Origin of the sequence: Winogradskyella pacifica, assembly GCF_003386275.1 — a bacterium.
Taxonomy (GTDB): Bacteria; Bacteroidota; Bacteroidia; order Flavobacteriales; family Flavobacteriaceae; genus Winogradskyella; species Winogradskyella pacifica.
Genome location: NZ_QREI01000011.1, coordinates 27,200 through 138,514, shown reverse-complemented (window position 1 = coordinate 138,514; position 111,315 = coordinate 27,200). Strand labels below are relative to the sequence as shown.

Here is a 111,315-nt window from a genome sequence, read left to right as displayed (position 1 = left end):
TCATACAATTCGTAAAATAGATAATTCAGGAATAATTACAACTATTGCAGGAACTGGAGTTGCAGGTTATTCTGGTGATGGTGGATTAGCTACTTCTGCACAATTAAATGGATCATTTGGACTTACTTTTGATATTAGTGGCAATTTATTAATTGCTGACCGTCACAATAATGTTATTAGACAAATTGATAACTCTGGAATAATTACAACTATTGCAGGAACTGGAGTTGCAGGTTATTCTGGTGATGGTGGATTAGCTACTTCTGCACAATTAAATGATATAAGAGCAGTTGCTTTCAATTCTCTTGGCGAAATGTATATAACTGATGGTGCTAACCACGTAATTAGAAAAATAGATAATTCTGGATTTATAAGTACAGTTTATGGTAATAATACGCAAGGTTACTCAGGTGATGGAGGGTTGGCTACTTCTGCTCAATTAAATTATCCAAGAGATTTAATATTTGATAACAATGACAATCTTTATTTTTCTTCAGCTTCGAACCATACAATTCGTAAAATAGATAATTCAGGAATAATTACAACTATTGCAGGAACTGGAGTTGCAGGTTATTCTGGTGATGGTGGATTAGCTACTTCTGCACAATTAAATAGTCCTTATGGCATAACATTTGACACAGATGGAAACTTATTAATTTCTGATAGGATGAATAATATTATTAGGCAATTAAACAATGTTATATTGTCAACTAACGATTTTTTTACAGACAAAGGATCAGTAATTATATATCCTAATCCTTCAAATGATTTTATTCAATTATCAGGCTTGTCTAAAAAGGAAAAGTATAAAATCTATAACATATTAGGTTCTGAAATAGCGTCTGGAAGTATTTCTAATAAAGACAGAGTTAATGTTAAAAACTTTACCAATGGACTTTACTTATTAAAATTTGATAACGGAAATACGATTAAATTTATAAAAGAATAAAAAATAACGTTTGCTAACAAAGTACTGTGGTAAAAAACAAGTGAAAACTTATTAATTTATTGCTAAAGTACTTCTGTAATTATTATCATAGGTTAGACCAGATTTTGCGATAGCAAAAGCCTGTTTTAAAAGCTTATTACAAACCGCTATTAAGGCTAATTTTTTGCTCTTTCCTTTGGCGACCAATCGCTCATAAATTGCTTTGCAAGCATGGTTATATTTACAAGCATTAAAACTGCACATAAATAATAAATTACGAAGCTTTTGATTCCCTATTTTGCTAATCCTACTTCGTCCATTTACACTGCTACCGCTCTTTCTAACTACAGGAGTCAAGCCGGCATAACTACAGAGTTCACTACCACTTGTAAAGCGCTCAAATCCATAGGTAAGAACCACTAACATCAATGCTGTGTTGTTTCCATTGGGTGCCGAAGAAGACGCCTTTACGAAACAATGGAAAAAGAGAACGTAATCGATTTTAGCTTGTATATTTCCACACCACCATTACACAACAAATAATGGCTAAAATTATTAATAATACAATAATATGGTTAGCATAATTTTTAGGCTCGTTCTCTTTTAAAGGTTTGTTTTATTTGGCTACTTCAAGGTTCCATTTTAGTTGAATATTTTTATTCACTTTAATTTTATTAAAAATCGCCTTTCTGTGAGCGGCACCAACGAGAAATACAGCAGTTTCAAATTCATTATTTTTAACATACGAGTTAATGTTTTCTAGCATTTCATTTTCTCTATTGTCAATCACACTCAGCCAATTTTTGTACACGTTTGTATATTCCAAATTTTCTAATTGAGAAATAACATTTTTTTCTCTTTCAGACATTTCATCAAATACTTGAATGCTTTCGTCACTATTTAAATATTCAAAGCCAAACAAATGCGTATTTTCATTGTTTTTTTTCAATGCATTTGAGAATTTTTCATCTTGATTTATTATACCAAACAATTCTTCAACTTGTTTTCTGAAAATTGAACTCGGTGCAGGAAAACTGTCTATTGCTACAAAAGAAAACGAATGATATTTAGATAGTTTTTCAATTGCATTAAACTCAAGGGAAGAGTGAATTAATCCTTTTTTAAAGTCTTCAAATAATTGCTTAGAAGTTTCACAAAATACAACATCAGGTTTAATCTTATTGAGTATTTCAAACAATCGTTCAGAAGTGCAATTGCCTTTCTCTCTATGGACAGTAGATACAAGATAAATATTGATATTCAATTTGTAAGATTAGTATTTATAAAGTCAGCATTACGGTAAATTGTATGAGTAGTGGCAGATTGCGTGGCACTTTCTTGTCAAATAGCTACGCAGTTTGAGCGGGCTACTTGCCTTGATATTTAGTGCTTTGCCTGCCATTACTTATACAAAATGTTAGCGGTTCGTGCTTTCTATATTTTCCTTCATTACTTTTATTAATGCATCTCTTTTATCTTCAATAAATCGACTAATCAATATGCTATTAGATTCAAAATCGGAAAAGCTTTTAAGCATTTCTTTATTATTCATTTCTTTTCCTTTAAATGCATAAGTCAATAAATATAAACGTGTCAGAAGTAAATTAAAAGTCGTAATCTGCTGTGTTTGTGATTCAGTCCAAATAGAGACGATATACTGTAAATCATTGAAGCAATTATTCATATTGTCAATAATATCAGAGTCGTCAAACTTTTCATAAAAATATTCCACGATAAAATCGCAATAATCAGTAAGTAATAAATCATCTTGATATTCATCGGAATTACTTATTTTATTATAAAATGTCTCCCATTTATTATGCACTTGTTCAAGCATTTCCAAGTATCTATCTTCAGTAGCCGATTTTTTAAAATTATCTTTGAAAATATTTTTGGCTTCATGATAGAATGTATGTTTACTTATCTCAAAACAATCACTTATAATATCCTCCTGTAATTTGTTTGAATTTAAAGCTAAAGTTTCTGCAAGTGCATTATTAAAAATTTTGCTTTTTGGAAAATACAAAACAGATTGCTTAAAAAAACTAGTATCAGATACTAGTTTTAAAAGGCAGTTTTTTACTAATCGAACATTTTGATTATTTAAATTCTCCTCTAATTCATGCCTTGTTGTTTGACGAATTAATTCAAAATTAAACCATTTATTCGTTAATGATTTTTCTTCTGAAATCGCAAAAAGTTGTTCTCTTGTAAAACTTTGCAAACAGAATATAAAGCTCTGAGGACTAGAGAGATTTTTAAGTGCTTTTATAAATAGCCCAAAGTTTAGTATGTATAAAGCTTTGACGATATGCTCTAATAGAAAATTAAAATGAAAACCCTTCCCTCCTCTTTCAATGGCTTCAATTAGGCTATATGTATTTTTTATGTTATTGTTTTTAATCCCTTCTTCATATTCTTTCAGCATTTCTTTTTCATGATATGGTACTCCTGATTGTGCTTTTATATCAAAAGAAATTTTATTTAACAATTCAATGATTTTTTCTGCAATCCCCTTTGTATCATTACTTGAATAATCATTGTGTTGTAAAAAGTATTTTATATTTGCCAACAAATAGCAGTTTATGTTTAAAAACAAAATAAGAGACTTTAAATCAACACCTTCTATACTCTTTACAAAATAGAGGTTTGCAGTTTGTACTATCGTTGAAAGTTCTGTAATCTCACCATTATCTGAAATAATCGCATTGTTTTTTGCCTTTGAAACAATCTTCCTAATTTCATTGTCTGTTTTAATCAGTTTATTGTTACTCTCAATATTCAAAAGAGACTCTATTTTCTCTGTTTCAAGAGATTCTAAATTTTCACGAAGAGAAGAGTGAATCTCTGTCGAACCTAGTTGTTCAATGGCTTTTATTACTACTATTTCGGATTTTTCCATACTAAGCAATCTGAATTATTTAAGTTGTCCCAAAGTTCATTGAAAGCATCAACAACAGGTTGAGGATGGGAAACCTCTTGTAAAATATGATGACTTTTTCCGTAAGAATTAATAGATGTTCCTAATGAATAGACTTTAGACCTTTTTAGTTCATTGCTTGGAAAAATTAAAAATCTATCATGGAATGACCATCCAAAATTTCCATGTTGTATCCTAAACTCAATGTTCAAGTGATAATTGTTGTTTATAGGATTTTCAAATTCGCCCTTATAGTTTTCTATTATGTCTGATGCTGTTTTTCCTTTTAGGTCATAAACACTTTTTACCGTATCAGTAATAGAACCAATAGCCTTTAAAGGAACTCCTCCATCTGCTGAAAAATATAAAGTATTAAAAATATCATTCGGACTTAGAAATGGGTCCCAAATAAACGCACCGTTTTTCCCATGTTGTTTAATTAATAATCTTAAATCCTCAACTGTTCCTTTTTTTGATGAGTTATATTGTTTAAAAGCAAGATTTTTTTCTAATTGTTTTTTTTCAGCATCGTACAAATTATTGCTAATAAAATCAGTATAGCTATGCTTTGCTTTTTTATTTCGAGGTCCTTCATTACTTGATACTTGAACTTGAACCATTTTTCCATCTAGTTCAAACAATCGTGGTTCTGGACTTACAATTCCCATATTAAAAGAGAAATTACGAATAAAACTACCTGAAAATGTAGAAAGAATTAGACTCGGTTCTTTTCTCCAAATTTTTATATGATTAATCTGGTCAAGATTTCCAATGTTAACTGATTGTGTTGAACTTTTATTATAATCTTCAATGGTGCTTCCCATGTAATTCTTATCAAATGTTGATTCAACTTGAAGCAAACATTCGGGTATAGATTTTAATTTCTTATGCCATGAAAAGTCTATGATTACGCCATCCCAAGTCTTTAATGCTCTTGCGTCTGAATGTAAAATTGTAATTGGAAATTGAAATATAAAATTGCCAATTCTATCTCTTACCACAGATAAATCAATTGGAACTATATTCTTTATTTTATCACTTATAACATTGAGTTTCGACAGATTTTCAATATTTAAGAGGTCGTCAAAATTTGATTTATCCTCGTCAAAAAATTCAAGAATATATGAACCAGTATAGTTGTTTTTTAAAACCTTATTTATTCTATTTCCATCAATAGAAGGTATGTATTGTTTTGATAAACCATTGAGTTTGGGGAAATTTGAAATACTTTTCCCTTCGTAAAGCCACTTACCTTTCGATTTTAAAATATTGTAGTTTTGTTCAGCTTCAGTCAATGACAGCCAATATCTCTGAATCCCGATATTATATTCTTTATTAACAGAAATAGGCTTGCAAAGAAACTGTTGTTTTCTACCGACGAATGGTTTTTCTTCGAATACGGAAATCGTATAAAAATTGAAAGTTGTCTTATCCTTCTTCCTTATTAAAAACAGCTCTGTAATTTCACAGCTCTGGTAAAATCCTACATTTCCATTTTTTGTTAAGGTTTTAAAATCCATAATTTTAATACAATTTGATATACTTGGCAGATGGTTTTTCTTGCATGACCGCTAACGTTTATGTATAAGAATAGTTGCGGGTTTGTATGCTAGGGTTTTCCGAAGGAAAATCAGACGTTACAAACACGCAACGACCTTTGTTTAAGCACTAAATCGCAATTATTTTTATACGGTGTTACCCAACGTATTTATTTCCAAATTATTTCTTTTTTAATTATTCCATAGAGGTTTGTCACAAAGAAAAATAACAAACCAAAATTTATTCCGATAAGAAGATTTGATAATGATTTTTTTAACTCAAGATCTTGAATCATAAAATATGTAAAAAAAGGAAATAGTACTCCAAAAACTAAACTTGAAATAAGAATTACAAAAATAATTAGATTTATTCCAGAAAGTCCTTTTCTTAAATCAAGCAAGAGTTGATATAGTTCTTTAAAATAATGTTCGTTCATATCATCACATATTTCGCTCATTAATTTGTTGTCAAGTTCATAGTCTGCATATTTTGGATTGATTCTAATACAAGCATCCAAAATGTATTTTTGCGATTTCTTACTTAATCTGCCGTAATGTATGAATTGATAGTCTTTTTGAAACGCATATCCTAGTCTACTTGCGTAGTCAACTTCAACCCATTTTTGTACATGTTCAAAGTTATATCTGCCTTTTACTTGATAATCTTTATATAGTTCGTCTCCAGGTCTTATATTGTCACTTTTTCTATCATAAACAAGACTAATCATTCCTAAATACAAACCTGTTTGGCTTTCTTTATATCTTTCATCTTTCTGTAATTTTTCAATTGCTTCTTTTTCTTCAGGTTGATAATCACTTATTGATAACATTTTTAAATCGTAATAATCTATACGTTTGTAAGCTTTTTGACCTAAAAGACTTTTAGTAGCATTATCATCTTCCCAAACTCCGTAAAAATCAGTTAGTTTTTTTAAAATTCTTCTAAATTCAGTTATTTTTTGAGAGAAAACTATTGCTTCTTCGTGTGTTTCTTTATTGATAGTTAAAATCCAAGAAATTCGATTGAAAAAATATGTTACGAGAATTGCAGAAAAAAGTCCATTAATTGTTAAAATCAGTTCAAGACTATTTTTAGTAAATTCTGGTTCAGATGATCTATTGTTTAAAGTAACAAACAATAAAATAGTGAGTTGAATTGAAATAATTCCCAATAAAATCATAGTCCAATTCCAGCTTTCTAGCTCGTAAATTGTTCGGTAGTAAAGGTTGGTTATTTTATTTATCAATGTTTGTTATATATGTTGGGTAACAATTGAATACAAACAATTATTCATATCCAATCTATAACGCCAACCACAAATCTAACACAATTTTATAATAATCAGACTAGTACAAAAAAAATAAAACAGCTATTATAAACACTTCAAATTAGTAATAACATTTTTTTTCTTTAACTTTAACTATGGCAAAATCAAAACTCCCTAGATGGATTAGAATCCTTCAGTATTATCTAAATTGCTTGTGGTACTATGTTTTGTTTCCATTAGGCGCTAAAGAAGACGACTTTACCAAACAATGGAAAAAGAGAAATTAAGTCTTCTTAACTTATACGATAACGAATCCTCAAATTAAGACGTTATAATTGATATCATTAATACTATAATTAAATAGTATTTTAACAATCAGAAAATAATTCACTATCAAAAAAATCTTTTAATGATATATTAATCATTTTACAGAATCGCTTTATAGTATGTATGGAAATACCTCTGCTATCTTTAGTGTTTTCCCAACGGCTAATTATTTGTCTATCCACAAAATGAGCTTCAGCAAATTTAGATTGACTTTTATTCACGTTCAATCTTAATTCTTTCACTCTTAATGCTACTCTTTTATTAAATTCTATATCTTCTGACTTCAATTTGGACATACTGCAATTTTGACATTTAATTAATAAATGTTGTAATCCATTTGGATGACAAAAAATAAATTTGTTATATTTGTAATCAATTACATAAATTTGCGATTCTTCGTATTTAAAAATATTTGAAGCCATCGCTTTGAGTCTCTCAATAGAAAACTGGTAATTTTTGCAGATGAGATGATAAGTAGATAGGCTCACGTCCCGGGCGTGAGCTCTCTTATCTCTGCACGGTATACCAGTACCTCTATTGGATAAGTTGAGTTCCACGCCCTATTTTTTCTGCATAGTTTGAAAATTAATAAAACGCATGGTACTCTACATTAAAAGGAAATTTTAAAAATTTCCTTTAAATACCAATGCATTATGTCTGAAGGCCAAGTACACCCCAAAAATTTGGACGGGTTGAAGTCACTTTTTGAGACCCTCTACCCTTCGTTGTGCTTATTTGCCAACAACTATCTTAATGATATGGATACGTCTAAGGATGTTGTACAAGAGGTATTTATTAAGATATGGGAACGAGACACCCCATATCCAAATTTTTATGCGATAAAATCCTTATTGTATACATCCGTTAAAAACCGTTGTTTAGACTATCTGAAAAGTAAATATCACAGGAGTATGGTTCAATCTCCAGATATTGACTTTGACCATATGGTAAGCGATACGTTTTTTTATACCCAATTAATACTTACAGATACCTATGCCCAGCTAGAGACTGCCATAAAGCAACTCCCCAATAAAAGTGAAGCCGTTATTAGGTTAACGCTAAATGCCTATACTAATAAAGAAATCGCTGAAGAACTCTCTATAAGCAAAAACACCGTTAAATCTCAAAAGCGTATTGCCTATAAGAAACTAAGGCATGCTCTTGGCAGCCTCCTAAATATTTTTTAATTCTTTTTACACCCTCTTTTTAACTTTTGTCGTTTTGGTGTTATAACCCAAGGTTTATAATGACAATTTTTAGAGACATATTTAAACTCAGCAAGAAGCTATCTAAAGCTTTGCTTGAAAATAAAGGCTTACAAGATTTGGAAACGTCTGATTTGTTTTTAGATGATGCCAAGACGCATATTAAACAACATCTATCTAACGAAGCCATTAAAGAAAATTTAGAACTACTTAACCAAATTGATAAGGAGGCTGATTGGAAAAATGTAGCGGAGGGTATCTCTGGTTATGGTAAAGTAAAACCTAAAAAGCATTTTTCTATTTCTTCTTTTTACAAAATAGCCGCTGCTATTCTGATATTTATTTCTATTGGTTATCTGATAATTAACAATAGCATCGAAAATGAGGATTTAGATACCTCAACTACCGAAATTTTAGCAGGAACGGATAAAGCCATTTTAACGCTAGATGATGGTAGCGCTATAGTTCTTGATGAGAAAAAACAATATAAAAATGCTATGGTTAAAAGTGACGGCGAGCGCTTAACGTATACCAAAGCCAATACCTCGTCTAAACGCGCTTTTAATTATCTCACAGTTCCTAGAGGAGGGCAGTATCAAATTGCATTATCTGATGGCACTTTAGTGTGGTTAAATGCAGACAGCAAACTAAAGTACCCTGTAAATTTTGTTGAAGGAGAGCCTCGCATTGTTGAGTTAGTCTATGGCGAGGCTTACTTTGAAGTATCGCCTAGTGCCGAGCATCAGGGTAATCATTTTAAAGTGCTAACCAAACAACAAGAGGTGGACGTTCTTGGTACAATATTTAATATAAAGGCCTACAATGATGAGCCCTATATGTATACCACGTTGGTTGAGGGCCGCATAACTATTCGTATAGATGACACCTTAGAGCAATTAATCCCCACAGAGCAAACTCAGGTAGAACTGAGAACAAACCAGTTGACTAAGTCTATAGTGCATGTGGATTATGATGTGGCTTGGGTTAAGGGCTACTTTAATTTTAAAGATACTTCTTTAATAGATATTATGCGCGTTCTATCGCGATGGTATGATGTTACCATCATCTTTGAAACACAAGCTTTAGAACATGTAAAATTCAGTGGCCTACTCCATAAGCAACAGAATATTGAAGATATTTTAAACGGAATTAAAAACACAAAATTTATAAATGCCTATGACCTAAAAAACAAGACGATTACAATTAAATAAGAAAAGGGAATAAAGCTACTACCTGGACAGTAACGCGCTAAATCCCCTTTATACACTAACCGGTTTTAAACCAATTAACGCACAAATTTATGCAAATTAAATTTACAAGCCTGCATTTCTTTCGATGGAAAGGCATGTCGATGTTCATCATGAAAATTTTTTTACTCCTATTCTGCACTACTGCTTTTAGTCTTGCACCAAGCGCTACTTTTTCGCAAAACGAGAAAGTGACCATCGCCTCTGATAAGACTATGACTATTTATGAGGTGTTGGAACTAATAGGAAAACAAACAGAGTGTACCTTTATTTATCAGTCTGATATATTTAAAGATGTACCAGATATTTCTCTAACGAAGGGTGTGATTAAGGTTAAGGCATTATTACAGCAATATCTTCCAGAATCGGATTACACTATTACAACGACTAACGACACTTATATTACCATTAGTAAAAAGGTCTTAAAACCAACAAAACAGCGTCAAATTGAAGTTAAAGGTCAAATTACAGACACCGAAGGACTTCCTATTTCTGGGGCGTTTATATCTATAAAAGGAAGTCATAAAGGCACTACGTCGTTAATTGATGGCACCTATAGTATAAATGCTAGCGCTGATGATATTCTTGTCTTTTCGTATTTAGGTTTTTTAAGTCAGACTATTCCTGTTGATGGGCAACAAGAGATTAATGTGCAGTTGCAAGACGATGTTACCGCGTTTGATGCTGTGATACTAAATGCGGGGTATTACTCTGTAAAAGAAAGCGAAAGCACCGGTAGCATAGTAAAAGTAACCCAAAAGGATATAGAACAACAACCGATTTCTAACCCATTGGCTGCGCTGCAGGGAAGAGTTTCTGGAGTAGAAATTGTGCAAACCTCTGGCGTGGCCGGTGCTGGGTTTGATATAAAAATTAGAGGGCAGAATAGTATACGTTCTACTGGAAACCAACCGCTATACGTTATTGATGGCGTGCCTTACTCATCGTCAAGTCTGGGGGAGCAACAAGCCTCTATAATCATTCCAGGAACTGGTATAAGTCCATTAAACAACATCAATCCTACAGATATTGAAAGTATTGAAATACTTAAAGATGCAGATGCCACGGCTATTTATGGCTCTCGTGGTGCGAATGGTGTTGTTTTAATAACCACCAAGAAAGGTAAATATGGTGCTACCAAAGTACAGCTTAATATATCGTCTGGTTTGGGCGTTGTATCTAACACCCTTGATTTACTTAATACCTCCGAATATTTAACGATGCGAAGGGAAGCCTTTGCAAATGATGGTATTGACCCTATCCCCTTTTACGCCTATGATGTTAATGGAGTTTGGGACCAAAATAGGGAAACCGATTGGCAGAAAGCGTTATTTGGAAAAGCTAGCTATCTTACCAATTTTCAAGGATCTATATCTGGTGGTAATGAGCAAACTCAATTTTTATTGAGTGGTAATGTACACGAGCAGACTAGCACATTTCCTGGTGATTATAAAAATGATAAAATCTCTGCTTTAGCCAATGTAAAACACCATACTAAAAACAATAAGTTATCGCTTCAACTCTCCTCAAATTACACTAGCAATCTTAATAACTTGCCAAGCGATCCTTCCTTAATTTTTACAGCACTTAGTTTAGCACCCAATGCTCCTAATCTGTATACCGAAGATGGGGCTCTTAATTGGGAAAACTCTACATGGATAAATCCGCTCAGTGGTTTAGAAAGCAATTACAACTCACAAACCTCTACGCTTATTACTAATGCCACCATTAGCTATAAGCTATTGGAAACGTTAAATATAAACACCAATTTAGGTTTTACAGAAGATCATCTTAGAGAACTCAATACTGTACCCTCTACCATCTATGACCCTGCTTATGGGTTAGGTGCTGAATCTTCGTATGCTATTCATAATGTTGCGCAAAGAACCTCTTGGATTGTAGAACCTCAGCTTAATTGGAGTCACACTTTAAAAGATACAAAAATTGAATCCCTTGCAGGATTCACTTTTCAAGAGCAAAACGATAATCGTTTATCTCACTTAGCATTTGGATTTTCAAATAATAACTTTATTGAAAATATCTCAGCAGCTTCGGAGCAATATACGCTCGCCGATATACAAACAACCTATCGCTATCAGGCGATTTTTGGGCGCATTAACCTTAACCATTATGACAAGTATTTTCTCAATTTTACAGGCCGACGGGATGGCTCTAGCCGCTTTGGCCCTCACAAACGATTTGCCAATTTTGGCGCTATAGGTGCGGCTTGGATTTTTTCGAATGAACACTTTTTAGAGGATTTAGATTTTTTAAGTTTTGGTAAACTAAGAGCAAGCTATGGTACATCTGGCAATGATCAAATTGGAGATTACCAATATCTAGATACCTATTCGTTTGGCAGCGGACACTATCAAAACACTATTGGTTTAATGCCTTCTCGACTTTTTAATCCTGATTTCAGCTGGGAAGCAAACACTAAATTTGAAGTTGCCTTAGAATTAGGGGTACTGCAAGATCGTCTTTTTATCAGTGGTAATTATTACCGCAATCGTTCATCTAATCAGTTAGTAGGTCTTCCTCTCCCAGCAACTACGGGCTTCCCATCTATAAATGCGAATCTAAATGCCACAGTAGAAAATTCGGGTTGGGAGTTTTTAATAAATACTATAAATATTCATACCGATACTTTTAAATGGTCAACCTCTTTTAACCTTACAGTCCCAAAGAATCGATTAATAGCATTCCCTAACCTAGAAGGCTCTACCTATGCCAATCAATTGGTTATAGGTGAGCCTTTAAATATTATAAAAGCGTATCAATTAAACGGAGTTAATTCGGAAACGGGCTTGTATGAATTTGAAGATTTTAACGGAGATGGTATAATATCCGCTCAAGAAGATAAGCAACTCATTAAAGATCTTAGCCCTCAATTTTATGGTGGTTTTAGTAATAATCTAACCTATGGAAAATTTAACTTGGATATTTTATTTCAATTTACAAAACAACTAGGACGTAATTATTGGTCTACAGGTGGTGCTATTGTTGGTGCCATGGCTAACCAACCAAAAGAAGTATTAGACCGTTGGCAACATGTAGGCGATGAAAGCTCTGTTCAACGTTTTACTACTGGGTTAGATCCTGAAGGCATAGAAGCATCTCACAATTTTACTGAAAGTGATGGAGCTATTTCGGATGCCTCCTATCTCAGATTAAAAACGCTTTCATTATCCTATACCCTATCTCAAAACGAAAAAAACGGTATTGGATGTGAGTTATTTTTAAGGGCCCAGAACCTATGGACACTCACCAATTATATAGGCCTAGACCCTGAAACCACATACAGTGCCACCTTACCACCATTGCGATTTATAACCTTAGGAACACGTTTAACTTTTTAAACCCATAGTATGAAACCAATAGAAAATTTAAATCATATCTTCAACACCCTTTTATGGGGTACGTTTATATTTCTGACACTTCTACACACCTCTTGTGAGGATTTTACAGAAATTGATTCCCCCAATAATCAATTAATCGGCATACAAGTATTTGAAGATGCTTCTACCGTTGATGCGGCATTTGCACATATTTATAGTCAGTTAAGAGATGTTGCCTTTACTAGTGGGAATACCTCAGGACTCTCATATTTGATGGGGCATTTTACGGATGAACTCACTTTATATAGTAACAGTCAACCCGATGTGCAAAATTATTCAAATAACACTTTAATTTCTTCAGATGGCAAAGCAAACACCTTATGGAGTTCTGGCTATAACCTTATTTACGCTTCCAATCGGATTTTAGAAGGAGTTACTCATTCTAGCGCTTTATCGCAAGCCGATAAGGACCGCTTTTTAGGAGAAGCTTATTTTGTTAGAGCATTTATTCATTTTAATTTAATGAATCTATTTGGAGCGATACCTTATATTACTTCTACAGATTATCAAATCAATAAAAACGTCTCTAGGCTTGATACCGAAGTTATATACCAAAGCCTCATTGCAGATCTTCAACTTGCAAAAACGTTGTTGCCCGAAACGGATACTAGTTATAATAAGTTACGTCCCAATTTTTGGGTAGCCGCTGCACTTTTGGCTAAAGTATATCTTTATCATGAAGATTGGCAATTAGCGCATACCGAAGCTACAGACGTTATTTCTAATGGAGGTTATGTGCTATCGACTGATTTATCGCAAGTATTCCTAAAAACCAGTACAGCAACCTTATGGCAATTGGGTGAGGGTACCGCAGGAACTAATACTTTGGATGCCTTCACTTTTATTTTTGCTAGTGGCCCACCTCCCAACTCGGCTTTGTCTAGTTATTTGATTGCTGATTTTGAGGATGGAGATAGTCGTTTTACAAATTGGACAGGTGTCATCTCAGAAGAGGAAAACACTTGGTATTACCCCTATAAATATAAGTTAAATTCACCAACAGGAAACACCGAAGAATGTACCATTTTATTCCGACTTGCAGAACTTTATTTGATTGCTGCAGAAGCGTATGCCCATGATGAAAATATTTCAGAAGCTTTAAATTACCTAAACCCCATTAGAACTAGAGCCCTTTTAGACCCTATTACAACAAGTGATCTGGACGTGCTTTTAAATGCTATTTACCAAGAACGTAGGATAGAACTTTTTACAGAACAAGGTCATCGTTTTTTTGATTTAAAACGAACTGGACGAACTTTTACAGAATTAGCGCCAATAAAACCCCATTGGGAACCTTCGGATACTCTTTTACCGATACCAGAATCAGAATTGCTCCTCAACACTAATTTAAACCCTCAGAATGACGGCTATTAACATACCATAAAAATGATTAAATATATTAGACATATTACAACCCCTACAAAATTCAAATATAAACTTTTGTTTAGTTTGATTATTGTGTTAGTCGCCTGTCCCTTATGGGGGCAGGTTACCAACCCCCTTAAAGCTCATATAGAAGGAGATAGGCTCTTCATTGAACTAAACATTGCGTTACTCAATAAACCTTTACTTTTTGTAAAACATGGTATTGGGCATCATCAGGTTGTCTGGTCTAAACAAAACGATTTTATTGCACTTACTCTACCCCAAATTAAGTCCTCATCAGGTGTTATCATCCCTGTTGATAATAATTACCGGATTAAATCCATTATAATTGAACGATTCCCCATTGTAAAACATAAAAGTTCAGATCATTCCTTTTATTTCGATGCAACCGATTTATTGATACAAGACGCTATTAAATGGAATTTGAAAGCTCCAGAAACTGTTCTTGAAAATCAATCTTATATTAAAGGAGTTGCTTATCTAGCAAACGAAACCATCATTAAAACGAAGAGCACCATTCTATCTAATGGCAATAAACGCACATTAGATGTAGACTTTAGTTTCTTTATTCTGCCTGATCCGATGAAGGCAAGATTATTTGACCACAGGATGGGGTTTTACAGTGAAGATAATTATAGTGAAATCAATGCTTTTCCTAGAACCAAAAAAGCTAGTATTACAAGATGGCGGATGGAAAAAAAGCATAAAAACAAAAAGATAAGTGAACCTATTAACCCCATTGTGTTCTACTTTGATCCTGCAACGCCCGATAAATGGAAACCCTATATAAAGGCAGGAGTAATGGAATGGCTGCCTGTCTTTGAAGCTGCTGGATTTAAAAATGCCATCGACGTGAGGGATGTTCCTAATAGTAAAGAAAAATGGTCAAACTATAGTGTTAACCACTCTATGATACGTTGGTTAAATTATGAAGGAGTTCGGGGTAGCGAGGGTAAGTCAGGCTCTAGCGTTAGTAAGATTATTGATTTTCGTTCAGGAGAAATTTTAAAGTCAGATATTCTGTTAGCGAGCTCTTATCAGAGCTTGTCTGATGACTATTTTGTTCGGTGTGCTCCTTTGGATAAGCGTGCACAACAATATCCCTTATCAGATGAACTAATAGGGGAATTGATACAGTTTGTGACGGCTCACGAAGCCGGTCACGCCTTCGGTCTTAGAGATGCCCATTATGGAGAATATGCTTATCCATTTGAAAAGATGCGTGATAAAAAATGGTTAAAACAAATGGGGCATACCCCTAGTGTTATGACCTATGCTCGACATAATTATATCGTTCAACCCGAAGACGGTATCTCCCCCTCAGTACTCATACAAAAGGTAGGGCCTGCCGATACTCATCAAATTAAATGGGGATATCAAATTTTCTCTGATTCCACCGATTCCAACAACGATTTAAATTATCTCGAAAAAATTATTCGGCAGCAAGATTCTATTGCATGGTACAGGTACAATATCGAATACGAGGACATAATAGGTCCAGGAAGTACAAATGAAGTGGTGGATAACAATAACCCGGTTAAAAGTACGGAACTGGGATTAAAAAATATGAAACGGGTTTTGGAGCTTTTACCAAGGGTAAATAAAAATCAAAAAGATAATGCTCTATTGGAAAGACTCTATGATAAAACACTCTATTTATGGTATCAGGAGATGACTCACGTCATGTCACTTATTGGAGGCTATACCATTCACTACAAAGCTGGCCATCAACCTGGTGATGTATATACACCTATTCCTATTCTGTCCCAGGAAGAAGCAATGGAATTCTTATTATTGAATGCCTTCGAGGTTCCAGATTGGTTATACAACCCTTCTTTTCTATCTAGAATACGGTACTCGGCCAAATCTGATAAACTTATTGAGTATCAGTTAAAACTAATATCCGAACTAACAACACCCCAAAGGACGAAGCGACTTGAACGAACGGATGTTTTAATGGGATTTGAAGGCATAATTAAAAAGTTATTTTCAAAATTAAGACTAGGATTGTTTTACGAACTAAATCACGACAAGGTACAAATTGATAGACGTAAACAGGAATTACAAAGAGCCTATATTGGTCGTTTAGGTGAGGCCATTATACAGCATAGGGTATATACTAATGTTGGATTTGGTACAAATGAGTTTTTATATAGTAACTATATAAAAACTATTTTTATGTCCGAATTATTGTCCTTGGAAAAACAAATTAGGTACAGATTTAAAGCCACCGAGGACGAAAACACTATAAACCATTTAAAGTTATGTTTGATTCAAATAAAGAAGTACACATAAAATTTTAATTACGAAAAAGAAAGGAGCTTATAAAGCTCCTTTCTTCATTCTAAAATAAACTTAAGAAAACTTTCTTTATCAAAGATTTCTTTTCAAAGGTAACGGACAAGAAGTTCCTGTTAACCGTTTAGCAATAACCCCTGGCGAATAAAAACAAGTCTGCTCTCCATCTATACTACAATTAGGTACTGACACCTGATGACAAGGGTTAGTAGCAGATTGATAAATATACCCTTGCATAGAGGCATTACTATCTATCTGTACATTATCCACAGTAGTAAAAGCACTTGCGGTTATGGCAAAAACAACGGCCAAAACCGGAACTAAAATTTTAACTTTTAATGATTTCATGATTATAAAATTTAATTAATATTTTGATCTACTCTATTTTACAGGTTTTCGATCTCCCCCCTGCTACCGGCCAATAGTATTATTTAGACTGCATATTTTCTGTTTGAGGATAGTTCCGAACCAAATCTTTATTAAAAAAATGCTCTCTAAGCCCATAAACTGATAACTTGTTATCAATTAAGGCCACCAAACTATTATTATATATCCCAAACTCTTTAGCACTCTCTTTACCTATATTGTATATATAAAAACTAAATTCATAAGTCTCCCTATCCCAATTGTATACATCTACAATCAAAGCTTCTTTTAATACGTCCTTACTTTCATATTTTCCAAGCCTATTTGAATTTATAAATAGAAAATCATCGTAAACAGTTACCATATTGTTGACTATCAATGGTGGAGCGCTCATTTTAGAAGCACCATTATTATCTGTTTTTGAGATTCTAATTTGAGCTTTTTTCACGGTATCAATAGTCCTCGATCTTTTTAATAGATTTAGGTTTGAATCCATAATCATAAACTCATTACGATAAAAGTAAACGTATCCAAGAGTCTTATAATCTGGAGAAATAGTCATTAGGCCATCTACATCAAAGGTTCCGTCAATTTGTTTTTCAAGTATATCAGAACTCAAAAGAACTTCGAAATCTTCTTTAATATTCTTTTCAATTAACCCGAGCGTAATCATTTGCGTTTTGCTACTTATTGTACTCATAAATACTCTATTAGTATCAATAGGAATTGATTGATCAAAATATGCTTTATCTTTCATCCATAGACTAGCTTTCCAATCTCCTATTTTCCCTCTAAATATATAAGGCACACTTCCATCCATCATAAAAAAATATGGTGGATACATTTTCACCTTTATGGACCGAAATGGTAAGTCCACTCGGTCTAGTTTAATTTTGATACTACTGGTATCTTTAGTCTTAAGATTTACTTGTAAAAGATGTAGAGGAGCTGTCTTATTTCCTAAGTATAAATTTCCAGTGTCAAAACCTGCTATATAATAAGAATTGTATTTAATTGCTATATCGTACATCTTATAGATCGGTTGATGAGGGTATCTTCTTATAAATGCATTATTTCGATGTACTTCATGTTCAGATATCATGAACAAGATCACCACAAAAGCACTGCTCAAAATTCCAAGAATTATTAGTTTGACAAGTCTTCTATTCATAACGTCGTATGTTTTAAGCACTCTTGTTTAGCTGAAAACAGCACCCCAATGACAGCAAAAGCCACAAAAGCTAGATTAAATATCATATGTTCTGTCCAGGTTAACTCTTCTAAAACTCCACCACACGAACAAGGAATAAAATCACTAAAATTCAGAATGAGATATATGTATGTTGTAAACATTATCATAAGCACATAGCTAGCATAAAATGCTAATACCAGTAGTCTCGGCACAAAAAATAAAATGGCTATTATATATTCTAATAAAGGAATCCCCCAAGCAACCCAATCTGCATATGCTGTAATAATTGGTGATTGCCCCAATTGTATTCTAAACTCTTCAAAATCAAGAAACTTACTATTAGCGGCGTACACAAACAATACAATAAATAAAGTACTAGTAGCTTTTATTATAAATTCGTATAGTGTTTTAGAGCTAATCATATCATTTAATTTGATATGCCAAAGTTCTACAGAAAATTTTATTCCTTAAGTTTAATCTCTTGTCTATTAAGGATTAAACAACCCAAAACCTATTATCTATCCTTTTCCGTTGAAATACTATTTTTGCGAAGTGCACTGGGTGTATAACCATATCGTGTTTTGAATGACCTAGAAAAGTGAGGCATACTTTTGAAACCTACCCTATAGGCAATTGATTTAAGCGACACATCACTATATTGTATCATCATTTGAGCTTTTCTCAACCGTTCTTGCATTAAAAACCGATGCACTGTGGTGCCGTATAATTCTTTAAAACCGTACTTTAATTTAAACTCATTAGTTCCTATTTGTAAGGCAAAATCTCTTAAAGACGGCAGCTCAGTATCTAAATTATTGATAATTATATCATGTCCTTCTCTTATTTTACGAATATCTTCGAAGCTTAATCTAAGTTTTGGTTTGGACGTTTTACTTTTGTCGTTGTCGCTAGACTTACTGTCTTTAATAACTCGCTCTTTTAAACTTGCGTCTAATTGCTTTTGAAAACTAGAACGATGAACAACCGATATCAGCGTTTTACTATATTTAGTATTGGGTTCTTGAAAGGTTGTGATATACACATTTTTAGGAATGAGTAGATTTCCTTTGGATTTAAATTTTAAGGACATAGTGGTATCAAAAAATGCTTTCTTTTTAATTTGTTTCCATGTCTTTTTCCATTTCTGAATAGAAGATTTCGCTATAAAAACCTCAAAATAGTTACCTATAATATCTTCATACAAGTACGATAACACATTACATGCTTGTTGATTAACCATTTGAATACGTCCTTCAGAGTCCAGAATAAAACTCATTTGAACAATGTCTAAAATCGTTTTTTCAGTATTTGTAAACCCCTGATGAATAATTGTATCTTGAATTTCTTCTGCCAACATGTTTAAAGTTACCACAAGCGCTTCAAGCTCATCATTCTCTGTGGAACGTTCTATGCGATAGAAGAAGTTACCAGATGCCATTTCTAAAAGCATTTGATTGATAAGCTCCATCCTTTGAGATATAACAGCATCCATCTTAATTGGTTTACATTTTCTTTTATACCTAAAGTTATGACCTAAAGTCATATCTATAGCTTAGATCATTTGTATTGCTTTAAAAAATTCAATGCCTGCTCCACAGTCGAAAAGGATTCTGTAGGGATTGGAGGTTTACTGGTACGCAGATAGAATTTAGACAACATTTCTGAAACAGGCGATTCTACAATAAAAGCGACAGCATTAATTAAGGTTGAACCTTCAATGGCTAAATACACTCTCGCCGCTTTATTGATTTCTTTAATTTGACGTATGTCGCATAGCACTGGTAGAAAAAGACCCTCATGAAGAGAAAGTCGATCCTTAACAGTATAAACCGCTGCAGGCAAATCTAATATAACATCTTTACGATATGTCACATACAAGATTCCATCAACAATTTTGTACGTAGCATACTCATTTTCAAGCGCTATTGACATAATGATTTAGAAAACTGGTTTTTGATAAACATAAATTTACAAAATAATCAACATAACAATTGTCCCTTTCTTAACTATCATTAGTCAATATGGATTAATCATTACCTACAAAGGATTAAGAGTTGCCTTAAAAGGATTTAACAGAAGTGTCTTTATCTAATTTTAAATAAAAGCTATTAAATTAATTGCAAAACAAATTACAATGGCAAAAATTAAACACAATAACTTCCTAGATACTGTAAATAATGTTTTTACAGACGCCATAGATGAAGGTGTACTCCATCTCTATGCTGAAGGAGACCATTTTTCGGGCAGAACTATTGGTGTAAAGAACCAAAACCTCTTTCATTTTGGTACTACGGGGTATTTAGGATTAGAGCAAGATCCGAGATTAAAAGAAGCTGCTATTAATGCCATTCGCAGATACGGCACGCAATTTCCATTATCTAAATCATACATTTCTAATCCGCTCTACAAACAATTAGAAGAAAAAGTTTCTGAAATGTATCAACATCCCGTTGTGATTACTAAGAATAGTACTTTAGGCCATCTTGGTGTTATTCCGAGTGCTGTAAAAGATCAGGATGCAATTATTTTAGATCATCAAGTACACTGGAGTGTGCAAAGTGCTGCTAAAGTATTAAAAACAAGAAGTGTTCCCATAGACATGATTCGTCATAATGATTTAAACATGTTGGAGGATAAAATAAAATCATACACCAATAGCCGAAAAAAGATTTGGTATATGGCAGATGGGATTTATTCTATGTTTGGGGATTTCGCTCCTATTAAAGATTTAAAAGCTTTAAGCTTAAAATATCCGCAATTGCATCTTTATTTTGACGATGTCCATGGTATGAGCTGGATTGGAAAAAATGGTACAGGTTACGTTATGAATGAAATCAATGCACTTTCAGAAAATATGCTCTTGTTTGGAACCTTGAGTAAAACCTTTGGTGCCAGTGGATCCGTATTAGTCTGCTCTAACAAGAAAATGCACAAAGACATAAAAACCTTTGGAGGGCCTTTGACCTTCTCTGCTCAATTAGAACCAGCATCTGTTGCAGCAGCCACTGCTTCTGCAGAAATTCATTTATCCCCAGAGATATATAGGCTTCAAGACGACTTAAGATTAAGAGTTCAATATTTTAACTCCTTATTAGAGCAGACAGATTTACCTGTTGTTGACAAAAACATTTCACCAGTATTCTTCATTGGAACCGGTATGCCTAAAACGGGATATAATTTTGTCAATCGTTTAATGAAGGAAGGATTTTACGTGAACTTAGGTCTCTTCCCTGCTGTTCCAGTAAAAAACACAGGTGTACGAATTACGATATCAAGACATAACCAACGTACAGAAATTAAAGCTTTGGTGGATGCTATGGTCTATCATTTACCTAAAGCACTTGAAGAAACACATACAGACTTACATCGCGTACATCAAGCCTTCAAATTAAAATCAACAATTAAGACTGAAAAAACAATAAGTAAAAATCTAAGCTTACAATTAGAAACTTCTATTTCAAAAATTGATAAACAAATGTGGAACAACTTGGTTGGGGACTGTGGTATTCAAGATTGGGACGGACTTCAATTTTTAGAGAAAACATTTAGAAATGATGTGCTAGGAGAAAATAATTGGGATTTCTGGTATCTCATTGTTTGTGATACGCAAAAGCATCCGGTCTTAGCCACTTTTATTTCCTCATCGCTTTGGAAGGATGATATGCTAGCCAACGCTACTGCGTCTAAAACTCTTGAAGAAAAGCGCAAATCAGATCCTTATTACATGACCTCAAAAGTTTTAAGTTTAGGATGTTTATTCACTGAAGGTAATCATCTCTACATCAACGCTAATCATCCACGTAAGCAAGAGGCACTACATATGCTTATGCAAACTTTAGAAACATTGGAACAGCGCTCTAATTCTAAAATGATTGCGCTTCGGGATTTTAGTATGAACGATAGCTTAAATCGTTATTTTCTTGGTCAGGGTTTTGTTAGAATACAAATGCCAAATTCATGTCGCATTAATTTAAGAGCTGATGAAGTCATTGAAGCTTATGTAGCTCGACTTTCCTCAAGAAACAGAAAACATTTGAGGAAAGACATTTTAGCTTATGAACCCTCCTTAGATATCTCAATCTTGGAAACACTCAATGATCACCAACTCAACCAAGTTCATCTATTGTATAACAATGTCCGCTTAAACAACCTTGGGCTAAATACCTTCCCGTACCCTATCAACTTGTTCAAAAACATGTCTGCGCATATCAATTGGGAGTTTATACTCATACATCATCCTGAGCAACCAAACAAAATCATTGGAGTTATGTTTTGCTATAAAAACAACAACCAAACCTATGTTCCTTCGTTAGTTGGTATTGACTATGATTACCTTAAAACCTTTCAAACTTACAGACAATTATTATATCAAACGCTTAAAAGAGCCATCCAGTTAAAATTTAAAACCATTGATTTGGGATTGACTGCATCTTTTGAGAAAAAGAAACTTGGTGCTGTGGTAGAAGAAAAATATGCCTATATACAAACTTCAGACAATTACACTTTGGAACTATTGGGACTACTAGAATGTAATTGAAATCAAATAGTTTGTTTTGTATGGTTATGAAGTACCAAGAATTAATATCAGAATTTGAAACAACGGTGGAGTCTTTGGAGTCCCGTACTGATGATATTCTGTACAAAGCAGAAAATGGTATTGCTAAAACTGAAAAGTGCATTAAAAAACTTCGAAAAAGAGTCCTTAAAAAAGGATTTAGCTCAAAAAATGAAGAAATTAGTTTTTTTAAGCATATAAAACCTCAAATTTTTAGTCGATTGATTTATTACGTTAGACTTTTTAATATTGAAAGTAAACGCCCTCGAAGTAGCTCCAAGTACCAAATAGAATATTTAAATAACCACATTAACAAATTACAAGTCTTTTTCAACGATAATTTAGAGTTCTATCACTACTATCGTAGAGGAGCAACGACTCTAGATGAAGAATATTTTATTAGAGGTAAATCTGATTTACGATTACCAACTGAATTCTTCCATTTTTTTATTGATGACCAGTTTTCTACATGTCAAGACACCACAGTAGCTACCATTATTGCTTATGATATGTTGATTGTTTATCTGCAACAAGAAATTGAAAAATTACAGTCGCATAAGGACACTAAAACCAATACAATGAAGCAAGCATCTTCAAAACTTTTTTGGACAGGAAGCAAGACAGAGTTAACCGAATTAATTTATGCACTCCACAGTAGTGGCGCCATAAATAGCGGAACTGCCGACATTAAGGAATTAGCCTCTATGTTTGAGCAGGTATTTAACATTGAACTCGGCAATTACTATCACACTTTTATAGAAATAAGAGCTAGAAAAAACAGTAAAACAAAGTTTTTGGATTGGTTGACAAAAGTACTTCTGAAACGCTTTAAGGATTCGGATGAATAATCCTAAGTTTCCCCCAAGTTGGGAATACCATATCTCCTAAACACTCCATTATTTTTAATACAAAATAGGGCAATCCATTTATTGAACTCGCCCTTCTCATCTCCAAAACTATTCAAAACTTATATTAAAAAAAACTCCCATCTCTGGATAAACTATTGAAGACCATAGAATAAACACCCACAAATTTGCATAACGAAAGTCAAATCAACAGAACAGAGACTATCAAAATGTTTAAAGACCTTTTTTTAGTCTCTTTCTTTAAAACCCTTTTATTATGCCAGCAACTATAATCACGACCGAAGATCTTAGAGAATTTAAATTAGAATTACTCTCTGATATTGAACACATTCTCAGCGAACAATCACAAGGCCAACTGAAGACATATTTAAAATCTTCAGAACTCATGGATTTACTCAAAATTAGTCCAGGCACACTACAGAACCTCCGCATAAATGGTACCCTTCCTTTTACAAAGGTTGGAGGTATTATATACTATGATGCCGCAGAAATTCAAAAGGTAATGGATAAGAACCGTGTAGACAATACCATTTAAAACGCTTTATGAACTATATAAAACATCTCAATTCAATATTTCAAGTATTCTATTTAGATAAGCGATTAAATCCAACACATGTTAGTTTATATATGGCACTATTTCAATGTTGGAACGTTAACCGGTTTCCAAAAGAATTTTATATCGATAGACAAGAAATTATGTTACAATCTAAAATTGGATCAAAAGCAACCTATCATCGCTGCCTTAAGCAATTACATAGTTGGAACTACATACATTATTTGCCTTCTCATAACCCCTATAAAGGGAGCAAAATTAGGATGCTCATTTTTGAGACAAGCTCTAAACAAGTTCTAAACAAGCATGAAACAAGCACTGAACAAGCATTAGTACCTAATACAAACATTACTAAACAAAAAGAAAACATAAATAAAACTAAGCTACCAAAAAATGAATTTGAAGTTTTTGTTTTTTTTAAAAGTAAAAACTGGCCAACGATTGAAGCTTCAAAATTTTACAATCACTATCAAGCAATTGGTTGGAAAATTGGTGGTAAAATAAAAATTGAAGATTGGAAAGCCAGCGCCAGTAATTGGATGCTTAAAGCAAAGGAACTTGAAACTAAAAAGGTAGTGTCTCATAAAAAGGACAACTTGAACACCTCAAAACAAAAAGATTATGGTCAACCCTTGTAAACTCATTGAAGAAAACATAGAATATTCTATTGGATCCTTTAATGGCAAAGAAGTGATTTACGACTTTGAAAAAATATTAATTTACCTCGATGTTAAAGGAAAATTGCTATTTGGTCACCGTTTTAAAATCTATAAAGAAGACCATGACATTATTTTAAAACTCTGCCATTACCTTATAAAAGATGAAGACAATTGCAAAAAAAATAATATTGACATCAATAAAGGCATTCTACTTTCTGGCCCTGTGGGCTGTGGTAAAACAAGCTTAATGTTATTGCTAAAACATATCGTTCCTCTACAAAAACCATATATTTTAATTCCGGGTAGAAATATTGTATTTGGATTTAATCATATTGGTTATAAAATTATTGAAGATTATGGCTGTAGGCAATTCTTTTGCTTCGATGATTTAGGTGTGGAACCTATGGGACGATATTATGGAAAAGACTGTAATGTTATGGGAGAAATTCTGATCTCGCGTCACGAGATTTTTATAGACCACAAGATAAAAACACATGCCACCACAAATCTAAATGCTGAAGAGTTGGAAGATCTATATGGTCATCGCGTCCGAAGTCGAATGCGCGAACTATTTAACCTTATTCACTTTGATGAAAACACCAATGATAAACGCAAATAAAAACCCGTATTATGAAAATCGCCACCTTTAATATTCAAAATTTATTTCACAGAGACAAAAGCCTTCTAGAAAAACCTTATGGGAAAAATCTCAACGATTGGATACGTGAACTCGATGCGCTAATGCTTCATCCTTCTAAATCGTTGAACCAACAAGACCGCATTAAAGAGTTATCATTTCTTATTGGTTTTGAAAAACCAAGTCCTCGCCCTTATGCTATTTTACGAAGAAAATCGGGATTTCTCTATATGAAAGGCTTAAGTCATTCTTTAGAAAATAAAGCAAATGATATTACCAATTGGAATGGTTGGGTGGAACTTCAAACTATTCCCATTCAAACGAAGGCAACGGATCACAAAGCACGGGTTATTGCTGATGTAAATCCTGATATATTATTACTTCAGGAAATTGAAGACAGAGCCTCTTTTGAAGAATTCAATCAGCTTATCCTTCCAAAATACGGATGTCAACCGTATTCACAATCATTTGTCATACAAGGCAATGATATGAATAGTTTAGAAATGGGTATTGCGCTTAGAGAAGGGTATCATCTTGAGTCTGTGAGAACGCACAACATCAACACCACCCTAAACGACGATGGTAAAAACCTCATCGTATATGAAATTACCACACCTTCCAAAAAAACAATTTGGCTGCTCAATGTCTACCTCATAAAAGACAAACAGGATAAAACCTATTCTGACACCATTAGAAAAAATCAAGTGACGCGAATTGCAGCGATTTATAATCAGCTTAAAGCAGAAGGTAAAACCAATATCATCATTGCAGGCACATTTAATGCACCACCTTATTGCAATTCTTTATCCCCAATAATCCAAGACACAGACTTAAAAGACATTACTAAACATCGCTCTTTTCACGTGGATTCTGATAAAGGGAATGACGCAACTTATTTTAGATTAGGTGCTTACCGTATGGGTGTCAATATTAAGCAGAACGATTATATGCTCTTCTCCCCTGCTCTATTTGATAAGATGACTTCGTGTGGTTTAAATCGTAAAGCGATGTGGCCAGAAAAACAACCACAATGGTCTATTTACAAATCTGTTTCTAATAGAAATGTTGCTGCTAGTGTGCATCCTTTGGTTTGGGGGAAGATTAAGGTTTAATCCCCCCAAATAATACTAAGAGCCTTATTCTTATATGTAATACAATGCTCAAGAAATTTTTTATTTATGTCATCATCCTTTACATACTTAAAAATATCTACAGCCCAAATCTCTTCTGTTTTAAAGATATCATCTTTGATATCTTTATAGAATTCTCCCATTACTGTATTGGGAGCTACAGTCTTTTCATAGAGAAGGTATTTATAAAGGAACCCTTCGCTACAATTATACCATTTAATCTTACCTGCCTCTCCGTAGATTATCATTATTGAATGATTCCCTATATCAGCAAACCTGAAGGCGCAAGCTGTTCGGCTAACTTTATATTCTTCTTTCAAAAAATCAATTAATCCAATATTAAATGGTTTCTTTTGAAAATCCTTATTAAATCTTTCTTCAGGCATTAATAAGCAAGATGCAAAAAAATCTGCTTCGTGTTCAATTTGATTAAATTGTTTTCGATTAGTTCTAGAGGGATGCGGCTTCAATAATCCTTTTTTCAAACCTATTCTGTGCGAATCAATGTAGTAATGCCCAAGCTCGTGTCCCAATGTAAATCGGCCTCGGGCGGAATTATGCAAGTTCCCTAAATCAGTATTTATATGAATAGAAAATTTTCCATTTTCATATAGAGTCATCCCATCAAAAGTATCTTTTCCATAACTATCATAGAATACTTTTAAACCTTCATCTTCAATAATCTTATCAAGCGGAGTTATCTTATCCTTATATTCTAAAGCAATTACTTCAGCTAGATTTTTTATGCTAAGGCTTTTGCTTTTATTAATCACTTGGATCTTGATTATGTTTTTTACGCATTTTTTCTATAATATGCTGAGGCAGATTCTGATTACCTTTTCTAGCAACCATCCTCAAACCTTCTATTTCTTTATCAACGTCACTTTCGAACATAGTAATAACCTTTGGTTCTCTATAGAATGTATTATTGATAATTGAGATTGGATCTATATGAAAATTATCTAATTTATAATTATAGTCTTCATAAAGCTTATTAAATCTATCTAATTCAAGTTCACTACTTGGGAACAGAAAACCAGTTGAACTCAGCCAAGTATCTAATTGTTCAATTTCAATAAGCTCTATTTTTTTAAGCTTTGCCATTGATAATGTTTAAATAGGTTGTAATGTGTCTTTCAGCATCTCCATAATAAGTATTTACAGATTTCTGAGTTAATGAGAGCTTTTCTCTTAACAGAGCAGTAATTGTTCGAGGTACTTTCTTTCCTTGTTTTTTGTATCCTCTATATGTAAAATAAATAATACGGTGTTTAACTGTCAATTGAGTTAAAGCCCTTTCAATTGTCTTTAATTTAGCAACAACTTCTCTTTTGGCTTCAACATTGATGATATCCAATTTTTCAGCCAATTCTTCTGCATTATTAATTAAACTTAAGTCTTCTTCTTCTGTCGGTTCTGCACAAGTATTTTCTTTTCCATACTTTATGATTTGGGTAAATACGATAGGATACATCCATAATAGTATGGCTTTATCCATATCATTGGATTTAGCTTTTTCTTTATTGAAACTTCCATATTTCCAAACTCTTGAAAAAGTGCAATGTGCTATTTCCAAAGCAACAACTTCACTGTATCCATACTTATTACAATAGATTTCTGATTTACGCTTTAATTCTTTCTCAAACCTGAAGCAAAATTCCACAAAGGCACTCTGTGCTTCTGCAGGAAATTCATCTTTGAAAGAAATATACTCAAGCAATTCTATACTAGGTATTTTTTCAAAATCTATGTCTTGATTCAGATCTGTATTCATTTATATACCAAAACGGATATATCTATTAGGGTATATGAGTAGCTGGGCACATATAGCCTTTGGTTAAAACAATAAAATACTAGCAAATAATTAATAGGGAGATTCAAATATAATAAAAAATCCTTATAAACTTAAAAACAAAAATTATGGCAAAAGATTCAACAGGTAAAAAATTCAATAGGATACCAGAACACAAGAGAAAGGTTAATGGTAAAACAATAACTATTAAGGAGCATATTAGAAGCAATAGAAAAGATAGTAAAGGAAAATAGAATTAGTTATGACAAATTATTTGCAGTTAATTAATGGCTTGCAACCAATAGATGTTATTGTAGCCAAAAAGAAAAGTGGTTTAGGTCGCATACTAGACCATTACATAGTACACCTCGGAAATGGAGTCTTCATAGGAAACTTGAAAGGCAGTGTAAAACAAGTCTTTCATTCAGAATTACTTGAATTGCTACAAGAATATGAACCTGTAAAAATAAGACGCTTTAATGGCAATCATTTTCAAGTACAACATGCCATAATAAGAGCTAGACAAAAACTCGGACATAAATATAGTTTTCTGGGCTTTAATTGCGAGCATTTTGCTAATTGGGTTCAATATGGTAAAGAATCCAGCAACCAAGTTAAGAATGGTCTTTGGATAGCTGCTGGTTTGGTTACAATAAAACTAATAGCAAGTAACGATGGAGAAAGATAGACTAAAATACACAATAGATAGATTTGACCACTATTTTGATAGTGTCAACAATAAGTCGGCTGTATATATTGCAATAAACACTTTTATTACTGGTGGTATTATTGCATTGTTAAATCAAACTGAAATTGTTTGCGACATGTCAACAATTGGTAAAGTCAGCATTGGTGTTCTGCTATTTATTGGTGTTTTCAGTTTAATTGTACTTTCAATAGCAAGCATACCTTTTTTCTCAAAAAAGCCAGATTCTTTATATTATTTCGGCGCTATTTCTAAAATGAAGCGGTCTGAATTCAATAGTACATCAAAAAACTATAGTGACAAAGATGAGCTGCAAGATTTAAGGTCCCAAGTCTATATACTTTCTAACGGTTTAACAACAAAATTTTCAAGATTGAAATTCGCCGGTGTACTATTGGTTGTGCAATTCATTCTTCTTTTACCCACATTATATTTCATATTAATTAATTCATAAAAACCCTATCCCATGAACATTTTTAATCCTTATTTGGACGTAATCAAAAAAGCGGTCGACAAAGACCCAAAACGAATGAATAAACTTTTTAGTTTGCATCAAGAAGATTCAGATTATGACTTAAGTTACATAAAAGGTTTACGAGCAGAACTTCCTGGACTTGAAAGCTTAAATGAATCTACAAGATTGATTAAGGGACTCGGAACACCTGCAATCAATAATTTACCCAGTCTTGGAAATCACCCAGATTTCTCATACTTACGTGGAACTACTAATACCGAAAAGCATTGGATAATTAGTGGTTTTGTTGATGTTCGAAAAAGTACTCAATTGAATAATCGATTTACCTTGCAAACCGTTGCGCTTATAACTGAAGGCATTGTCAAAGCATCAATATTTGCTGTTAATTTATGTGGTGGCTATGTACATAGAATTCAAGGAGATGGCTTGATGGTTTATTTTGGAGGAAAAAATATCCAGAAAAAACAAGCAACCAAAGATGCTTTAAAAGCATTTGCATTGATTACTTATTTCGTAAAAAATGACCTTAAAGAGTATTTCGAAGCCAATGGGATCAAAGATATTTTTACCAGAGCTGGTCTAGATCTAGGTCATGATAACCAAGTGCTTTGGATGTATTCTGGATTAGGAGAGGCTGGGGAGGTTACTACTTCTAGTCTTCACACTAGTTTAGCACCTAAAATGCAAGCCACTGCATTAAGTAACGGAATCGTTGTTGGTCAACACATCCTTAATCAATTGTCTAATGACAAATATTTCAAACAAAAGTCAAAACCCATCTGGGATTACGAAGATGGTAGATTTTACAATCATTATGACTTTGATTGGGAAAAGTACATCACAGAAAATGATTTCGCTGTTCAAGATCAAAATGGCAATGCTATTCTAACAATTGGCAGTCCAAAAGTAAAACTTGACCCTATTAATCTTGTACCAATTGCTTCAATCAGTAAACCATATTTTAATTATTAGAGAATGTCGCTATTAAAAAGAGATATAGCAAAATTTTTAGAGGTCTATCATAAATTTGATAATGTAACTCTTGACAAACATAATTGTGAAGCACTTTATGGAGAGATATCTGTTGTAGACGAGAAAAAGCAACATTGGAAAAACTATAAAGTGCTCATAACAATAAATACATCCTATCCTCACACCATCCCTTCAGTATATGAGATGAGTGACGTTATTGAACGAGATTGGGATTTTCATATTTCTAAAAAAGGCGCATGCTGTTTAGATATAACTCATGACCTTATTCTTAAACGAAACACTGGTATAAATTTAATCGAGTTTTATAGAGATGTTATCTATCCGTTTTTCGCTAATCATCAATATAGAATATCCAAAGGTCATTACGCAAATGGTGAACATGATCATCATGAAGCTGGAATTATACAATATTACAGAACAAAGTTAGGACTTAAAGACCCTTTATATATAATCAATTTGATTAACAAAGCAATTAAGGGTGATAAATTTGAAGCCAATAAAGATTGTCCAATATGTGGCAACCCTAAATATAAAAAGTGTTGTAGACCTCTGGTAAATAAATTACGCCTTTACGGTAAGCAACAACTTGAAAGTGATTTAATTACTTTCAATAAAATTTCAGAAAGCAAAATAGAAAATGTTTCTTAGAATAAGTTGATGGGATTACTTATATGTCCGTTTTATGATTATTTAATAAGTGTTTTATGGAAGTTAAAAACGTAACTAATAATTCCTTCAAACTCTTTAGTACTCTTAAATACAACTCACTCATAACCCCAAAAATTTAATAATCGATTGAAGTATAACCAAAGCAATAGCATCCTGAGACTCTTCTTTATTTAAGTAAATAGCCTCATCCGTTTGAGATAAAAACCCAAGCTCTAAGAGAATTGCTGCCTTACTATCACTCTCTCTTAATACCTGAAAGTTACCATATTTCAATTCCCGTTTTTTAATGCCTAGGATATCGGCTAATCCTTGTTGTATAGTAAGCCCTAAATAAGTAGATGCTGATGCCTGCGCTTCACTTTTAGGATAAATAAAAACTTCTGTTCCTGCTGCGGTTGTATTTATAGCTTGGTTGCAATGGATTGAAATAAAAATATCCGCTTTCAATGTTTTTGCCAAAAGAGTTCTATCACGAAGGGCTATTAAGGTGTCTGTATATCTCGTGAAAAATAACCTCAACGGATTATCAAATAACGTATCATTGAGAACTACCATTTTAGAAGCGATTGCTAAAACGATATCTTTTTCCTTTATACCTTTTAGGGTCATAGCCCCAGGATCTTTGCCTCCATGTCCTGGATCTATTACAACAATGGGTTTCTTTTCTTGATCTTTCTCATTCTGTGTAAAAGAAATATTAATAAAAAACAAACATAATAACGCAAGTAGCATTTGATTTAACGTATACATAACAATCATTTTAGATTACACAATATTCATGAAATCAACCACTTCCTTAACAATCTTCAAAAGTTTAACACCACTTAGCGTTAAAATTTAGAGATTTTCTTCCGTCAGCTTCATTTCGTAATAGATTTCATAACGTATTAATCAAAACCTGCCATTTAGATCCCATCGATAAATGGCTAAATCTAGCACTTATGAAAAAATTAATGTTTACGCTATTCACATTTTTACTGACAACAGCCACAAGCTTTGCTCAAATTGGAGGTATTGAAGACTCCGTTAATGATGTTTCAGATACCATAAGAACCATATTTCCCATCATTTTGGGAGTCATTTTTTTAATTGGATTCCTCTTTAACGCTGGTCATTTCTTTGGAGAAAACGCAGATCTTAAAAAAGGGATTACCCGAGTTCTCGTATTTGTCTTGATTGCAGGTGCAGTGGTAGGCATCTTTACTTACCTCATAGGCATCGTTGTATAATGAAACGGTTTGAGGTCTATAAGAACATAAGAAAACGGGCAGCCATTTTTGGATTGCCCATTGCTCTATTTGCCTTAATGATGGTGGCTATTCTTGCGTCATTATTAATCATCATTTTCTCATTCAGCTTTGGGGTTATAATTGGTCTGATGTTTTTTAATGCCAGCTTATATGTGGCTTTAACACGGATCACAAACCATCCACAGCTTTTCCAGATGACAAAAGCCTTTCCAAAACTTATAAGTAACAAAAGAATTTCTGTTTTAAATTATGAACACGATTAACCTTTCAAAATATCAACCCATTGTCGCTATTAAAGACCATATGGTATTTGCCAACAATGGTAATGTAGTGTTGTGCTATGAGGGGCATCTGCCAGAAATCTATTCCTTATCTGAAAAGGATTTTGAAGATATACATGGTGCATGGTTTCAGGCATTCAAATCCTTACCTATTGGCACCGTGGTCCATAAACAAGACATTTATCTTAAAAAAACATATCACTCAGAACCGCTTCCAAACACCACCTTTCTCGAAAAAGCCACACACGCGCATTTTAAAGGTCGTGAGCATATAACACACCACTGCTATTTGTTCTTCATCTTAACCAAGAACAAGGCTCTAAACCATCCTAAATATGTCAACCCTTTCAAAACAATTTCAAAAGGCATTGCACAAGAACTAGATGAAAATATTAAAAGCTTCGCCAACGCTGTAAACGATTCCGTTTCCTTTATCAACAACAGTCGCAAAATGGAATTTCTTCCACTACCACCAGAAGCTATTCAGCAATTAACACGTCAATATTTCAATGGTTTCAACGAGGGATTCGACACAGACATTTTATTGGAAAAGAAAAACGTCACCATAGGCGAAAACCATTTTGATGCGCTTGCCGTCAACAGTGAATTATGCTTTGGAGACCATGTACAAAGTAGCAAAACCAATGAGAAATTTACTTCGGACGATTTTGTATTTCATCAAGGATTTATTGATGGTATAGGGCTTACACTTAACGAGAATCACATTGTTAACCAGATTCTTTATCTGGACGACAAGCAAAAGTGGCGTAAGCTATTGGATAAGAAAATCGAGGAACTTAATAAGAGTTCCAATTTTGGTTCACAAAACAAAGTCGTTCTAGGAAAAATTAAACACATTCTAGATCAAATTAATGCCGATGATAATTCACGAATCATTCGTGGTCATCTCAATATTATCTATTGGTCAAAAGACGCTAAAACGTTAGATAAGATCACCTCACAAATTAAGACTGAATTTAAGGAATTGGATATCATTCCTTATTATCCAAGAGGTGAAGAACGCAAAAATTATATCCTGAATAGTTACTGTTGCTTTTCATCCAATTTCTCAAACAACGATTTGTACGTAACCGATTTGAAACACGCGCTTTGTCTGTTCATTAATAACACCAATTACAAATCCGATAAAGCCGGCATCATCTTTAACGATAGAGCGCATAACATTCCGGTATTAAAAGATGTTTGGGATGAAAAAAAGAAGCGTATCAAAGCTCGGAATTTCGCCATTTTCGCTCCCACAGGTGAAGGCAAATCGTTTTTAGCTAATAATATCTTACGGCAATATTTTGAAAGTGGTGTACGATTAGTCATCATTGATTTGGGGGGTTCTTATACCAAATTTGCCAAACTCTATCCTGAAAAGTATACTGTATTGCGTTATGAAAGCGGACAAAACTTAGGGATCAATCCTTTTTATATCAGCGATGTCAAAGACCTGACTCCAGAACGCTTAGAGGATTTATCCGTATTTCTATTTGAACTGTTTGCTTCAGATTTAAAAGTTACCAAGGCACAATCGGTTTCGGTTAAGAAAATATTGCGTCATTATTACCGTCATACGTCTAAACAGCATTCGCTCGAAGGCTTCTATAATTATATAGAAAAGCACCAAAAGGATCTTCTGAGTCGCTTAAAAATCCATCCCGACTACTTTAATGTGACCAGCTTTTTGCACGTTATGTCTGAGTACGTTGGAGATGGTCTATATAGTTTTCTATTTGAAGTAAGTGAAGACCAGACTTATAAAATCGAGGACAAACGCTTAATTGTTTTTGAACTAGATGAAGTGAAAGACAATAAGGAAATTTTGTCGGTAATGTTGAAATTAATTAAATCGGCGATCCAAAGAACTATATGGAAAAACAGAGCCGAAAAAGGCATCATTTTATTCGATGAGTTTGCGAAACAACTAAAGTTTGACAACGTACTAGAAAGTGTTGAATTTTACTATCAAGCGATACGAAAACAAAATGGAGCTATTGGGATCATATTACAATCCATTAATCAACTTCCAGACAATGCAACCTCAGCAAGTATTTTAGAAAACACCCAAGTTATCTATAGTCTGAATAATGAAAAAGGTTATGAAGAACTTGTAAAAAGACTCAATCTATCAAGTCATGATTTAAACCAATTAAAATCTATTAAAAACAATCTTTCTGGTTCACGGAAGTACACTGAAATGTTCATCAAAATCGGAAAAGAAAGCAACATTTTCAGGCTCGAGGTCCCAAAGGAAGTCTATGCCGCTTACTTAACAGATGGACAAGAAAATGAAGCTATAATGGCCATTTATGATAAGTGCCAAAATATGGAAATGGCTATTAAAGAATTCACATCAAAGCTATAATATTATGAAATTATCAAACAAAATTATCGAACACTTAAGCCATAGACTTGCTCTAGGTAAAACAAAAATCAAAACATTAGTTTTTGGGGTCATCTTTAGTATTACTTTTTTATGCCCTGGCAGGGCTACTGCCCAAGGCATGCCCACCTATGACAACACCAATTTTGTCAGTCTTGTAAAGCAATTGGTAGAATCGGGCAAACAAACTGCGCAGATGATTAAGTCTGTACAATTTTTGAAAGACGCCAAAGAAGCGATAGAAAAAGTATCTAGTGTCGTACAACAACTCCGAGCGGTTGAGGAAATTGCTCAAAACAATCAGCGTCTAATTCAAGTGATGCAAACCGATTTGCAGGACATTTTGAACTCGCCTTATATACAACCTGAAGAAGTAACTCGAATTGCAGAATCCTTTGATGCTATAGTTCAAAATGCTTTAGATACTGTAGATTTTATTGACGAAGTCCTATCGAGTGACCATCTAAAAATGACGGATGCAGAACGTGCTGAAGTTCTCAGAAAGAAGGAACAAGAATCTAAAGAAATGGTTGTGAACATCACGATAAAAACGAAGCGATACAGCGCTATTATTTCCTTTAGAAAAATGCAAGACAAAGTTAATAATCGCGAAACAAACTTTTAGAAATGACCGCAGCGATTATTTTAGGAATTGGACTTGAGTATATCGATACGATTTTTCAAACCATACAAAACAGCAGCTTCTCGCAATACACTATTGCAGGAATGAAAACGCTAGCGGTTTTGTTTTTCTTAATCAATATTCTAAAAAAATACAATGAAGGTGTTGCTGATAAAGATGGGTATTCTTGGGGATTAAGTCCTGGTGAGCTCGCAAAGAATTTTGCTGTTGTGCTCTTGGTTATTTTCTCAACGCAGGTGTTAGGTTTTTTTGATGGCATATTAGTAGCTATTGAAGGGCAATATAGAGGGACTGCACCTGCGTTATTACCATTACAACTACAAGATTTACCACTTGAAGAAGATGTAGGATTATTAGATGCTGCAAGTATGGCAATGACGCTTCTTTATGAAGTTTTACTTACACCACTCTATGGATTCAAGCTCTTAGCCTTTATACTAAGCACCATGCTGTGGATTCTGGATCTATTTATCTATCCCCTGTTTTTAGCAGAACGCTTCTTTCTATTAGGAATTATGCAAGCCTTTTTCCCTTTGGTTATAAGTCTCGCCGTATTTGAAAAGTTCCGTTCACTTGCCTATACCTTTTTTAAACTCTATGCAGCCGTCTATATGTTAGTTCCCGCTTTCTTCTTAGTCAATGTATTTATCAATGCGATCTATACGGAATTAAACACCAATTTTTGGACCAACTTATTTGGGACCGATTTTGGTCAAGGCTTTTTTGCCCCCGTTGTACAACTAGGCACCGTTGGCTTTATAGTTTTCTTAAAATTTAAACTCTATAAGCGAGCCACATCATTTACGCTAAGACTATTTACCAGCTAATCCAACTCAACATGAAAACACCATACAAAAACATCTATAGCGTATTAAAGCTCAATCGATTTATTGTTTTAGTCGTCGTTATTTGTGCCTTGCTATCGAGTACTTTTTCCGTTTGGGTGGCCTTTAGGACCTATAAAAATGCCTTGAATAGTGCTTTTGCCATCAACACAGATGGTAGCATTATTCCGCTGAAACTCATTTACCAAAAGGAAAATTTTAAAGTGGAAGCTTTGGCACATTTAGACCTGTTTCACAACTACTTCTATAATATTGATGCCAGCAACTATGAAAAAAATCTAGAAAAGGCGCTTTGGCTAGGCAACAGTTCTGTAGATAATTTGTATCGTCAAAAAAAAGCAGACGGTGTTTATAACCGATTATTACAATATTCCTTAGTTCAGAAAGTACTACAAATTACTTCAGAATTAAAAGAACACAATGGCTCATATACGTTTACTACAACCACCATTTTTGAAATTAATCGAGGCTCTATTGTCGATACCTATGAATTGGTTTCCACAGGTAACTTAATTAGCGTTGACCGGAACTTCCCAAACAATCCACATGGTCTTCTGATTACCAATTATTTTGAAAACACCTTAAAAAAGCTAAACACTAAAAATTGAGTCACTAAAAATATCCGCAAATGAAAGTAGAAAAGAACAAAATAGTATTTATAGCAGTATTAGCAATTGTGTTCATATTCCTTATTTCTTATAGCCTAATGCTCATGGGAGATGACGATAATGAAAAAGACAGCCTTGAACAGACGTTGATTCCTGATTTAGAAGACAACCAGAAAACATATGACTCTAAATTAGATGCGCTTAATGATTTAAAAGAAGTACGCGAAACCAACGCTCCTAGTATCTATGATGAAAAATTAATGGACTCCATGGGGTATTACGATCCAGAACTACCAGAACGTCATAAAAAACGCATTGTAGACAGTATTTACGCCGCAGGAAAAATTCAATATTCAGAATTAACATATAAAAACTTTGGACGACATAACCTAAAAACAAAGCCCCCTTTAGCTATTGATTCTTCAGAAATAATCAGAGAGTTAAAAATACAAGCTAAAGAATTGGGACTGGAACATCAACTATTTTTTGCGGCTGCACCAAAACCCAATACATTTTCAATCATCGGTCATACGGATACAACAATTTACGCCGTTGTTGATGGAGACCAAATTGTAAAAGCAAATACGCGATTGCGAATGCGACTTACCAAAGCTGCAGTGGTCAATGGAAAACAAATGCCCAAGAACACACTTTTATTTGGCTTTATAAGCTTTCAACCTAATCGTGCATTAATTGAGATTGAAAATATCAACCATCACCCCACAAAACTCAAAGCTTTCGATTTACAAGATGGCAGTGAAGGCATTTATGTGGAAAACAACTTCAGAGCCGAAGCTACCAGTGAAGTTCTGGACGATGTTATAGGAGATATAAATATTCCAACAGTTCCACAAGTCGGTGGCATTACAAAAGTATTGAAACGTAGTAATCGAAATGTGAAGGTTACCGTACTGAACAATTATAAACTTATTTTAAAACCAAAATTATGAGCTCATAATGAGCATTTAAAAACACACTCTTATGAAAACGTATATGAGCATTCTAACACTTATTATCACTTCCACTTTTATGGAAGCCCAAACATCAGCAACACTTGACACTATTTACGCCAACGACACCAAAAATGTGGCTCTCTTTTTCCCAGAACCTATACGCCAAGGCATCACAGGTTCCGAAAACTTTGTATTTACCTACAATCGTGAAAAAGAACAGTACTTCGGTTTATTACAAGCCAAACAAGGAAAAGAAAGCAACCTATTAGTCATTAACAACAACGGTTCCATATTTTCCTATATTGTAAAATATAAAGCACAGCTTTCTAAGCTTAATTATTTTATTCCACTAGCCTCTAGTATTGGGAATGAAAAACCAAAAGTTAAAGATTCAATTCAGACTGAAACTTCTGAAAAAAGTATTGAACAAGACACTTATTATTATCAAAAATTCTGTTCATATTTACTAGATTTAAAACAACACTTTGGTTATTTCACAAAACGACATAGTCGTTTGATTATGAGTCTTGAAAATATAGTTTTTGATAAAGAAGCGCTTTACTTTGTCATTCAAATTCGAAATAATTCTACTTTGGATTATGATTTAAACTTCTTAAAACTTTCCATTGAAACGCGACAAAAAGGTAAAAAGAAATCTTTGCAACGTTTGTATCAAGAGCCTATTTTTAAACATCATCTGCCTTCTAAAGTTGCCGCCAATGACACGGTAAGATTTGTATATGTTATGCATAAATTTTCACTGTCGAAGGATCGAAGGGTTATTTTAGAATTGAACGAGAAAGATGGTGAACGCAATATAGAACTTAAAGTATCCCATAAATATATCAATAACCCCAATTAATACGATATTGAAAGACACCGCTATGCTCCTATTGGAGGATTTTTGACCTTTTTTATATCAAAAAAACAGAAGAGTTACAATTTTTAAACATAGAGTAAATATTTGCACTTCCTATTTGGATTCACTTATTTACTAAAAGCCGCAGACATTAGCGTTATCTCCGAGTTTTTAATTCCGATGTCCTTTGCCACTGCCTTCCAATCTTTAACTACTGTTAATACGTCAGTAAGTATGGCATTCATTTCTGTATCATTTAACCTAAAATACGCGCCAACACTTTTAGCAAGGTCAAAGCTTAGAGCATTATCGTCCATATCGATATTCAAAGACAAACCTTCTTTTTCTATTGAAGGATTTAAATCGTACGCTGGTGATAAAATCCAACCTTTAGCCGTTAATAGAAATCCATGATTACGCATATGATCATCCGTATTAGAAATCGCGATATTGAATACGATTCGACGCCAAAGTTGATGTAAATTAGCGTCTACATCGGCACCATAATTCTCAATAAACTCAACAATTTCAAGATAACTTGGTGCAGAATCTTTGAGAATATCTTCTGTGTTTCCTGTCATCGTCATTGCAGACGCGAAGTGAATACGTTTTCTATTGTTTCTATCAAAACGTCTCGTTAGAAAGGTGTGGTATTGACCACTAATCTTTTCTATTTTGGAATCTGCCATTTGAATTCCTGCAGCAGTCGCTAATTGATATGCTAAAAACTCCCAAGCAGCTTTATCAACGGTATCGGTCTTTGATGGAAATTTTGCAATCCAAAGATTCTTCTTTGCGTCCAGAATATTCGCCTTTGGTCTTGCTCCACCTAGAGAAGATCCAGGCGCTATTAAAACGGCGATCCATTTTCTTATGGCATCACTATAATCATCACTTTCTAATTGATTTACAGCCTCTTGAAGTTCACCAAGTGAAGACCAAGGAGGTGTTGGATTTTGGTTGTCATTATCTAAAAAAGGACCATCCATTTCCGTTTTAAAGCGCAGAGCTCCCATTCGACTCTCATCGTAAACTCCAAGAAGATAATCAATTTCATAGAGGGCACTTGCTTTTTCATTCTTTGCCCTAGCCTCTTGCGCCGCCCTACGCTTCATTAAGGTCTTCCCCCAAGTGTCTGGCATACTATCCAAAAAAATCCCAAAATTCTCCTTGTTATTAGGATATTGCGGACCCGAATAAAAAACGATATCTGGATCCAGTAATCGCTGCGCATCGGTCCTTAGCCAATCTTTTTCATACTCAAAACTAAAGGCCTTTTTACCTTTCGCAAAATGCGCAGAAAGCACACCAACGAGCGTTGGAATTTCTAAACCATCCCAGTCTGCAAATACGTATATGTCAAATTTTCCTTTAGCCATTTTGCTTATAATAAATCAAGGTCTTGTAATTTTCTGCCGAACTCATCATCTACCGCCAGTTTTTTGAAATCATCTTCAAGATTCAGCATTCTGAACACGTTAAAATAGTGCCCTATTGCTACAGCTGGGTCTCCTTTTTCAATACGATAAAGTGTTGCTCTGTGAATACCTGCACGTTCAGAAACCTGCTCTGTTGTTAACTTCCTTCTTTTTCTTGCCAGCTTTATATTCTCACCTATCTGTTCAAAAATCTTCTGATATTTAGGAAGAAGAATGGTTTTCTTAGAATTCATTTTGTCGCTTATTTAAAACAAATATAGACATATCGCTACAAATAAGCGACAATAATCAACACACGTTACGTCTAATCACTTAAAAATTGATTGTACCTCTTCATAAATCCTATCAAAATTGGCTTGTAAGTCAGCCTCAGAATAATCCCGTGACCTTTTTGGTAATCGTTTTTCAATTTTAGGCAATTTAAATTGAACTTTTCTATCCTTTCCATCAGCGAACGTAATAAATTCACCTTCTTTTAGTCTAAAAAACACATCAGCTCTAATTTTGGAGACTTCACGTTCCCCTGTTGTAATTCGGGTGTCAAAATTGAGATTATGACCACGATTAACACTAGTGGTTTCTTTCTTTACAATTTCAAAAAAGCGTTCATAATATTTCGCGGTGTCCGGATCATTTACCTTACCAAAGAACTGATACGATAAATTACTCAAAATGGCTTTACTAGCCTTATCTCCATACATCATATCGTTTTGAATTTTGTCTTGCATCACGTAAATCGTGGCAATATCATAACTTCGTAACGTCGCAGGAATACGGTGCATATTTAGTAACCGAATTGTAGGAGCTTCTTCCATAAGTAAAAATGAAGGATTTGAATTTCGCACGCTCATTTGCTTTGTGATGGTATGCACTATAGTGGCAATAATTGGCGAATACGCAGTCTCATATTTTGGAGTATTGACGACTGAGATCACAAGCGGTTGCTCTTGCGTATTAATATTAAGAGGAACATCATCTGCAGACAGGATCATAAAAATACGCTGTGTACTTATTTTTTTAAGCGCATTAGCCAACGTACTCTTTACTCCTGCGGTTTGCCTATCAGAATCTTTACCACTAATAAAAGCATCCGCCATCGCTCTAGATGTTGTATTAGAACTTAAAAACGCGATTAAACTATCGGTATCTAAAAATTGATACATTGCTATTAAGTGGGGCAATGTACATAGATGGGGATAGGAGGTACGCAATTTCCAAATCAGTCCACCGATTAGTCCTTCAGCGGCATCATTAAAGAATTTGGTTGTGCCTATACTCCCCGACTCTCTTTGTTCTAATAGGTTTTCAATTAGTACCCGTGCGACTTCGTTTACGCTTTCCTCATTAATCATATATCGCGGTGCTATTGGATTTACACGATCGTAAATAGTATCGAATGAAATCACTTTAAAATCAATTTGTTTTTTTTCAAATAAAGGGAATGCCATTTCTGTAATTTCAAAGTTTTTATAATCGTGAATTACACCCGAAAATTTATAGTTGCTAAAATGCTGTAGAAAATTAAAAACGACACTCTCTGTTTTCCCACTTCCTGCAGAACCGATTATTGAAGCGCCTCGTTTGATATTATTAATTTTAAAATTACCACGTTTAGTTTTAAAATGAACCTGGTGCTTAGCATCAAAATTATATTTTTCCTTGTGAAGAAACACATATAAAACGGTATTTATAAGCAAGAGTATACAGCCTATAAGAAGCAACACTATATACCATTGCTTTTCGTAGTAGCTGATATTAAAAAGTAGCCCTAAACAAATTACAGTCCAAATAAGATTAATAAAAAAGGCATATTTAGTTATTTTGAAAAGGCTATAAAACAACAAGCTCATTCCAAATATCACTCCAATAACAGCTATAATTCCCTTTATGTCCATATCATATACCAATGGAACTTGATTTAATTGCCACCTCCACACCACGTTTTAAATACCTAATGGTTTTGAGCGCTAATTGTACTTGACTTGTTGGAATACTAGCCATAGGCACACCAGATTTCGACAACATTTTAAAAGCAACTGCTTTTTCACTTGTTGGCAGTCCTAATAGTTTTGTAAAGTAGAGCTTCGGATTTTTAATAAAATCTTTTTTCGATTTATAGGATGCCACATAGTTCCGTTTGTAGCCAAACGTTTTATCAAAAGTGCCTTCTGCTTTTGTAAAAAAGGCATCTCTATCAAATCCTCGTTTCACTAATTTTCCGTTCATCATAACTTCCGAAGCTTTGTATTTAGATCCTGGAGACAAACTCACAGAGTTTGAGGTGTCTTTTCGACTCACGATGATATGAATATGACTTTGATTACCCGCTTTTTTCATGCCTTGAACAATTCGTTTTCCATTCTGTTGATGCGGTGCATCAGCCTCCAATTTAAGTATATCGGATTTCATCTGTTTTGTATCACCTTCTAATTGACCTTGTTCAATTTTTCGAATATCCTGTTTTAACTGCAATATTTTTGTAGCAAATGGTTGGTTCTCTCTTACTTGTTTATCTGTGCCTTTAAATTTACGTTGGTGTTCAATTTTAGCAAAATATTTTATGTTGTCGACAGTTATCGGTTTACCATTAATTTCACGATTGAAGGACTTTGCATAATCAGTCATTAGAGCTCTACTATATCTTTTTAAATCTTCAGAATTATTTTGTAAGTTTCGTAACTCTGACTGACTCGGATTTATGGTAATAGAATAAAATTTCGGTTCTTTCTTTTTGAGTTTTGCTGTATTACCATCAATTTCTTTCACGACTTCTTTAGCTTCTATTTCATCCCCATATTGATTAAAAAAATGCTCGACATCGTCTTGCTCCAAGCCTTGATTTTCTTTCTCCAGATATGCAACAAAATCCACAGAACTTTGCGAATAATCGCCTCCTAATTTTTGAGCTGTGATGGTGATATACATATTCTTATAATTGATTATTAGACTCTTTTTTTTCTACAAACTGAACGTTCTTTTGTTTGAGTTCTTTTTCCAATATGCCTTTCTTTTCTGCTGACTCAAATTCCATAAACAAGGATTGTAACATGGCAGTTGTAGGTTTATCATGGTGCTTTTCAATGTCTTTTATGATGGCGATTACCGCATTGATTCGTTTCTTGATTTGACTTTCTAAAGTTTTCATATTCGGTCCTAAAGTTTCGTTTGGAGACATCCCATTAGTTTCAAAAAAGTCGAGCATCATTAAAAGTGTCATTGATTTTGAGCGCGACATTTTTTTACAAAATTCATTAAATTTTTGAGCCACTGAAGTTTTAATACTTAGACTATCAAACCGTTCTTTTTCATATCCTTTATCCATATTTCCTTGAAAAATTTGTTGTTTTTATTGGGCTAACAGCTTTTTTCCGTGAAAAACGATGCTAAAACTTCAAAAACCAAAACAATCAATCGCTGTAAACTACTGAGTTCACTAGGGTTTTAGAAAAACTGAAAACTGAAACATCGCGCTAGCGTGTTACCCTCTTGCTATTCCTTTTCGTCCAGCGCGCTGGACAAAAAAAATACCATTACACCCAAAAATGTAATGGCTTTTACCGTAATACGAATTGAAATTTGATTTTTTATGAGTGTTCTCTTTGAAGTTTAAAAGTATCTTTAGTAAACCGCTCTTTTTGTTGCAGAATATAAAATATCGGAACAAAAAAAGACTGCCTTTTCAGACAGCCTCTTGGGTTAATAATTTAGATTTTAAATATTAAAAACATAGTCGTAAGAATACAAATTTCTTAGAGCTTCTTCTTCCAAAAGTGTATCATATTTAATATGATGTTCTTTGGCATAGCGTTTCAAATCATTTCCAAATTCATGCTCAACATCTTTTTTGGAAACCGAAACCAATCGTTCTTGAGTTTCGTTATCGAGGTTCGTATAATTGAGATATACCATAGTGCAATTTTTAATATTCACTTGGAAGCATTAGCGTATTATTTACAAAAAATAATCGCAATTCATCCAAAGGAAAATCGGTTACATTATATCGGTGCGTTTCAAAAATTTTATCATTTCCATCACTATAATTAATGATGGCTTCGCATTGCTTTTCAATCTGTTCCTTTTCAGAAAGTCGTTTAAAATCAATGGTAATAAATTCACTTCTATTCGATAAACTTTTTGCAATTACGGATGCATCTGTTATAAGCCAAAAACATTCCGCTTCATTAGCCAAATATTTTAATCCGTCAGTAAAACGCGTCCCAATTAATGGAATTTTAAAGAACATTTCGGTACCGCAAAAATGTTGTAAATCAGCTTTTATTTTGTTAACTTGTGTCTTCATTGTAATTCTATTTAGTAAGATTAATAATGAAAAAGAGAGCGCATCTTTTGGATAGGAACGCTCTCTTTTAATTTTCAATTATTCAGTAGCGTTATCTCCTTTAATTCCTAAAAGCAATATTTCATCTACGACCACTTCGGTAACGTATCTCTTTTCTCCGACTGCGGTTTCATAAGAGCGGGAGGTTAATTTCCCCTCTAATGCTACCTCTTTTCCTTTGCCCACGTATTTCTCTACGATTTCGGCAATCTTTCCCCATGCTACAATAGTGTGCCATTGGGTGTCTGTCACTTTTTCTCCCTTAGAATCTTTGTAAGATTCATTGGTTGCGATTGAAAATTTTGCAACTTTCTTACCGTTTTCAAGGTTTGTAATTTCTGGCACGTTTCCTACGTTACCAATTAACTGTACTTTGTTTTTTAGAGTACTCATAATTAAAAAATTTAAAGATTAATATTTACCAATCTGAACGATTCAGAAAGGCTTTGTTATTGATTTACTTATTATATCCAGAGCGTTTTCCTTTTTTTGTTTTTTTAACTTTTGTTCCGCTTTCTTTTTATTTATTTTGTAAGATTTCATAAGATTCATTTTAGATTTACTTCCCATAGAGCCGACGCTGTCACCTTCTTTTTGTTGCTTAGTGCGCTCCAATATTCAGCTTTGTTTAGACATATAAAAAGTGCGAGGGTAGCCTGCGCTGAGCATTATCGAGAAAGGAAATACATTTTCTTTTGAAGATAGCTAGCGAAGCTATTAGAAGTGAGCCTGGTTATGCTGTCGTTCAAAGCTGAATGTTGTTATTTTGCTGTCAAAAAAAGGGATGACGGTGTTGGATTACGGAAGTAATTCTAAAGTCTTTGTGAAATATAAAATCATAGGAAGTGGAACAAAATGCAAATACATTTTTATCCTATTTAGCGAACTTGATTCACGCTTTTTACGTGAGAATAGAGTGTTCCTTTCCTGCAGAGCGGAAAGGGTTAACGGAATGAAGCGTCAAAAGTGGGGATTAGGTTCAAGACCTTTTTTAATGAAGCTCTTTTATCGGAATGAAGCTTTTTGCGGCATGTAGAGAAATGTGCTGAATGGATTGATAATATAATCTTCTCCTGTAAACTAAACATTATTTTAAAACAACTTTACTTGAATATCCAAAATACCATCGTTTTTTGAAACTTTATTCTTTTTAAAAATGACTTTTAGAGCTTTTCGTCGTTTCTCATAAATCCATTTTCTAAGATTATTCAACATACCCATTTCATAATCCGAAAGTTCTTCTTGTGCTATTTCAATCATAATTTCTAATTGGTCTTTTCTTTTAGTCTACATTGCATATTGAAACACTAGTCATGCCATGTGTAAATGTTTGCCCATTCTGTTTACATGGGTCCTTCAAAGGTAATTAAGTATAATATAGGCTAAAGTCTCAATAAGTGATGCCATTCTATCTCCAGTCATTGAGCTAGCTATTCGTGATAATTGTATTCTTCTGAATATGTCTTTTGGTATGGTATTTTCCATTCCAATTTAAAAACGGTTATATGACTTATAATGTAATCCATAAAATCGAAGACGAAATCGAACTGAACTACTTTTAAATTTTCCCTGATGTGAGATTTTAAATTAAACGTTATCTAATAATACTTGATAATTCGCAGGATACTTATCTCTTCACTAAGCCAAATGACTTTCTCCACTATCGGCATCGTAATTTTCACTATATAATTGATAAGACTTTCAACTTCTGGTACTGACATATTGGGTTTTTCAGATACTTGCTTCATGATACTTAGTTTTTTTTGATTAAACAATATTTGAGCAGTATCTATACGAAAGCTAGAATTACAGCATAAAAGGAAGCGGAATAAATAAGTGTTTGATGATACATAAGCTTTATGTCGTGATCTTTTATAGAGGGTATTTTACGAGTTTATCTTTGTGCTGATATTGATTAAATACTTTCTATTTATCTTTTTTTTATAAAGGACTCTATAATAAAATAAGAACCAGCACAAATCTGCCCCTTACTTCCAACAGCAAAAGCTAATCGTTTAACTCCTGAATTTTCTTATCAAAATTTCCTATACACTCTTTCAAACGTGCTTCACGCTTGTTTATCTCTTCTGAATATTTCTTTTCAATATTGGCAATTTTGGTTTTAATACCCTTGCATCGAATTGTCGAATTAAATATAAGAAAGGCACCATTTCATCTACCGAAATTGATTTTTTATTTTCGATATAATCGGTTTGACGAATCATTTAAACCTAACTTCAAATTACTTGTTATTCTCAATATGCCTCTTACGGGTTTCTCTTTCGTTGATTTTAACGTTCAGTTTTCAGCTCACATTCAGAATAGTCGTAACGTTAGTATTCTTTCATAATTGCTTCTATAGTAGGTTTAATCGGAACTTCAATTATTTCAATATCATTCAGAAGGTAGACTTTCAATCCCCTTTTTTCCAATTACGGTATAGTTAGCTGGTTATTGTCGTCAGCTACCCAATATTTGCGAATTTCAAGAATCAACAGTATTTTTTTTTAACTGATATACATAATTTCAGTTGTGGCATCGACTTTGCAACTTTGGTCTTGCACCATTTACCTTCTAAAATCTGTAACATATATTAGTTGTTTACAGACCCACACATAACGTTTGAAGAAATAGCATTTATAAGAAATAATACTCTTGAAGAAATTAAACAATTATTGAATGAAGCTGAAAAGAGTTACAAATTAGTTTATTTAATAGATATCCTTTAAGGTAATAATATCGCCCATTTCATTAACGACACTCAAATCGTATCGAATATTTATCTTGGTGTTGATAGGTGCATAAAAATAAATAACCCAAGCATCGGCTTCCTTAACACCAATACAGCCATTAGAATAAGCTTTCCCTAAAGTTCTAGGATTAGTAGTCGGATGAATAAGCTGTCCGTAGCGTAGCCCGTTTATTTCTGTCTCTATAAATGGAATTTGGGGCAATTTGGTCACTTTCCCATCATCTCGTTTGGTTACAAAATATTGATGATTATTTACCGGATTTACATATCTGGGATTACGCACATGATTAATAATAAACCCCTTTCCTGTTTTTGTTCTTAAATCCTGAATTCTTCCTGACATTTCTAAATATTTCATCTCATCTCTACCAACTCGGATAGGAAATTCAAAAAGTTGAACTGAGTCCTCATAAATGCGAAGTTTAAATTCAGGGATATTGATATCTATCCTTGTGTTATCAAATGAATTCAATATTTTTTTAGCTTTACTAGAATCTGGGATTATAATTGTATTTCCCATCGGTAAGGCTATCATCTTTTTTTGATTATAAACAAAAGAATCCTTTGCCATCATTCTATAATAATCCGTATTTTGAAGAGTATCTATAATCCAAGGATTAGCTCTTACTAAAACGTGTTCGCTTAAACCATAAGTTGTTAAAGGCTGATATCGATGAACAAGAGAATCTAAATAGTTAAAGTAATTCTCAATTAACACCTCTTTCTGTACAACTACTTTTTTTACTGAAATGGATTTAGAGAAAATTTCAGTATTTGCCAAATTTAAAGACAAATTAAAAACCTCATCTTTTGGACAGCAAAATTTAAGCGTAAACAATAAAATGATAGTGATGGATATAACGAAAAACGCCACGATTTTTTTCACCTTACAAGCAGTTTAGGCTTCTTCAGAATCTTATCTAATACTTCTTTCTTACCTAATGGTTTTGTACAAAAGAACCAATCTTTACAGTTTAATTCATCTGTAGATGTCATTCGTTCTTCTGCAATACCACAAGAGCCTGCTGGCGAAATAATAACATCATCACCAGGATTCCAATCAGCAGGTGTAGCCACTTCAAATTCATCTGAAGTTTGCATCGCAATTAAAGCGCGATAGATTTCATCGAAGTTTCTACCAAGACTTAACGGATAATAAATAATCGCCCTAATCATGCTTTTAGGATCTATAAAAAACACTGCTCTAACCGCTTGTGTTTTACTTTCGTCAGGCTGAATCATGCCATATTTTTTGGCGACTTTCATAGCAATGTCTTCAATTAATGGAAATTTGACTTCAATGTTTTTCATTCCATTAAATTCAATTTTTTCCTTAATAGTTCGCAACCATGCAATATGGCTGTATAAACCATCTATTGAAAGTCCTACCAATTTACAATTGGCCTTATCAAACTTATCTTCTAGATGAGCAAAAGTTATAAACTCGCTTGTACAAACAGGTGTAAAATCTGCCGGATGGCTAAATAAAATAACCCATTCTCCTTTATAATCTGAAGGAAAATTAATATCGCCTTGTGTTGTTACCGCCTTAAAATCTGGTGCTTTATCTCCAATCCTTGGCATTGATATTATTTGCTCATGATCTTGTAGTATTTCCATAATATTTATTTTTAAATTCTATCTATAGCACAATTTACTTAGGATTGTGCTTTTGTTTTTTAAGTTATTATCTCCGCCAACAAATTGGGTGACCAATAGTAGAGAGCACATGTTTAGCTTTTTCAAAAATCGTGCTTAGTATGATAATCAAACGAGACCGTTTCATCATCTTGCGCAACTTTTACTTCGCTGATATTGTTAATCTCAGAAAGTCTCTTAATAATCGTGTTTTCACAACCACCACATTTTAAGTTTTATATATGAACCGTAGTTCTCATATTGCTTTTTGGTATTACTAAAATTAGTTGGAATAAGTTTCATGTAAAATGATTTATATCAGTCTTTAAATATGACTTATATCATTTTGTAAAACTCATCATTCTAATATATTTGGTTACACTCTTAAACAAAGCATGTCTGGAAATTCTAAAATTAAAAATCGATTACATGTGTTCTTAATTGAACTAGGAGACTTATCGTTTTTTACGAGTCGTTTTTTCAAGGAAGTATTTAAGCACCCTTTTGAGTTGAAAGAGTTGTTCCGCCAGTGCTATAATATGGGCAATCGCTCCTTATTATTGGTTGGTATAACATGTTTTATCATAGGTTTAGTATTGGATTTACAGACGCGTCCTACATTAATGGAATTTGGGGCTGTGTCCTGGATGCCATCCATGGTTAGTATTTCTATAGTAAGAGAAATTGGACCTATTATTACTGCTTTGGTTTGTGCAGGCAGAATTGGCTCTGGCATAGGTGCCGAATTGGGGTCAATGCGCGTTACCGAACAAATAGACGCTATGGAAGTTTCTGGGACTAACCCGTTTAAATACCTTGTTATAACACGTGTATTGGCAGTAACATTAATGTTACCCTTATTAGTAATCATTGGAGATGCCATTTCTCTTTTTGGTTCTTTTTTAGTTGAAAATCTTAAAGGCAACGTGTCATTTACACTTTATTTTAATCAAGTTTTTGATTCTATTGAATTTGGAGACATCATTCCTGCGACTATTAAATCTTTCTTTTTTGGTTTGGCTATCGGAATTGTGGGATGTTACAAAGGTTATTATTGCACTAAAGGTACCGAAGGTGTTGGTAAAGCTGCTAATTCTGCCGTAGTGGTTAGTTCTTTATTGCTATTTATTATCGATTTTATTGCTGTGTTTGTAACAGATATTTTTTACGATTTATGAAAGACAACAAAAACATATCAAATCCAGAAATAGTTCTTCAAATTATGGACTTACACAAAAGCTTTGGAGATAACCATGTGTTAAATGGCTTTAATATGAAACTTTATAAAGGTGAAAACTTAGTCATTATGGGTAAGTCTGGTTCAGGGAAATCTGTAATGATAAAATGTTTGGTGGGTTTAATGCAAGCCGATAGTGGTTTAATTTCAGTTATGGGTAAAGATATTACGACGTTAACTCAAGAGGCTTTAGATATTTTAAGAGCTGATATTGGATTTTTGTTTCAAGGTAGTGCGCTGTATGATTCTATGACTGTTCGTGAAAATTTAGAATTTCCTCTAAGACGTCATTCTAAAAAAAAGCCCAAAGATTCAAATACCGAAGCACTTGTTTTGGAAGCTTTAACCAACGTTGGTTTAGCTCACGCTATAGATTTAATGCCTTCGGAATTATCTGGTGGTATGAAACGTCGTGTGGCTTTAGCGAGAACTTTAATTCTTCAACCCAAAATCATTCTTTATGATGAACCTACTAGTGGATTAGATCCTATTACTGCAAAAGAAATTATCATTCTTATGCAAGACGTTCAGAAAAAATATAACACCTCGTCACTTATTATAACGCATGATGTAGATTGTGCTCGCGTTATTTCAGATCGTATGTTGTTGCTTATTGATGGTATTGATTATGCTGTTGGTACATATACAGCTTTATCAACGTCTGAAGACCCAAAAATTAAAGCTTTTTTTAAACATTAATATGCCTTTCATTTAAAGGAAGACACAAATTATATACAATGAAAAAAACAAACTCACAAAAACTACGATTGGGATCTTTTGTCCTCATAGGTACCATCCTTTTTATAGCAGGTGTGTATTTAATTGGGCAACGTCAAGATATGTTTAAAAAGACCTTTACATTGAGTTCTTATTTTCAGAATGTCAACGGTCTTCAAAAAGGAAATAATGTACGCTATTCTGGTATTGATATTGGGACGGTTAAAAATATTTTAATGATTAATGATTCTACAATAAAAGTAGAAATGTCTATCGAGGAAAAGATTCTTTCGCACATTAAAAAAAATGCGATTGCTACTATTGGATCAGACGGATTAGTTGGGAATATGATTGTGAATATCGTTCCAGGAAAAGGAGTGTCAGAAATTATAGAAAATGAAGACATTATAGTATCTTACAGTAGAATTGGAACGGATGATATTTTAAATACTCTTAACACAAGCTCTGAAAATGCAGCTATACTGACTTCAGATTTGTTGAAAATTACAAACAGAATTACAACAGGAAAAGGCACCATAGGTGTGCTTATCAATGATACCGTTATGGCACAAGATTTAAAACAATCTATTCATAATTTAAAAATAGCAAGTCGTGGTGCTTCTCATACTATTGCAGAGTTAAATAGTATTGTTTCTTCGGTAAAAACAGAAGATAATACCATTTTAGGAATGTTGTTGAATGATTCTATTTCAGCTGGAAAATTGAAAACAGTTGTAACTAATCTTGAGATATCAAGTGCAGAAATTGAGACGCTGTTAAATAATGCCAATGCCGTTGTAAGTGATTTTAATTCTAGCAATGGAGCTTATAATTATATGGTAAAGGATACCTCGTTGGTTAATAGCTTAAAATCTACGCTTAAAAATATAAACGAAGGCACTGATAAATTCAATCAAAATATGGAAGCCTTAAAACACAACTTTTTAACTCGTGGTTATTTTAGAAAATTAGAACGACAAGAGAAAAAAGAAGTTAAAACGAAAGAATGATTGTATGTTATAATAGCTATAATTGTTTTGGCTTCCCAATACCGTTTTTAGTAGAGCGTAATTCTATAACGTATAAATTAAAAGACTAACGGATTAGACTCGTATTTTTTTAAAACCGATAGCAAATCTGTTAAAGGAATTTCTATGGAGTACGTACCAGTATAGGATGGGCATATGACACAATCATCAAAATAAAATTCTATATATGTATCATTGAGTACAAAGTTATTTTTACTCGTAAAAAAATCATCCGAAGAAACTTCCCAACAGTCGTAATACATGTCTCCTTTACCAATTTGACTGTTTATACTTTCATTTATAATACTTACTAATTCTTCTTCTGACCCTTGATTAAAAAAGTCTTCATAAGTCATAAAAGTCCCTCTGTTTAAATCAAAATTAAAACAATCAAAAGAAAAGCTAGGATGCATTGCTCCGTTATAAAATTTCTCTTTGTAAAACAATACGCTTACAAGTTGGTCATTTACATTATAAATTTTGTAATCTATAAAGCGTTCTTCCCTAAAAGTTTTTGCTGTAATACTATCGCATAATAATTTATTCTCTAAGATATCCGATTCTGTTTGGGTGATATTAATGTAATAATCATTAATAAATTCATTGAAATTACTGTTCGTGGGTTTATAAGATTCGTTGAGCAATGGGTATTTAAAATTGATGGTGTAATCTTTTTTATCGACGAGATATTTTTTATCAATAATCAATTCTTCTAGCTCTTCACTTTCGTCTTTTTTTTCAATGAATTGTTTTTGCTTTAATTCAATAGTAATAGATTTATTTAAGGATTCAATATCTAAGTCCTTTATTTTTATAGTATCCTTCACTATTGGATTTGTATCTTCTATAAGATTATGATCAATGTTGCTTTCTTCTCGCTTTTCATTTTTACAAGTTAAAAAGATTAGAAATAATAATACTATATATAAATATTTTACATTCATAGTTTTACAAATTGGTTGCGTTTTAATTTACCTGTAATCTCATCTGTTTTTATTTAGAAACCAACAGGGAAATTTATCTGGATTTTTGTGATGAAGCTAATTTATTCAGAATGTTTGCTTTAGACTATGATATTGGTCAGTTCTACTAAAAATCAAATGAGTTAATCTCTTTCTTTGTTTAAAGGTCAATTGTAATTTTAATAAAATAGCAATTAATTCACTTTGTAGCGAAGCAGTCGTAAAGCATTTAAAACCACTACAATGGTTGAGCCTTCATGAAAAGCAACAGCTAAACCTATATTTGTTAACCCTAAAATGGTTACTGGAACCAGCAGCATTACAACACCAAGACTTATAAAAATGTTCTGTTTTATAATACGTTTAGACGCTCTACTCAAACCAATAACAAAAGGTAAATTTTCAATTTTATCTGACATTAAAGCGACATCGGCTGTTTCTAAAGCAACATCACTTCCTGCGGCTCCCATGGCAATACTAACGGTGCTCAATGCCATTGCAGGAGCGTCATTAACACCATCTCCAACCATGGCTATTTTTTTGTCGCGTTTGATTAATTGTTTTATAGCTGAAACTTTATCTTCTGGTAGTAAGTTCCCTTTGGCTTCCGTGAGTCCAATTTGTTTGGCAATGGCATCTCCAACATTTTGATGGTCACCTGTGAGCATAATCATGTGTTTAATGCCAATTTCTTTTAAACGTAATAGAGTAGAGGTAGCCGTTTTTCGAGGTAAATCCATAACACTAATTAGTCCAACAATTTCATTATTAAAAGCCACTAGCATTACGGTGTGTCCATTTTGTAAAAGTTGATCCATTTTAGAGTGGATAGAATCATTCACTTTTATGTCTGAGTCTTCCATCAGTTTTACATTTCCGATGAATGCTTTTTTGCTCTCATAATTTGCTTGAATACCTTTTCCTTGAATGGCGTTAATATTTGAGGCTTTATTATCGAAATCAATAGTGTATTTTAGCTTTAAATCATTTGCTATGGCTTTTGCTAGTGGATGATTACTTAAACTTTCGATTTCAAACACCAGCTTAGCCAAGGTCTTTTCATCAATATTCTTTAACGGAATTAGATTTGTAAGTTTAGGTTTTCCTTCTGTGAGTGTACCGGTTTTATCAAAAGCTATTGTTGTGATTTCGCCTAAATCTTCTAAGGCTTTTCCACCTTTAATAAGTACTCCTTTTTGTGCTGCTCTTGCAATACCACTTAAAACAGCACTTGGTGTAGAAATTGCCAAGGCGCAAGGGCTAGCAGCAACTAATACTGTTATAGCTCTATATAAACTAGTATCAAAACTTTCGTCTATAACCAAGAATGCAAAACACAATAGAAATACAACGATAATAACAATGGGTACATACCATTTTTCGAATTTTTTGGTGAGCCTCTGGGTTGGTGATTTTTGAGCTTCCACTTCGCTTACCATTTTTACCAATCGTGATACTGTGGAGTCTTTTGTTAGTTTGAGTACTAAAATCTCAATGCTGCTATCTCCATTAATGGTGCCTGCAAAGACGACATGAGTTTTGTCAATATCTTTAAACTTTGGTAAATTTGTAGTGTTTTTAATAAAGGTTTTGTCTACAGGCATGCTTTCTCCTGTTATTGGTGCCTGATTAATGCTTGTGCTACCATTTATAATAACACCATCAGCAGCAATTTTAGTATTAGGTTTTACTACAATAACATCATTAATTTTTAAAGCTTCTATTGCTACTTCTTTAAGTTGCCCGTTTTTTTTAACCAGTGCTGTTTTGGGAGAAAGATGGCCTAAAGCTTCAATTGATTTTTTAGCTTTATTCATGGCGTAATGCTCTAAAGCGTGGCCCAAGCTAAATAGAAATAAAAGCAAGGCGCCTTCTGCCCAACTACCAATATAGGCCGCACCAACAGCTGCAGCAATCATTAAAAAATCAATATCAAATTCGCCTTTAGGAATTTTTTTAGATGCTTCAATAGAGATAAAAAAACCTCCAAAAAAGTAGGAAATTATGTAGCTTAATAAAGACATCCAATCTGCTAAACCTGTTAATTGTTCAATTAAAAAACCTATGCTTAGAAAAATTCCACACAAAAAGGCAAAATAGAGCTCTGTCTTTTTACCTAAAATTTGATGATGAGAGTGTGCTTCTTGTTCTTTATTTGCCATTGAGAATGAAATGATCTTAATTCAAAATTATTAAAAGTACTAATTTATATTGTGCGCCTATGTAAAGATTAAACTGTTAGAAGTGTATTAGCCTATAAATCGAAATGACCGTTATATGCTATTGTGTCTTTTTAGCTTCTTCTGATTGTACCTTTTGTTCAGGAATTTTAATAAGTTCTATGGTCGTTGATGCTAATACTACCTTGCCGTTGGTTGTTTCAAAAGCTTTACGAATATTATCGTGAAGAAGGTGTCTTGTCAATCGTCTTTTTTTGTAATCTACAATATATCTTAAATTAAACTCTACCCAATTATCAGTAAGTCTAATAGCGAGTGTTGGTCCAACTTCGGCATCTTCAATATAATATTTATTTACTACCGCTTCCCATTGGGATTTAGATGCTTTAGTGTATTCGGAAAGGGTTTCTGAAGCAATTTTCAACACAATAGTTTTGGCAAGTTCCATATCAGAACCATAACGAATTGGCAAGTTGAATTGATCCCAGATAAAAGGAAAATCTTGCGAATAGTTATAGATTGGTCCTTTAAAAACGAAGGCATTACTCAGTTTTACAATTCGTCCACTATAATTGTCACTTTCTACCCATTGGCCTATCTCCATCATGGTGGTATAAATGCTATCTACATCAATAACATCTCCTTTAATACCATTGATTTCAATTCGATCTCCCGGTTTATAAACTTTTACTAAAAAGATATAAATAGAACCCGCTATACTTAAAATTAATTCTTGTAATGTAAATGCCAAACCCGCTGTAAATAAGCCTATGATGATTGTAAAATCTTTTATAGATCCAGAAAAATAAGTAATGGCTAAAAAGATTAACAACACATAGCCTAAAATTTCTATGCCTTTTTGGGATTTATAGCGAATTGCAGTATTAGAAATACGCTTTTTTAAATAACGTCTTATCAGCTGAATGGCCAATAAAATAACTATTAAAATGGCAATGAACCTAATCACATTCCAACTAAATGGATTGGCGTTTAACCATTCTTTTATGTATTCTATAGACGTCATAGTAGAGGATTAAAAACCTTCATAAACGCTCAATTTGTTTTTTAAAACACGTACTTCTTCTTGTAGTTGTTCTACTTGTTTTAGTAAATTATAAATGGCATCAATACCTTCAAAATTAATGTCTAAATCATAATGCATTCGCATCATTTTTTCAATAGCATTAAGCTGATTTGTCTGTAAATAATCTTGATTGTCGGTAATAGTGATTTCTATTAATTCGTATTCTTGTAAAGCATTAATAAACTTTATAGGCACATTGTAATGCGTGCAAAACTGTTGTATTGATATAAGTTGTTTTGTGTCCATATTATCGCAATTTTGAGAGTTCTGTAAAAAGTTCTTTTTCTTTTGCTGAAAGATTTTCAGGTAACTTTAAGTTGTAAGTAACATACAAATCTCCATATTGTCCTTCTTTTTTGTATTTAGGAAACCCTTTGCCTTTTAACTTTACTTTAGTGCCGTTTTGGGTTTCTGGTTTTACCTTAAGTTTTACTTTACCATCAAAGGTATTCAACATAATTTCGTCACCTAAAAGGGCTTTGTATAAGTCTAAATCTACAGCAATGTATAGGTTGTTTCCATCCCTTCTAAATGGGGAATTATTAACCACTGAAAACTCAATATACAAATCGCCATTTGGACCACCATTCATTCCTTTTCCGCCATGTTCTTTTATTTTAATGACTTGTCCGTTTTCTACACCAGCAGGAATGGTAATTCGTATGTTTTTGTTATTTACGGTTAATGTGCGTTTGTGTGTGGTGTAAACATCTTTTAGGTCTAGTTGTAGTTGCGCATTGAAATCCTGACCTCTAAATTTTACTTGTCTTCCGCCGCTTCCAGAAGCTCTACCATCAAACATGTTACCAAAAAAATCTGAGAAATCTTCTTCAGAATAACCTCCTTGAGTGCTTTGTGAGCTTCGTTGATACCGCTCTTGCTGTTTCGCTTTTTCGTATTCTTCAGCATGTTGCCAATGTTCCCCATATTCATCGTATTTTTTACGATTTTCAGCATTGCTTAATACTTCGTTAGCTTCGTTAATCTCCTTAAATTTTTGCTCAGCGTCCTTATCATTTGGATTGAGGTCTGGATGGTATTTACGTGCCAACTTACGATAAGCTTTTTTAATATCGTTTTCTGTGGCATTCTTTGAAATACCAAGTATTTTATAATAATCTATAAATGCCATTACTGTTTATTATGAATTTTACTGTATTGTTTTAATATTTGTTTTAAACTTTCGAGATAATCTTCCATAATCTTTATAGTCATATCGGGATGAATTTTGGTAGGAATAGTCATCGGATTTTCATCTAACGTAGCATATAATTCAGGGTAATTCACTTCTATGCTTGTTGTTAAAGTGATGATTTGGTTTTCTATATCTTGAATTGTTTTCATAGTATTTACTTAAAACTTGAGTATATAGTTAATTGCAAATAGAATAATTAAAAATGATAAATATCATGAATAACATGTAGGTTTAGATACGTATTTTTTCCTTCTCCCATTTGAATAATTCTATCCGTTTTTTTGAAAAATTTTCATCAAGTGTTACCTCTAAAAGTCGCAAATCCTGATCACCACACAATTGTTCAACATATTAAACACACAGCAGTATATTTCTGTTTATCACTATAAATGCGCTGGCCTTTGGTTATAAAATTACCTATATGTCCAACATTTCAAATTAATTTGAATTAATAACAGATATAATTTCACTTTTTTGAAGCACCCCAGATTGTCTCCAGACCTGTTTTCCCTTTTTAAATAAAAGCATAGTTGGAACACCTCTTACTTGATATTTCGAAGCTAACAATTCATTTTTATCAATATCAATTTTGATAATTTTTACGTTGTCTTTCAGCTCTTCCTTGACTTGATTTAATATTGGTGCTAATGCTTTACACGGACCACACCAATTGGCATAGAAATCTACTAAAACAGGTGTGTCAGAATTGATGATATTATTAAAACTACTTTTCATTTTCTAATTTATTTATTACGTTTTCGAGTTTAGAGCTAACCTCTTGTGCTACGCTCTCTAATGTAGAATTTCCCACAGCCTGCATAGACACCATAGGATTTATGGCAGATACTTCTATGTTGTTTTGGTAATGCTCTTGTAAAATAACATTACAAGGTAGCATAGTGCCAATTTTATCTTCTGCTTCTAAAGCCTTAAAAGCAAAAGGCGGATTACAAGCTCCTAAAATTTTATACTTTCTAAAATCTTTATTGAGTTTTTCCTTTAAGGTAGCCTGCATGTCTATTTCCATTAGTACACCAAAGCCTTCATCCTTTAGCAAGGCTCTTACCTTAACTTCTATCGTTTCAAATTTTCCGTTTATGGTTTTACTGAAGTAATAACTCATCTTTAAGGTATTTTTAATTCTAGATCCAGTTTTGCCAACAATGTTAATTCAGACTTATTAATACCCGAAAAAGCATAAGCAATTGCAGCAGCCGTTTTTAAGATTAAGCGCCTAATGTCTTTAGTAAATAGATGACTTTGACTCTTTTTATAATTAATAAAATCATCAAAGCATACTTTTGCGTTGAGTTCTTCATCTTCATTTAGCCAATCAAAAACTATTTCTATCTGATAAGCTGCATCTGTACCAAAAGTATCTTCAAAATCATCTACATCTAACCATTGCTCTTTTACTAATACCTTTAATTTATCAAATTCTATGGATCTTACGTTACCATCAGATGCTGCAATAGAGTAAAACAACTTACCAAGGATTTGATAAAACTGTAATGTCATTTTCTTTTTAGTTACCATGCTTTAAGTTTTTTAGAATAAATCAAATTTAGAAATAGTATTATTTTTAAAGAATGATATAAATCAGTTATCTTTATATACTTAACAAATCAAATCACAAAATATGTTCCAGCAAGATCAAGACATATTTAAAGTACTTTTAGACGCCGTCTCTGAAGGAGTTATAGTCGTTGATGAACACCAAAATATTGTTGAAGCTAACGATTCTGCAAACCGAATGTTTGGATACGCTAAGGATGAACTCATAAAACAGTCACTAAACATTTTAATTCCTCAAAATTATCATGCTGGTCATGGCTCACATTTTAATGGTTTTATGAAGCAACAAGAACGCCGACAAATGGGACATGGTCGCGATCTTTTTGGTGCGCGCAAAGATGGAAGTGTTTTTCCTGTAGAAGCAGGACTAAATCCATTCACCATTTACGGAAAAGACTATGTTATGGCTCTGGTAATAGATATTAGTGAGCGAAAATACATGGAGCAAGAACGAAATCATTTGGCTAGTATTTTCCAGGAATCACTGAATGAGATTTATGTATTTGATAACGAAGACTTAAAATTTATAAACGTTAACTATGGTGCACAGAAAAATATAGGTTATAATTTAGAGGAACTTACTAATATGACTCCTACTGATATAAAACCAAATTTTACAGAATCACAGTTCAGAAAAAAATTAGAGTTACTTAATGACGCTGAAGTCGAAAAAATTGAATTTGAAACTATTCATCAGCGAAAATCAGGAAGCACCTACCCTGTAAACGTACACCTACAACGCTCAAAACTAGGAGATAAAGATGTTTTTTTAGCCATTATTTTAGATATTACAGAACAAAAAAATTATACTGAAAAATTAGAAAAAACAGTTGATATTCGTACTGAAGAACTTAAAACGGCTTTAGCTGCAGAAAAGGAATTAAACGAATTGAAAACAAAATTTTTATCCATGGTTTCACATGAGTTTAAAACACCTTTAAGTGGTATTTTAACTTCAACAATGTTATTGAATAAATACACATTAACGGAACAGCAAGAAAAACGAGAGAAGCACATTAATACCATCACGGATAAAGTACAGTACCTCAACACCATTTTAAATGATTTCCTTTCCGTAGAAAAACTCGAAAAAGGTAAAATCAATTATAAATTCACCAAGTTTAAATTGAGTAAAGTTTTAAACGAAGTTATTTATAATGCCAATATGCTATTAAAGGATGGGCAAAAAATTAACTACCCAGAGAACATAGATGATATTTCTTTATTTCAGGATGAAAAGATTTTAGAGCTATCCCTAGCTAATTTAATTTACAACGCCATTAAATATTCCTCTGAAAATACCATTATTGATATCAATATTTCTCAAAATGAAACCACCACCATTTTTAAAGTTAAGGATAATGGTATTGGTATTCCTGAGAAGGATAAAAAAAATATTTTCAATCGCTATTTTAGAGCTGAAAATGCTTTACTCATGCAAGGCACAGGTATTGGTTTAAATATCGTAAAAGACCACTTAGAGAACTTAAATGGTACTATTTCATTTGAAAGTATAGAACATAAAGGTTCAACGTTTGTTATCGAACTTCCTAATACAGCAATATGATGAAAAAAGTTTTACTAATAGAAGATGATACAGTCTTAAGAGAAAATACAGCCGAATTATTAGAATTTTCTAACTACGAAGTTATTACAGCTGCAAACGGAAAGTTAGGCCTAGAAATGGCAATGCACAAGAAACCAGATATTATAGTTTGCGACATTATGATGCCTATCATTAATGGTTATGGTGTATTAGAAGGCTTATCAAAACATCAGGACACTAAATTTATCCCATTTATATTTTTATCTGCTAAGACCGAACGTCAAGACGTAAGAAAAGGTATGGATTTGGGTGCGGATGATTATATTACTAAACCTTTTACTGAAGATGAAATTGTAAGTGCCATAGAGAGCAGAATTGCAAAAGCAGCAATCTTAAAAGATGAAAGAGAATCTGTTAAGAATACTAACGAAAATAATAAAGATGAATTAAGAACTTTAAATGATTTAAAAAACTTCTTTGACGATAATGGAACGATTTTTAACTACAGCAAAAATGATATTATTTATAAAGAAAGTCATAATTCTAATTTTATCTATTTAGTACTTAAAGGTGTTGTAAAGTGTTATAAATTTGATAAAAAAGGCAAAGAGCTTACAACAGCACTTCATAAAGAAGATGACCTTTTTGGTTATACGTCCTTTACACAGAATATACCTTACAGAGAGACTGCCACAGCCTTGAAAGATGTAAAGATGGTAGGTGTGTCTAAAGCAGAGTTAAAAGATGTGTTGGACAAAAACCACAAAGTGACCTTAGAAGTCATTCAGTTATTGACCGATGACCTTACTGGTGCTAAAGACCAATTATTGCAAATGGCCTATAGTTCTGTGCAAAGAAAAACGGCGGCAACTATCTTAAGGTTTGCAGAAAAAATAAATACAAAACCAGAAGATCCTATTAAAATTTCTCGGAACGATTTGGCAAGTGTTGCTGGCATTGCTACAGAAACATTGATAAGAACAATATCTGATTTCAAAAAGCTAGGACTCATAGAAATGGAAGGCAGAAATATAAAGGTTTTAGACCTTCAAAAATTGCAAGATATCCATTAAACATTCACATATTTATCTAATATGACCAATATCATATTTTAAAAGTCAGCATCGTTTTAGATTTGTTTATACTAAGAAATTTAAACGATGAATATTTTATTACCAACAGACTTTTCTGAAAACGCATGGAATGCCATTTCTTATGCTATCGATTTTTTTCAATCTTCGGAATGTAATTTTTACCTGCTTCATGTCAACAGAATTGAAGGCATGGTTGCTGGTGTAGAAAGTTATATGCCAACAGCAGAAGTTATTGAAGAGATTTACAATAAACCTTCAAGACATAGATTAAGACTACTGCTAAAGGAAATTAGCGAGAATCATAGACCTAATAAAAAACACCGCTTTTACACCCTTACTGATAACTATTTCTTTTTAGAATCTATAAGAAAACATGTTGAAGAAAAGAAAATAGACATGATTGTTATGGGTACAAAAGGCGCATCAGGCCTTAAGGAATATATTGTAGGTAGTAATACTGGTGATGTTATCACTAAAGTAAAATGCACCACATTGGTTGTACCAGAATATGCAAAGTACAATGCGTTGAAGGAAATTGCATTTCCGTCAGATTTTAACCTTTCATATGATATCAATATACTGCAACCCTTGACTGATATTTTAAAAGACGTAAAGAGCAACCTAAGAATTATTCATATTCAAAACAAAGACGCGTCATTAAATCCTGAACAACAAAACAACAAGGAATTACTCAATGACTATTTTGAAGAGTTTAGTCCAAGTTTCCATTTTCTTACCAATAAAAAAGTCGAGGACGCCATACAATGCTTTGTAGAAAGCAGAGATATTGATATGATTGTTATGGTCGCTAAAAACCTAAATTACTTTCAAAATATCCTATTTCACACTAAGGTTGAAAAAATAACGTATCACACAGATATACCATTTTTGGTATTGCACGAATAAATCACTTTTATTATGGACAGTTCAATATTCTTAGCAAAATTTTGGGGATGGTATCTTATCATTTTCTTTTTCATATTAAGTCTCAATCCAAAACGCATTAAACAAATATTCAATGACTTAAAGGATGAAAAATTTTTGATTATTTTTTCATTTATGGCTATTATCGTCGGATTACTCAATACGCTATTCCACAATATTTGGGAACCTAGCTACAAAATCATCATTACACTCATAGGTTGGACATCGCTATTTTTAGGATTAGCCCTATTCATGTTTCCCAAGCAAACAGTTAAATGGTTAGAAATTATCAATATTAAAATGGTGCAAGTCATTTATACCTTATTATTTTTAGTTGGTATCTTTTTACTGAATGAGGTTTATGGGATTGTGCCTGTATAAATTTAACTAACACAAAATAAAACGTTTTACTTTTATTTGATAAATATGAGGATTTAAAACTCTTTTGCTATTAATCAGAAAGATATCTAACTACTATTAGTTGGATGTTTTTTTTAATAAAATTTCCAAAACTGATATATATCATATTTTAAAGTCTAAAGCTAGTGTATCTTAGTACTATAATTAGAAAACGTTCTTTGAGTTACTAAAAAACTTTAAAAATATAGGTTTATAGATCGTAAGACTTTATAGACCATACAAAGGGTTTAAAACTATTATGTGGTGTTATCGACTTTAAAAATCGCTTTTGAAATAAAGTTGTTTTAAAATGAAATCCAGCAGATAATGACATTAAGCTCTAGTCAGGAAACAGGAAGTTTCGGCTTCCTGTTTCTTAACAAAATACAGATTTTATCGTTGCAAAATGTAAAATCTGTTATGGATAGTTTTAAGCTATTGTTTGGCTTATGGTTCCGGTCTTTTTTAGCAATAAAAAATTCTATCGGAAGTGCTGTGAGAGAATCAATAATATTAAACTTTTCCAGAAAGCAGGAAACTTAGGTTTCCTGCTTTTATAAAGTACACGTTTTTTTCGTTGCGAAATTAAAATTTACGTTATGAGATGTTTAAAGCTGTTTTTTAACTGAGAAGCTTATTGAAATCCATAAGGATTAACAACTAGCGATTAGAAAAGGTTGATTAATAAAATTGAATATTTCACTTGAAACGGGAAGCTAACGCTTCCCGTTTTTTGTTTTATACAGGTCAAAATTTACAATTCAGTAGCGTTTATATCTCAAAATCCAATCCATGAAAAATAATCATCCAAATGATATTTATCATTTCTAAATATTACTTAATTCCATAGCTTTATGTTAACAACCCATTAAGAAATTAGACATGAGAATAAGTATCCAATTTGTAAATATGCTAACAAGCGAAAGTCTTGAAGCCTACACTACTAAAAAGCTGATAAAGTTGAACAAAAAATACGACCTGCTCATTAATGCAGAAGTGTTTTTTAAGAAAGAAAATGATCCCAAAGGACATGGTAAAATTTGTAAAATTGAATTGAGCCTTTCTGGACCAAGACTATCTGCCTCTTCTAATGAAAAAAATCACGAAATGGCTGTTAAAAATACCATTAGCGATTTAGAAAAGCAACTTAAAAAAAGAAAAGGAATTTTAAAACCTTATCTGTAACTCTAAAAATATCATGTGTATCTTTTCCAATAATGCTATTCAAATTTTAGAAGAACGCTATCTTTTAAAACGTAAAGATGGTAGTGTAATTGAGACACCTCAAGCATTATTTAAACGCGTCGCAAAATTTGTATCTAGCAATGAAGAAAAAAAATCATTCTATGAAGCACAATTTTATGAGCTTTTAAGTAGCTTAAAGTTTTTACCAAATTCGCCAACACTAATGAATGCTGGTTGCAAAAACGGTCAATTAAGTGCCTGTTTTGTATTACCCATAGAAGATAGTTTAGAAAGCATTTTTACAACTTTGAAAAACACAGCATTTATACACCAAAGCGGTGGCGGCACAGGATTCAATTTTTCAAAATTAAGACCAAAGGATGACTGGGTAATCTCTACGAGTGGGACGTCTTCAGGACCTATTGCCTTTATGAAAATTTATGATGCAGCAACAGAACAAGTTAAGCAAGGTGGTAAACGTCGTGGCGCCAATATGGGAATACTTAACATTGACCATCCAGATATTATAGATTTTATAAGGTCTAAATCAAGCAAAAAAGCTATTGAGAATTTTAACATCTCGGTTGGCATTACGGATGTTTTTATGAATGCAGTTATCCACAATCTCAATTGGCAACTCGTAAATCCAAGAACCAAAAAAGTGGAACAAACCGTTAGTGCTAAAGCCATTTGGAAACTGATTATAAAAGAAGCATGGTCATCTGGCGATCCAGGGCTTATTTTTTTGGACACCATCAATAAAAGTAATCCAACACCAAAAGAAGGAACAATGTCCTGCACCAATCCATGTGGCGAAGTACCTCTTCTAGATTATGAAAGCTGTAATTTAGGTTCAATAAACTTATCTAAAATGTTAAAATTGCATAACGACATTTATATAATAGATTGGAAAACCCTTGCTGAAACCATTCTTTTATCCATTAGGTTTTTAGATAATATTATTTCAGTAAACCATTATTTGTTACCAGAGATTAAGGCCATAACAAGTGCAAACCGAAAAATCGGATTGGGTGTTATGGGTTGGGCAGAATTACTAATTCTATTGAAAATCCCTTATGGATCTGAAGATGCCATTCAACTAGCTGAAAAACTCATGTCATTTATTAAAAAAGAAAGCTATAAAGCTTCTGAGAAACTTTCAATAGAGCGTGGTACTTTTACCAATTGGAAGGGCAGTTTGCATTATTCACATCAAAAATTAAGAAATGCTACTTGCAATAGCATTGCACCTACTGGTACTATCTCAGTAATAGCGAATACATCCTACTCAATTGAACCTTTATTTGCTTTAGCTTATAACAGAGTAGGCATTTTAGGTAGAAAAACACAAACCGAAATTAATGCGTTTTTTCTTCAGAAAATGAAAGCCATGAATCTGTGGTCTAATGAAGTAGAAAGCGAGGTCATAAAAACTGGAAGTATTCAACATATAACATCAATACCAAAATCAATTAAATCCATTTTTCAAACCAGCTTGGATATTCCGTGGGTCTACCATTTAAAACATCAAAAGGCATTTCAAAACCACACAGACAATGCAGTTTCAAAAACCATAAATCTTCCAGAGACAGCTACCATTCAAGAGGTTTCTGATATTTATATGACAGCTTGGAACTTAAGCTTAAAAGGCATCACTATTTATAGATATGGCAGTAAAGGTCATCAAGTACTTCAAAAGTGCAGTCTAAATAATAGTATTGATTGCTAAAATGACCATCTGATATATATCATAGTTTTTAGATTTTTTACATCTTAATTTTATCAATGAAATCTAAAAACAATTATTATGCTATCCATTCTACTTCCAACAGATTTTTCAGAAAACGCTATGAATGCCATTAAATATGCGCTAGAATTCTTTAAGTATCAAAAAACCACCTTTTACTTTATGCATGCGTATTTAAATGAGTTTTATGACCACGATGAACTAAAATCCAGTGAAGTCTTAGAGGATATTTTGGATGGTGTTAGAAATGATTCAAAAGTCAATTTGGATAACTTACTTAATACAATAAAAAAAATAGCTCCAAATCCAATATTCACGTATCATATCATTTCTGCATATAATACATTAGTAGAAGAGGCTAATCTTAACGCAGATACTAAAAATATTGACTTAATCGTTATGGGAACTAATGGCAAATCAAACGAGCGCCATGTTGTATTTGGTAGCCAAACGTTTCAAGTTTTAAAATATGTACAATGTCCTGTTTTAGCTATTCCTTCTAATTATACCAATACGCAACCCAAACATATTTTATTTCCAACCAATTATATGATGCCTTACAAGCGCCGCGAATTGAAATTACTTTCCATATTGGCAAAATCTCACAAAACTCACATTACTGTTTTACATGTTTCTACAAATCACAGACTATCTATCAGGCAAGAAGATAACAAAGCATTTATCAAAGATGTATTGTCTGAAAATGAAGTAAGTTTTCACCAAGAGGATAGTAGAAAAATAGCAGATACCATAAAGACCTATTTAAAAGAAAAAGAGATAGATATGATTACTATGGTCAATACACAGCATTCATTTTTAGAAGACATGTTATTTTCTTCAAATATCGATGAAGTGAGTATTGGATTAACAATACCAATATTGGCCATGCAAAATACAGCACGTTTTTAATACTTAAAATTCAAGATCATGAAACAGATACTCTTACCCACAGATTTTTCAGAAAACTCTTGGAATGCCATTACCTATGCCATTAACTTATATAAAGATGAAGAATGCACCTTTCATTTATTTAATGCTTACACACCTGTTATTTATAATATTGAATATGTGTTGGGTTATCCTGCACAATTTGGTTTAGCTGACGCAATTAGAAATACCTCACAAAAGAATCTGAATACTCTAATTACAAAAATCTCTAATGAATTTGAACCAAATCCTAATCATAAATTTGAAACCTACGCAAGATTTAATACCCTAATTTCAGGAATTAAAGAATTCATAGATGAGCATGATATTGACCTTATATTTATGGGAACCAAAGGTGCAACTGGAGCAAAAGAAGTGCTCTTTGGCTCAAACACGGTACATATATTTAAGGAAATAAAATGTCCTGTTGTAGCTATACCATCAGGCTTCGCTTATGAAGCACCTCATGAGATATTGTTTCCAACTGATTTAAATGCCATGTATAAGCATTCAACTTTAAAAATCTTAAAAGAAATTGTTCTATCAAATAATGCAAGATTAAACACCATGCATGTCTCAACGGGTTATGAACTTACTGAAAAACAAGAGCGGAATAAAGCCCAATTAGAATCAATGTTTGAGAACTCAGCTTTTTTGTTTCACAATATTAAGGCCATGGATATTACAAATGCTATCAACGAATTTCAAGTGAAGCATAAAATCAATCTTTTGGTTATGATAAACAACAAGCATTCGTTCTTTGAGAATATATTTTTCAAGAACACTATTAACCAGATTGGGTTTCATTTAAATATTCCCTTTTTGGTGATCCCGACAGAACTATAAATTATATAAACTTCTTATAAAATGTAACTTATCGTAATTATTTAACTCAGACATGAAAACAAACATCCTTTTTCCAACAGATTTTTCAGACAACGCATGGTGTGCAGCAGTCTACGCCCTTCATTTATATAAAGAGACAGAGTGCAAATTCTATTTTCTTCATTCTACTAAAATGACCGAGTCAACCATGTCTAACTTTTCGAACAAGTTGTTAAAAATAATGTCTGATAATGCATTAAAAGAATTAAATGATTTGAAGTCTATGGCAGAAAGCGCTGACGCTAATGCAAATCATGAATTTGAGATTATTTTAAGCCAGGAAGACTTGCACAATGCGATTGAGAACACCATTGATAATAACAATATAGATATCGTTGTAATAGGTACAAAAGGTGCTGCTGGAGCGAAGGGATTTTTATTTGGAAGTCATACAGTTCGCATCATAAAAAAAATAAAAAACTGCTCAATATTAATTGTACCTGAAGAATTTGATTTTGTTGAGCCAACACAAATTGCATTCCCAACAGATTTTCATCGCTTTTATGGTGAAGAAATACTAGCGATAAAGTGTTTAACAGAACTCTATAATTCTAAAATAAGAATCCTCCATATAAATGAAGAGGATAAACTTACGGATCTACAAGAATATAATCTAGAGATGTTAAAAACCGCTTTAAAAAATTACACATATAGCTTTCATTGGATGCCAGATTATGCCAACAAGACAGAAGAAATTAATGATTTTATTGAATATTTAGATATCAATATACTCGTAATGATAAATTATAAACAAAGTTTAATTGAGAAAATCATTAAAGAGCCTGTTATAAAAAAAATAGGTTTTAAACCACTAGTTCCTGTTTTGATTATTCCATGTATAATCTAACATATATCATTTGATATCAAATCCTTATAGGCTATTTTTATAATAATCACATAATTGTATCACTCATGAAGCATAAAATTTTAATACCCACAGATTTTTCCAAAAATGCAACAAAAGCATTGCGGTACGCAATAGAACTCTATAAAAATGATTTTTGTGACTTTTATTTGCTAAACGTGTTTACTGCAGGTGGTAACATTATGGAAGATTTAATGAATATGGAACCTGGAACCGAATTGTACGAAACAAGGAAATTAGATTCTGAAAATGGTTTATCAAAAGTTTACGACATGATTACCATGTCTGATTATGACAATCCTAAACATCATTTTAAAACCATCTCTGTTTTTAACAATCCTTTAGAGGCAATAAAAGATACTGTAGAGAAAAAGGATATTGAAATGATAGTAATGGGTACCAAAGGCGAAATATCTTCTATAGCAACCGCTTTTGGTAGCACAGCAATCTACGTCATGGAGAAAGTACGCAATTGCCCTGTAATTGTTGTACCACTAAATGCAAAATCGATAATGCCAAAAGAAATAGTATTTCCTACCAGCTACAGAACACATTACAAAAGAAGAGAATTGAATTATCTCATAGATATTGCTAAAAAAACTGATGCAACTATTATAGTACTTCATATTTCTGAAGGAGTAGAGTTAAGTAAAGAACAGAAAGAAAACAAAAAGTTGTTAGAAGAAATATTTGAAGGTATAAAGCATAAACCACATTTCTTATCTCACAACTCAGTTGAAAGCGCTGTAAACATTTTTATTGAAAGTAGAGATAGCGACATGGTTGCTTTTATCAATAAAAAACACACTTTTTTTGGAAGTATTTTAACGGATCCATTAGTAAAAAGTATATCATTTCATACTAAAGTTCCAATACTGGTTATGCATGATTTAAGAAACTAAAAACAAACAAGATGAAAAATACAGGAAGTTGGTTAGACAAAGAGAAGGCGTATATAGTTACGATTGATAACGACATTGAAAAATTTGAAACCGTACAATCTAACATAGACCATTATAACATCCATGGAGGTTCTGGTACATCATCGAAAGAAGGTCCTCAAGATGTTGTACAAGATAGTAGATATTTAGAACGTGAGAATCATCAGTTTAATACTTATTTTCAAACCATTATTGACAAGGTGAAAGATACTAACTCAATAGTCATTTTTGGCTCTGCCCAAACTAACGAACGATTAGCAAAAACACTCCAAAAAAACTATAATGCTTTAGCTATGAAAATTAAAGCTGTAGAAAAATCGGATAGTATGACGGAGAATCAAGTTAAGGCTTACGTAAGAGACTTTTTTGCATCAAGCTAGAATGGCTTGACAGTTTTTTTAGTTTAGGGTGTAAAACTGTCAAAATCAAATTTTGATTTTGACAGTTTTAAAAACATTGATATGAATATTTCAGATATAGATATTATCAAATCCTCTGGTGAAAAAGTAAAATTTTCATTAGATAAGTTGCGCACATCACTAAACAAATCTGGTGCAGACGAACAGGTTGTAAATCAGATATTAGATAAAGTTCGTGATGAACTCTACCAAGGCATATCAACTAAAGAGATTTACAACAGAGCATTTGCTTTACTTAAAAAAAACAAAAGCTATTTCGCTTCAAAATATAAACTTAAAAAAGCAATTTACGAGTTAGGACCAACGGGTTTTCCTTTTGAGCGTTTTGTAAGTGCTGCTTTAAAATATTCCGGTTACAAAACTGAAGTTGGAACTATTTTACAAGGAAAATGTGTGTCTCATGAAATTGATGTTATAGCACGTAAAAATTCTGAAGCAACTATAATAGAATGTAAATTTCATAGTGACCCAGGTCTTAATTGTAATGTCAAAATTCCTTTATATATCAATTCAAGGTATCAAGATATTAAAGAGAATTGGCATAAGCTAAAGAAAAAAGGTAACTCACTCAATCAAGGTTGGGTAGTTACTAATACTCGATTTACTAAAGATGCTATACAATATGGTAATTGCTGTGGATTGTACTTATTAAGCTGGGATTACCCTTTAAATAATGGTTTAAAAGATAGAATTGATCGCTTAGGTTTATACCCAGTAACCGTTTCTACATTGCTTTCGCAACGTGAAAAACAATTTCTTTTGAGTAGGTCTGTTGTGCTTTGCCGAGATTTAATTAACGATAAGTTTTATTTAGATCACCTTGGCATTTCAGAGACAAGAAAAAAGAAAATTCTTGATGAGATTTCACATTTATGTAGCTAATCAAATATTAAAATGGAAAAATTTGTAAAAATTAATTTTTTAGGAGCAGCAGGAGTTGTTACAGGTTCAAAATTTTTAATTGAAACTTCAGAAAAAAACATCATTATAGATTGTGGCATGTTTCAAGGGTTAAAAGAACTTCGAGAACTGAATTGGAAAGACCTTCCTCTAGATGTAACCTCTATTGATGTGGTATTATTAACTCATGGTCACTTAGATCATGTTGGTTATTTACCGCGTTTACTAAAACAAGGCTTCAAAGGAAAAATTAAGGGCACAGCACCAACTTTGGCAATCGCAGAAATTATATTAAAGGATAGTGCTAAAATACATGAGGAAGAAGCGAGTAAAGCAAATAAGGTAAATTACACCAAACATAATCCTGCTTTGCCATTTTATACAATTAAGGATGCTGAAAACACGATAAAACAATTTGAAATTGAAATTGAAAATAAATGGATTCAGTTATCAGAACATATCGCTTTCCGTTTTCAGTATAATGGTCATATCATAGGTGCAACTTTTATAGAAGTGGACATTAACGCAAAGCGATTTGTCTTTTCTGGAGATATAGGTAGAAGAAATGATTATTTATTAGACGATCCTAAAAAACCTGAGTGGGCAGATTTTTTGTTCATTGAAAGTACTTATGGTAACAAACTACATCCTACAGAAAATATAGATGATATACTAACGGAAATCATCTTAGAAACGATACATAAAAAGGGAAATCTCATTATACCAAGCTTTGCTGTAGAGCGATTACAAATGCTCATGTTTATTCTGTGGAAATTATATCAAAAAAATAGAATTCCTAATATTCCAATTTTTGTTGATAGTCCCATGGGTAACAATGTATTGGATGTTTTTAAACGCTTTCCAAAATGGCATAAATTATCTACTCAAGATTATGCAGCCATGTGTGACCATGTTAATATTATTCAATCTTATAAAGAAACTTGGGAAACCATTGACGATAAACGATCTAAAATCATAATTGCAGGAAGTGGTATGGTTACAGGAGGGCGAGTTTTAACCTATTTACAACAACTTATTGATCAGCCATCGACTACCGTTTTATTAGTTGGTTATCAAGCCGAAGGAACTAGAGGTAGACAATTAAAAGAAGGAGCACACGAAATTCGATTTTTCGGAAAATATTATCAGGTAAAAGCTACCATAAAAAATATTGAGAGCTTATCGGCTCATGCAGACCAGCAAGATTTATTGGATTGGGTTAGTAATATTAAAAACGTACCAGAAAATATATACTTAATTCACGGCGAACCAACCGCGTTAGATTCTTTTAGAATGAAATTGAAAGATACCTACAATTGGAATGCCAAGATTCCAAAATTAACAGATGTAATTAAAGAACAAATTTAATCAAAATAATCATGGCAGCACATATAGAGTAAATTAGTTTTAATAATGACAAGAATATTGATATTGACCTGTACAAATTCAGGCTAAATGAATTCCGTGACTAATTGAGGTTCTGTAAATTCTTATTTGAAACGAACATTTTTAAATCTAAACTTATGAATCTATTTGGAACGTTAACGGTCAATGATAAAAAAATTGATTTATATATAAACACAATTAAAAGCTTGCTAGCTGATTTAACCGATCACATTAATGACATTTCAAATAAAATAGAATGCGATAATTTAGAGTATGATGTGTTTTTAATAAAAAAGTAAGATAGATTAGAACAAGGGTCTTATGATTTTTTAGCAGAGGTAAGCAGTTTTAAATCACAGCTATTTTAGTATTTACAAAGTACGATTAAAAACACCTAATTAGTAGCTTATACTTTTCTGTAAAACTGATAATTATCATTTTAACAACCAGTCTTGTGATGTAATTTAGTGTTATAAATAATGTTTAATCTAAAATTTCAAAATTATGTCACTCATTAAAGTTAACAATAGAAACAGACTATTCCCCACTTGGAATAATGACTGCTTAAAAAGTTTTTTAAGTAACGATGTTTTTTTTCAACAATCACTTTTTTGAAGAAGATAGCTTAATGCCCGCAATGAATGTGAAAGATCATGAAAAAGACTTTGAAATTGAATTTGTAGCATCTGGTGTTTCAAAAAAAGATTTTGAAGTTAGTATCAATGAAAACATACTAAATATTTGTGGTAAAAGAAAGAAACTGAAGAAACGCAAGAAGACTACACTCGTAAAGAATTTAGTTATAACTTTTAAAAGATCACTGCAACGTCCATAGTCAGTTAATGCAGACCAAAATGTAAAAGCAACTTACAAAGATGGTATACTTAAACTAAATCTTCAGAAAAAAGAGGAAACTAAAGCAAAAAAAAGCAATTGAAGTTTTGTATAACTAAGAAAACAGAAAGTGATTTGAGGGATTACAATCTGCTTTTGTTCTTTAATCAATACTATTATGAAAATATCAAAATTAAAATATACAGAATGGTTAGATGCTGATGAAATGCATGAGGCTTCAAAAGAATGGTTATCTGAATTGAATTTTATCAAAGATGAACATTTATTCTTTGAAGATTTGGTAACACAATTTACATCGCAATTAATCGCCTTTGGTAACTTCTCTAGCAACAAAGAGGTTATTGATGCCATTAACAGATCACAAAAACAAAACAATACGCTTATTGAGGCTGTTAAAATTCATGAAAATGAGTTGCATATTATGGTCGACGGAATTGATCAGTTAGCAGAAGAGAAGGCTTATACCAAAGAACATAGTGATTTGATCGTTGCTATTACAGAATTCTTAAAAGAATACAAATCACTCAAGACCCAACTTTTCGATATCGTTAAAAAGATTAAGAAAGACGACAAAAATAGACATCTGTTGGACCGAAAATGAGCTATTATAGAAACTTGTTGTTTATTAATTAGTTATGTTATTTTTTTTTGACATTAAACTATTTTGACAAAACCTTGAACAAATCTAAATCATATAGCCTTTGTTCCTGAAAATATTTTGATCATAGGTATAATATCAATTTACACATCAATAAAACTTTCAATTTTGGACTAAGGAAGAATTAAACGCTAGACAGGTCAGCGCCTTGTATAGTTTTGCCGTATTTAAGAGATCGTTTCAGAACTAAAAAAAGAAAAAGCCAAAATTGAAGCATAACTCTACAAATTAATGGCTGCACATTATGATACAATACTCATATCTGTCATCAAAAGTGTTGAGAAGAATGTGTCTCACAGTCGTATTTTAAACTAGATCAGCGGTAACGATAACATATTACTTAGCCAATCAAGGGACTTTTATAGAGAAATTCTTTATGTTTTCCTAAAAAAGAAATAATTACACACCAAAAAATAACAAAACAATAAGTTTAAAATAATCTCTTGCTCTACAAAAACCATCAATATTTATACCTATTCTAAGAATGATATAATGGTTTTAGCTTAAACAAATTAATATTATTTTATAATTTATTAGGTATAATTTGTTCTTTCTCCAATGCGTTTATTATGGCTTTTACATATTTTGAAACAGAAGAATTGATTTTTTTAGGATCTACTAAATCATAAGAGGCTACCCATACCAAGGATTTTTCATCTTTTGTTTTCAAATTATACAAAGAAGATTCAATGTGGTAGACTTTATATTTTTCATAATAACCTTCAGTAAGGTAAACATCTTGATATAGAAAATAATAAAGACCAAAACCTCGCCAATAATAATCCACAATATATTTATCACCACTATATGATTCTTTTTCATCAACACCTTTAACTGCTGATATCAATATTGCATCAAAACCATCGTTAGTAAGTTTTACTATTTCATTTTGAATATCTTCTTCTGTTTGCTTTAAACTTGTAAACGTTGGTTTAAATACATTATAGCTTTCAATAGCCTCAATACCTCTATTTTTAAGTTTTGTTTTTAATTGTTCTTCAAAAATTTTTCTTGCCGTTAAATTATCTGTCAATCCAACAACTAACACTTTTTTAGGTTTAGAAATAATAAGCTCTTTATCAACCCAAGTATCTGTCATCTTAACAGATGAACAACTCACTAAAATCAATATTATAATTACATATATAGTTGCTTTCATAATTCTTAATAATTAAGTTACATTATTTTCAATTTTTAAAAATCCTCATCACATATCCATCAAAAAATCAGGACAATAAACAGGAATAATTAAAAACACAAACACCAAAAACATTACAGCCCAAAGCACCCACATTAAAAGTGGAAATGTAATCAACTTACCGTTTGTAGAAGGAGGATGAATAGAATATGCAATCAATCCATGAATACCAAAACTAAACGCCAAAAATGTTAGTGAAGAAGCAATAATTAAAAAACTATTTGAATACGAGTCTTTTACAATAAAAATACAAATCCATAATACAACGGCTATTACAATTACTATTCTATATATTCGTCTTGTCATCGTTCAAATAATTTAAATTAATCTCTTATTCTAAATGAAATATTCCATAATTCTTTGCATTGAAGCTTAGTAAAGGTATTTTACCATAAGATTCTATTCGTTTTACTAAATCACGATGAAATACCTTTGAGGTTATTCCTTTATCCTCACGTTCTAGCATTGCTATTAGGTCTGCGCTCGAATTTCTGGCGTAACTTTTTAGCGCTTTAAAAGTATCATCTGCATATAAAATATCCAACTTTAAATTATCATAATTAATATGTTTTTGTAGTTTTTCTTTCAGTTCTTCCTTTTGCTTTTTCAGAACAGTTTCTTCTGATGACGAAAAATGAACAACACTAATTTTAGCATTAAAAGGTTTAGCTATTTCGGCTAACTTAGCTAATGCACCAAAATCTTCTTCTTCAAAATCTGTTGCATATACAATAGTTTCAATTTCTATTTTTACAGAATCACTAGGAATTATTAAAACAGGACAAGGAGCTTTTTTAATTAGCTTTTTAGCGATACTACCCATAATCAATTCACGTAATTTACTAGAGCCTTTCATTCCGGTAACTATAAACAAAGCATCCACATTATTCGCTTTGTTTACTATACCATTTACTACAGACCTATCCTCTATAGCCTCTATTGTAATATTTAAAGTGGCTATATCCTTTTTTAAAACACGGTTACAAAACGTATGAAGCTTTCTGTTGTGAATTTTAAAAGCATGGCCTTCAATATCAGGAAACGGAGCTTCGGGATTTAAGGTGATATCATCAAAAAAAGTTGGATAATCAAAAACGTGAATAACCAATAATTTAGCCTCTAATTTTATGCTCATATTGTAAGCAAATTTTAAAGCTAATTCGGAGTTTTCAGAATAATCAGTAGCGTATAAAATAGTTTTCATGTCAATACTATTATTGATTAAAAACCAAATTTACATTCCTAACCTTACTTAGTAAATGACCTAGGTCATTTACTAAAAAAAGAAACCATACTATCTTTACTTCTTAACATTAAAAATTATAAATCATTTCTATTAAGAGATAAAAATAACTGCATTTTCAACTAACAAAACACTATTAAACAATTGACAATAGAAATACTAAAATAATTATAACAATTCCAGAAAAATTAGAATGTTTACTATTTGCTAACTTAAATACAAGGAAATGAAAGTCTCGATTGAAAGAAAAATTTTAATAGGCTATGTGGTTAACATAATTGTAATTATAGCACTTGGACTAATTTATTGGAGACAACTCCCCTTATCCACCAGTAAATTATGGCATTGGGTATCATTGTCTTTAATTGTGCTTTCCCTAGGAATGTTAACCACCGTTTTTTTTATTCTGAACGCACAACTTAAAGCAAAAATGCAGTCTGAACAAGAATTACATAAAAATAAAAACTTACTACAATCTATTATTGATAACACTACAAACGCTATTTCGGTAAAAAAAATTAATGGTGAATACTTATTAGTTAACAAACAATATCAATCCCTATTTGAAGACAAAGAAGCAGATTTAATAGGAAAAACAAATGCAGATTTTTTACCAAAAGACATTGCGGATAGATATAGAAGTGCAGATTTGGATGTTGTTAAAGCAGGAAAAGACATTCAAGTGGAAGAACTTATAGAAACACCGGAAGGTGCGCATACCTTTTTATCAGTTAAGTTCCCTTTAAAAGATACTTCAAACCGTGTGTATGCTATCGGAACCATTTCTACAAATATAACTGAAAGAAAAAACCTCTCAGAATCCCTAAAAGCTGCCGATGCTTTTTTTAATATGTCTATAGATAGTTTGGTTGTTGCGTCACAAGATAAATTCATAAAAACAAACCCATCTTTAAGTAAACTGTTAGGTTACAGCAATGAAGAGCTATTAAGTAAACCATATAAATCTTTTATTTTTCCAGAAGACGTTGCCTCTACAGAAGAAGAAATAAAAAAACTAAAAAAAGGAACAAACCTAATAAATTTTAAAAATCGTTGGTTATGCAAAGATGGCTCAGTTAAATGGTTGTCATGGAATGCGGCAGCAGATAAAACCACAGGGACATTATACGCTATTGTTACAGATATTACTGAAAAACTAAAGCTTGAAGATGAAAAAGAAAACACATTAAATGCTCTTTATCAAAGTCAACAACAATTAAATATGATTATTGAAAATGTTAATGATGGAGTACTTGTTGCAAATACCAACAAAGAAGTAATATTAGCCAACGATGTTGCCAACGCCCTTTTTGAAATAGAAGATGATTCTAAAATTTCTATAAATTTTTCTGACCATTTTAAAGTGCTGTTTCCAGACGAAAAAAAAATATTTCCGGCTCAAAACCTTCCTGCAGAACGTGCTTTAAATGGCGAAATCACAGAAAACGTAGATGTAATATTAAAAAATTTAGAAACCAATGAAATGCGCAGGGTTTTATTAAGCGGCAGACCCATAATTGATAATGAAAATCATATAGTTGCTATAGTTGTAACTATAAAAGACATTAGTAGATATAAAAAACTAGAAGAGGAATTGGAACAAAAGAAACTAGATTCTAGACCTAAGATTGGCTTTAAGAATACAAAGCGAAAAAAGGTAAAATAACACTTACAAAATTATACATGTTGCTCTAACTAAACTTCAAATAACAATTAAAAAAGAAGATATTAACACATGAAAAAACACCATACTATTATAATAGCTGGAGCAGGTGGCATTGCCCAGGCCGTGGCACTAATACTTGCAGAATGGAGTAAAGTGCCGCCAACAATTTACATAGGCAATAGAACACTTTCTAAAGCAAAAAAACTAGCCCAATGGATTGAAAATGGCATTACCAAATCTTGTATTTTGATACCCTTTCATATTTCTGAAGAAGGTCTTACTAAAGAGATGAAAGGTGTATTTAATAAGGGAGAAATCATTCTAGATTGCCTACCAGGAACGCAAGCACCAAAAATGGCAGGTTATGCCAAAGATTATTATATGCATTATGCTAACCTCACCGAATATATTACAGAAACCCAACAAATCATAAAATTAGCAAAAAATGCAACCACTGGTTTTGTGCTACAATCAGGTCTTGCACCTGGCTATATTAATGTATTGGCAAACCATCTTTTTCTAGAATTCTGTAAAGACTACCAAGTACATAAAGTTGACAAGTTAGAATTTAAAGTAGGCGCACTTACAAAAAATGCTGTTGCCCCTCATTATTATGGCTTCACTTGGAGTCCTGTTGGTGTTGCTACAGAATATATACAAGATGCAGAAGTGATTCGTGATTTCAAGAAAACAAGACTTCCTTCATTAACCGAAAGAGCTACAATAATAATTGATGGAATTACTTATGAAGACGATTTAACATCTGGAGGTGCTGCTAATTTACCAGATGCTTTAGCCGGAAAAGTCAATATACTAGACTATAAAACCTTAAGACATCCTGGTCACTACCCTTGGATACAAGAGCAAATTAATAACTTAGCCACTTTTGAAAAACCTATTGAAGCCTTACAGCAAATTATGGAAAAACAAATTCCACATATTGAAGATGACCAAATCATACTATATGTTGCAGTGCAAGGTAAAGACAAAAATAGCATATTAAGAAGACGAGAAATTTCAAAGCAAATTTTACCACAAAAAGTGGGCAAGCATCAATTACGAGCTATCCAAACAACTACTGCAACACCTATAATACAGTGCGCACAAATGTTACTTGAATCTCGGTACAAAGGAACTGTTTTACAAAGTGATATTGACCCAAAGTCTTTTTTAAACGGAAACTTTATAGTTCCTGTTTATGGTAATATATAAATAAATCTCATTAGTAATATAACTTTTTAGCTCGCAGTTTACCTCTCAAAATCATTAAACATTTTTCAATAGGCTTATTTTTTAAATACCTAATAGTTTTACTAATGTTTACACTAAGGATTCTATGCAAACTGATTCAAATCATATTTTTTCTTAAGATTTTGAGATAATTTTAGTACAGAAAACAGATTAAAATGAAAAGGTCAAAATGGCTCATACTCGGAATTATAGTTATCGTTGTAATCGGCTATTTTATTCTAAAGCCAACGCTTAACAGCAAAAAACTAGACTATACTTATACTGCTATAGAAAAAGGAAATATTGAGGCAGATGTATCAAGTACAGGAACGGTAGAAGCCATAAACACCGTTGAAATTGGTACTCAAATATCTGGAACTATCACAAAGATTTATGTAGATTATAATGATAAGGTTAATGCAGGACAAGTTTTAGCTGAAATGGATTTAAAATTACTGAATACTAATCTGAATAGCGCAGAGGCTAATGTTGCTGTTAGCCAAGCACAACTAAATCAGGTTAAAGATGAATATGAACGAAATAAAAAATTATATAATAAAGGTGTTATTTCAAATAAAGAGTACACCAATTCAAAATACGCATACAACCAAGCTGTTAGTGCAAAAAAAGCTGCAATGGCTTCTGTAAAAAACATAAAAGTAAGCATTGGCTATGCACATATTACATCACCTATAAGTGGCACCGTTACAGAACGTAGTGTTGAAGAAGGACAAACCGTAGCAGCATCTTTTGCGACACCTACCATGTTTATTATTGCTGAAGATTTATCAAAAATGCAAATTCTAGCCGATGTGGATGAAAGCGATATTGGTTATATAAAAGATAGCATGCAAGTACGTTTTACAGTACAAACCTATCCGGAAAAAGACTTTTATGGCATTGTAAACCAAATACGATTACAGCCTATTGAAATAAATAATGTGGTTAATTACCAAGTTGTCGTTTCTGTTGATAATAAGAAAGGACTACTGTTACCAGGCATGACCGCTAATCTAGAATTTATTACAGCAACTGCAAAGGATGTATTTTTAATAAATAATTCGGCATTACGATTTAGACCCAACGAAGCCATGCTAGAAGAAATTAAGCCATTACTGAAAGAAAAAGGAAATGGAATTCTTCCAGATTCACTCAAACAAAAATTCAATAAAGGAATAAATAATTCCGAAATATATACACCAACAAATTTTAAGAAAAATTTACCCAACCACATTGATGGCTTCTTTTATAAGAATGAAAAAGAAGCGCTAGATTTCAAATTTATAGAAATAGGAATTAAAACTGGTTTACAATCTGAAATTAAAAGATTTCTTGATGGTTCTGAAATATCAGAAAATATCAAAGTCATTAATGGTATCAAGTCTAAAGAGAAATAGTTATGCCTTTAAAAAAAGTCATAGAAACAAAAAAAATAAGTCGTGTTTTCAAAAATGGAGATATAGAAGTCCATGCGCTTACTGATATTGATTTGGTTATTGAAGAAGGAGAATTTGTGGCTATTATGGGAGCATCAGGTTCAGGTAAATCAACTTTTTTAAATATTTTGGGTTGTTTAGACCAACCAACATCAGGAGACTATTATTTGGATGCTGTTCATGTAAATAAGTTGAGTAAAAACCAACTAGCAGATATCCGAAATCAAAAAATAGGATTCATTTTTCAGAGTTATAATCTTTTATCACGTACAACCGCATTAGAAAATGTAGAATTACCACTTGTTTACGATAGAACTGGTCGGTTTTCAAACTCAAAAGAATTAGCAATAAAAGCTTTAGGAGAAGTGGGTCTTGAGGACCGAATTTACCATAAAACCAACGAGCTTTCTGGAGGTCAACAACAACGGGTTGCAATTGCAAGAGCACTAGTTAATGAACCTGCACTCATTCTTTCCGATGAAGCTACTGGAAACCTAGATAGTAAGACCAGCATAGAGGTAGCCGATTTATTTGTGCGACTTAACAATGAAGGAAAAACCATTTTAATGATTACCCACGAGCCAGAAATAGCCCAATTTGCAAAACGCATGATTTATATGAGAGATGGTCGTATACTAACCGATGAAATCATTAAAGATCGTAGTACTAAAGAAAGCGCATTAAATGATTTAGAGTTAACCGCAGAACCTATAGAATAGCTGAAACGAATTAACTAAAGGTTTTAACAGATAAGTTAATGATTATTAATGAACAGCATGTGTCTCGTTAAAAAATAATAAATATTAACACATGAAACAGACATTTAAAATATTAAAGGTTGCTTTTCAGGCTATTAATAAAAATAGAACACGTAGTATTCTTACTATGTTGGGTATTATTATTGGCGTTGCTGCTGTAATTATGACCATTTCTGCAGGAGAAGGTGCAACAAAGCAGGTTCAAAATCAAATTTCAGGCCTAGGAACTAATCTCTTAATGATACAGACTAAATCTGAGCATAAGGCAGGTATAAATGTGAGAATGGGTAAGCCTATTTATAAAAAAGACTTTGAAATATTACAAAAAAATGCCATTTATATGCCAAACTTATCCCCTTTACTAGCCATTGGTGCACAAGCTATTGGGCCAGATGGTTACAAATCTACAATGGTTTATGGCGTTTCTTACGACTATTTTTATATCACAAGTAGAGAAATTCAATTAGGTAGTTTCTTTAGTGATGAGGATGTAAAAACTGCAAAAAAATTCTGCGTAATTGGGCAAACTATACGAGAAGAGCTTTTTCCTGGGCAAGACCCTATTGGCAAGCAAATACGTATAGACAAAGTTCCCTTTACTGTTGTGGGTTTATTAAAAGAAGAAGGATCTGGTGGTATGGGACAAGATATGGACGATATAGTATTGGCACCATATACAACAATACAAAACAGAATATTTGGAAATCGAAAAAGAGGTTATAATATGATTTTGGCAAGTGCCTTAAGTGAAGATCATATTGTGGATGCAAAAATAGAAGCAACAGAATTGCTTCGTGAGTCTCATAAAATTAAAGCGAACGATGAAGATGATTTTGAAATTATGACACAAATTGAGTTACAAGAAATTACAAGTAATATAACAGGAGTTTTAACGCTATTATTAGGAGCTGTTGCCAGTATTTCACTAATTGTTGGTGGTATTGGAATTATGAATATTATGCTTGTTTCTGTAACCGAACGTACAAGAGAAATAGGAACACGATTAGCTATTGGTGCTAGAGAAAGTGATATTCTTACCCAATTTTTAATTGAAGCGGTTGCATTGAGTTTGGCAGGTGGTGTTATAGGAGTTGCTCTTGGTGTTATTGGCAATCAAATTATTTATAAAGTAACCAACTTTTACATACCTACTGCTGCCTATTCCATATTAATAGGTTTTGGATTTGCAACATTGATAGGAATCGTCTTTGGCTATTTCCCTGCTCGTAAAGCGGCAAAATTGAATCCTATTGATGCATTGAGATATGAATAATACTAAAATATTTTAATTATGGGAGAGATTGTAATATCAAACAGACAAATTACCTTGTTTTACAGCTCTAAATCTGTAAGAGCAAAACAAACTTTGGCATATGCCAAAGCCGAAGGATTACCTATTCTAGAAATAGACATTTTAAAAACACCTCTTACAGGAACACAAATCGCAGAATTGGCTGATAGATTACATATAGAAATAAAAGATTTAGTGAACCAAGAACATCGAGCTTATAAATCGCAATTTGAGCATCATGATTTTTCTTCAGTGGATTGGATAAAGACGATACGGAACAATCCTGAAATCATGAAACAACCCATTGCATTGCGAGGCGACATAACCATATTGGTAGAAACACCTACGGATATTATTAAAATATAATAAAAACAGGCTTTTTAAAGTTGAGAAGACTCACCTTTTAAAACTTTTAAGTAAGCAGCAATTTGCCCTCTGTGATAAGTTTCGTGTTCTAAAACCTTGCGCATAATAAACCACCAAAATGTCATTTCTTCTTCTTTTTCATTACGAACTAAATGGTTAATGGTTGTAGCATTAAACTCAGAAATTATAACGTTTCGTTTTTCACCATTAGATTTTAAGGTTTTAATCAAACTCTTGTATATAGTTTCATCAACATCTAAGTGAGGTTCTTCAGAACCCATTTCCCATTTAAAGGTTCTTTTATTGGTTGTTGAAAGGCTAAAGAAGAGTTCATCCACATCAATTATATGCTTTACCAAATGAGCAAAACTCATAGCCGTGTTATTTAGTCGCCAATTTATAAATCCTTCAGGAACTTCTTCGAGTCTTTTAAGAGTGATTTTACGTATTTCTGAAGAAAATTCTGCTAACCGTTCTATACATTCTTTAGTATCCATAATCTTAAAGTTTAGTCTCTAAATTTATAGAGAAAGCGCTTTATTCACAATGACCTACATCATTCCAAACTGATTAGTATCATTGCTCATAAAACTATCTGTTACTAATTTTATTTTTTTGAAAATTCTTCTGGTATAGCGTAAAGTATAAAAACCAAATAAATATAAACACATGAAAAACAATATACTAATTACCTTTTTTGCAATGACTTTATTTTTTGGATGTAGAGTTCATGAATTATCGGTAAATCAAGATAAACAAAAGAAAGTAATCACTGAAAATATAAATATCCCTATTCGTGAGTATTCCATACAATCTGTTTTATGGCAACAACATGCGGCAGAATATCGTGCATTAACGTATCAGGCTTTTTATTTGGCTCAAATGCGATTAAATGATATAATTGCCAATAAAGTGGACTTAAAAAAGCCACTAGCAATTGTCACAGATATTGATGAAACGGTGTTGAATAACAGTCCTTATAGCGGTAAACAAGTTGAATTAGATGAAGACTACAATACCCTAAGATGGACGGAATGGGTAAAGAAGAAAAAAGCAGCAGTAATACCAGGTGCTCTTGATTTTTTTAATTACGCGAAAAGTAAGAGTATTGAAGTTTTTTATATTTCTAATAGGTCCATAAATCAAAAAAATGAAACCATTGATAATCTACAAATAATAGGGTTTCCTTTTGCTGATGAATCACATGTTTTATTAAAAGACAGTCTTAGTGGAAAACAACCAAGAAGACTTCATGTACAAGAAACCCACGAAATTGTATTACTACTTGGCGATAATTTATCTGATTTCTCAGACGTATTTGAGGAACGTTCTACCATAGAAAGAAATAGAAATGTAGATAGTTTGAAAGCTTTTTTCGGCAAGAAATTCATTGTATTACCCAATACAATCTATGGCGATTGGGAAACCAAAGGCATTTTAGAAGGAAAACATAATTGGACTAATTTTCAAAAAGATTCTATTAGACATCAAAAAATAATATCGTATTAAAATAAATTTTATGTTTTATAATTAGCCTTCAAAACACAATTTAAATTCTATGGACATAAAGGAAATGCCAGTTTAAAAGTACTGCCTTCGCCAATTTTACTGATAAAAGTAATAGTGCCTTCTAATAAATTAACATAATGTTTTACAATACTTAAACCAAGGCCTGTTCCTTGTATATTACTCACATTTTTAGCCCTAAAAAATTTTGTAAACAGATACTTTTGTTCATTTTCAGGTATACCTATACCTCTATCCTCAATTTCTATAAATAAAACATTCTTTTTTATGAAAGCTGTTATTTGAATATCAGTTTGTGAATATTTTGTAGCATTAGAAATTAGATTTATCAGTATATTTCTCAAAATCTTTTTATCCATAAAAACTTCTATTGAGCCTTTTTCTACATAATTGATTTTTTGATTTTCTTTAAACATCCAATGCAAATCTTCAATTATATCCTTAATAAGCACTTTTAAGGTAAAATTTTCCTTACTAGTTGTTACAATACCACGCTCTAGCTTTTCCATAGAGAGGAAGTCCTTCAAAATATTTGTTAGTTGATTTACGGATGATTTAATACGATCAACATGTCGTTTTACTTTTGTAGACTCGTTTAATTCGTTATATTTTTCAATTAAAATAGTTGAAGAAAGAATACTAGTAAGCGGTGTACGAAACTCATGCGAAGCCATAGATACAAAAGCACTTTTCATTTCATTAATAATTTTTTCTTGTTGTAATGCTTCTTTTAATTCCTTTGTACGCTCTGCTACAATGTCCTCTAATTCTTCAGTGTATTTTTGTCTTCTCGATTCTAATTTCTTTCGTTCGGTAATATCTTCACCAGCAATTAGAGTACCTATGTATTTCTTATTCTCATCTAACAATGTTAAGTTGGTCCAAGACATTAAAGGCATATTATTGTTATTGCACTTTAGGAAACTTTCAAAATTTGGATTTAACAATCCATTTTCATTCTTTATGTACTTATACGACAAAATTGAGCCTTTACCATCTGCTAAACTTATAAAATTGTTTAACCAATTTTTTCCTAAAATTTCTATACTATTATATCCAAGAAGGTCACACCCTTTTTTATTGATTAATTGCACGTTATACTCTGTATCTATCAAGAGAAAAACGACAGGAGCTAGATTAAGATATTCTTGTATTTTTTCTTTTTCCTTTTGTAAGCTTTTATGTTGTAATTGTAAAATCTCGGCTTTTTTGAGCTCTGAAACATCTATTAATGACACTCTGCAAACGGTACTTTCTGATATTTTATTTTTTGTGATTGTGCCTTGAAGTAAGACTGTAAACTCTCCCTTACTTTTGTGTTTCATTTTAATTTCGAAGGAAGGTAATATACCTGTTTCAAAAGCTTTTCGAAGATTTAAGAATAATGTTCGAGATTCGCCATTTGTTATATATGCAGAAAATGGTTTTCCGATAATATAAGAACGTTCTATACCAAGTAAATCACAGGCTGTGAGGTTGCTATTTATTATAATCGCTTTTTCATTTAATACTAAGTAGCCAATTGGTGCAAAATCAAATAAGTCTGTGTATTGGTCACGGACTTCCTCTAGCCTATGCTGCGCTTCTCGCAACTCTTCATTTTGCATTTCTAACTCTACTTGATGCACTTCTAATTCGTGAAGCAATGATTTAGATTCCTCTAAAGTAAGGTTTTGTATGGCTTGCGATCTTTCTCTAATTTTAGCCTCAGCCTTAGCACGTAAATTATGTTCTGCACCACTAGACATTTAATTATTTCTTTTCGGATGATTTTTTTTGAACTTCACTTAATTCTGTAACATCGGTCGAAATACAAGCTATGCCATTAATCTTATCCTTATCATACAAAGGTCTAACCGTTAAATCATGGCGTTTTATACTTCCTCCCAATTCTATGGAAACTGTTAGCCGCATTGGATGGCCTGTATCCAGAACTTTTTTCTTTATTTCCTCAAGTTTCTTGGTGTCTTTTTCTGAAAAAAAATCTGAATCCGTTTTTCCTTTAAAATTTCTGTATTTCACATCTGGATACATATTAGCAATACTAGTATAACAAAGATTTTTATCTTGTGTGTATACAACAGTCTTGGTAGATTCTAACAAAAATTCATAGTTTTCTTTAATTTTATTCAGCTCATCCGCCAATGTTTTTTCTTTTGTTATATCAACAAAAGTAATAACAACTCCTTCTATTACGTTCTGCGCCGTTCTATACGGCATAATTTGCATTTGATACCAAACACCATCATGACTTTTTACAGATGTGGTAAACGGTGTAAGTTTTTCTAGTACATTTTTAACATCAGCCACAAGAGTATCATAATCAAGATTAGAAGATAAATGCTCTACAGGACGTCCTATGTCATTTTGAATTAAATTAATAATTTTAGACATAGATGGTGTAAAACGCTTAATTGTCAATTTATCATCCAGAAAAATAGTTCCTATTTCTATACTCGCCAATAAATTATTCATATCGTCATAAGACTGAGCTAATTCATCTATCTTACCTTGTAATTCTGTATTTACAGTAACAATTTCCTCATTTACACTTTGTAGTTCTTCTTTTGAGGTTTCTAATTCTTCATTAGTGCTTTGTAATTCTTCATTACTAGATTGTAGTTCTTCATTTGACGATTTTAACTCCTCATTAGCAACTTCTAATTGTTCTATGGTAGATCTTAGGAATTCTTTAGTGGTATCAAGTTCTTGTTGTAATGCATTTACTTCTGAAACATTTTCGATTTCTTCCTTTTTGTCATTAGCAGAATTTTCGGTAATTGTATCGATATCTTCAAAAATAATCATGAGATAGCCATTATCATTTAAAGATTGACTTAATGGTCTTGAGATAAGCTTAATGGTTTGATAGTAACCATTTGTTTTTACTTTTATGTTGGCAGAAACTTCAATTTTTTGACTTTTTCGAGCTTTCAAAATAATAGTTCGTAATTTAGTTTTAAGACCATCTCTTGCCATATCAACAATATTCAAACTGGCTTCACCTGGAGATGGTTGCAAATATTTCCCAGTGTTACCCGAAAAATAAACAGCATCCCCTTTATTATCAATAATTGCACAAGCAGGAGCATAATTTGAAAGTAAAAGGCGTTCTGTTATTATAGCCAAATTATCTTGCTGAACTTTTTTAAGTATTGGGACTGATGCCGTTTTTATAGTTGGTAATTGATCTTGAAAGTTAAATCCTAATTGCGGCATTTTATCAGATTGAAGGTTTTTTCGTTTAAAAAATTTATTTTTGCGATCAATGACTTCAAATGCATCGGCATATTCTCCAAGAGACTCTGAACTTCCTAAAAATAAAACACCTTCATTTATTAAAGCATAATGAAAAATAGAGAATACCTTTTTCTGTGCTTCAATATTTAAATAAATCAATAGATTTCTACAACTAATCATATCTAATTTTGAGAATGGTGGATCCTTCATTAGATTATGTTCTGCAAAGACTATTTGGTCTCGTATTTCTTTTTTAATACGGTAGCTTTGTCCTTCAACATGAAAATAAGAATGTAATCGATCTTTGCCCACATCAGTAACAATGGTCTCTGGATAAACACCTAAACGAGCAATAGCTATAGCCCTTTCGTCTATATCTGATGCGAAAATCTGTACTTTTATATTCTTTTTTTGTTTAGAAATGACTTCGTCAAAAATAATAGCAGTAGAATAAGCTTCTTCACCTGTAGAACATCCAGGAATCCATATTCTTATAGTATCGCCATTAGATTTGTTTTCGATAATTTTTGGTACGACCTCTTTTTCTAAAATCTCGAAAGGTTCTTTATCTCTAAAAAAACTGGTCACTCCAATAAGTAGTTCATTAAATAATTTTATTATCTCTTCAGTATTTTTTTGAAGATACTTTATATAATCATCTAGCTTAGTAATTTGGTTAATAGCCATTCGTTTTTCAACGCGACGTATCACTGTACTATCTTTATAATCACCAAAATTACATCCCGTTTCATTACGTAAGAGAATGAAAATTTTTTCTAATTGATCTTTGGTTTTAATGATTTCTACTGGTTTTTCTATAGGTTTTAAATTTCGATTTTTAGAATATTTAATGAGCAGTTTTGGTATTTCTTTTATTGGTAATATAAAATCTTGCACACCAGCATTTATAGCACTACGAGGCATTCCATCATATTGGGCATTTTCAGGATCTTGCACTATAGTTAGACCTCCATGCCCTTTAATATCTTTAAGCCCCATAGTGCCTTCTGTACCTGTACCAGACAATATAATACCAACAGCACGTACACCTTGATCATTTGCTAATGAACGTTGAAAAAAATCAATTGGTTTTCTAAATCCTCTAGGTAAAGAAGGCTCCAATAAGTGAAGAATGCCATTAAATATAGCCATGTCTTTATTTGGTGGAATAATATAAACATGATCTTTTAAGACTTCTGTATGATCTTTTACTTCACTTATTTGTATTTTAGTGTACTTTTTAAGCAAGTCCACCATTAGGCTTTTATGTGTAGGATCTAAGTGTTGCACAATTACAAATGCCATTCCTGGTGCATCAGGTAATTCTGAAAAAAAAGTTTTAAACGCTTCTAAACCACCAGCAGATGCACCAATACCAACAATAAGAAACCCATCCTCTTTTTTAAGTATTGTCTTTTTTATTGATGCCACTTTTTTCGTTGTAGCTTTTGGCGATGACGTTTTTCTTTTTGCCATGAAATAGTTTTAGTTATAAAGATAAAGGATTCTGCAAATTACATTTTTATAATATAATAAATATAATTCTACCGTATTTAAAAATCATATTAATTGGTTACAACAAGACTTAATAGTGCATATTGGCACTATTAAATCCATTCAAGAACAATATTGGCAATATTGATTTTTGTTGCCTTAATTTTAATGCAAAGGTTTCATTATACTTTTAATCACGTAAAGTGAATCATAAGACTTTCTACATATAAGATTTATCTTTAGACTCATACAATCCTGGATAAAATTGTCTTATAAAATCATTTCGAGAAGAATCTAACTTCTTTATCATTTTATCCAATTCCGTATTCTGATTTTGCCAAGTTTTAAAAAAATAATCTTCCTTAAAAAAATCATCCATAAAAAGGGAATCATTTTCAGGAAAAAAAGAAAAATTATCTTTCCAATTAAAAGATGTATTTTTATTAACATAATTTTTAAAAGAATCCATGATGCTGTCTAAATTTACTTGCAAAGAATCACCCTTAATATTTGAATAAGAGTAAGAATATATAGAATCATACTTTATAAGATTTCCAAACTCATCATATTGTTTTTTAACACCCCACGTTTCTTTAGGCTTAATAGTGTCTTGCTCTTGTTTATTTGATTGTTGCGTTTCTTTTTCCTTATTTTCTTGGCTGTTACAGCCTATTATAGATAATACGAATAATAAATAAATCAAGTTTTTCATAATTAAAAAGTTTATAATTAATTTCGTCTTGTCCTTGCGGTATTAGTTCGTCTTGAAGTTCTTGTATTACTCCGCACATTATTCTCATTGTGATATGTTCTAATATTATCACCTCTATAACCTTTTACACGTGCATATTTACTTCGATTTAGATTTATATTATGATATCGAGGTGGCAGTACTTTTACACGCATCCATACTCCATTGTTTAGATATAGATAATTACTAAGGGTTAAATCGTAATAGATTGAATATTCTGGGAAGTACACATACCTAACCATCTCTACTCTATTTGGGTAAAACCAAGGTGGTGGAGACTCAGATCGCGAAGATAGAACGACAGGACCACAGGTTTCTAAAATCAAGGCACTCATTAATATGAGTAATAGCGCTATATAATTTCTTTTTTTCATAACCGTAATATTTATAAATTATTATAAAGGAATCAAACAAACAAGACATCCCAAATGACCTGCGTCATTTTGAGAGTAATTGTTTTAAAATAGCTTTGATAAAAACAAAACGTAGTCATTAAAAATTTGAGTTATGATAAAAGATTATTCAAAAAACTATAACAATCTCACCAAATTAATGAGTGAATTGGCGACTAAGCTGCCTGAAACAATGAAAGGGTTTAATGAACTGCATAAAGCCAGTATTTCAGACGGTATTTTACCTTCTAAAACAAAAGAACTTATTGCGCTAGGTATTGCTATTACTGTACGTTGCGATGGCTGTATAGCTTTTCATGTACACGATGCGTTAAAAGCAGGTGCTAGCTCTGAAGAAATTATGGAAACTATAAGCGTTGCTATACTTATGGGTGGGGGTCCAGCTCTTGTGTATGGATGCCAAGCTATGGAAGCATTAGAGCAATTTATTGTTTTAGAACAGTAATACATAAATCTAAAAACAGTACAGCGCTAAAAACATTTTATTTCTAAATAATTAAAGTCCTAATGGCAACCAATAAAAATAGTGATAAGAATAACAAATTACCAAAGAGGTTTAATCCTTATTGGATTTACGCCTTGCTTCTACTTTTTATAATTACCACATTTTTTTTTAACTCAACTTCTACCGCCAAAGAGATTAGCTGGTTACAATTTGAACAAAACATTTTAAAAGAACAAGATGTTGAAAAAATTGTAATTCTTAATAAAGAGATTGCTGAAATTTATATAAAACAAGTGAAACTAGAAGACGATGAAGACAAATCAATTTCTAAAAATATAATAACAGGAGAAACCAGACCTCAATATTACATACAAATAGGCGCCGTAGAAAGTTTTGAAAACAAGCTTGAAAATGCCCAGCAACATTATACATCAGAAGAGAAAATTGAAATTAAATATGAATCAAGACTAAACTGGTTAGATACATTTTTATGGATTTTACCATTTGCTTTAATTTTAGTTTTCTGGTTACTAATAATAAAACGAATGGGATCTGGTGGTGTGGGTGGAAAGATGTTCAATTTTGGAAAATCAACCGCAAAATTATCTAATATAGATAAAAAAAGCAAAGTAACATTTCAAGATGTTGCAGGTTTGAAAGAAGCTAAAATTGAAATGATGGAAATTTTAGATTTTCTAAAAAATCCTGAAAACTACACCAAACTTGGTGCCAAAATACCCAAAGGAATATTATTAGTAGGACCACCAGGAACAGGAAAAACCCTATTGGCAAGAGCAATTGCAGGAGAAGCTAGAGTTCCTTTTTTTTCTATGTCTGGATCAGAGTTTGTAGAAATGTTTGTTGGTGTAGGCGCATCAAGAGTTAGAGACCTCTTTAAGCAAGCTAAAGAAAAAGCCCCAAGTATTGTGTTTATAGATGAAATAGATGCCGTTGGACGATCTAGAGATAAAATAAACGCCTTTCAATCTAACGACGAAAGAGAAAACACGCTAAACCAATTATTAGCAGAATTAGATGGATTTGGTACTAATACAGGTGTTATTGTTTTAGCAGCTACCAACAGAGCTGATATTTTAGACAAAGCTTTGCTTAGAGCCGGAAGATTTGACAGGCATATCTATCTAGAATTACCCACAAAAGAAGAACGGTTTGAAATTTTTAATGTCCATCTCAAACCCATTAAAAAAGAAGACAATGTTGATGTAGCATTGTTAGCCTCATTAACTCCAGGATTTTCAGGAGCTGATATTGCAAATATTTGTAATGAAGCCGCATTAATTGCTGCCAGAAAGAAGAAGAAAAAGGTTGATCAGGAAGATTTTAACCAAGCTAGAGATCGTATTGTTGGTGGTTTAGAACGGAAAAGTAAAATAATTTCTGCTAAAGAAAAAGAAATTGTAGCACATCATGAAGCTGGCCATGCAGTTGCTAGTTGGTATTTAAAACATGTTGAGGCTTTAGTTAAAGTATCCATTATTCCTAGAGGGAAATCTTTAGGCGCTGCATGGTATTTACCAGAAGAACGGCAAATTGTAACCAAATCCCAATTTATGGATCAGATGTGCGCAGCATTAGGTGGACGAGCAGCAGAAGAAATTATTTTTCATGAAATTTCTTCTGGTGCATTAGATGATTTAGAAAAAGTAACAAAACAAGCCTATAACATGGTGGCATATTTTGGACTTGACGAAGAAGTTGGACCTATCAGTTTTTATGATTCTACAGGACTTTACGATAGAATTTTAGGAAAACCCTATAGTGAAAATTTGGGAAAACTAATTGACACTGAAGTACAAAATCTAATAACAACACAGTATAAAAGAGTTAAAGAGATTTTAACAACGCACAAGAATGAATTACAAGAATTGGCGCAACTGTTATTAGTAAAAGAAGTAGCAGACAAAGACGATTTAGAAAAAATATTAGGAAAACGGAAAGAAAATAATATGCTATTCAAAACATCAAAATTAAAAATTACATAATCAATCATATCATGGAAACACAAGTTATTTATAATACAGATTTACATTTTGAACATAAGTTATGGCAAAGAGAACTTACTTTTTGGGAAGACGAACTTAAATCATTCAACAATAGATTAGGTGAGTTAGTAACAAAATGGACAGATAAAAACATTCTGGCGCAATTAGATCATTATCAAAATCAGTTTATACTGCATGGCACAGTTATAGACAAATTGCAAGAAGATATTACCATGCACGAAGTTAATATGAGTGCACACTACAAAAAAGATGAAGACGTACTCAACTATTCTTTTGTAAAAAAACACATTGAATTTAGAAATAAAATGGAAACACAAAGATATATATATGGTGAATTAAAAAAGGATTTTTTTCGATTGATAAGCAAGTATATGTAGCAAGAAAAATAAAATGAAGTATTAATATTGGTAACATTTTAAATATAGAAATTATGAAGATTAAAATAGTATCCTTAATTACAACAATATTTATGGCAGCAATCCTATTAACAAGCTGTGGTGAAAAATCTAAACAAGATGCCACCGAAGTTAAAGAAGATGTAATAGAACTTAATAAAGATTTAACGAGAGGAGCCATTGATACAGCAGAAGAAATTAAAATAGCTGTTATACAAGAATGGGATAAGTTTAAGGTAAGTTCAGAAAAAGCCATCGAAAAGACAGGAGAAGAGATAAAAAGATTACGAGAAAAAATTTCTAAGGACAATAAAAAAGAACGTGAGAGGCTCACTCAAAAACTTGAAGAATTAGAACAAAGATATATTGTTTTAAAAGACAAGCTTGTTATAAGAACTGAAAAATTCAAAGAAAATAGGATAGAATTTAATGAAAAGGCAAAAAACAGAGAAAAGGAATTTGAACGGGAATTTGACCACGATATGAAAACATTAAATCAAGCTTTGAAAGATTTATTCAAAGACAATGTGAATAACTAATATAAATTATACAATGAGAACAGATGTACAAATAAAGCAAGACATATTAGATGAACTAGCATTTCAACCTAATATTAATGAACTCCAAATTGGTGTGGTGGTCAAAGACGGTATTGTTACACCTACAGGATAGTTTTTTTCTTACGCTTTAAAAATTGCAGTCGTACAAATTGTAGAAAAAATAGAAGGCGTAAAAGCCATAGCCGAAGGCATTAAAATTGGTTATTTGTCCAATATTAATAAAACCGATACAGAAATAGCAAATGCTGCAATAAACGCCATGAAATGGAATGCCTCAGTACCTAACACAAAGTTATTGTTGAAGTTGATAACGGTTGGATTACGCTTCTTGGTGAGTTAGAATGGGCTTACTAAAAAGATGCTGTAAGACAAATTGTAGAAAATTTATCAGTTGTAAAAGGAGTAACCGACAACATCACCTTAAACCAATTTGCTCTTCAACCAGAAGATATTAAAGAAAAAATTACTAAAGCCTTCAAACGATCTGCATTAGTTGATGCATTAGGTATTACTGTAGATACCACAAGACATGCTGTAAAGTTAGCAGGCAATGTAAAATCTGTCACAGAAAAAAAGGAAGCCGAAAAAGTAGCTTTTAAGACACTAGCTGTTTATGCTATACAAAACGAATTAAGAGTAGATCACTAAAAATAACGATAACTGCCTAGAACATAAATGAATCCACATATTATATGTATTCAGCAAACAAGCGTACAAGACAAAGAAGTGTTTATAGCTCTTGAATTTTTGTGTATTTCGAACAATTTGTTAATTCGCCATCTAAAAACAGATATTCTTTGGACCTCAATACTTTAAATAACAAAAAATATGGTTATAAAAGAGCTGAGTAATCATCATTAAAGCTAAAGAAGAAAGCATTAGCTAAAATATAAAATCTATAGACCTAAGGTCTAAAAATTACGGATGAGACCACTGCCCTATCTTATCCGAACTAAATTTATAAATTTTAATATAAAAAATTAGAAATCAGCTTTAGTCTGACCTAAATCATTTCATACTAATATGTTCAATATTAACTTTGAATTATTAACTATAAATAAAAACAATATGAAAAAGGCCGTAATATTATTTATAACCTCTATTACCTTTCCAGTTTTGGCAATAGCACAATCTGTAAATAATGTTGATTTTATTTCACCAATTCACAATGATGTTGCAGCTATTCAAAAAGATGGGAAATGGGCATTTATCAATAAAGAGGGTCAACAAATTATAAATTTCAGAACCGATTTGGCTATAACAAGTATGGAAGATGGAGATTATCCGATGTTCAATGACGACAGATGTCCAATAGTAAAGGTCAAAGCCGGTATCTCATATTTTGGTTTTATTGATAAATCTGGAAATACAGTTATTGAACCACAATTTTTAAATAGCACCGACTTTAAGGACGGTATCGCCATTGCCTTAAAAGTAATTAGAAAAGTCATTGCCAAAAACACAGCTTTAGATAAGGATATCGTTAACTATAGATATTATGAAGTACTTATTGATACTCAAGGAAATATTACATATTACCTCAATCAAGATGGGGTTAACGTAATTATGGATAAGGACTTTTTAAGAACAGTTCCTCAAATCACTTCAAAAAGAATTTCAGAAGAACTATACGCAGTTAAAAACAAGAAAAACTTATGGAACATCATCAAAATTAAAGAATAATACTAAAATGAAAGCGAAATTAAATTTAGGTCAAGTTTCAGGCATTAAGATTAGAGTCCATTGGACATTTTTTCTACTCATGGCATGGGTTATTTTCGCCGAACTAACACAAGGAGGCAATCTAGAAAGCATTTTATTTAATATAACTTTTGTTTTAGCTATTTTTTTATGTGTTGTGTTGCATGAATTAGGTCATGCTTTTATGGCAAACCATTATAATATTAAAACTGAGAAAATAACGCTACTTCCCATTGGAGGAATGGCAAGTTTTGAAAAGCTTCCTGGATCACCAAAACAAGAGCTTTTAATTGCTATAGCTGGCCCACTAATCAATGTCATTATTGCTATTATATTATTTTTTATTGTGCCTGTTAAAGATTTTATGCAATTAAACTTTACCGAAACTTTTGAAGTCTTAGTACGTTATAACGTACAGAGTTTTTTGTTTTTTTTATTTATTGCTAACGTTGGTTTAGTGGTGTTTAATAGTATTCCTGCATTTCCTATGGATGGAGGTCGAATCCTCAGAGCACTATTAGCTATAAAAATAGGTCGTGTTAAGGCTACAAAAATTGCATCTAATCTCGGACTTATAATAGCAGTTCTATTCTTTTTAATTGGTCTGCTTTACAATCCGTTTTTAGTATTTATAGCCTTATTTATCTTTTTGGGAGCTTTTGGAGAAAACCTGATGGTGCAACAAATGGCTTTACTTGATGGTCACACGGTAGAAGAAGCTATGCTACTTAATATCACAACTTTTAAACCTCAAGACTCTATAGACCTTGTTGTAAATAAAATAATTTCTGGCACCGAAACTAATTTTATTGTTGTTGAAGACCAAACCATTATAGGTATTTTACATCATAAAACAATTATTGAAAACTCTAATAAAATGGTTTTGGTTGGAGAAATAATGGATGTAAATTTCAAAACCATAAAAGGTACAGATAGTATTAAAAAGGTATATCAACTTATTTATAATGATAAACAAGAATTATTTCCAGTAATGGAGAATGGTAAACTTATTGGTGCAATTGATGCCGTAAATTTAAACGAATACATTTTGCTACAATCAAAATTAGCCTTTTAAACATAGAATTATAGAGTTATTTAAACGCTTCAATATTTGCTCCTAATACTATTAGGTTACAATTAAAATAGAAACTACAATGGTTAAAAAATCATCCCTTTAGGCTAAATATTTCTAAACTTATTGTTATGTCCAAGCAAATGATTGTTAAGTGCCTATTAAAAAAATATATGTTGACATTGAAAAATTATAATATTGCTGATTGGTTTTCGTTTTATCGCATTTTTGCATCACCTTTTTTGTTGCTTTTAATTTGGTTAGATTTTAGATTAATTTTCACATGGTTGTTACTAGTTAGCTATTGCACTGATGCTATAGACGGTTTTTTAGCCAGAAAATTAAAAATCACTAGTTCTAGAGGCTCACAATTAGATTCCTTTGGAGACCAAATAACATTAATTGTAGGGTTAATTGGTCTGTATGTCTTTGAAACTAATTTTATAAAAACCAATCTTATTTTAATTGGTATTGCTTTTACACCTTACGTTATACAAATGTTTATTGCTTATATAAAATATGGAAAGGCTACTGCATTTCACACCTATTTAGCAAAATTTTCTGCTGTTATGCAAAGTATATTTATTCTTTTTTCTTTGTTCTTTCAACCTGAATATACCTTGTTTTATATTATGATAGGGATTGGACTTTTAGAAACATTTGAAGAAATTGCATTGATTTTTATGTATAATAATTGGGCCTCTGATGTTAAAGGTATTTATTGGGCTTTAAGAGATAAAAGAAGATTAAAAAAAAATAGTCCGAGTGAAAAACAATAATCAAACACATGAGAACAGTTTCTCTTTTTACAATTTTTTTATTGTGTTGCGCTATTTTATTGGTAGATATCACTGCTTTTTATTGGCTTAAATCTATAACTAATCTTATAGACTCTGCTTTTTTTAGCATAAGTATCCATGTTTTGTTCTGGATATTTACAGTTGGCTTAATAGCATCCATCTTAGTATTTAAAGTTATTTTAGATGATATAAGTCCTATTAGAAAACAATTACTAATCTCTAGGTTTTATGGTCTTGCCATATTGTCATTTGTACCCAAACTTATCTTCGTAATTATTATCTCTATATTGTATTTTACAAATTTCATGTTTTCAGAAAGTAAGTCACTAATTGTAGTGCCCATTGTTGGACTCTTTTCTGGGTTTCTTCCTTTTTTTGTGATTCTGTATGGTATTTTAAAAGCTAAATATAGATTTAAAGTTCATCATCATATAATTAGAACTAAGCTATTACCAAAACCTTTTGATGGTTTAAAGATTGTTCAGCTATCCGATTTGCATTTAGGTAGTTTTAATTATAGATATAAAAAACTAGAATCTGCTATTGAAAAAATTAACCATTTAAAACCAGATTATATTTTTATTACAGGAGATTTAGTAAATAATTTTGAATGGGAATTACGTGGTTGGGGTAAAGTTTTTAAACAATTAGAATCAAAAAATGGAAAATATGCTATTTTAGGTAACCACGATTATGGAGATTATAGTCTATGGGAATCTTTAGAAGCAAAACAAGAAAATTTTGAAGCTATTCAGCAATTTTACAAAACTATTGATTTTAAATTATTATTGAACGAAGCCGAAATTATTTCAAAAAACAGCGAAGAAATAGCAATAATTGGAGTAGAAAATTGGGGAGAACCACCAATTAGACAATATGCAGATTTAGAAAAAGCAATTACTAAAGTGCAACACGTTCCGTTTAAAATTCTATTATCTCACGACCCAACACATTGGCCAGAAGAAGTGATAGACAATACAGATATCACTTTAACACTTGCAGGTCATACGCACGGCATGCAGGCCGCTTTTCAATATAAAAATTTGCAATGGAGTCCTATAAAATACAAGTTTAAACATTGGGCTGGTTTGTACAAACACAATGCCCAATATCTGTATGTAAATAGAGGTTTGGGTTGGTTAGGTTTTCCGGCCAGAATTGGTATGCGTCCAGAAATTACATTTATAGAACTAAAAACCAAACCTTAAGAGATCCTTATCGTAATAATACATGTTCAAACCTTATTAAAGTTGAGATATAAGATATCTAATAACTAGAATTTAAGATTGCCTAATCGTACATTTTGAGAAGAACCTACTATTTAGCAAGTACAACAAAATGTAAATACACCTTCTATAACTTATAGACTATTAAATATTCTAAAAAAAAATGGATTCATTGAGTTCAACTGACCTGCATCATTCTAACAAAATGCTTTAATAATTAACTTTAGGTTATATAAAATGTGCTATTATGAAAATCTATACTAAACTTTATATTGCAGTAATCATACTTATATTTTGTACAATTTTTCTTTTATAAAATTGAGTTATTGTTCTAATACTAAAAAAACACAAAACTATCCCAACAAACTAATGCTATACAATATAGTAATTATTCAGTATTAAAAAGGTTTCTTTTGAGTTAGTAATACTAAAAAAATCTGTTAGTTGTATAATCTCTCATGTAAATGATTATCAATAATCATTAAATATGACAATTGAAACAATAGTAAATCTAAACAAATGAAATCTGCCTTCAGTTTTATTTTAATAATCCATGGTCTTATTCACTTAATAGGCTATGTGAAAGCTTTTTTTGAAACAGACATCAGTAAACAACTAGTAGGAGTTTCAAAACCTATTGGCTCTATATGGTTAGTCACTTTTATTATGTTTATAGTTGTCTCAATACAAGTTCAAACTGGTAAAAAGTGGTTTTATTTAGGGCTTATTGCTGTCCTAGCATCTCAAATTCTTATTATTCTAGCTTGGAGCGATGCTAAGTTTGGTACCATTACCAATATTGTTATTTTACTAGTGAGTATTTCGGCTTTTGCTTCGGATAGATTTGATGCACTAGTTGAAAAAGAATCAAAACAAATACTTCAGAATATAAAAACTAAAAATCTTCCGATAATTTCGGAAAATGATATTGTGCATTTACCGCAGATTGTTCAGAAATGGATTATTAATTCTGGTTCTATAGGAAACCCAATAGTACAATCTGTAAGATTAAAACAAATAGGAAACATGCGAACTAAACCAAATAGCAAATGGATGCCATTTGAAGCTACACAATACTTTAATGTTGAGAATCCTTCATTTATATGGCAAACAAAAGTTGCTGCATTACCATTAATCAACATACATGGTAGAGACAAATTGAAAGATGGTAAAGGAGAAATGCTTATTAAACTTGCAGGACTTCTTCCTTTGGTAAACGCATCAGATAATCCTAAAATAGATTCTAGCGCAATGCATAGATATTTGGCTGAAATATGTTGGTTTCCTTCTGCTGCATTAAGCAATTATTTAAGTTGGGAAATCATAAATTTTAATGCTGCTAAAGCAACCTTTATTTATAAAGATCAATCAGTTTCAGGTATCTTTACTTTTAATGACAAAGGAGATTTAATAACATTTGAGGCAAAACGTTATTATGGTGGTAGTGAAAATTCTAAATTAGAAAAATGGCAAATTACATTGGAAGCTTATAAGGTCTTTCACGATATAAAAATCCCATATAAATCTAATGTAACTTGGAAATTTAAAGAAGGTGATTTTAATTGGTTAAATTTAGAAGTCGTGGCTTTAGATTATAATTCAACAGTAATATATTAAAAATCTAATTTTATAAAGTTTGTGTTGTGTTATCAATTTTAGTTAATTCATTTTCTGTTTCTTTTCCTGCTTCCCAACAGTCTAAATTATAGATTGTAGTTTCTGCTATATTAGTTAAAGCTTCATCTGTTAAAAAAGCATGATGCCCTGTAATTAACACGTTGGGTTTGGCATTTAGGGCCAATAATAAATTATCATCAGGAATATTAAGAGAATGATCACTAAAAAAAATTCCTTTTTCGTTTTCAAACACATCCATACCTAAAGCGCCAATTTTTCCATTTTTAATGCCTTCAATAACATCTTTTGTATTAATAACTGCACCTCTAGCAGTATTTATAATGACAACCCCTTGTTTCATTTCAGAAATTAAATCTTCATTTATAAGTTGATGAGTTTCTCTATTTAAAGGCATATGTATAGATATAATATCTGCTAGCTCGCATAATTTTTTAAGCGTTGTATAACGCAAATTATAATTAGTAACTAATTCCACATTTTGCTTAATATCATAACCCAAAATATGACAACCAAATCCATGCATTATTTTGGTCATTACAGCTCCAATTTTTCCGGTGCCAATAATACCAACTGTTTTATTATTTAAATCAAAACCAACGAGATTATTGATATTAAAATTAAAGTGTTTTACCCTTCGATTAGATTCAATTAATTTTCTATTTACTGCTAATAATAAACCTGCAGCATGTTCTGCAATTGCATAAGGTGAATATTCAGGTACATTTGCTACTCTAATGTATAACCTAGTTGCTGTTTTTATATTTACATTATCAAAACCAACAGACCGAAGTGCTATATATTTCACGCCAAAATCCCTAAGTTTTTCGATGGTATTAAAACATGCTTCATCTGCTGAGAATATAGATATGGCGTCATATCCTATAACCTTCATAGCTGTTTGGGATGATAAAGCTTCTTTAACAAAAAGGAATTTATGCTTTCCCCTATTTGCTTGTTCTAAATAAGGAATTTCAAAATCTTTGGCACTAAATATAAGTACTTTCATCTGTTTATATGTATTATTCTCTTTCTCAACAGTTATTATGATTAAAATACCGTTCACTACTAACGAACTCATATATACAATAATGCTCTACAAACTCGCTTCATATTAAATTGCGGATTTGAGTAAATTTAAAATCTATTAAATAATCTATTAAACAAAATATTAACCTTTATTATAATAAGAATTTGTTAATTACGTTTTTTCGTACCGTCCTGTTTTATTGGTTAGTTCAATTCTATACACAACACCCTTCATAGCTTCAATAGTTTTTTGGTGTGAGTCACTCATAGGATGACTAATTGTGGTTTCACCAGTCATTAATGGCATTACTGCATTCATTAATATTTTAAGGCCTTCTTTACGTTGCTCTGGTGATTTTAATTCTTCAAATTTCCCCCAAGCAATAACGCTTCTCCAATTGCTCATATTCTCCATCACATCAACTTCAAAACAAACCATAGGATTTTTTCGCATCATGCTAATCTTTAAGCCTTCTTTGGTGTGACCATAAATATATTTTCCGTCGTAAGCATAAGTTACAGGTACTACATAAGTTCTATCATCCGCATGGCAACCTATTCTACCGATAATTAAACTCTGCAATACGTGTTCAATTTGTTTATTATTTAAATAGCCTAACATGTTTTCTTTTATGAATTAATTACACTTATATAACAAAGTAAGCTCAAAAAAACTACTTCTGAAATGACCAATATCAGTTGAAGATTAAGGAACGCTTCCTATTTTTAAAAAACCATATATTAATTATGAAATATAATAATCGTGAAGCAAAATTTCTAGGTGGCAGAAGAAATCGTATTAAAGAATTAATTAGCTTGCTTTCTATAGTATCCGAGTTTATTCATGGCTTTAGGAAACTCCATTTTCTAGAACCATGCATAACCATTTTTGGCTCTGCAAGGTTTGAAGAGAATAATTTATATTACCAACAAGCTAGAGCACTTGCACAACTTATTTCTAAAAAAGGATTCACGGTTATGACTGGTGGTGGACCTGGTATTATGGAAGCTGCTAACCGTGGTGCAAAAGACGTTTTTGGGATGTCTATTGGTTGTAATATTGAATTACCAAAAGAACAGCATCCCAATTCATATCTTGATTTTAATATTACCATGAATCATTTTTATGTTAGAAAAGTACTACTACTAAAATACTCATATGCATTTGCTGTGTTTCCTGGTGGTTTTGGCACTATGGACGAACTTTTTGAAACACTAACACTGCTTCAAAACAAAAAAATATCCAATTTCCCAGTAGTACTATTTGGTAAAGATTATTGGTCTAAATTATTAGAACAAATAAAAGTAATGCAAATGCTAGGAACCATTTCAGAAAACGATTTAGATTTGTTTTTGGTTACAGATTCTGTTTCAGAAGGTATGAATTATATCAATATAAAATTAGAAAGTAAATATGGTGCTCCGCTTAAAATTAAGACATCTAAAAGCAGATGGTGGGATGGAGAAAAAAGGAATTTATAGCAACTAAATCTAATTCCTAAAATAATGTACTTTTTCAATTAAAGCACAAATTCTCTATTCTGGGAATGGAAAAAGTAGTTTTTTCGTTATTGTTTTTTTACATGCTGTTAGCAAATGCTCATTCTTTTTATAGTTATAATATATTTCTAAAAATTGTTTTTAACGCATATACTTTAAATAAAAGTATCAAGAAGCAATGCTATAACATCAAAAAATTGCTAAGTCAAAGAAACAAAAATGTTAAAATCACATAGACTGATCTAGATCATTATCAACCACTTCCAATCTAAATACATTTGTATCACAAGATCAATCTTATTGTAAAAATGGGATTAGTTAATGTTTAATTAAAATCTTAAAAAAATGAAAACAGATGTAGAAATTAAAGACGATGTATTAGACGAATTAGCGTGGCAACCTAATATCGATGAAACTCAGATAGGAGTCATTGTCGAAAATGGAGTAGTAACACTTAGCGGTGTAGTTAATAATTACTCTAAAAAACTAGCTGCAGAAACAGCTGCAAAAAGTGTTGAAGGAGTAAAAGCTGTCGCTCTCGATATAGAGGTTAAGTATGGCAATGATTTTAAGAAAACCGACAAAGAGATAGCCAAAGCTATTGTCGATGCTTTTGAATGGAATTCTTCAGTTCCTGAAGACGATATTACAGTAAAAGTTGAAAATGGTTGGGCCTATTTATCAGGTGAAGTACAATGGTCTTACCAAAAAAATGCTGCAAAAAATGCTATTAAGAATTTATTAGGAGTAAAGGGTGTGAGTAATTCTATCTCATTAAAAAATAATATTAAACCCTCAGAAGTCAAAGATAAAATCAAAAAAGCATTTCAACGAATGGCAACTCTAGATGCAGATAGCATTATTCTAGAAACTCATGGTCATACGGTGACTTTACGTGGAAAAGTACATTCTATTAAAGAAAAAGAAGATGCTGAAACTGCTGCTTATAATGCACCTGGTGTTTATGATGTTAAAAATGAACTTAAAGTACAATATTATACAGAGTATGCATAGACAAACTATTGTATGAGTTTATTTTATCAAAACAACCTTGATTTTAGCTCATGAATCAAGGTTGTTTTAATATCTAGAACAATACATAATTAACATAAAATATAATCTGATGAACATTAACACTCAAGAAATAAAAATCACACATAAAGATAAGGTGTTATTTCCAGAATCTGGAATTACAAAAAATGACTTGATTCTATATTATGATAATATTGCAAATTATATACTTCCTTATTTAAAAGACCGTCCGTTAACCATGCAACGATTCCCTAAAGGTATAGGTGAAGAAGGCTTTTTTCAAAAAAATGCCCCAGATTATTTTCCAAAATGGATTCCAATTGTAAAAATCAAAAAAATGGATGGTTGGGTTAATCATGTGGTCTGTAATTCTAAAGAGACTTTGCTTTATCTTATAAATCAAAATGTATTATCCTTTCATGTTACTTTAAGTAAAGTTGAAAAAATAAATCATCCAGATAAATTAGTTTTTGATTTAGATCCGCCGAAAGGAAATTTTAAATTAGCTGTTAAAGCTGCAAAAGCATTACGTTTTCTTTTAGAAGAAAAGTTAGAGCTAAATACTTATGTAATGACCTCTGGTTCTGAAGGATTACATATTGTAATACCAATAAAACCAAATCAAAACTTTGATGTAATACATAATTTCACAAAAACCGTAGCAAATTATATTTGTAACAATAACCCAACAGAATTTACGACTGCAATTAGAAAAAACAAACGCGAAGGCAGACTATACATTGATTTTCTTAGAAATTCTTATGCACAAACTAGTGTTGTTCCATATTCAATTAGGGCTATAGAAAATGCACCTGTAGCGACAACTTTACATTGGAATGAATTAAATGACGCCTCACTAAATGCCCAATATTATACTATGGATACTATTTTTAAACGATTAGAAACAATAGACGATCCTTGGAAAAATTTTGAGCAAAATGCTAATTCAATTGATAAAGCAATAAATACAATAGAAACACTTATTAATTAATGTTTTTAAACAACATTAATAATACAGCGCTACTGATGTGGGTCATTTTATAAGTTTTGCTATTTTACGACCTTAGTAAACAAGTTAATACAAATTTGGTTCATTAAATCCGAAATATCATGACTTTACTATCTAAAAAAGAAATAGCCAACTTACATCATATCCATCAAGAAAATTGTATTTCAATTTTTATACCTACACACAGATTAGGAAAAGAAGTACTACAAGAGGAGGATTCTTTATCCTTAAAAATACAATTACAACATGTAAAAAAAAAATTAGCAAAAAAAGGAATTCATAAAACCACTATTGATACTATTACGGCACCAGTTCAGAAATTAATAGATGACAATTTGTTTTGGAGGCAACAATCCGATGGTTTAGCTATTTATATAGCCGAAAATTATTTTCAAAAATTTACACTCCCTATTTATTTTGAAGCCTATAATTATATCTCAAATTCATTTTACCTAAAACCTTTGATGCCACTTTTTGTTGATGATGGTCGTTTTTATTTAATGACATTAGAATTAGGTAAGGTTAAATTATATGAATGTACTCAGCATAGTATTACCGAAATTATTATCGATGATTTAATACCTAAAAATCAACAAGACATTGTTGGTTATGATTACGAAGAAAAAAATCTGCAATTTAGAACACTGCAAGCTGGTAGAGGACAAGCAATGTTCTATGGGCAAGAAGCTGCTACAGGAAAAAGAAAAAATGAAATCAAAACATATTTCAGAGCTATTAATGATGGTCTTAAACCAATCTTAAAAGATGAAAACATCCCCTTAGTTGTAGCATCTCAAGACTATCTTTTTGATATTTACAAAAGCGTAAATACATACTCAAATTTCTCTAACAAAAACATCAATAATCATCTTAAAGCCAAAGATATTTTAGATATACATGAGATAGCTTGGGAAGCTATATCCACTACTTTTGACCAAGAAAGAAAAGATAAAATAACACGTTTCTTAGAAGCACAAGGCACAGGAAAAACAGCTATTGAAATAGAAATAATATTACCTAGTGCTTTTGAAGGAAAAGTTGATACATTATTCTGTGAAAATTTAGAAGATATATTTGGGATATATAAATTAGAAAACGACATCATAACTATTACCGAAACTGAAGAAAATGATACAACGATCTCATTGATGAATCTGGCAGCCATAAAAACATTTTTAAATGGTGGTTCTGTTTATTTGATAGACAAAGTAGAGATGCCTAATCCAAATTCAAAAATCAATGCGCTTTTTAGATATTAAAAAATGAAGCAGTATAAATTTATAGTATTTGCCGTATGCTTAACCTTCTTTTGGTCATGTGAGCCTCCTGTGGTTTTTTCTGAACCTCAGCCTGAAGGCATTGCTCCCTTAACATTAATTCCCAAACATTTTCAAGGCATCTATTGGTGTGAAAATGACAGTGTAAGTTTGCGTGTTGATAAAAATTTTATTTATAAAAGTAAACTATTTGATGTAACATTTACGCAACAAGAAATAGAAGCTACAGAAGATATTAAAATAGAGAACGAACAATTAGTTATAAAGGACGTAAATCAATCTTTCCCTGCCATCGAAAAAAATGGAATTATTTATTCTACAATAAATCTGAAAGACACGATTTTTTCAAATCGAATATCCAAACATGTTTTAAAACAGTTTAAAGGGCATTTAATTCTGAATAATCAAATAAGCGATAATCATTGGGAAGTAAAAATTATGAGCTTAAAACCAGAAGGCTCTCTTGTCATTTCAAAAGTAAATTATCCAGAAAACCTTGCAGCACTAGAAACCATTACTACTGTAAAAATAATTGAAAAAAGAGAAAGAGAACAGATTTTGGTTTCGCCAACAAAAACTGAGTTTGCCCAGATTTTGGATAAAAAATTAATTTTTATTGACAATTGTCAGGAGTTTAGGCCCATTATCTTATTGAAAAAATAGATGCAGATTATTTGTAGCATTTCCTCTTAGTTATTATATCTAATAAAATAATAAAAGAAGAGATTCCTAAAAGCAAAGACCCTCAATCTTTTGCGCACTTTCAGGAATCCTCTTCAACCCTAACTAATACTAATTATTCTGTATCCATTATTCCAAAACACACTTTAGTAGTTACCCGATATTGAACAACGGCATTGTTTTTTACCGTAGCCTGCATATCTTTTACATAAACAGATTTAATATTTTTTACACTTTTTGAGGCTTCTGTAACTACATTTTTAACCGCATCATCAAAACTCACTGTAGAGTTTCCTAAGACTTCAATTACTTTTAATACTGACATAACTTATGTTTTTTTTATTGTTAATACTATCACGAAAATAATTTGAGATGCACTATCTAGAAATGACCTAGGTCAATCTCACATTTTTTTAATTTTATTAGAGTGACGAGGGTCATTTCATAAAATAGATACAACCACTATTTTTAAGAATTATGAATCCAATATATTAAAGAAACTATGGAATCTCGTATTAAAAAATTCAGTGAAATTGGTATAAAAGATGTTTGTACTGTAGGAGGTAAAAACGCATCTTTAGGCGAAATGTATAATAAGTTAACTTCAAAAGGTGTTTCTATACCTAATGGCTTTGCTACTACATCCTATGCTTTTTGGGAGTTTTTAAAAGAAAATAAAATTGAAACACCTCTAAAACAATTGCTAACAAAGCTTAATAGAAAAGACTATTCCAATCTAGAAACTATTGGAGAACAAGCACGAAAATATATTCTAAATGGTACTTTTTCATCTGCGTTTTCCAAAGACATAAAGAAATCTTATACTAGTTTATGTGGCAAGGACTTAAAAGAAGTGGCAGTTAGAAGTAGTGCCACTGCTGAGGATCTTCCAGATGCTAGTTTTGCAGGACAGCACGAAACGTATTTAAATATTAAAGGCGAGGATGAATTACTAGAAGCTGTAAAAAAATGTTATGCATCCTTATATACCAATCGTGCTATAAAATATCGTGAAGACAAAGGTTTTAAACATCATACTATTGCTTTATCTGTTGGTATGCAACTTATGGTACGCTCAGATAAAGGCTGTTCTGGTGTAGGTTTCACCATAGAACCAGAGTCTGGTTTTGAGAATGTTATTGTATTATCTGGTGTTTGGGGATTGGGAGAAAACATTGTACAAGGCACTGTAAATCCGGATGAATTTTATGTCTTTAAACCTAGTTTGAAACAAGGTAAATATCCTATTATTCAGAAAAAAATGGGAGACAAAAAACTATCAATGATATACGCAAATAAAACGCAAGAGCAAAGTATTGTTAATTCAAACACACCAAAAAATAAACAACAACAATTTGTACTAACCGATAAGGAAATTATAAAACTTTCAAATTGGGCAAAATTGATAGAAGATCATTATCAAAAACCTATGGACATAGAATGGGCAAAAGATGGCATTACAAATCAGTTATTTATCACTCAAGCACGTCCAGAAACGGTACACCAAACTCGAAATAAAAATAGTCTTATTGAATACAAACTCTTAGAAAAAGGGACCATTCTATCCCAAGGAAATGCCATTGGCTCTAAAATTAAAGTTGGAAAAGCTTGTTTTTTAAAATCCCCTAAAAACGTCGGTTCTTTGGTACCAAATACAATAATAATTACTGACACAATTACGCCAGATTGGGATCCACTACTAAAGCAAGTCTCTGGTATTGTAACTAACAAAGGAGGTAGAACTAGTCATGCAGCCATCGTCGCACGAGAGTTAGGTGTACCTGCCATTGTGGGCTGTGGAGATGCCACACAGACTATTATAGACGGCACTATAATTACTATATCCTGTGCTCAGGGAAAAACGGGATATATTTATAAGGGAGAACTCTCTTTTGAAGAAAAAGAGATAGATTTTCAAAACATTAAAATGCCAAAAACGGAGGTAAAAATGATTCTCGCTGATCCTGAAAATGCCTTTCCCCTATCCTTTTATCCTAATGATGGTGTGGGATTATTACGAATGGAGTTCATTATAACTCATAATGTTAAGATTCATCCTATGGCATTAGTAAAATTTGATCAACTAACAGATATCTCGTTAAAAAAAGAAATTACAAAAATCACTGAGATTTATAAAGACAAAAAAGAATATTTCGTAGATAAACTATCACAAGGAATCGCAACCATTGCAGCTGCTTTTTATCCAAAAGAAGTGATTGTGCGCTTAAGTGATTTTAAAACTAATGAATATGCCAATTTAATAGGAGGAAAAGATTTTGAACCTCATGAAGAAAACCCCATGTTAGGCTTTAGAGGCGCTTCTCGTTATTATAGTGATTTATATAAATCAGGTTTTGCATTAGAATGTGAAGCTATTAAAAAAGTAAGAGAACAAATGGGACTCACAAATTTAAAAGTAATGATTCCGTTTTGCAGAACTTTAGATGAAGGTAAAAAAGTAGTAGCTACAATGGCCGAAAATGGGTTGAAGCAAGGTGATAATGAATTGGAAATATATACCATGATTGAAATTCCTAGCAATGTAATTTTAGCTGAAAAATTTGCTGAGATATTTGATGGTTTTTCTATTGGTTCAAACGATCTAACACAACTTACATTAGGTATTGATAGAGATTCAGAATTAATGGGAAAACTATTTGATGAAAACGATAAGGCGGCAAAACAGATGATTAAAATGTCCATACAATCGGCTAAAAAAACACAGACTAAAATAGGATTATGCGGACAAGCACCAAGTGACTTCCCTGAATTTGCGGCTTTTTTAGTTAATGAAGGTATTGATAGCATTTCATTTAATCCAGATGCATTATTACAAGGTATTGAGAATATTAATAAAGCAGAAAAAAGTTTGAAAGTCGCTAACAAAGCCAATGACTTTATTTTTTATATATAAAGTTATTAGTTACTGACGTGTATCATTTTGAAATTGAAAAGGTTTTGGTTCCTTTGATAGTAATTCAAATTACTATATTATTCTATTTATTCAAATAATTAAACTTAATACGATTTAAAAATAGCTAATTAGAATATTCATTTAACCTAAAAACAAATACTATGTCACTAAATTTTAATCAATACGCAGCAGAAGGAAATACGTTTTTAAAAGAATATGCCAAAGAGCTATGCCTCTCTGAAGACCCAGATAGAGCTGGTCGTGTACTTAGTTCTATTTTACACGGCTTACGTTCTATAATTTCGGTTGAAGAATCCTTACAACTTGTAGCCCAACTTCCTATGTTTTTAAAAGCTGTTTATGTAAATGGCTGGTCAATTAAAACAAATAAAAAAAGAGTAAAAGATGTGGAAGGTTTTATAGATCTCATTAGGTCTTTTAATGGTAAAACATCTTTGTATGATTTTGAGTCAGATGAAATCGCCGAAGATTATATATACTCAACATTCTTAGTTTTAAGAAGGTATGTTTCTAGTGGAGAGCTGGATGATATAAGAGGAGAATTACCCAAACGATTAAAAGGTCTTATTTTCGAGCACATATTTGTTTAGTAATGTCGAAATTTCTCAATAATTCTTCCAGGCCATTTTGATAACGTTGAGCTTAAGTGAATAATCTTATGTACAACTTTGTAAATTAATTAATAAAAATTATTCAGACTGATCTGGGTCAGTTCATACTCTAAAAAGCAGTTGTAAATTAGCAGTATAATTAATAAGATAGTTCTTTGAAAACATAAAAAATAGGGTCTTGGTGTAGCAATACAACAATGGCCTTAGGTGCAAAACTGTACTTGAAAGCTTTAAACGTATTGTGTTGACTTTGTAAAAGAAGTATATGCAAGATCAGACTAAGACTGTAAAGAACATTTTTCACCAGTAATCTGGGACATTAGTTGTCCCAGATTATTTAAAACACTGGTTGTCAACTACTGTAAAGTAAGTGCAACCTGTAGGAAGCGATTGAATTTGTTTTACTAAAATTGATCTTTTAAAAATTCCAGAAATGGAAGGTTTGATTGGTTGGTTAGACGTACAGATAAAATGAATCGTCTCAACAGGAAACTGGAAGTTTAGGCTTCCAGTTTCTATTTAAAAAAATATTATTCAGACTGATCTGGGGCAGTTCATACTCTAAAAAGCAGTTGTAAATTAGCAGTATAATTAATAAGATAGTTCTTTGAAAACATAAAAAATAGGGTCTTGGTGTAGCAATACAACAATGGCCTTAGGTGCAAAACTGTACTTGAAAGCTTTAAACGTATTGTGTTGACTTTGTAAAAGAAGTGTATGCAAGATCAGACTAAGACTGTAAAGAACATTTTTCACCAGTAATCTGGGACATTTAGTTGTCCCATATTATTTAAAACACTGGTTGTCAACTACTGTAAAGTAAGTGCAACCTGTATGAAGCGATTGAATTTGTTTTACTAAAATTGATCTTTTAAAAATTCCAGAAATGGAAGGTTTGATTGGTTGGTTAGACGTACAGATAAAATGAATCGTCTCAACAGGAAACTGGAAGTTTCG

Annotated in this window: 114 protein-coding genes and 2 pseudogenes; 69 read left to right on the top strand and 47 right to left on the bottom strand. The window is 32.1% G+C overall.

Annotated elements, in window-relative coordinates:
* A partial coding sequence (locus tag DFQ09_RS18090) for an NHL domain-containing protein (RefSeq protein ID WP_115812916.1) occupies positions 1 to 949 on the top strand: 949 nt, incomplete at its 5' end.
* Between the two features lie 51 nt (positions 950 to 1,000).
* Here the strand turns inward: DFQ09_RS18090 and DFQ09_RS18085 are convergent.
* From DFQ09_RS18085 to DFQ09_RS18060, 6 genes and pseudogenes are all read right to left on the bottom strand, one after another.
* Positions 1,001 to 1,372, bottom strand: a pseudogene (locus DFQ09_RS18085) (transposase); the annotation flags it as partial.
* Positions 1,373 to 1,544: 172 nt separating this feature from the next.
* A complete protein-coding gene (locus tag DFQ09_RS18080; RefSeq protein WP_115812914.1) occupies positions 1,545 to 2,192 on the bottom strand; it encodes a hypothetical protein in 648 nt (215 codons plus the stop codon).
* 153 nt (positions 2,193 to 2,345) lie between these two features.
* Positions 2,346 to 3,830, bottom strand: a complete 1,485-nt coding sequence (locus tag DFQ09_RS18075; RefSeq protein WP_115812912.1) for a hypothetical protein — start codon at positions 3,828 to 3,830, stop codon at positions 2,346 to 2,348.
* Positions 3,812 to 5,368, bottom strand: a complete 1,557-nt coding sequence (locus DFQ09_RS18070; RefSeq protein WP_115812910.1) for a VPA1262 family N-terminal domain-containing protein — start codon at positions 5,366 to 5,368, stop codon at positions 3,812 to 3,814. The genes DFQ09_RS18075 and DFQ09_RS18070 overlap by 19 nt, the downstream gene beginning before the upstream one ends.
* A gap of 188 nt (positions 5,369 to 5,556) precedes the next feature.
* Positions 5,557 to 6,567, bottom strand: a complete 1,011-nt coding sequence (locus DFQ09_RS18065; protein ID WP_115812908.1) for a hypothetical protein — start codon at positions 6,565 to 6,567, stop codon at positions 5,557 to 5,559.
* A gap of 455 nt (positions 6,568 to 7,022) precedes the next feature.
* A complete protein-coding gene (locus tag DFQ09_RS18060; protein ID WP_115812936.1) occupies positions 7,023 to 7,277 on the bottom strand; it encodes a helix-turn-helix transcriptional regulator in 255 nt (84 codons plus the stop codon).
* Positions 7,278 to 7,634: 357 nt separating this feature from the next.
* On the opposite strand from DFQ09_RS18060, the gene DFQ09_RS18055 reads away from it, so the two are divergent.
* From DFQ09_RS18055 to DFQ09_RS18035, 5 genes are all read left to right on the top strand, one after another.
* A complete protein-coding gene (locus tag DFQ09_RS18055) occupies positions 7,635 to 8,168 on the top strand; it encodes an RNA polymerase sigma-70 factor (protein ID WP_115812906.1) in 534 nt (177 codons plus the stop codon).
* Between the two features lie 59 nt (positions 8,169 to 8,227).
* Entirely contained in the window at positions 8,228 to 9,397 is a 1,170-nt protein-coding gene (locus DFQ09_RS18050; RefSeq protein WP_115812904.1) for a FecR family protein, read from the top strand.
* A gap of 149 nt (positions 9,398 to 9,546) precedes the next feature.
* Positions 9,547 to 12,792 carry a SusC/RagA family TonB-linked outer membrane protein gene (locus DFQ09_RS18045; RefSeq protein ID WP_245940388.1) on the top strand — a complete coding sequence of 1,082 codons (3,246 nt, stop codon included), beginning with the start codon at positions 9,547 to 9,549 and terminating at the stop codon, positions 12,790 to 12,792.
* A 9-nt stretch (positions 12,793 to 12,801) separates the two neighbouring features.
* On the top strand, positions 12,802 to 14,205 hold the full coding sequence (locus DFQ09_RS18040; protein WP_115812900.1) for a RagB/SusD family nutrient uptake outer membrane protein: 1,404 nt from the start codon (positions 12,802 to 12,804) through the stop codon (positions 14,203 to 14,205).
* 12 nt (positions 14,206 to 14,217) lie between these two features.
* Positions 14,218 to 16,512, top strand: coding sequence for a zinc-dependent metalloprotease (locus DFQ09_RS18035; protein WP_115812898.1), 2,295 nt, complete (start codon positions 14,218 to 14,220; stop codon positions 16,510 to 16,512).
* A 78-nt stretch (positions 16,513 to 16,590) separates the two neighbouring features.
* Here the strand turns inward: DFQ09_RS18035 and DFQ09_RS18030 are convergent, their stop codons facing one another.
* The 5 genes from DFQ09_RS18030 to DFQ09_RS18010 all read right to left on the bottom strand — a co-directional run bounded on the left by DFQ09_RS18030 (position 16,591) and on the right by DFQ09_RS18010 (position 20,005).
* Complete coding sequence (locus DFQ09_RS18030) at positions 16,591 to 16,863, bottom strand: DUF6520 family protein (protein ID WP_115812896.1); 273 nt, start codon at positions 16,861 to 16,863, stop codon at positions 16,591 to 16,593.
* 79 nt (positions 16,864 to 16,942) lie between these two features.
* Positions 16,943 to 17,911: a hypothetical protein gene (locus DFQ09_RS18025; protein ID WP_147298370.1), complete on the bottom strand. Its 969-nt coding sequence runs from the start codon at positions 17,909 to 17,911 to the stop codon at positions 16,943 to 16,945.
* Positions 17,912 to 18,048: 137 nt separating this feature from the next.
* Complete coding sequence (locus DFQ09_RS18020) at positions 18,049 to 18,495, bottom strand: MauE/DoxX family redox-associated membrane protein (protein WP_115812892.1); 447 nt, start codon at positions 18,493 to 18,495, stop codon at positions 18,049 to 18,051.
* Positions 18,496 to 18,587: 92 nt separating this feature from the next.
* Positions 18,588 to 19,616, bottom strand: a complete 1,029-nt coding sequence (locus DFQ09_RS18015; protein ID WP_115812890.1) for an AraC family transcriptional regulator — start codon at positions 19,614 to 19,616, stop codon at positions 18,588 to 18,590.
* 14 nt (positions 19,617 to 19,630) lie between these two features.
* Entirely contained in the window at positions 19,631 to 20,005 is a 375-nt protein-coding gene (locus DFQ09_RS18010) for a DUF7793 family protein (RefSeq protein ID WP_115812887.1), read from the bottom strand.
* 202 nt (positions 20,006 to 20,207) lie between these two features.
* Between DFQ09_RS18010 and DFQ09_RS18005 the strand changes: the two genes are divergently transcribed.
* The 6 genes from DFQ09_RS18005 (at position 20,208) to DFQ09_RS17980 (ending at position 26,455) form a co-directional block, all read left to right on the top strand.
* The gene (locus tag DFQ09_RS18005) at positions 20,208 to 22,610 is read left to right on the top strand and encodes an aminotransferase class I/II-fold pyridoxal phosphate-dependent enzyme (protein ID WP_115812885.1); all 2,403 of its coding nucleotides are present in this window, start codon (positions 20,208 to 20,210) and stop codon (positions 22,608 to 22,610) included.
* Between the two features lie 26 nt (positions 22,611 to 22,636).
* On the top strand, positions 22,637 to 23,476 hold the full coding sequence (locus DFQ09_RS18000) for an RteC domain-containing protein (RefSeq protein ID WP_115812883.1): 840 nt from the start codon (positions 22,637 to 22,639) through the stop codon (positions 23,474 to 23,476).
* A 274-nt stretch (positions 23,477 to 23,750) separates the two neighbouring features.
* The gene (locus tag DFQ09_RS17995) at positions 23,751 to 24,029 is read left to right on the top strand and encodes a helix-turn-helix domain-containing protein (RefSeq protein WP_115812881.1); all 279 of its coding nucleotides are present in this window, start codon (positions 23,751 to 23,753) and stop codon (positions 24,027 to 24,029) included.
* 8 nt (positions 24,030 to 24,037) lie between these two features.
* Positions 24,038 to 24,685 carry a hypothetical protein gene (locus DFQ09_RS17990; RefSeq protein ID WP_115812879.1) on the top strand — a complete coding sequence of 216 codons (648 nt, stop codon included), beginning with the start codon at positions 24,038 to 24,040 and terminating at the stop codon, positions 24,683 to 24,685.
* Positions 24,669 to 25,325: a P-loop NTPase family protein gene (locus DFQ09_RS17985; protein ID WP_115812877.1), complete on the top strand. Its 657-nt coding sequence runs from the start codon at positions 24,669 to 24,671 to the stop codon at positions 25,323 to 25,325. Before DFQ09_RS17990 ends, DFQ09_RS17985 begins: the two co-directional genes overlap by 17 nt.
* 11 nt (positions 25,326 to 25,336) lie before the next feature.
* Entirely contained in the window at positions 25,337 to 26,455 is a 1,119-nt protein-coding gene (locus DFQ09_RS17980) for an exonuclease/endonuclease/phosphatase family protein (RefSeq protein WP_115812875.1), read from the top strand.
* Here DFQ09_RS17980 and DFQ09_RS17975 read toward each other — a convergent pair.
* Genes DFQ09_RS17975 through DFQ09_RS17965 form a run of 3 tightly spaced genes read right to left on the bottom strand, consistent with a single transcriptional unit; the run spans position 26,452 to position 28,247 of the window.
* Complete coding sequence (locus DFQ09_RS17975; RefSeq protein WP_115812873.1) at positions 26,452 to 27,246, bottom strand: ImmA/IrrE family metallo-endopeptidase; 795 nt, start codon at positions 27,244 to 27,246, stop codon at positions 26,452 to 26,454. The genes DFQ09_RS17980 and DFQ09_RS17975 overlap by 4 nt on opposite strands.
* The gene (locus DFQ09_RS17970; protein WP_115812871.1) at positions 27,239 to 27,577 is read right to left on the bottom strand and encodes a hypothetical protein; all 339 of its coding nucleotides are present in this window, start codon (positions 27,575 to 27,577) and stop codon (positions 27,239 to 27,241) included. The genes DFQ09_RS17975 and DFQ09_RS17970 overlap by 8 nt, the downstream gene beginning before the upstream one ends.
* Positions 27,564 to 28,247, bottom strand: a complete 684-nt coding sequence (locus tag DFQ09_RS17965) for an RNA polymerase subunit sigma (RefSeq protein ID WP_115812869.1) — start codon at positions 28,245 to 28,247, stop codon at positions 27,564 to 27,566. The genes DFQ09_RS17970 and DFQ09_RS17965 overlap by 14 nt, the downstream gene beginning before the upstream one ends.
* A gap of 146 nt (positions 28,248 to 28,393) precedes the next feature.
* On the opposite strand from DFQ09_RS17965, the gene DFQ09_RS19130 reads away from it, so the two are divergent.
* The 5 genes from DFQ09_RS19130 to DFQ09_RS17945 all read left to right on the top strand — a co-directional run bounded on the left by DFQ09_RS19130 (position 28,394) and on the right by DFQ09_RS17945 (position 31,087).
* Positions 28,394 to 28,519 carry a hypothetical protein gene (locus DFQ09_RS19130; RefSeq protein WP_262480634.1) on the top strand — a complete coding sequence of 42 codons (126 nt, stop codon included), beginning with the start codon at positions 28,394 to 28,396 and terminating at the stop codon, positions 28,517 to 28,519.
* A gap of 8 nt (positions 28,520 to 28,527) precedes the next feature.
* Positions 28,528 to 28,953, top strand: coding sequence for a lecithin retinol acyltransferase family protein (locus DFQ09_RS17960; protein WP_115812867.1), 426 nt, complete (start codon positions 28,528 to 28,530; stop codon positions 28,951 to 28,953).
* Complete coding sequence (locus tag DFQ09_RS17955; RefSeq protein ID WP_115812865.1) at positions 28,940 to 29,425, top strand: Pycsar system effector family protein; 486 nt, start codon at positions 28,940 to 28,942, stop codon at positions 29,423 to 29,425. Before DFQ09_RS17960 ends, DFQ09_RS17955 begins: the two co-directional genes overlap by 14 nt.
* A gap of 75 nt (positions 29,426 to 29,500) precedes the next feature.
* Complete coding sequence (locus tag DFQ09_RS17950; protein ID WP_147298369.1) at positions 29,501 to 30,418, top strand: adenylate/guanylate cyclase domain-containing protein; 918 nt, start codon at positions 29,501 to 29,503, stop codon at positions 30,416 to 30,418.
* A gap of 3 nt (positions 30,419 to 30,421) precedes the next feature.
* Positions 30,422 to 31,087 carry a hypothetical protein gene (locus DFQ09_RS17945; protein WP_115812861.1) on the top strand — a complete coding sequence of 222 codons (666 nt, stop codon included), beginning with the start codon at positions 30,422 to 30,424 and terminating at the stop codon, positions 31,085 to 31,087.
* Between the two features lie 120 nt (positions 31,088 to 31,207).
* Here the strand turns inward: DFQ09_RS17945 and DFQ09_RS17940 are convergent, their stop codons facing one another.
* Positions 31,208 to 31,858 (bottom strand): N-acetylmuramoyl-L-alanine amidase family protein, encoded by a 651-nt coding sequence (locus DFQ09_RS17940; RefSeq protein ID WP_181897212.1) that lies wholly within the window; start codon positions 31,856 to 31,858, stop codon positions 31,208 to 31,210.
* A 191-nt stretch (positions 31,859 to 32,049) separates the two neighbouring features.
* Between DFQ09_RS17940 and DFQ09_RS17935 the strand changes: the two genes are divergently transcribed.
* The 8 genes from DFQ09_RS17935 to DFQ09_RS17900 are packed head-to-tail and all read left to right on the top strand — an operon-like array spanning position 32,050 to position 38,939.
* Positions 32,050 to 32,337, top strand: coding sequence for a hypothetical protein (locus tag DFQ09_RS17935; protein ID WP_115812857.1), 288 nt, complete (start codon positions 32,050 to 32,052; stop codon positions 32,335 to 32,337).
* Positions 32,337 to 32,621, top strand: a complete 285-nt coding sequence (locus DFQ09_RS17930; RefSeq protein WP_115812855.1) for a hypothetical protein — start codon at positions 32,337 to 32,339, stop codon at positions 32,619 to 32,621. The genes DFQ09_RS17935 and DFQ09_RS17930 overlap by 1 nt, the downstream gene beginning before the upstream one ends.
* The gene (locus DFQ09_RS17925) at positions 32,608 to 35,010 is read left to right on the top strand and encodes a TraG family conjugative transposon ATPase (protein WP_115812853.1); all 2,403 of its coding nucleotides are present in this window, start codon (positions 32,608 to 32,610) and stop codon (positions 35,008 to 35,010) included. The genes DFQ09_RS17930 and DFQ09_RS17925 overlap by 14 nt, the downstream gene beginning before the upstream one ends.
* A gap of 4 nt (positions 35,011 to 35,014) precedes the next feature.
* Positions 35,015 to 35,653 (top strand): conjugal transfer protein, encoded by a 639-nt coding sequence (locus DFQ09_RS17920; RefSeq protein ID WP_115812934.1) that lies wholly within the window; start codon positions 35,015 to 35,017, stop codon positions 35,651 to 35,653.
* 2 nt (positions 35,654 to 35,655) lie between these two features.
* A complete protein-coding gene (locus DFQ09_RS17915; RefSeq protein WP_115812851.1) occupies positions 35,656 to 36,498 on the top strand; it encodes a hypothetical protein in 843 nt (280 codons plus the stop codon).
* A gap of 11 nt (positions 36,499 to 36,509) precedes the next feature.
* Positions 36,510 to 37,124 carry a conjugal transfer protein TraK gene (locus DFQ09_RS17910; RefSeq protein WP_115812849.1) on the top strand — a complete coding sequence of 205 codons (615 nt, stop codon included), beginning with the start codon at positions 36,510 to 36,512 and terminating at the stop codon, positions 37,122 to 37,124.
* 20 nt (positions 37,125 to 37,144) lie between these two features.
* The gene (traM, locus tag DFQ09_RS17905; protein ID WP_115812847.1) at positions 37,145 to 38,074 is read left to right on the top strand and encodes a conjugative transposon protein TraM; all 930 of its coding nucleotides are present in this window, start codon (positions 37,145 to 37,147) and stop codon (positions 38,072 to 38,074) included.
* Positions 38,075 to 38,105: 31 nt separating this feature from the next.
* Positions 38,106 to 38,939, top strand: coding sequence for a DUF4138 domain-containing protein (locus DFQ09_RS17900; protein WP_115812845.1), 834 nt, complete (start codon positions 38,106 to 38,108; stop codon positions 38,937 to 38,939).
* A 125-nt stretch (positions 38,940 to 39,064) separates the two neighbouring features.
* Here the strand turns inward: DFQ09_RS17900 and DFQ09_RS17895 are convergent, their stop codons facing one another.
* The 12 genes from DFQ09_RS17895 to DFQ09_RS19205 form a co-directional block, all read right to left on the bottom strand.
* Positions 39,065 to 40,315, bottom strand: a complete 1,251-nt coding sequence (locus DFQ09_RS17895; RefSeq protein ID WP_115812843.1) for a type II toxin-antitoxin system HipA family toxin — start codon at positions 40,313 to 40,315, stop codon at positions 39,065 to 39,067.
* Between the two features lie 5 nt (positions 40,316 to 40,320).
* Positions 40,321 to 40,608: a helix-turn-helix domain-containing protein gene (locus tag DFQ09_RS17890; RefSeq protein ID WP_115812841.1), complete on the bottom strand. Its 288-nt coding sequence runs from the start codon at positions 40,606 to 40,608 to the stop codon at positions 40,321 to 40,323.
* A 75-nt stretch (positions 40,609 to 40,683) separates the two neighbouring features.
* Complete coding sequence (locus DFQ09_RS17885) at positions 40,684 to 42,270, bottom strand: type IV secretory system conjugative DNA transfer family protein (protein WP_115812932.1); 1,587 nt, start codon at positions 42,268 to 42,270, stop codon at positions 40,684 to 40,686.
* 1 nt (position 42,271) lies between these two features.
* A complete protein-coding gene (gene mobB, locus DFQ09_RS17880) occupies positions 42,272 to 43,300 on the bottom strand; it encodes a MobB family relaxase (RefSeq protein ID WP_115812839.1) in 1,029 nt (342 codons plus the stop codon).
* 4 nt (positions 43,301 to 43,304) lie between these two features.
* Positions 43,305 to 43,697 (bottom strand): BfmA/BtgA family mobilization protein, encoded by a 393-nt coding sequence (locus tag DFQ09_RS17875; protein ID WP_115812837.1) that lies wholly within the window; start codon positions 43,695 to 43,697, stop codon positions 43,305 to 43,307.
* 389 nt (positions 43,698 to 44,086) lie between these two features.
* Complete coding sequence (locus tag DFQ09_RS17870; RefSeq protein ID WP_020897019.1) at positions 44,087 to 44,284, bottom strand: hypothetical protein; 198 nt, start codon at positions 44,282 to 44,284, stop codon at positions 44,087 to 44,089.
* Positions 44,285 to 44,294: 10 nt separating this feature from the next.
* Entirely contained in the window at positions 44,295 to 44,675 is a 381-nt protein-coding gene (locus tag DFQ09_RS17865; protein ID WP_115812929.1) for a DUF6876 family protein, read from the bottom strand.
* 78 nt (positions 44,676 to 44,753) lie between these two features.
* A complete protein-coding gene (locus DFQ09_RS17860; RefSeq protein ID WP_092470009.1) occupies positions 44,754 to 45,107 on the bottom strand; it encodes a single-stranded DNA-binding protein in 354 nt (117 codons plus the stop codon).
* 699 nt (positions 45,108 to 45,806) lie between these two features.
* A complete protein-coding gene (locus tag DFQ09_RS19010; protein WP_175455637.1) occupies positions 45,807 to 45,974 on the bottom strand; it encodes a hypothetical protein in 168 nt (55 codons plus the stop codon).
* Between the two features lie 1,451 nt (positions 45,975 to 47,425).
* The gene (locus DFQ09_RS17845; protein ID WP_115812831.1) at positions 47,426 to 48,352 is read right to left on the bottom strand and encodes a L,D-transpeptidase; all 927 of its coding nucleotides are present in this window, start codon (positions 48,350 to 48,352) and stop codon (positions 47,426 to 47,428) included.
* Positions 48,349 to 49,086, bottom strand: a complete 738-nt coding sequence (locus DFQ09_RS17840; protein WP_115812829.1) for a peroxiredoxin — start codon at positions 49,084 to 49,086, stop codon at positions 48,349 to 48,351. Before DFQ09_RS17840 ends, DFQ09_RS17845 begins: the two co-directional genes overlap by 4 nt.
* 122 nt (positions 49,087 to 49,208) lie before the next feature.
* Positions 49,209 to 49,289, bottom strand: coding sequence for a hypothetical protein (locus DFQ09_RS19205; RefSeq protein WP_394347287.1), 81 nt, complete (start codon positions 49,287 to 49,289; stop codon positions 49,209 to 49,211).
* 210 nt (positions 49,290 to 49,499) lie between these two features.
* On the opposite strand from DFQ09_RS19205, the gene DFQ09_RS17830 reads away from it, so the two are divergent.
* From DFQ09_RS17830 to DFQ09_RS17820, 3 genes are read left to right on the top strand one after another with little or no spacing between them, the layout of a single operon-like run.
* Entirely contained in the window at positions 49,500 to 50,282 is a 783-nt protein-coding gene (locus tag DFQ09_RS17830; protein WP_115812827.1) for an MlaE family ABC transporter permease, read from the top strand.
* Positions 50,279 to 51,040 (top strand): ABC transporter ATP-binding protein, encoded by a 762-nt coding sequence (locus tag DFQ09_RS17825; protein ID WP_115812825.1) that lies wholly within the window; start codon positions 50,279 to 50,281, stop codon positions 51,038 to 51,040. The genes DFQ09_RS17830 and DFQ09_RS17825 overlap by 4 nt, the downstream gene beginning before the upstream one ends.
* Before the next feature lie 38 nt (positions 51,041 to 51,078).
* Positions 51,079 to 52,068 carry an MlaD family protein gene (locus DFQ09_RS17820; RefSeq protein WP_115812823.1) on the top strand — a complete coding sequence of 330 codons (990 nt, stop codon included), beginning with the start codon at positions 51,079 to 51,081 and terminating at the stop codon, positions 52,066 to 52,068.
* 77 nt (positions 52,069 to 52,145) lie between these two features.
* Here the strand turns inward: DFQ09_RS17820 and DFQ09_RS17815 are convergent, their stop codons facing one another.
* From DFQ09_RS17815 to DFQ09_RS17775, 9 genes are all read right to left on the bottom strand, one after another.
* On the bottom strand, positions 52,146 to 53,030 hold the full coding sequence (locus tag DFQ09_RS17815; protein ID WP_115812821.1) for an RsiV family protein: 885 nt from the start codon (positions 53,028 to 53,030) through the stop codon (positions 52,146 to 52,148).
* 212 nt (positions 53,031 to 53,242) lie between these two features.
* The gene (locus tag DFQ09_RS17810) at positions 53,243 to 55,210 is read right to left on the bottom strand and encodes a heavy metal translocating P-type ATPase (RefSeq protein ID WP_115812819.1); all 1,968 of its coding nucleotides are present in this window, start codon (positions 55,208 to 55,210) and stop codon (positions 53,243 to 53,245) included.
* Between the two features lie 118 nt (positions 55,211 to 55,328).
* Positions 55,329 to 56,252, bottom strand: coding sequence for a mechanosensitive ion channel family protein (locus tag DFQ09_RS17805; RefSeq protein ID WP_115812817.1), 924 nt, complete (start codon positions 56,250 to 56,252; stop codon positions 55,329 to 55,331).
* A gap of 9 nt (positions 56,253 to 56,261) precedes the next feature.
* Positions 56,262 to 56,558 carry a chaperone modulator CbpM gene (locus tag DFQ09_RS17800; RefSeq protein WP_115812815.1) on the bottom strand — a complete coding sequence of 99 codons (297 nt, stop codon included), beginning with the start codon at positions 56,556 to 56,558 and terminating at the stop codon, positions 56,262 to 56,264.
* A gap of 1 nt (position 56,559) precedes the next feature.
* A complete protein-coding gene (locus DFQ09_RS17795) occupies positions 56,560 to 57,444 on the bottom strand; it encodes a DnaJ C-terminal domain-containing protein (protein ID WP_115812813.1) in 885 nt (294 codons plus the stop codon).
* Positions 57,444 to 57,656: a hypothetical protein gene (locus DFQ09_RS17790; protein WP_115812811.1), complete on the bottom strand. Its 213-nt coding sequence runs from the start codon at positions 57,654 to 57,656 to the stop codon at positions 57,444 to 57,446. The genes DFQ09_RS17795 and DFQ09_RS17790 overlap by 1 nt, the downstream gene beginning before the upstream one ends.
* 289 nt (positions 57,657 to 57,945) lie before the next feature.
* Positions 57,946 to 58,242: a thioredoxin gene (trxA, locus tag DFQ09_RS17785; protein ID WP_115812809.1), complete on the bottom strand. Its 297-nt coding sequence runs from the start codon at positions 58,240 to 58,242 to the stop codon at positions 57,946 to 57,948.
* A complete protein-coding gene (locus DFQ09_RS17780) occupies positions 58,232 to 58,630 on the bottom strand; it encodes a DUF302 domain-containing protein (protein ID WP_115812807.1) in 399 nt (132 codons plus the stop codon). The genes trxA and DFQ09_RS17780 overlap by 11 nt, the downstream gene beginning before the upstream one ends.
* A gap of 2 nt (positions 58,631 to 58,632) precedes the next feature.
* Complete coding sequence (locus tag DFQ09_RS17775; RefSeq protein WP_115812805.1) at positions 58,633 to 59,043, bottom strand: hypothetical protein; 411 nt, start codon at positions 59,041 to 59,043, stop codon at positions 58,633 to 58,635.
* 103 nt (positions 59,044 to 59,146) lie between these two features.
* Here DFQ09_RS17775 and DFQ09_RS17770 point away from each other — a divergent pair, with 103 nt between their 5' ends.
* The 15 genes and pseudogenes from DFQ09_RS17770 to DFQ09_RS17695 all read left to right on the top strand — a co-directional run bounded on the left by DFQ09_RS17770 (position 59,147) and on the right by DFQ09_RS17695 (position 73,756).
* Entirely contained in the window at positions 59,147 to 60,649 is a 1,503-nt protein-coding gene (locus tag DFQ09_RS17770; RefSeq protein WP_115812804.1) for a sensor histidine kinase, read from the top strand.
* On the top strand, positions 60,649 to 61,701 hold the full coding sequence (locus DFQ09_RS17765; RefSeq protein WP_115812927.1) for a response regulator: 1,053 nt from the start codon (positions 60,649 to 60,651) through the stop codon (positions 61,699 to 61,701). Before DFQ09_RS17770 ends, DFQ09_RS17765 begins: the two co-directional genes overlap by 1 nt.
* Before the next feature lie 87 nt (positions 61,702 to 61,788).
* A complete protein-coding gene (locus DFQ09_RS17760; RefSeq protein WP_115812803.1) occupies positions 61,789 to 62,628 on the top strand; it encodes a universal stress protein in 840 nt (279 codons plus the stop codon).
* 12 nt (positions 62,629 to 62,640) lie between these two features.
* The gene (locus DFQ09_RS17755; protein ID WP_115812801.1) at positions 62,641 to 63,027 is read left to right on the top strand and encodes a hypothetical protein; all 387 of its coding nucleotides are present in this window, start codon (positions 62,641 to 62,643) and stop codon (positions 63,025 to 63,027) included.
* A 900-nt stretch (positions 63,028 to 63,927) separates the two neighbouring features.
* Positions 63,928 to 64,230, top strand: a complete 303-nt coding sequence (locus DFQ09_RS17745) for an HPF/RaiA family ribosome-associated protein (protein WP_115812797.1) — start codon at positions 63,928 to 63,930, stop codon at positions 64,228 to 64,230.
* A gap of 13 nt (positions 64,231 to 64,243) precedes the next feature.
* The gene (locus tag DFQ09_RS17740; RefSeq protein WP_115812795.1) at positions 64,244 to 65,959 is read left to right on the top strand and encodes an adenosylcobalamin-dependent ribonucleoside-diphosphate reductase; all 1,716 of its coding nucleotides are present in this window, start codon (positions 64,244 to 64,246) and stop codon (positions 65,957 to 65,959) included.
* A gap of 78 nt (positions 65,960 to 66,037) precedes the next feature.
* Complete coding sequence (locus tag DFQ09_RS17735) at positions 66,038 to 66,886, top strand: universal stress protein (RefSeq protein WP_115812793.1); 849 nt, start codon at positions 66,038 to 66,040, stop codon at positions 66,884 to 66,886.
* 18 nt (positions 66,887 to 66,904) lie between these two features.
* Complete coding sequence (locus DFQ09_RS17730) at positions 66,905 to 67,750, top strand: universal stress protein (protein ID WP_115812791.1); 846 nt, start codon at positions 66,905 to 66,907, stop codon at positions 67,748 to 67,750.
* 52 nt (positions 67,751 to 67,802) lie between these two features.
* Complete coding sequence (locus DFQ09_RS17725) at positions 67,803 to 68,636, top strand: universal stress protein (RefSeq protein ID WP_115812789.1); 834 nt, start codon at positions 67,803 to 67,805, stop codon at positions 68,634 to 68,636.
* A gap of 65 nt (positions 68,637 to 68,701) precedes the next feature.
* Entirely contained in the window at positions 68,702 to 69,556 is an 855-nt protein-coding gene (locus tag DFQ09_RS17720; RefSeq protein WP_115812787.1) for a universal stress protein, read from the top strand.
* Between the two features lie 11 nt (positions 69,557 to 69,567).
* A complete protein-coding gene (locus DFQ09_RS17715) occupies positions 69,568 to 69,975 on the top strand; it encodes a hypothetical protein (protein WP_115812785.1) in 408 nt (135 codons plus the stop codon).
* Between the two features lie 81 nt (positions 69,976 to 70,056).
* Positions 70,057 to 70,896 (top strand): ATP cone domain-containing protein, encoded by an 840-nt coding sequence (locus DFQ09_RS17710; protein WP_115812783.1) that lies wholly within the window; start codon positions 70,057 to 70,059, stop codon positions 70,894 to 70,896.
* A gap of 12 nt (positions 70,897 to 70,908) precedes the next feature.
* Positions 70,909 to 72,282: an MBL fold metallo-hydrolase RNA specificity domain-containing protein gene (locus tag DFQ09_RS17705; protein ID WP_115812781.1), complete on the top strand. Its 1,374-nt coding sequence runs from the start codon at positions 70,909 to 70,911 to the stop codon at positions 72,280 to 72,282.
* Between the two features lie 604 nt (positions 72,283 to 72,886).
* Positions 72,887 to 73,237: pseudogene (locus DFQ09_RS19005) on the top strand (Hsp20/alpha crystallin family protein).
* A gap of 75 nt (positions 73,238 to 73,312) precedes the next feature.
* A complete protein-coding gene (locus DFQ09_RS17695; RefSeq protein WP_115812777.1) occupies positions 73,313 to 73,756 on the top strand; it encodes a hypothetical protein in 444 nt (147 codons plus the stop codon).
* A gap of 580 nt (positions 73,757 to 74,336) precedes the next feature.
* Here DFQ09_RS17695 and DFQ09_RS17690 read toward each other — a convergent pair.
* The 3 genes from DFQ09_RS17690 to DFQ09_RS17680 are packed head-to-tail and all read right to left on the bottom strand — an operon-like array spanning position 74,337 to position 76,215.
* The gene (locus tag DFQ09_RS17690) at positions 74,337 to 74,972 is read right to left on the bottom strand and encodes a hypothetical protein (RefSeq protein WP_139181093.1); all 636 of its coding nucleotides are present in this window, start codon (positions 74,970 to 74,972) and stop codon (positions 74,337 to 74,339) included.
* A 48-nt stretch (positions 74,973 to 75,020) separates the two neighbouring features.
* The gene (locus DFQ09_RS17685; RefSeq protein WP_115812775.1) at positions 75,021 to 75,317 is read right to left on the bottom strand and encodes a hypothetical protein; all 297 of its coding nucleotides are present in this window, start codon (positions 75,315 to 75,317) and stop codon (positions 75,021 to 75,023) included.
* A gap of 25 nt (positions 75,318 to 75,342) precedes the next feature.
* Positions 75,343 to 76,215, bottom strand: coding sequence for a universal stress protein (locus tag DFQ09_RS17680; RefSeq protein ID WP_115812773.1), 873 nt, complete (start codon positions 76,213 to 76,215; stop codon positions 75,343 to 75,345).
* A gap of 265 nt (positions 76,216 to 76,480) precedes the next feature.
* Here DFQ09_RS17680 and DFQ09_RS17675 point away from each other — a divergent pair, with 265 nt between their 5' ends.
* From DFQ09_RS17675 to DFQ09_RS17650, 6 genes are all read left to right on the top strand, one after another.
* Positions 76,481 to 77,920: a PAS domain-containing protein gene (locus DFQ09_RS17675; RefSeq protein WP_115812771.1), complete on the top strand. Its 1,440-nt coding sequence runs from the start codon at positions 76,481 to 76,483 to the stop codon at positions 77,918 to 77,920.
* Between the two features lie 69 nt (positions 77,921 to 77,989).
* The gene (locus DFQ09_RS17670; protein WP_115812769.1) at positions 77,990 to 79,132 is read left to right on the top strand and encodes a saccharopine dehydrogenase family protein; all 1,143 of its coding nucleotides are present in this window, start codon (positions 77,990 to 77,992) and stop codon (positions 79,130 to 79,132) included.
* Between the two features lie 194 nt (positions 79,133 to 79,326).
* The gene (locus tag DFQ09_RS17665; RefSeq protein ID WP_115812766.1) at positions 79,327 to 80,547 is read left to right on the top strand and encodes an efflux RND transporter periplasmic adaptor subunit; all 1,221 of its coding nucleotides are present in this window, start codon (positions 79,327 to 79,329) and stop codon (positions 80,545 to 80,547) included.
* Positions 80,548 to 80,549: 2 nt separating this feature from the next.
* The gene (locus tag DFQ09_RS17660; RefSeq protein WP_115812763.1) at positions 80,550 to 81,305 is read left to right on the top strand and encodes an ABC transporter ATP-binding protein; all 756 of its coding nucleotides are present in this window, start codon (positions 80,550 to 80,552) and stop codon (positions 81,303 to 81,305) included.
* A gap of 91 nt (positions 81,306 to 81,396) precedes the next feature.
* Entirely contained in the window at positions 81,397 to 82,617 is a 1,221-nt protein-coding gene (locus tag DFQ09_RS17655; protein ID WP_115812761.1) for an ABC transporter permease, read from the top strand.
* Positions 82,618 to 82,635: 18 nt separating this feature from the next.
* The gene (locus DFQ09_RS17650; RefSeq protein ID WP_115812759.1) at positions 82,636 to 83,001 is read left to right on the top strand and encodes an arsenate reductase family protein; all 366 of its coding nucleotides are present in this window, start codon (positions 82,636 to 82,638) and stop codon (positions 82,999 to 83,001) included.
* Positions 83,002 to 83,015: 14 nt separating this feature from the next.
* Here DFQ09_RS17650 and DFQ09_RS17645 read toward each other — a convergent pair whose 3' ends face one another.
* Positions 83,016 to 83,498, bottom strand: a complete 483-nt coding sequence (locus tag DFQ09_RS17645) for a DinB family protein (protein ID WP_115812757.1) — start codon at positions 83,496 to 83,498, stop codon at positions 83,016 to 83,018.
* 172 nt (positions 83,499 to 83,670) lie between these two features.
* Between DFQ09_RS17645 and DFQ09_RS17640 the strand changes: the two genes are divergently transcribed.
* On the top strand, positions 83,671 to 84,510 hold the full coding sequence (locus tag DFQ09_RS17640; RefSeq protein ID WP_115812755.1) for a 5'-nucleotidase, lipoprotein e(P4) family: 840 nt from the start codon (positions 83,671 to 83,673) through the stop codon (positions 84,508 to 84,510).
* 47 nt (positions 84,511 to 84,557) lie between these two features.
* Here DFQ09_RS17640 and DFQ09_RS17635 read toward each other — a convergent pair whose 3' ends face one another.
* From DFQ09_RS17635 to DFQ09_RS17620, 4 genes are all read right to left on the bottom strand, one after another.
* Positions 84,558 to 86,276, bottom strand: a complete 1,719-nt coding sequence (locus DFQ09_RS17635) for a sensor histidine kinase (protein ID WP_115812753.1) — start codon at positions 86,274 to 86,276, stop codon at positions 84,558 to 84,560.
* Between the two features lie 4 nt (positions 86,277 to 86,280).
* Positions 86,281 to 89,244 carry a CheR family methyltransferase gene (locus tag DFQ09_RS17630; protein WP_115812751.1) on the bottom strand — a complete coding sequence of 988 codons (2,964 nt, stop codon included), beginning with the start codon at positions 89,242 to 89,244 and terminating at the stop codon, positions 86,281 to 86,283.
* A 238-nt stretch (positions 89,245 to 89,482) separates the two neighbouring features.
* Positions 89,483 to 89,974, bottom strand: coding sequence for a hypothetical protein (locus DFQ09_RS17625; RefSeq protein ID WP_115812749.1), 492 nt, complete (start codon positions 89,972 to 89,974; stop codon positions 89,483 to 89,485).
* Between the two features lie 17 nt (positions 89,975 to 89,991).
* The gene (locus DFQ09_RS17620; protein ID WP_115812747.1) at positions 89,992 to 90,387 is read right to left on the bottom strand and encodes a hypothetical protein; all 396 of its coding nucleotides are present in this window, start codon (positions 90,385 to 90,387) and stop codon (positions 89,992 to 89,994) included.
* Between the two features lie 133 nt (positions 90,388 to 90,520).
* On the opposite strand from DFQ09_RS17620, the gene DFQ09_RS17615 reads away from it, so the two are divergent.
* The 12 genes from DFQ09_RS17615 (at position 90,521) to DFQ09_RS17565 (ending at position 100,266) form a co-directional block, all read left to right on the top strand.
* Complete coding sequence (locus tag DFQ09_RS17615) at positions 90,521 to 90,871, top strand: carboxymuconolactone decarboxylase family protein (protein WP_115812745.1); 351 nt, start codon at positions 90,521 to 90,523, stop codon at positions 90,869 to 90,871.
* A gap of 62 nt (positions 90,872 to 90,933) precedes the next feature.
* Positions 90,934 to 92,874, top strand: coding sequence for an ATP-dependent zinc metalloprotease FtsH (gene ftsH / locus DFQ09_RS17610; RefSeq protein ID WP_115812743.1), 1,941 nt, complete (start codon positions 90,934 to 90,936; stop codon positions 92,872 to 92,874).
* An 11-nt stretch (positions 92,875 to 92,885) separates the two neighbouring features.
* Positions 92,886 to 93,272: a hypothetical protein gene (locus DFQ09_RS17605; RefSeq protein WP_115812741.1), complete on the top strand. Its 387-nt coding sequence runs from the start codon at positions 92,886 to 92,888 to the stop codon at positions 93,270 to 93,272.
* Between the two features lie 53 nt (positions 93,273 to 93,325).
* Positions 93,326 to 93,829, top strand: a complete 504-nt coding sequence (locus DFQ09_RS17600) for a hypothetical protein (RefSeq protein WP_115812739.1) — start codon at positions 93,326 to 93,328, stop codon at positions 93,827 to 93,829.
* 13 nt (positions 93,830 to 93,842) lie between these two features.
* The gene (locus tag DFQ09_RS17595; protein WP_115812737.1) at positions 93,843 to 93,962 is read left to right on the top strand and encodes a BON domain-containing protein; all 120 of its coding nucleotides are present in this window, start codon (positions 93,843 to 93,845) and stop codon (positions 93,960 to 93,962) included.
* Between the two features lie 93 nt (positions 93,963 to 94,055).
* Positions 94,056 to 94,190, top strand: a complete 135-nt coding sequence (locus DFQ09_RS19125) for a hypothetical protein (protein ID WP_262511099.1) — start codon at positions 94,056 to 94,058, stop codon at positions 94,188 to 94,190.
* 32 nt (positions 94,191 to 94,222) lie between these two features.
* Positions 94,223 to 94,498 carry a BON domain-containing protein gene (locus tag DFQ09_RS19200; protein WP_115812924.1) on the top strand — a complete coding sequence of 92 codons (276 nt, stop codon included), beginning with the start codon at positions 94,223 to 94,225 and terminating at the stop codon, positions 94,496 to 94,498.
* Positions 94,499 to 94,918: 420 nt separating this feature from the next.
* On the top strand, positions 94,919 to 95,533 hold the full coding sequence (locus DFQ09_RS17585) for a WG repeat-containing protein (protein ID WP_115812735.1): 615 nt from the start codon (positions 94,919 to 94,921) through the stop codon (positions 95,531 to 95,533).
* Between the two features lie 7 nt (positions 95,534 to 95,540).
* Complete coding sequence (locus tag DFQ09_RS17580) at positions 95,541 to 96,626, top strand: site-2 protease family protein (RefSeq protein WP_115812733.1); 1,086 nt, start codon at positions 95,541 to 95,543, stop codon at positions 96,624 to 96,626.
* A gap of 170 nt (positions 96,627 to 96,796) precedes the next feature.
* Complete coding sequence (locus tag DFQ09_RS17575) at positions 96,797 to 97,402, top strand: CDP-alcohol phosphatidyltransferase family protein (RefSeq protein ID WP_115812731.1); 606 nt, start codon at positions 96,797 to 96,799, stop codon at positions 97,400 to 97,402.
* A gap of 8 nt (positions 97,403 to 97,410) precedes the next feature.
* Positions 97,411 to 98,631 (top strand): metallophosphoesterase, encoded by a 1,221-nt coding sequence (locus DFQ09_RS17570; protein WP_115812729.1) that lies wholly within the window; start codon positions 97,411 to 97,413, stop codon positions 98,629 to 98,631.
* A gap of 537 nt (positions 98,632 to 99,168) precedes the next feature.
* Positions 99,169 to 100,266: a DUF6544 family protein gene (locus DFQ09_RS17565; RefSeq protein ID WP_115812727.1), complete on the top strand. Its 1,098-nt coding sequence runs from the start codon at positions 99,169 to 99,171 to the stop codon at positions 100,264 to 100,266.
* A 10-nt stretch (positions 100,267 to 100,276) separates the two neighbouring features.
* On the opposite strand, the gene DFQ09_RS17560 is transcribed toward DFQ09_RS17565, so the two are convergent.
* Both DFQ09_RS17560 and DFQ09_RS17555 read right to left on the bottom strand, forming a co-directional pair.
* Positions 100,277 to 101,293, bottom strand: coding sequence for a 2-hydroxyacid dehydrogenase (locus DFQ09_RS17560; RefSeq protein WP_115812922.1), 1,017 nt, complete (start codon positions 101,291 to 101,293; stop codon positions 100,277 to 100,279).
* A 192-nt stretch (positions 101,294 to 101,485) separates the two neighbouring features.
* Positions 101,486 to 101,935, bottom strand: a complete 450-nt coding sequence (locus tag DFQ09_RS17555; RefSeq protein WP_115812725.1) for a pyridoxamine 5'-phosphate oxidase family protein — start codon at positions 101,933 to 101,935, stop codon at positions 101,486 to 101,488.
* A 125-nt stretch (positions 101,936 to 102,060) separates the two neighbouring features.
* Here DFQ09_RS17555 and DFQ09_RS17550 point away from each other — a divergent pair, with 125 nt between their 5' ends.
* From DFQ09_RS17550 to DFQ09_RS17530, 5 genes are all read left to right on the top strand, one after another.
* The gene (locus tag DFQ09_RS17550) at positions 102,061 to 102,795 is read left to right on the top strand and encodes an LOG family protein (RefSeq protein WP_115812723.1); all 735 of its coding nucleotides are present in this window, start codon (positions 102,061 to 102,063) and stop codon (positions 102,793 to 102,795) included.
* Positions 102,796 to 103,158: 363 nt separating this feature from the next.
* On the top strand, positions 103,159 to 103,827 hold the full coding sequence (locus DFQ09_RS17545; RefSeq protein WP_115812721.1) for a BON domain-containing protein: 669 nt from the start codon (positions 103,159 to 103,161) through the stop codon (positions 103,825 to 103,827).
* Between the two features lie 109 nt (positions 103,828 to 103,936).
* Complete coding sequence (gene ligD, locus DFQ09_RS17540; protein ID WP_115812719.1) at positions 103,937 to 104,836, top strand: non-homologous end-joining DNA ligase; 900 nt, start codon at positions 103,937 to 103,939, stop codon at positions 104,834 to 104,836.
* 119 nt (positions 104,837 to 104,955) lie between these two features.
* Positions 104,956 to 106,113 (top strand): baeRF7 domain-containing protein, encoded by a 1,158-nt coding sequence (locus DFQ09_RS17535; protein WP_115812717.1) that lies wholly within the window; start codon positions 104,956 to 104,958, stop codon positions 106,111 to 106,113.
* Between the two features lie 3 nt (positions 106,114 to 106,116).
* On the top strand, positions 106,117 to 106,794 hold the full coding sequence (locus tag DFQ09_RS17530; RefSeq protein ID WP_115812715.1) for a hypothetical protein: 678 nt from the start codon (positions 106,117 to 106,119) through the stop codon (positions 106,792 to 106,794).
* A gap of 133 nt (positions 106,795 to 106,927) precedes the next feature.
* On the opposite strand, the gene DFQ09_RS17525 is transcribed toward DFQ09_RS17530, so the two are convergent.
* Positions 106,928 to 107,137, bottom strand: a complete 210-nt coding sequence (locus DFQ09_RS17525) for a dodecin family protein (protein WP_092470113.1) — start codon at positions 107,135 to 107,137, stop codon at positions 106,928 to 106,930.
* A 177-nt stretch (positions 107,138 to 107,314) separates the two neighbouring features.
* Here DFQ09_RS17525 and ppsA point away from each other — a divergent pair, with 177 nt between their 5' ends.
* Positions 107,315 to 109,726 carry a phosphoenolpyruvate synthase gene (gene ppsA / locus DFQ09_RS17520; RefSeq protein ID WP_115812713.1) on the top strand — a complete coding sequence of 804 codons (2,412 nt, stop codon included), beginning with the start codon at positions 107,315 to 107,317 and terminating at the stop codon, positions 109,724 to 109,726.
* 161 nt (positions 109,727 to 109,887) lie between these two features.
* A complete protein-coding gene (locus DFQ09_RS17515) occupies positions 109,888 to 110,337 on the top strand; it encodes a DUF2267 domain-containing protein (protein ID WP_115812711.1) in 450 nt (149 codons plus the stop codon).
* The last annotated feature ends 978 nt before the right edge of the window (positions 110,338 to 111,315 follow it).

Bases quoted from the DNA above. Each gene is read 5' to 3' on its own strand.
- DFQ09_RS18075 (WP_115812912.1), bottom strand. From the start codon at position 3,830: ATGGAAAAATCCGAAATAGTAGTAATAAAAGCCATTGAACAACTAGGT.
- DFQ09_RS18070 (WP_115812910.1), bottom strand. From the start codon at position 5,368: ATGGATTTTAAAACCTTAACAAAAAATGGAAATGTAGGATTTTACCAG.
- DFQ09_RS18065 (WP_115812908.1), bottom strand. From the start codon at position 6,567: ATGATTTTATTGGGAATTATTTCAATTCAACTCACTATTTTATTGTTT.
- DFQ09_RS18060 (WP_115812936.1), bottom strand. From the start codon at position 7,277: ATGTCCAAATTGAAGTCAGAAGATATAGAATTTAATAAAAGAGTAGCA.
- DFQ09_RS18055 (WP_115812906.1), top strand. From the start codon at position 7,635: ATGTCTGAAGGCCAAGTACACCCCAAAAATTTGGACGGGTTGAAGTCA.
- DFQ09_RS18050 (WP_115812904.1), top strand. From the start codon at position 8,228: ATGACAATTTTTAGAGACATATTTAAACTCAGCAAGAAGCTATCTAAA.
- DFQ09_RS18045 (WP_245940388.1), top strand. From the start codon at position 9,547: ATGAAAATTTTTTTACTCCTATTCTGCACTACTGCTTTTAGTCTTGCA.
- DFQ09_RS18040 (WP_115812900.1), top strand. From the start codon at position 12,802: ATGAAACCAATAGAAAATTTAAATCATATCTTCAACACCCTTTTATGG.
- DFQ09_RS18035 (WP_115812898.1), top strand. From the start codon at position 14,218: ATGATTAAATATATTAGACATATTACAACCCCTACAAAATTCAAATAT.
- DFQ09_RS18030 (WP_115812896.1), bottom strand. From the start codon at position 16,863: ATGAAATCATTAAAAGTTAAAATTTTAGTTCCGGTTTTGGCCGTTGTT.
- DFQ09_RS18025 (WP_147298370.1), bottom strand. From the start codon at position 17,911: ATGTACGATATAGCAATTAAATACAATTCTTATTATATAGCAGGTTTT.
- DFQ09_RS18020 (WP_115812892.1), bottom strand. From the start codon at position 18,495: ATGATTAGCTCTAAAACACTATACGAATTTATAATAAAAGCTACTAGT.
- DFQ09_RS18015 (WP_115812890.1), bottom strand. From the start codon at position 19,616: ATGACTTTAGGTCATAACTTTAGGTATAAAAGAAAATGTAAACCAATT.
- DFQ09_RS18010 (WP_115812887.1), bottom strand. From the start codon at position 20,005: ATGTCAATAGCGCTTGAAAATGAGTATGCTACGTACAAAATTGTTGAT.
- DFQ09_RS18005 (WP_115812885.1), top strand. From the start codon at position 20,208: ATGGCAAAAATTAAACACAATAACTTCCTAGATACTGTAAATAATGTT.
- DFQ09_RS18000 (WP_115812883.1), top strand. From the start codon at position 22,637: ATGAAGTACCAAGAATTAATATCAGAATTTGAAACAACGGTGGAGTCT.
- DFQ09_RS17995 (WP_115812881.1), top strand. From the start codon at position 23,751: ATGCCAGCAACTATAATCACGACCGAAGATCTTAGAGAATTTAAATTA.
- DFQ09_RS17990 (WP_115812879.1), top strand. From the start codon at position 24,038: ATGAACTATATAAAACATCTCAATTCAATATTTCAAGTATTCTATTTA.
- DFQ09_RS17985 (WP_115812877.1), top strand. From the start codon at position 24,669: ATGGTCAACCCTTGTAAACTCATTGAAGAAAACATAGAATATTCTATT.
- DFQ09_RS17980 (WP_115812875.1), top strand. From the start codon at position 25,337: ATGAAAATCGCCACCTTTAATATTCAAAATTTATTTCACAGAGACAAA.
- DFQ09_RS17970 (WP_115812871.1), bottom strand. From the start codon at position 27,577: ATGGCAAAGCTTAAAAAAATAGAGCTTATTGAAATTGAACAATTAGAT.
- DFQ09_RS17965 (WP_115812869.1), bottom strand. From the start codon at position 28,247: ATGAATACAGATCTGAATCAAGACATAGATTTTGAAAAAATACCTAGT.
- DFQ09_RS19130 (WP_262480634.1), top strand. From the start codon at position 28,394: ATGGCAAAAGATTCAACAGGTAAAAAATTCAATAGGATACCAGAACAC.
- DFQ09_RS17960 (WP_115812867.1), top strand. From the start codon at position 28,528: ATGACAAATTATTTGCAGTTAATTAATGGCTTGCAACCAATAGATGTT.
- DFQ09_RS17955 (WP_115812865.1), top strand. From the start codon at position 28,940: ATGGAGAAAGATAGACTAAAATACACAATAGATAGATTTGACCACTAT.
- DFQ09_RS17950 (WP_147298369.1), top strand. From the start codon at position 29,501: ATGAATAAACTTTTTAGTTTGCATCAAGAAGATTCAGATTATGACTTA.
- DFQ09_RS17945 (WP_115812861.1), top strand. From the start codon at position 30,422: ATGTCGCTATTAAAAAGAGATATAGCAAAATTTTTAGAGGTCTATCAT.
- DFQ09_RS17940 (WP_181897212.1), bottom strand. From the start codon at position 31,858: ATGTATACGTTAAATCAAATGCTACTTGCGTTATTATGTTTGTTTTTT.
- DFQ09_RS17935 (WP_115812857.1), top strand. From the start codon at position 32,050: ATGAAAAAATTAATGTTTACGCTATTCACATTTTTACTGACAACAGCC.
- DFQ09_RS17930 (WP_115812855.1), top strand. From the start codon at position 32,337: ATGAAACGGTTTGAGGTCTATAAGAACATAAGAAAACGGGCAGCCATT.
- DFQ09_RS17925 (WP_115812853.1), top strand. From the start codon at position 32,608: ATGAACACGATTAACCTTTCAAAATATCAACCCATTGTCGCTATTAAA.
- DFQ09_RS17920 (WP_115812934.1), top strand. From the start codon at position 35,015: ATGAAATTATCAAACAAAATTATCGAACACTTAAGCCATAGACTTGCT.
- DFQ09_RS17915 (WP_115812851.1), top strand. From the start codon at position 35,656: ATGACCGCAGCGATTATTTTAGGAATTGGACTTGAGTATATCGATACG.
- DFQ09_RS17910 (WP_115812849.1), top strand. From the start codon at position 36,510: ATGAAAACACCATACAAAAACATCTATAGCGTATTAAAGCTCAATCGA.
- traM (WP_115812847.1), top strand. From the start codon at position 37,145: ATGAAAGTAGAAAAGAACAAAATAGTATTTATAGCAGTATTAGCAATT.
- DFQ09_RS17900 (WP_115812845.1), top strand. From the start codon at position 38,106: ATGAAAACGTATATGAGCATTCTAACACTTATTATCACTTCCACTTTT.
- DFQ09_RS17895 (WP_115812843.1), bottom strand. From the start codon at position 40,315: ATGGCTAAAGGAAAATTTGACATATACGTATTTGCAGACTGGGATGGT.
- DFQ09_RS17890 (WP_115812841.1), bottom strand. From the start codon at position 40,608: ATGAATTCTAAGAAAACCATTCTTCTTCCTAAATATCAGAAGATTTTT.
- DFQ09_RS17885 (WP_115812932.1), bottom strand. From the start codon at position 42,270: ATGGACATAAAGGGAATTATAGCTGTTATTGGAGTGATATTTGGAATG.
- mobB (WP_115812839.1), bottom strand. From the start codon at position 43,300: ATGTATATCACCATCACAGCTCAAAAATTAGGAGGCGATTATTCGCAA.
- DFQ09_RS17875 (WP_115812837.1), bottom strand. From the start codon at position 43,697: ATGGATAAAGGATATGAAAAAGAACGGTTTGATAGTCTAAGTATTAAA.
- DFQ09_RS17870 (WP_020897019.1), bottom strand. From the start codon at position 44,284: ATGGTATATCTCAATTATACGAACCTCGATAACGAAACTCAAGAACGA.
- DFQ09_RS17865 (WP_115812929.1), bottom strand. From the start codon at position 44,675: ATGAAGACACAAGTTAACAAAATAAAAGCTGATTTACAACATTTTTGC.
- DFQ09_RS17860 (WP_092470009.1), bottom strand. From the start codon at position 45,107: ATGAGTACTCTAAAAAACAAAGTACAGTTAATTGGTAACGTAGGAAAC.
- DFQ09_RS19010 (WP_175455637.1), bottom strand. From the start codon at position 45,974: ATGATTGAAATAGCACAAGAAGAACTTTCGGATTATGAAATGGGTATG.
- DFQ09_RS17840 (WP_115812829.1), bottom strand. From the start codon at position 49,086: ATGGAAATACTACAAGATCATGAGCAAATAATATCAATGCCAAGGATT.
- DFQ09_RS17830 (WP_115812827.1), top strand. From the start codon at position 49,500: ATGTCTGGAAATTCTAAAATTAAAAATCGATTACATGTGTTCTTAATT.
- DFQ09_RS17825 (WP_115812825.1), top strand. From the start codon at position 50,279: ATGAAAGACAACAAAAACATATCAAATCCAGAAATAGTTCTTCAAATT.
- DFQ09_RS17820 (WP_115812823.1), top strand. From the start codon at position 51,079: ATGAAAAAAACAAACTCACAAAAACTACGATTGGGATCTTTTGTCCTC.
- DFQ09_RS17815 (WP_115812821.1), bottom strand. From the start codon at position 53,030: ATGAATGTAAAATATTTATATATAGTATTATTATTTCTAATCTTTTTA.
- DFQ09_RS17810 (WP_115812819.1), bottom strand. From the start codon at position 55,210: ATGGCAAATAAAGAACAAGAAGCACACTCTCATCATCAAATTTTAGGT.
- DFQ09_RS17805 (WP_115812817.1), bottom strand. From the start codon at position 56,252: ATGACGTCTATAGAATACATAAAAGAATGGTTAAACGCCAATCCATTT.
- DFQ09_RS17800 (WP_115812815.1), bottom strand. From the start codon at position 56,558: ATGGACACAAAACAACTTATATCAATACAACAGTTTTGCACGCATTAC.
- DFQ09_RS17795 (WP_115812813.1), bottom strand. From the start codon at position 57,444: ATGGCATTTATAGATTATTATAAAATACTTGGTATTTCAAAGAATGCC.
- DFQ09_RS17790 (WP_115812811.1), bottom strand. From the start codon at position 57,656: ATGAAAACAATTCAAGATATAGAAAACCAAATCATCACTTTAACAACA.
- trxA (WP_115812809.1), bottom strand. From the start codon at position 58,242: ATGAAAAGTAGTTTTAATAATATCATCAATTCTGACACACCTGTTTTA.
- DFQ09_RS17780 (WP_115812807.1), bottom strand. From the start codon at position 58,630: ATGAGTTATTACTTCAGTAAAACCATAAACGGAAAATTTGAAACGATA.
- DFQ09_RS17775 (WP_115812805.1), bottom strand. From the start codon at position 59,043: ATGGTAACTAAAAAGAAAATGACATTACAGTTTTATCAAATCCTTGGT.
- DFQ09_RS17770 (WP_115812804.1), top strand. From the start codon at position 59,147: ATGTTCCAGCAAGATCAAGACATATTTAAAGTACTTTTAGACGCCGTC.
- DFQ09_RS17765 (WP_115812927.1), top strand. From the start codon at position 60,649: ATGAAAAAAGTTTTACTAATAGAAGATGATACAGTCTTAAGAGAAAAT.
- DFQ09_RS17760 (WP_115812803.1), top strand. From the start codon at position 61,789: ATGAATATTTTATTACCAACAGACTTTTCTGAAAACGCATGGAATGCC.
- DFQ09_RS17755 (WP_115812801.1), top strand. From the start codon at position 62,641: ATGGACAGTTCAATATTCTTAGCAAAATTTTGGGGATGGTATCTTATC.
- DFQ09_RS17745 (WP_115812797.1), top strand. From the start codon at position 63,928: ATGAGAATAAGTATCCAATTTGTAAATATGCTAACAAGCGAAAGTCTT.
- DFQ09_RS17740 (WP_115812795.1), top strand. From the start codon at position 64,244: ATGTGTATCTTTTCCAATAATGCTATTCAAATTTTAGAAGAACGCTAT.
- DFQ09_RS17735 (WP_115812793.1), top strand. From the start codon at position 66,038: ATGCTATCCATTCTACTTCCAACAGATTTTTCAGAAAACGCTATGAAT.
- DFQ09_RS17730 (WP_115812791.1), top strand. From the start codon at position 66,905: ATGAAACAGATACTCTTACCCACAGATTTTTCAGAAAACTCTTGGAAT.
- DFQ09_RS17725 (WP_115812789.1), top strand. From the start codon at position 67,803: ATGAAAACAAACATCCTTTTTCCAACAGATTTTTCAGACAACGCATGG.
- DFQ09_RS17720 (WP_115812787.1), top strand. From the start codon at position 68,702: ATGAAGCATAAAATTTTAATACCCACAGATTTTTCCAAAAATGCAACA.
- DFQ09_RS17715 (WP_115812785.1), top strand. From the start codon at position 69,568: ATGAAAAATACAGGAAGTTGGTTAGACAAAGAGAAGGCGTATATAGTT.
- DFQ09_RS17710 (WP_115812783.1), top strand. From the start codon at position 70,057: ATGAATATTTCAGATATAGATATTATCAAATCCTCTGGTGAAAAAGTA.
- DFQ09_RS17705 (WP_115812781.1), top strand. From the start codon at position 70,909: ATGGAAAAATTTGTAAAAATTAATTTTTTAGGAGCAGCAGGAGTTGTT.
- DFQ09_RS17695 (WP_115812777.1), top strand. From the start codon at position 73,313: ATGAAAATATCAAAATTAAAATATACAGAATGGTTAGATGCTGATGAA.
- DFQ09_RS17690 (WP_139181093.1), bottom strand. From the start codon at position 74,972: ATGAAAGCAACTATATATGTAATTATAATATTGATTTTAGTGAGTTGT.
- DFQ09_RS17685 (WP_115812775.1), bottom strand. From the start codon at position 75,317: ATGACAAGACGAATATATAGAATAGTAATTGTAATAGCCGTTGTATTA.
- DFQ09_RS17680 (WP_115812773.1), bottom strand. From the start codon at position 76,215: ATGAAAACTATTTTATACGCTACTGATTATTCTGAAAACTCCGAATTA.
- DFQ09_RS17675 (WP_115812771.1), top strand. From the start codon at position 76,481: ATGAAAGTCTCGATTGAAAGAAAAATTTTAATAGGCTATGTGGTTAAC.
- DFQ09_RS17670 (WP_115812769.1), top strand. From the start codon at position 77,990: ATGAAAAAACACCATACTATTATAATAGCTGGAGCAGGTGGCATTGCC.
- DFQ09_RS17665 (WP_115812766.1), top strand. From the start codon at position 79,327: ATGAAAAGGTCAAAATGGCTCATACTCGGAATTATAGTTATCGTTGTA.
- DFQ09_RS17660 (WP_115812763.1), top strand. From the start codon at position 80,550: ATGCCTTTAAAAAAAGTCATAGAAACAAAAAAAATAAGTCGTGTTTTC.
- DFQ09_RS17655 (WP_115812761.1), top strand. From the start codon at position 81,397: ATGAAACAGACATTTAAAATATTAAAGGTTGCTTTTCAGGCTATTAAT.
- DFQ09_RS17650 (WP_115812759.1), top strand. From the start codon at position 82,636: ATGGGAGAGATTGTAATATCAAACAGACAAATTACCTTGTTTTACAGC.
- DFQ09_RS17645 (WP_115812757.1), bottom strand. From the start codon at position 83,498: ATGGATACTAAAGAATGTATAGAACGGTTAGCAGAATTTTCTTCAGAA.
- DFQ09_RS17640 (WP_115812755.1), top strand. From the start codon at position 83,671: ATGAAAAACAATATACTAATTACCTTTTTTGCAATGACTTTATTTTTT.
- DFQ09_RS17635 (WP_115812753.1), bottom strand. From the start codon at position 86,276: ATGTCTAGTGGTGCAGAACATAATTTACGTGCTAAGGCTGAGGCTAAA.
- DFQ09_RS17630 (WP_115812751.1), bottom strand. From the start codon at position 89,244: ATGGCAAAAAGAAAAACGTCATCGCCAAAAGCTACAACGAAAAAAGTG.
- DFQ09_RS17625 (WP_115812749.1), bottom strand. From the start codon at position 89,974: ATGAAAAACTTGATTTATTTATTATTCGTATTATCTATAATAGGCTGT.
- DFQ09_RS17620 (WP_115812747.1), bottom strand. From the start codon at position 90,387: ATGAAAAAAAGAAATTATATAGCGCTATTACTCATATTAATGAGTGCC.
- DFQ09_RS17615 (WP_115812745.1), top strand. From the start codon at position 90,521: ATGATAAAAGATTATTCAAAAAACTATAACAATCTCACCAAATTAATG.
- ftsH (WP_115812743.1), top strand. From the start codon at position 90,934: ATGGCAACCAATAAAAATAGTGATAAGAATAACAAATTACCAAAGAGG.
- DFQ09_RS17605 (WP_115812741.1), top strand. From the start codon at position 92,886: ATGGAAACACAAGTTATTTATAATACAGATTTACATTTTGAACATAAG.
- DFQ09_RS17600 (WP_115812739.1), top strand. From the start codon at position 93,326: ATGAAGATTAAAATAGTATCCTTAATTACAACAATATTTATGGCAGCA.
- DFQ09_RS17595 (WP_115812737.1), top strand. From the start codon at position 93,843: ATGAGAACAGATGTACAAATAAAGCAAGACATATTAGATGAACTAGCA.
- DFQ09_RS17585 (WP_115812735.1), top strand. From the start codon at position 94,919: ATGAAAAAGGCCGTAATATTATTTATAACCTCTATTACCTTTCCAGTT.
- DFQ09_RS17580 (WP_115812733.1), top strand. From the start codon at position 95,541: ATGAAAGCGAAATTAAATTTAGGTCAAGTTTCAGGCATTAAGATTAGA.
- DFQ09_RS17575 (WP_115812731.1), top strand. From the start codon at position 96,797: ATGTTGACATTGAAAAATTATAATATTGCTGATTGGTTTTCGTTTTAT.
- DFQ09_RS17570 (WP_115812729.1), top strand. From the start codon at position 97,411: ATGAGAACAGTTTCTCTTTTTACAATTTTTTTATTGTGTTGCGCTATT.
- DFQ09_RS17565 (WP_115812727.1), top strand. From the start codon at position 99,169: ATGAAATCTGCCTTCAGTTTTATTTTAATAATCCATGGTCTTATTCAC.
- DFQ09_RS17560 (WP_115812922.1), bottom strand. From the start codon at position 101,293: ATGAAAGTACTTATATTTAGTGCCAAAGATTTTGAAATTCCTTATTTA.
- DFQ09_RS17555 (WP_115812725.1), bottom strand. From the start codon at position 101,935: ATGTTAGGCTATTTAAATAATAAACAAATTGAACACGTATTGCAGAGT.
- DFQ09_RS17550 (WP_115812723.1), top strand. From the start codon at position 102,061: ATGAAATATAATAATCGTGAAGCAAAATTTCTAGGTGGCAGAAGAAAT.
- DFQ09_RS17545 (WP_115812721.1), top strand. From the start codon at position 103,159: ATGAAAACAGATGTAGAAATTAAAGACGATGTATTAGACGAATTAGCG.
- ligD (WP_115812719.1), top strand. From the start codon at position 103,937: ATGAACATTAACACTCAAGAAATAAAAATCACACATAAAGATAAGGTG.
- DFQ09_RS17535 (WP_115812717.1), top strand. From the start codon at position 104,956: ATGACTTTACTATCTAAAAAAGAAATAGCCAACTTACATCATATCCAT.
- DFQ09_RS17530 (WP_115812715.1), top strand. From the start codon at position 106,117: ATGAAGCAGTATAAATTTATAGTATTTGCCGTATGCTTAACCTTCTTT.
- DFQ09_RS17525 (WP_092470113.1), bottom strand. From the start codon at position 107,137: ATGTCAGTATTAAAAGTAATTGAAGTCTTAGGAAACTCTACAGTGAGT.
- ppsA (WP_115812713.1), top strand. From the start codon at position 107,315: ATGGAATCTCGTATTAAAAAATTCAGTGAAATTGGTATAAAAGATGTT.
- DFQ09_RS17515 (WP_115812711.1), top strand. From the start codon at position 109,888: ATGTCACTAAATTTTAATCAATACGCAGCAGAAGGAAATACGTTTTTA.